Source organism: Bradyrhizobium manausense, from assembly GCF_018129685.1.
Taxonomy (GTDB): Bacteria; Pseudomonadota; Alphaproteobacteria; order Rhizobiales; family Xanthobacteraceae; genus Bradyrhizobium; species Bradyrhizobium manausense_D.
This window is the reverse complement of record NZ_JAFCLG010000016.1, coordinates 1-111,180: the sequence shown is the minus strand read 5'-3', so window position 1 is coordinate 111,180 and position 111,180 is coordinate 1. Positions and strand designations below refer to the sequence as shown.

The 111,180-nt window shown below is 64.3% G+C and carries 109 protein-coding genes and 1 pseudogene (1 of these 110 only partly in view); 72 read left to right on the top strand and 38 right to left on the bottom strand.

Going from position 1 to position 111,180, the window contains the following annotated elements:
• Together JQ621_RS27595 and JQ621_RS27590 are read left to right on the top strand one after the other, a co-directional pair.
• On the top strand, positions 1 to 632 hold the 3' portion of the coding sequence (locus tag JQ621_RS27595; protein WP_212239209.1) for an ABC transporter substrate-binding protein. Its footprint begins 952 nt before the window's first position; only the last 632 of its 1,584 coding nucleotides appear in the window; the start codon falls outside the window, past its left edge; it ends in the stop codon at positions 630 to 632.
• Positions 629 to 2,002 (top strand): amidohydrolase family protein, encoded by a 1,374-nt coding sequence (locus JQ621_RS27590; RefSeq protein ID WP_212239207.1) that lies wholly within the window; start codon positions 629 to 631, stop codon positions 2,000 to 2,002. The genes JQ621_RS27595 and JQ621_RS27590 overlap by 4 nt, the downstream gene beginning before the upstream one ends.
• On the opposite strand, the gene JQ621_RS27585 is transcribed toward JQ621_RS27590, so the two are convergent.
• Positions 1,999 to 2,898 (bottom strand): LysR substrate-binding domain-containing protein, encoded by a 900-nt coding sequence (locus tag JQ621_RS27585; RefSeq protein ID WP_212239205.1) that lies wholly within the window; start codon positions 2,896 to 2,898, stop codon positions 1,999 to 2,001. The genes JQ621_RS27590 and JQ621_RS27585 overlap by 4 nt on opposite strands.
• Before the next feature lie 274 nt (positions 2,899 to 3,172).
• On the opposite strand from JQ621_RS27585, the gene JQ621_RS27580 reads away from it, so the two are divergent.
• The 9 genes from JQ621_RS27580 (at position 3,173) to JQ621_RS27540 (ending at position 11,543) form a co-directional block, all read left to right on the top strand.
• Positions 3,173 to 4,210 carry an ABC transporter substrate-binding protein gene (locus tag JQ621_RS27580; protein ID WP_212239197.1) on the top strand — a complete coding sequence of 346 codons (1,038 nt, stop codon included), beginning with the start codon at positions 3,173 to 3,175 and terminating at the stop codon, positions 4,208 to 4,210.
• Between the two features lie 28 nt (positions 4,211 to 4,238).
• Complete coding sequence (locus tag JQ621_RS27575) at positions 4,239 to 5,279, top strand: ABC transporter ATP-binding protein (protein WP_212239195.1); 1,041 nt, start codon at positions 4,239 to 4,241, stop codon at positions 5,277 to 5,279.
• Positions 5,276 to 6,151, top strand: coding sequence for an ABC transporter permease (locus tag JQ621_RS27570; RefSeq protein WP_212239193.1), 876 nt, complete (start codon positions 5,276 to 5,278; stop codon positions 6,149 to 6,151). Before JQ621_RS27575 ends, JQ621_RS27570 begins: the two co-directional genes overlap by 4 nt.
• Positions 6,148 to 6,954: an ABC transporter permease gene (locus JQ621_RS27565; protein WP_212239190.1), complete on the top strand. Its 807-nt coding sequence runs from the start codon at positions 6,148 to 6,150 to the stop codon at positions 6,952 to 6,954. Before JQ621_RS27570 ends, JQ621_RS27565 begins: the two co-directional genes overlap by 4 nt.
• A gap of 8 nt (positions 6,955 to 6,962) precedes the next feature.
• The gene (locus tag JQ621_RS27560) at positions 6,963 to 8,099 is read left to right on the top strand and encodes an NAD(P)/FAD-dependent oxidoreductase (RefSeq protein WP_212239187.1); all 1,137 of its coding nucleotides are present in this window, start codon (positions 6,963 to 6,965) and stop codon (positions 8,097 to 8,099) included.
• A gap of 251 nt (positions 8,100 to 8,350) precedes the next feature.
• Positions 8,351 to 8,647 carry a (2Fe-2S)-binding protein gene (locus JQ621_RS27555; protein ID WP_212239185.1) on the top strand — a complete coding sequence of 99 codons (297 nt, stop codon included), beginning with the start codon at positions 8,351 to 8,353 and terminating at the stop codon, positions 8,645 to 8,647.
• Positions 8,644 to 10,062: an NAD(P)/FAD-dependent oxidoreductase gene (locus JQ621_RS27550; RefSeq protein ID WP_212239183.1), complete on the top strand. Its 1,419-nt coding sequence runs from the start codon at positions 8,644 to 8,646 to the stop codon at positions 10,060 to 10,062. Before JQ621_RS27555 ends, JQ621_RS27550 begins: the two co-directional genes overlap by 4 nt.
• Complete coding sequence (locus JQ621_RS27545; protein ID WP_212239180.1) at positions 10,059 to 11,180, top strand: NAD(P)/FAD-dependent oxidoreductase; 1,122 nt, start codon at positions 10,059 to 10,061, stop codon at positions 11,178 to 11,180. The genes JQ621_RS27550 and JQ621_RS27545 overlap by 4 nt, the downstream gene beginning before the upstream one ends.
• Before the next feature lie 15 nt (positions 11,181 to 11,195).
• Positions 11,196 to 11,543 (top strand): RidA family protein, encoded by a 348-nt coding sequence (locus tag JQ621_RS27540; protein WP_212239177.1) that lies wholly within the window; start codon positions 11,196 to 11,198, stop codon positions 11,541 to 11,543.
• A gap of 23 nt (positions 11,544 to 11,566) precedes the next feature.
• Here JQ621_RS27540 and JQ621_RS27535 read toward each other — a convergent pair whose 3' ends face one another.
• Complete coding sequence (locus JQ621_RS27535; protein WP_212239175.1) at positions 11,567 to 12,892, bottom strand: dicarboxylate/amino acid:cation symporter; 1,326 nt, start codon at positions 12,890 to 12,892, stop codon at positions 11,567 to 11,569.
• A gap of 40 nt (positions 12,893 to 12,932) precedes the next feature.
• Positions 12,933 to 13,139, bottom strand: a complete 207-nt coding sequence (locus JQ621_RS27530; RefSeq protein WP_212239172.1) for a hypothetical protein — start codon at positions 13,137 to 13,139, stop codon at positions 12,933 to 12,935.
• Positions 13,140 to 13,243: 104 nt separating this feature from the next.
• On the opposite strand from JQ621_RS27530, the gene JQ621_RS27525 reads away from it, so the two are divergent.
• Entirely contained in the window at positions 13,244 to 14,077 is an 834-nt protein-coding gene (locus JQ621_RS27525) for an SDR family oxidoreductase (protein WP_212239170.1), read from the top strand.
• A gap of 52 nt (positions 14,078 to 14,129) precedes the next feature.
• On the opposite strand, the gene JQ621_RS27520 is transcribed toward JQ621_RS27525, so the two are convergent.
• Positions 14,130 to 14,390, bottom strand: coding sequence for a DUF1488 family protein (locus JQ621_RS27520; protein ID WP_212239169.1), 261 nt, complete (start codon positions 14,388 to 14,390; stop codon positions 14,130 to 14,132).
• A 434-nt stretch (positions 14,391 to 14,824) separates the two neighbouring features.
• Between JQ621_RS27520 and JQ621_RS27515 the strand changes: the two genes are divergently transcribed.
• The 6 genes from JQ621_RS27515 (at position 14,825) to JQ621_RS27490 (ending at position 21,250) form a co-directional block, all read left to right on the top strand.
• Positions 14,825 to 15,604, top strand: a complete 780-nt coding sequence (locus tag JQ621_RS27515) for a sensor histidine kinase (RefSeq protein WP_212239168.1) — start codon at positions 14,825 to 14,827, stop codon at positions 15,602 to 15,604.
• A 51-nt stretch (positions 15,605 to 15,655) separates the two neighbouring features.
• A complete protein-coding gene (locus tag JQ621_RS27510) occupies positions 15,656 to 16,060 on the top strand; it encodes a hypothetical protein (RefSeq protein WP_212239167.1) in 405 nt (134 codons plus the stop codon).
• A gap of 75 nt (positions 16,061 to 16,135) precedes the next feature.
• Positions 16,136 to 16,507, top strand: a complete 372-nt coding sequence (locus tag JQ621_RS27505) for a signal transduction histidine kinase (protein WP_212239166.1) — start codon at positions 16,136 to 16,138, stop codon at positions 16,505 to 16,507.
• Positions 16,508 to 16,580: 73 nt separating this feature from the next.
• A complete protein-coding gene (locus tag JQ621_RS27500) occupies positions 16,581 to 17,387 on the top strand; it encodes an NAD-dependent protein deacetylase (protein ID WP_212239165.1) in 807 nt (268 codons plus the stop codon).
• Between the two features lie 117 nt (positions 17,388 to 17,504).
• Positions 17,505 to 19,589, top strand: a complete 2,085-nt coding sequence (locus tag JQ621_RS27495) for a hydantoinase/oxoprolinase family protein (RefSeq protein ID WP_212239164.1) — start codon at positions 17,505 to 17,507, stop codon at positions 19,587 to 19,589.
• A 2-nt stretch (positions 19,590 to 19,591) separates the two neighbouring features.
• Positions 19,592 to 21,250, top strand: coding sequence for a hydantoinase B/oxoprolinase family protein (locus tag JQ621_RS27490; protein ID WP_212239162.1), 1,659 nt, complete (start codon positions 19,592 to 19,594; stop codon positions 21,248 to 21,250).
• A gap of 59 nt (positions 21,251 to 21,309) precedes the next feature.
• Here the strand turns inward: JQ621_RS27490 and JQ621_RS27485 are convergent, their stop codons facing one another.
• Positions 21,310 to 21,954 (bottom strand): glutathione binding-like protein, encoded by a 645-nt coding sequence (locus tag JQ621_RS27485; protein ID WP_212239160.1) that lies wholly within the window; start codon positions 21,952 to 21,954, stop codon positions 21,310 to 21,312.
• A 107-nt stretch (positions 21,955 to 22,061) separates the two neighbouring features.
• On the opposite strand from JQ621_RS27485, the gene JQ621_RS27480 reads away from it, so the two are divergent.
• Positions 22,062 to 22,760, top strand: coding sequence for a TetR/AcrR family transcriptional regulator (locus JQ621_RS27480; protein ID WP_212239158.1), 699 nt, complete (start codon positions 22,062 to 22,064; stop codon positions 22,758 to 22,760).
• Positions 22,761 to 22,952: 192 nt separating this feature from the next.
• On the opposite strand, the gene JQ621_RS27475 is transcribed toward JQ621_RS27480, so the two are convergent.
• Both JQ621_RS27475 and JQ621_RS27470 read right to left on the bottom strand, forming a co-directional pair.
• Positions 22,953 to 24,920 carry a methyl-accepting chemotaxis protein gene (locus JQ621_RS27475; RefSeq protein ID WP_212239156.1) on the bottom strand — a complete coding sequence of 656 codons (1,968 nt, stop codon included), beginning with the start codon at positions 24,918 to 24,920 and terminating at the stop codon, positions 22,953 to 22,955.
• A gap of 266 nt (positions 24,921 to 25,186) precedes the next feature.
• Positions 25,187 to 26,152 carry a 2-hydroxyacid dehydrogenase gene (locus tag JQ621_RS27470; RefSeq protein WP_212239153.1) on the bottom strand — a complete coding sequence of 322 codons (966 nt, stop codon included), beginning with the start codon at positions 26,150 to 26,152 and terminating at the stop codon, positions 25,187 to 25,189.
• A gap of 144 nt (positions 26,153 to 26,296) precedes the next feature.
• On the opposite strand from JQ621_RS27470, the gene JQ621_RS27465 reads away from it, so the two are divergent.
• From JQ621_RS27465 to JQ621_RS27450, 4 genes are all read left to right on the top strand, one after another.
• Positions 26,297 to 26,665, top strand: coding sequence for a YciI family protein (locus JQ621_RS27465; RefSeq protein WP_212239150.1), 369 nt, complete (start codon positions 26,297 to 26,299; stop codon positions 26,663 to 26,665).
• Positions 26,662 to 27,957, top strand: a complete 1,296-nt coding sequence (locus tag JQ621_RS27460; protein ID WP_212239140.1) for an RNA polymerase sigma factor — start codon at positions 26,662 to 26,664, stop codon at positions 27,955 to 27,957. Before JQ621_RS27465 ends, JQ621_RS27460 begins: the two co-directional genes overlap by 4 nt.
• A gap of 185 nt (positions 27,958 to 28,142) precedes the next feature.
• Positions 28,143 to 28,679 (top strand): SRPBCC family protein, encoded by a 537-nt coding sequence (locus tag JQ621_RS27455; protein WP_212239136.1) that lies wholly within the window; start codon positions 28,143 to 28,145, stop codon positions 28,677 to 28,679.
• Between the two features lie 110 nt (positions 28,680 to 28,789).
• Positions 28,790 to 29,209: a VOC family protein gene (locus tag JQ621_RS27450; RefSeq protein ID WP_212239133.1), complete on the top strand. Its 420-nt coding sequence runs from the start codon at positions 28,790 to 28,792 to the stop codon at positions 29,207 to 29,209.
• Positions 29,210 to 29,560: 351 nt separating this feature from the next.
• On the opposite strand, the gene JQ621_RS27445 is transcribed toward JQ621_RS27450, so the two are convergent.
• The 4 genes from JQ621_RS27445 to JQ621_RS27430 all read right to left on the bottom strand — a co-directional run bounded on the left by JQ621_RS27445 (position 29,561) and on the right by JQ621_RS27430 (position 31,748).
• Positions 29,561 to 29,740 carry a hypothetical protein gene (locus JQ621_RS27445; protein ID WP_212239117.1) on the bottom strand — a complete coding sequence of 60 codons (180 nt, stop codon included), beginning with the start codon at positions 29,738 to 29,740 and terminating at the stop codon, positions 29,561 to 29,563.
• A gap of 115 nt (positions 29,741 to 29,855) precedes the next feature.
• Positions 29,856 to 30,194, bottom strand: coding sequence for a hypothetical protein (locus tag JQ621_RS27440; RefSeq protein WP_212239113.1), 339 nt, complete (start codon positions 30,192 to 30,194; stop codon positions 29,856 to 29,858).
• A gap of 207 nt (positions 30,195 to 30,401) precedes the next feature.
• On the bottom strand, positions 30,402 to 30,833 hold the full coding sequence (locus JQ621_RS27435) for a hypothetical protein (protein ID WP_212239111.1): 432 nt from the start codon (positions 30,831 to 30,833) through the stop codon (positions 30,402 to 30,404).
• 126 nt (positions 30,834 to 30,959) lie between these two features.
• A complete protein-coding gene (locus tag JQ621_RS27430) occupies positions 30,960 to 31,748 on the bottom strand; it encodes an SDR family NAD(P)-dependent oxidoreductase (protein ID WP_212239106.1) in 789 nt (262 codons plus the stop codon).
• Positions 31,749 to 32,009: 261 nt separating this feature from the next.
• Between JQ621_RS27430 and JQ621_RS27425 the strand changes: the two genes are divergently transcribed.
• From JQ621_RS27425 to JQ621_RS27400, 6 genes are all read left to right on the top strand, one after another.
• Positions 32,010 to 32,414, top strand: a complete 405-nt coding sequence (locus JQ621_RS27425) for a YciI family protein (RefSeq protein WP_212239104.1) — start codon at positions 32,010 to 32,012, stop codon at positions 32,412 to 32,414.
• Between the two features lie 58 nt (positions 32,415 to 32,472).
• A complete protein-coding gene (locus JQ621_RS27420) occupies positions 32,473 to 32,838 on the top strand; it encodes a YciI family protein (RefSeq protein WP_212239102.1) in 366 nt (121 codons plus the stop codon).
• A gap of 80 nt (positions 32,839 to 32,918) precedes the next feature.
• Positions 32,919 to 33,659: a TetR/AcrR family transcriptional regulator gene (locus JQ621_RS27415; RefSeq protein WP_212239099.1), complete on the top strand. Its 741-nt coding sequence runs from the start codon at positions 32,919 to 32,921 to the stop codon at positions 33,657 to 33,659.
• A 121-nt stretch (positions 33,660 to 33,780) separates the two neighbouring features.
• On the top strand, positions 33,781 to 34,272 hold the full coding sequence (locus tag JQ621_RS27410; RefSeq protein ID WP_212239096.1) for a DUF2852 domain-containing protein: 492 nt from the start codon (positions 33,781 to 33,783) through the stop codon (positions 34,270 to 34,272).
• Positions 34,273 to 34,554: 282 nt separating this feature from the next.
• Positions 34,555 to 34,725, top strand: coding sequence for a hypothetical protein (locus JQ621_RS27405; RefSeq protein ID WP_212239093.1), 171 nt, complete (start codon positions 34,555 to 34,557; stop codon positions 34,723 to 34,725).
• 64 nt (positions 34,726 to 34,789) lie between these two features.
• On the top strand, positions 34,790 to 35,047 hold the full coding sequence (locus JQ621_RS27400) for a hypothetical protein (RefSeq protein ID WP_212239090.1): 258 nt from the start codon (positions 34,790 to 34,792) through the stop codon (positions 35,045 to 35,047).
• 106 nt (positions 35,048 to 35,153) lie between these two features.
• Here JQ621_RS27400 and JQ621_RS27395 read toward each other — a convergent pair whose 3' ends face one another.
• Positions 35,154 to 36,317 carry an acyl-CoA desaturase gene (locus tag JQ621_RS27395; protein ID WP_212239087.1) on the bottom strand — a complete coding sequence of 388 codons (1,164 nt, stop codon included), beginning with the start codon at positions 36,315 to 36,317 and terminating at the stop codon, positions 35,154 to 35,156.
• 293 nt (positions 36,318 to 36,610) lie between these two features.
• Here JQ621_RS27395 and JQ621_RS27390 point away from each other — a divergent pair, with 293 nt between their 5' ends.
• From JQ621_RS27390 to JQ621_RS27335, 12 genes are all read left to right on the top strand, one after another.
• Complete coding sequence (locus JQ621_RS27390; protein ID WP_212239247.1) at positions 36,611 to 37,375, top strand: serine acetyltransferase domain-containing protein; 765 nt, start codon at positions 36,611 to 36,613, stop codon at positions 37,373 to 37,375.
• Positions 37,376 to 37,802: 427 nt separating this feature from the next.
• Positions 37,803 to 38,519, top strand: coding sequence for a protein TolQ (tolQ, locus tag JQ621_RS27385; RefSeq protein WP_027532430.1), 717 nt, complete (start codon positions 37,803 to 37,805; stop codon positions 38,517 to 38,519).
• 43 nt (positions 38,520 to 38,562) lie between these two features.
• Positions 38,563 to 39,015, top strand: a complete 453-nt coding sequence (tolR, locus tag JQ621_RS27380) for a protein TolR (RefSeq protein ID WP_212239081.1) — start codon at positions 38,563 to 38,565, stop codon at positions 39,013 to 39,015.
• A 4-nt stretch (positions 39,016 to 39,019) separates the two neighbouring features.
• Positions 39,020 to 39,976 (top strand): protein TolA, encoded by a 957-nt coding sequence (locus tag JQ621_RS27375; RefSeq protein WP_212239079.1) that lies wholly within the window; start codon positions 39,020 to 39,022, stop codon positions 39,974 to 39,976.
• A 23-nt stretch (positions 39,977 to 39,999) separates the two neighbouring features.
• Positions 40,000 to 41,370: a Tol-Pal system beta propeller repeat protein TolB gene (gene tolB, locus JQ621_RS27370; RefSeq protein ID WP_212239077.1), complete on the top strand. Its 1,371-nt coding sequence runs from the start codon at positions 40,000 to 40,002 to the stop codon at positions 41,368 to 41,370.
• Positions 41,371 to 41,613: 243 nt separating this feature from the next.
• Positions 41,614 to 43,947, top strand: coding sequence for a putative bifunctional diguanylate cyclase/phosphodiesterase (locus JQ621_RS27365; RefSeq protein ID WP_212239075.1), 2,334 nt, complete (start codon positions 41,614 to 41,616; stop codon positions 43,945 to 43,947).
• Between the two features lie 154 nt (positions 43,948 to 44,101).
• On the top strand, positions 44,102 to 44,824 hold the full coding sequence (locus JQ621_RS27360) for an N-acyl amino acid synthase FeeM domain-containing protein (protein WP_212239073.1): 723 nt from the start codon (positions 44,102 to 44,104) through the stop codon (positions 44,822 to 44,824).
• Between the two features lie 255 nt (positions 44,825 to 45,079).
• Positions 45,080 to 45,568 (top strand): peptidoglycan-associated lipoprotein Pal, encoded by a 489-nt coding sequence (gene pal / locus JQ621_RS27355; RefSeq protein WP_212239071.1) that lies wholly within the window; start codon positions 45,080 to 45,082, stop codon positions 45,566 to 45,568.
• Between the two features lie 184 nt (positions 45,569 to 45,752).
• Entirely contained in the window at positions 45,753 to 46,778 is a 1,026-nt protein-coding gene (gene ybgF, locus JQ621_RS27350; RefSeq protein WP_212239068.1) for a tol-pal system protein YbgF, read from the top strand.
• Between the two features lie 81 nt (positions 46,779 to 46,859).
• A complete protein-coding gene (tilS, locus tag JQ621_RS27345; protein ID WP_212239053.1) occupies positions 46,860 to 47,978 on the top strand; it encodes a tRNA lysidine(34) synthetase TilS in 1,119 nt (372 codons plus the stop codon).
• 265 nt (positions 47,979 to 48,243) lie between these two features.
• Entirely contained in the window at positions 48,244 to 50,166 is a 1,923-nt protein-coding gene (gene ftsH, locus JQ621_RS27340) for an ATP-dependent zinc metalloprotease FtsH (protein WP_212239050.1), read from the top strand.
• Between the two features lie 12 nt (positions 50,167 to 50,178).
• Positions 50,179 to 50,598, top strand: coding sequence for a DUF3052 family protein (locus JQ621_RS27335; RefSeq protein ID WP_212239043.1), 420 nt, complete (start codon positions 50,179 to 50,181; stop codon positions 50,596 to 50,598).
• A 231-nt stretch (positions 50,599 to 50,829) separates the two neighbouring features.
• On the opposite strand, the gene JQ621_RS27330 is transcribed toward JQ621_RS27335, so the two are convergent.
• The 3 genes from JQ621_RS27330 to JQ621_RS27320 form a co-directional block, all read right to left on the bottom strand.
• Positions 50,830 to 51,159, bottom strand: coding sequence for a hypothetical protein (locus JQ621_RS27330; RefSeq protein WP_312015451.1), 330 nt, complete (start codon positions 51,157 to 51,159; stop codon positions 50,830 to 50,832).
• A gap of 93 nt (positions 51,160 to 51,252) precedes the next feature.
• Positions 51,253 to 52,731 carry a hypothetical protein gene (locus tag JQ621_RS27325; RefSeq protein ID WP_212239040.1) on the bottom strand — a complete coding sequence of 493 codons (1,479 nt, stop codon included), beginning with the start codon at positions 52,729 to 52,731 and terminating at the stop codon, positions 51,253 to 51,255.
• The gene (locus JQ621_RS27320) at positions 52,728 to 54,218 is read right to left on the bottom strand and encodes a hypothetical protein (RefSeq protein WP_212239036.1); all 1,491 of its coding nucleotides are present in this window, start codon (positions 54,216 to 54,218) and stop codon (positions 52,728 to 52,730) included. The genes JQ621_RS27325 and JQ621_RS27320 overlap by 4 nt, the downstream gene beginning before the upstream one ends.
• Positions 54,219 to 54,877: 659 nt before the next feature.
• On the opposite strand from JQ621_RS27320, the gene JQ621_RS27315 reads away from it, so the two are divergent.
• Complete coding sequence (locus JQ621_RS27315) at positions 54,878 to 55,042, top strand: Flp family type IVb pilin (RefSeq protein WP_194466236.1); 165 nt, start codon at positions 54,878 to 54,880, stop codon at positions 55,040 to 55,042.
• Between the two features lie 326 nt (positions 55,043 to 55,368).
• Here the strand turns inward: JQ621_RS27315 and JQ621_RS27310 are convergent, their stop codons facing one another.
• Positions 55,369 to 56,352: a phosphatase PAP2 family protein gene (locus tag JQ621_RS27310; RefSeq protein ID WP_212239033.1), complete on the bottom strand. Its 984-nt coding sequence runs from the start codon at positions 56,350 to 56,352 to the stop codon at positions 55,369 to 55,371.
• Between the two features lie 262 nt (positions 56,353 to 56,614).
• Between JQ621_RS27310 and JQ621_RS27305 the strand changes: the two genes are divergently transcribed.
• Positions 56,615 to 57,295 carry a helix-turn-helix domain-containing protein gene (locus JQ621_RS27305; protein WP_212239242.1) on the top strand — a complete coding sequence of 227 codons (681 nt, stop codon included), beginning with the start codon at positions 56,615 to 56,617 and terminating at the stop codon, positions 57,293 to 57,295.
• Positions 57,296 to 57,448: 153 nt separating this feature from the next.
• Here JQ621_RS27305 and pyk read toward each other — a convergent pair whose 3' ends face one another.
• Together pyk and JQ621_RS27295 are read right to left on the bottom strand one after the other, a co-directional pair.
• Positions 57,449 to 58,885: a pyruvate kinase gene (gene pyk, locus JQ621_RS27300; protein ID WP_212239030.1), complete on the bottom strand. Its 1,437-nt coding sequence runs from the start codon at positions 58,883 to 58,885 to the stop codon at positions 57,449 to 57,451.
• Positions 58,882 to 59,481, bottom strand: coding sequence for a DUF1036 domain-containing protein (locus tag JQ621_RS27295; RefSeq protein ID WP_212239027.1), 600 nt, complete (start codon positions 59,479 to 59,481; stop codon positions 58,882 to 58,884). Before JQ621_RS27295 ends, pyk begins: the two co-directional genes overlap by 4 nt.
• 166 nt (positions 59,482 to 59,647) lie before the next feature.
• Between JQ621_RS27295 and JQ621_RS27290 the strand changes: the two genes are divergently transcribed.
• On the top strand, positions 59,648 to 59,953 hold the full coding sequence (locus JQ621_RS27290; protein ID WP_212239025.1) for a DUF1244 domain-containing protein: 306 nt from the start codon (positions 59,648 to 59,650) through the stop codon (positions 59,951 to 59,953).
• A gap of 188 nt (positions 59,954 to 60,141) precedes the next feature.
• Positions 60,142 to 60,414, top strand: a complete 273-nt coding sequence (locus JQ621_RS27285) for a DUF2312 domain-containing protein (protein WP_008546273.1) — start codon at positions 60,142 to 60,144, stop codon at positions 60,412 to 60,414.
• Between the two features lie 140 nt (positions 60,415 to 60,554).
• Here JQ621_RS27285 and JQ621_RS27280 read toward each other — a convergent pair whose 3' ends face one another.
• The 3 genes from JQ621_RS27280 to JQ621_RS27270 form a co-directional block, all read right to left on the bottom strand.
• Positions 60,555 to 62,171, bottom strand: coding sequence for a peptidoglycan L,D-endopeptidase MepK (locus JQ621_RS27280; RefSeq protein ID WP_212239022.1), 1,617 nt, complete (start codon positions 62,169 to 62,171; stop codon positions 60,555 to 60,557).
• 274 nt (positions 62,172 to 62,445) lie between these two features.
• Complete coding sequence (locus JQ621_RS27275) at positions 62,446 to 64,701, bottom strand: L,D-transpeptidase family protein (protein ID WP_212239019.1); 2,256 nt, start codon at positions 64,699 to 64,701, stop codon at positions 62,446 to 62,448.
• A 346-nt stretch (positions 64,702 to 65,047) separates the two neighbouring features.
• Entirely contained in the window at positions 65,048 to 66,544 is a 1,497-nt protein-coding gene (locus JQ621_RS27270) for a sigma-54-dependent transcriptional regulator (RefSeq protein ID WP_212239016.1), read from the bottom strand.
• Between the two features lie 127 nt (positions 66,545 to 66,671).
• Between JQ621_RS27270 and JQ621_RS27265 the strand changes: the two genes are divergently transcribed.
• The 9 genes from JQ621_RS27265 (at position 66,672) to JQ621_RS27225 (ending at position 75,223) form a co-directional block, all read left to right on the top strand.
• Positions 66,672 to 68,582 carry a M3 family oligoendopeptidase gene (locus tag JQ621_RS27265; RefSeq protein WP_212239013.1) on the top strand — a complete coding sequence of 637 codons (1,911 nt, stop codon included), beginning with the start codon at positions 66,672 to 66,674 and terminating at the stop codon, positions 68,580 to 68,582.
• Positions 68,583 to 68,719: 137 nt separating this feature from the next.
• Positions 68,720 to 68,872 carry an aa3-type cytochrome c oxidase subunit IV gene (locus JQ621_RS27260; RefSeq protein ID WP_008136857.1) on the top strand — a complete coding sequence of 51 codons (153 nt, stop codon included), beginning with the start codon at positions 68,720 to 68,722 and terminating at the stop codon, positions 68,870 to 68,872.
• A gap of 137 nt (positions 68,873 to 69,009) precedes the next feature.
• Complete coding sequence (locus tag JQ621_RS27255; protein WP_212239010.1) at positions 69,010 to 70,140, top strand: Re/Si-specific NAD(P)(+) transhydrogenase subunit alpha; 1,131 nt, start codon at positions 69,010 to 69,012, stop codon at positions 70,138 to 70,140.
• A 21-nt stretch (positions 70,141 to 70,161) separates the two neighbouring features.
• Positions 70,162 to 70,479: a proton-translocating transhydrogenase family protein gene (locus tag JQ621_RS27250; protein WP_212239004.1), complete on the top strand. Its 318-nt coding sequence runs from the start codon at positions 70,162 to 70,164 to the stop codon at positions 70,477 to 70,479.
• Between the two features lie 39 nt (positions 70,480 to 70,518).
• A complete protein-coding gene (locus JQ621_RS27245; protein ID WP_212239001.1) occupies positions 70,519 to 71,919 on the top strand; it encodes an NAD(P)(+) transhydrogenase (Re/Si-specific) subunit beta in 1,401 nt (466 codons plus the stop codon).
• Positions 71,920 to 71,994: 75 nt separating this feature from the next.
• Complete coding sequence (locus tag JQ621_RS27240) at positions 71,995 to 72,795, top strand: alpha/beta hydrolase (RefSeq protein WP_212238998.1); 801 nt, start codon at positions 71,995 to 71,997, stop codon at positions 72,793 to 72,795.
• A 60-nt stretch (positions 72,796 to 72,855) separates the two neighbouring features.
• Positions 72,856 to 73,953 carry a calcium:cation antiporter gene (locus JQ621_RS27235; RefSeq protein ID WP_212238996.1) on the top strand — a complete coding sequence of 366 codons (1,098 nt, stop codon included), beginning with the start codon at positions 72,856 to 72,858 and terminating at the stop codon, positions 73,951 to 73,953.
• 22 nt (positions 73,954 to 73,975) lie between these two features.
• A complete protein-coding gene (locus tag JQ621_RS27230) occupies positions 73,976 to 74,260 on the top strand; it encodes a cupin domain-containing protein (protein ID WP_212238994.1) in 285 nt (94 codons plus the stop codon).
• A gap of 93 nt (positions 74,261 to 74,353) precedes the next feature.
• Positions 74,354 to 75,223 (top strand): hypothetical protein, encoded by an 870-nt coding sequence (locus tag JQ621_RS27225; protein ID WP_212238993.1) that lies wholly within the window; start codon positions 74,354 to 74,356, stop codon positions 75,221 to 75,223.
• Between the two features lie 21 nt (positions 75,224 to 75,244).
• On the opposite strand, the gene JQ621_RS27220 is transcribed toward JQ621_RS27225, so the two are convergent.
• Both JQ621_RS27220 and rpsU read right to left on the bottom strand, forming a co-directional pair.
• Positions 75,245 to 75,898, bottom strand: coding sequence for a tetratricopeptide repeat protein (locus tag JQ621_RS27220; RefSeq protein WP_212238991.1), 654 nt, complete (start codon positions 75,896 to 75,898; stop codon positions 75,245 to 75,247).
• Between the two features lie 253 nt (positions 75,899 to 76,151).
• Positions 76,152 to 76,448, bottom strand: a complete 297-nt coding sequence (gene rpsU / locus JQ621_RS27215) for a 30S ribosomal protein S21 (RefSeq protein ID WP_027545547.1) — start codon at positions 76,446 to 76,448, stop codon at positions 76,152 to 76,154.
• A gap of 260 nt (positions 76,449 to 76,708) precedes the next feature.
• Between rpsU and aqpZ the strand changes: the two genes are divergently transcribed.
• A complete protein-coding gene (gene aqpZ, locus JQ621_RS27210; protein WP_212238989.1) occupies positions 76,709 to 77,431 on the top strand; it encodes an aquaporin Z in 723 nt (240 codons plus the stop codon).
• Positions 77,432 to 77,466: 35 nt separating this feature from the next.
• Here aqpZ and JQ621_RS27205 read toward each other — a convergent pair whose 3' ends face one another.
• Complete coding sequence (locus tag JQ621_RS27205) at positions 77,467 to 78,573, bottom strand: 5-(carboxyamino)imidazole ribonucleotide synthase (protein ID WP_212238987.1); 1,107 nt, start codon at positions 78,571 to 78,573, stop codon at positions 77,467 to 77,469.
• The gene (gene purE, locus JQ621_RS27200; protein WP_212238985.1) at positions 78,570 to 79,058 is read right to left on the bottom strand and encodes a 5-(carboxyamino)imidazole ribonucleotide mutase; all 489 of its coding nucleotides are present in this window, start codon (positions 79,056 to 79,058) and stop codon (positions 78,570 to 78,572) included. The genes JQ621_RS27205 and purE overlap by 4 nt, the downstream gene beginning before the upstream one ends.
• Before the next feature lie 142 nt (positions 79,059 to 79,200).
• Here purE and JQ621_RS27195 point away from each other — a divergent pair, with 142 nt between their 5' ends.
• Positions 79,201 to 79,929 carry a GGDEF domain-containing protein gene (locus tag JQ621_RS27195; protein ID WP_212238982.1) on the top strand — a complete coding sequence of 243 codons (729 nt, stop codon included), beginning with the start codon at positions 79,201 to 79,203 and terminating at the stop codon, positions 79,927 to 79,929.
• Here JQ621_RS27195 and JQ621_RS27190 read toward each other — a convergent pair.
• The 3 genes from JQ621_RS27190 to JQ621_RS27180 form a co-directional block, all read right to left on the bottom strand.
• Entirely contained in the window at positions 79,926 to 80,177 is a 252-nt protein-coding gene (locus tag JQ621_RS27190) for a hypothetical protein (protein ID WP_092302760.1), read from the bottom strand. The two genes, JQ621_RS27195 and JQ621_RS27190, sit on opposite strands and share 4 nt — an antisense overlap.
• Positions 80,178 to 80,278: 101 nt before the next feature.
• The gene (locus JQ621_RS27185; protein WP_212238975.1) at positions 80,279 to 80,497 is read right to left on the bottom strand and encodes a hypothetical protein; all 219 of its coding nucleotides are present in this window, start codon (positions 80,495 to 80,497) and stop codon (positions 80,279 to 80,281) included.
• Between the two features lie 135 nt (positions 80,498 to 80,632).
• The gene (locus JQ621_RS27180; RefSeq protein ID WP_008546179.1) at positions 80,633 to 80,839 is read right to left on the bottom strand and encodes a YdcH family protein; all 207 of its coding nucleotides are present in this window, start codon (positions 80,837 to 80,839) and stop codon (positions 80,633 to 80,635) included.
• Positions 80,840 to 81,166: 327 nt separating this feature from the next.
• Here JQ621_RS27180 and JQ621_RS27175 point away from each other — a divergent pair, with 327 nt between their 5' ends.
• Complete coding sequence (locus tag JQ621_RS27175; RefSeq protein ID WP_212238973.1) at positions 81,167 to 81,349, top strand: YdcH family protein; 183 nt, start codon at positions 81,167 to 81,169, stop codon at positions 81,347 to 81,349.
• 165 nt (positions 81,350 to 81,514) lie between these two features.
• Here the strand turns inward: JQ621_RS27175 and JQ621_RS27170 are convergent, their stop codons facing one another.
• The gene (locus tag JQ621_RS27170; RefSeq protein WP_212238971.1) at positions 81,515 to 82,618 is read right to left on the bottom strand and encodes an NAD(P)/FAD-dependent oxidoreductase; all 1,104 of its coding nucleotides are present in this window, start codon (positions 82,616 to 82,618) and stop codon (positions 81,515 to 81,517) included.
• Positions 82,619 to 82,823: 205 nt separating this feature from the next.
• Between JQ621_RS27170 and JQ621_RS27165 the strand changes: the two genes are divergently transcribed.
• The 8 genes from JQ621_RS27165 (at position 82,824) to JQ621_RS27130 (ending at position 93,577) form a co-directional block, all read left to right on the top strand.
• A complete protein-coding gene (locus JQ621_RS27165) occupies positions 82,824 to 85,502 on the top strand; it encodes a sensor domain-containing protein (RefSeq protein ID WP_212238969.1) in 2,679 nt (892 codons plus the stop codon).
• 39 nt (positions 85,503 to 85,541) lie between these two features.
• Positions 85,542 to 87,002, top strand: coding sequence for a glycerol-3-phosphate dehydrogenase (locus JQ621_RS27160; RefSeq protein WP_212238967.1), 1,461 nt, complete (start codon positions 85,542 to 85,544; stop codon positions 87,000 to 87,002).
• Positions 87,003 to 87,054: 52 nt separating this feature from the next.
• On the top strand, positions 87,055 to 88,224 hold the full coding sequence (locus JQ621_RS27155; RefSeq protein ID WP_212238965.1) for an ABC transporter ATP-binding protein: 1,170 nt from the start codon (positions 87,055 to 87,057) through the stop codon (positions 88,222 to 88,224).
• Positions 88,221 to 89,132, top strand: coding sequence for an ABC transporter permease (locus JQ621_RS27150; RefSeq protein ID WP_212238962.1), 912 nt, complete (start codon positions 88,221 to 88,223; stop codon positions 89,130 to 89,132). The genes JQ621_RS27155 and JQ621_RS27150 overlap by 4 nt, the downstream gene beginning before the upstream one ends.
• Position 89,133: 1 nt before the next feature.
• Entirely contained in the window at positions 89,134 to 89,946 is an 813-nt protein-coding gene (locus JQ621_RS27145; protein WP_212238959.1) for an ABC transporter permease, read from the top strand.
• Positions 89,947 to 89,958: 12 nt separating this feature from the next.
• On the top strand, positions 89,959 to 90,456 hold the full coding sequence (locus JQ621_RS27140; RefSeq protein ID WP_212238956.1) for a DUF6622 family protein: 498 nt from the start codon (positions 89,959 to 89,961) through the stop codon (positions 90,454 to 90,456).
• 177 nt (positions 90,457 to 90,633) lie between these two features.
• Positions 90,634 to 91,533: a TRAP transporter substrate-binding protein gene (locus JQ621_RS27135; protein ID WP_212239240.1), complete on the top strand. Its 900-nt coding sequence runs from the start codon at positions 90,634 to 90,636 to the stop codon at positions 91,531 to 91,533.
• A gap of 16 nt (positions 91,534 to 91,549) precedes the next feature.
• Positions 91,550 to 93,577 carry a methyl-accepting chemotaxis protein gene (locus tag JQ621_RS27130; RefSeq protein ID WP_212238953.1) on the top strand — a complete coding sequence of 676 codons (2,028 nt, stop codon included), beginning with the start codon at positions 91,550 to 91,552 and terminating at the stop codon, positions 93,575 to 93,577.
• A gap of 48 nt (positions 93,578 to 93,625) precedes the next feature.
• On the opposite strand, the gene JQ621_RS27125 is transcribed toward JQ621_RS27130, so the two are convergent.
• The 4 genes from JQ621_RS27125 to JQ621_RS27110 form a co-directional block, all read right to left on the bottom strand.
• Positions 93,626 to 94,477 carry a carbohydrate ABC transporter permease gene (locus JQ621_RS27125; RefSeq protein WP_212238952.1) on the bottom strand — a complete coding sequence of 284 codons (852 nt, stop codon included), beginning with the start codon at positions 94,475 to 94,477 and terminating at the stop codon, positions 93,626 to 93,628.
• Positions 94,474 to 95,346, bottom strand: coding sequence for a carbohydrate ABC transporter permease (locus JQ621_RS27120; RefSeq protein WP_212238950.1), 873 nt, complete (start codon positions 95,344 to 95,346; stop codon positions 94,474 to 94,476). The genes JQ621_RS27125 and JQ621_RS27120 overlap by 4 nt, the downstream gene beginning before the upstream one ends.
• A gap of 97 nt (positions 95,347 to 95,443) precedes the next feature.
• Complete coding sequence (locus tag JQ621_RS27115) at positions 95,444 to 96,829, bottom strand: ABC transporter substrate-binding protein (RefSeq protein WP_212238948.1); 1,386 nt, start codon at positions 96,827 to 96,829, stop codon at positions 95,444 to 95,446.
• A 195-nt stretch (positions 96,830 to 97,024) separates the two neighbouring features.
• Positions 97,025 to 98,914 carry an AsmA family protein gene (locus JQ621_RS27110; RefSeq protein WP_212239239.1) on the bottom strand — a complete coding sequence of 630 codons (1,890 nt, stop codon included), beginning with the start codon at positions 98,912 to 98,914 and terminating at the stop codon, positions 97,025 to 97,027.
• 267 nt (positions 98,915 to 99,181) lie between these two features.
• Here JQ621_RS27110 and JQ621_RS27105 point away from each other — a divergent pair, with 267 nt between their 5' ends.
• Both JQ621_RS27105 and JQ621_RS27100 read left to right on the top strand, forming a co-directional pair.
• Entirely contained in the window at positions 99,182 to 99,889 is a 708-nt protein-coding gene (locus tag JQ621_RS27105; RefSeq protein WP_212238945.1) for a CoA transferase subunit A, read from the top strand.
• A 15-nt stretch (positions 99,890 to 99,904) separates the two neighbouring features.
• Positions 99,905 to 100,555: a CoA transferase subunit B gene (locus tag JQ621_RS27100; protein WP_212238942.1), complete on the top strand. Its 651-nt coding sequence runs from the start codon at positions 99,905 to 99,907 to the stop codon at positions 100,553 to 100,555.
• A 402-nt stretch (positions 100,556 to 100,957) separates the two neighbouring features.
• On the opposite strand, the gene JQ621_RS27095 is transcribed toward JQ621_RS27100, so the two are convergent.
• From JQ621_RS27095 to JQ621_RS27085, 3 genes are all read right to left on the bottom strand, one after another.
• A complete protein-coding gene (locus tag JQ621_RS27095; protein ID WP_212238939.1) occupies positions 100,958 to 101,836 on the bottom strand; it encodes an SUMF1/EgtB/PvdO family nonheme iron enzyme in 879 nt (292 codons plus the stop codon).
• 53 nt (positions 101,837 to 101,889) lie between these two features.
• The gene (gene nirK, locus JQ621_RS27090) at positions 101,890 to 102,987 is read right to left on the bottom strand and encodes a copper-containing nitrite reductase (RefSeq protein WP_212238913.1); all 1,098 of its coding nucleotides are present in this window, start codon (positions 102,985 to 102,987) and stop codon (positions 101,890 to 101,892) included.
• A 152-nt stretch (positions 102,988 to 103,139) separates the two neighbouring features.
• Entirely contained in the window at positions 103,140 to 103,346 is a 207-nt protein-coding gene (locus JQ621_RS27085; RefSeq protein WP_212238910.1) for a hypothetical protein, read from the bottom strand.
• Between the two features lie 157 nt (positions 103,347 to 103,503).
• On the opposite strand from JQ621_RS27085, the gene hemN reads away from it, so the two are divergent.
• Positions 103,504 to 104,856, top strand: coding sequence for an oxygen-independent coproporphyrinogen III oxidase (hemN, locus tag JQ621_RS27080; protein WP_212238907.1), 1,353 nt, complete (start codon positions 103,504 to 103,506; stop codon positions 104,854 to 104,856).
• Positions 104,857 to 105,076: 220 nt separating this feature from the next.
• Positions 105,077 to 105,274, top strand: coding sequence for a DUF1858 domain-containing protein (locus JQ621_RS27075; protein ID WP_212238904.1), 198 nt, complete (start codon positions 105,077 to 105,079; stop codon positions 105,272 to 105,274).
• A gap of 34 nt (positions 105,275 to 105,308) precedes the next feature.
• Here the strand turns inward: JQ621_RS27075 and JQ621_RS27070 are convergent, their stop codons facing one another.
• Complete coding sequence (locus JQ621_RS27070; RefSeq protein ID WP_212238902.1) at positions 105,309 to 106,019, bottom strand: Crp/Fnr family transcriptional regulator; 711 nt, start codon at positions 106,017 to 106,019, stop codon at positions 105,309 to 105,311.
• A 127-nt stretch (positions 106,020 to 106,146) separates the two neighbouring features.
• Here JQ621_RS27070 and JQ621_RS27065 point away from each other — a divergent pair, with 127 nt between their 5' ends.
• Complete coding sequence (locus JQ621_RS27065; protein WP_212238899.1) at positions 106,147 to 107,358, top strand: NnrS family protein; 1,212 nt, start codon at positions 106,147 to 106,149, stop codon at positions 107,356 to 107,358.
• Here JQ621_RS27065 and JQ621_RS27060 read toward each other — a convergent pair.
• Positions 107,353 to 108,354 (bottom strand): annotated as a pseudogene (locus JQ621_RS27060) (AraC family transcriptional regulator); the annotation flags it as partial. The gene JQ621_RS27065 and the pseudogene JQ621_RS27060 sit on opposite strands and share 6 nt — an antisense overlap.
• Positions 108,355 to 108,556: 202 nt before the next feature.
• Here JQ621_RS27060 and JQ621_RS27055 point away from each other — a divergent pair.
• Together JQ621_RS27055 and JQ621_RS27050 are read left to right on the top strand one after the other, a co-directional pair.
• Positions 108,557 to 109,177 (top strand): response regulator transcription factor, encoded by a 621-nt coding sequence (locus tag JQ621_RS27055; RefSeq protein WP_212238891.1) that lies wholly within the window; start codon positions 108,557 to 108,559, stop codon positions 109,175 to 109,177.
• Positions 109,178 to 109,345: 168 nt separating this feature from the next.
• The gene (locus JQ621_RS27050; protein ID WP_212238889.1) at positions 109,346 to 111,016 is read left to right on the top strand and encodes a mucoidy inhibitor MuiA family protein; all 1,671 of its coding nucleotides are present in this window, start codon (positions 109,346 to 109,348) and stop codon (positions 111,014 to 111,016) included.
• The last annotated feature ends 164 nt before the right edge of the window (positions 111,017 to 111,180 follow it).

Genomic DNA, 111,180 nt, shown 5'->3' with positions numbered 1-111,180 from the left:
CGGTGGCTGGCACCGATCCGGCCTTCCAGGTCTCGCCGATCGGCTATTTCGCGCCGGGTACGCCGATGGCCAGCGAGGTCGGCCTCGATGTGTTCAGGGGCCCGCGCAACTACGACAAGGTGAAGGCCGATCTGAGGGCGGCTGGCTACAATGGCGAGAAGATCGTCGTGCTGGTCCCGACCAACTCGCTGGCGCAGAAGCCGCTTGGCGAGATCGCCGTCGACTCGCTTCGCAAGGCCGGCATGAACGTCGAATATGCCGGGCTGGATTTCGCCGTCGTGCTGCAGCGGCAGCTGAAGAAGGATCCGATCGGGCAGGGTGGCTGGAGCGCCGCCGTCGGCAACTGGCAGGGTATCGACTGGCTCAATCCGGCCGGCAACACCAACATTCGCGGCGAGGGCAAGGTTGCCGGCTGGTATGCGAGCGAGAGGATGGGGCCGCTGCGCAGCCAGTGGCTGGCGGCCTCCGAGCTTGCCGAGCAGCAGCGCATCTGCCGCGAGATCCAGGCGGTCGCCTTCGAGGAAATCCCCTATATTCCGATCGGCCTCTACAAGCAGCCGACCGCCTATCGCAAGGACATATCAGGCATTCTCGACGGCACCGCCGTCTTCTGGAACGTACGCCCCGCATGAGCACCACGGCAATCTTCGGCAGCTACGTACTGTCACGCAAAGACGGCGCGCAGGATGTGTTGCGCGATCATTGGGTCCTGGTCGAAGGCAAGACGATCGCAGCCGTCACGCGCGACAAGCCCAGCGCGGATCAGGTCTACGACCGGCCCGGCCGCTTCGTGCTGCCGGGCCTGTTGAACCTGCACAATCACTGCTTCTCGGAAGCGGTGGCGCGCAGCCACAGCGAGGACGGCAATGGCCGCAAGAACAACCAGAGCATCGTCTATACGGTGCTGCTGCCGCTGACCAGGCGCGGCGCTGAAATCCTGTCGGCGGAAGAGCGTCTCGCGGTCGCGCGCCTCGGCATTCTCCAGCTGCTCAAGGGCGGCGCCACCACGGTGATGGAGCCGTTCCGCAGCTCGATCCCCGAGATGTTCGACGCGGCCGAGGAGATGGGCATCCGCTTCTACGGCGCGCCTTATCTGTTCTCGACATCGGATGCCAAGGCCGGTCCTGATGGCGTGGTCCGCTATTCCGGCGACGACGGCACCGCCGACATGGCGACGTGGGATGCGCTCTATCAACGGTGGAACAATCGCGGCGACGGCCGTATCAAACTCGCCATGAGCCCGCACGCGACCGACACCTGCGGCCCGGACCTCTTGAAGGCCTGCGCCGCGCGGGCGCGCGAGCTTGGCGTGCCTATCACGACGCACATGGCGCAGAGCCGCACCGAGGTCGAGACCATCGGCAAGCGCTATGGCGGCCGCACGCCGGCGGAGTATCTGGACTGGCTCGGCTTGCTTGCGCCTGACCTCATGGCCGCGCATTGCATGTTCAGCAGCGACGACGATCTCAAGCTGATGGCCGCCCGCGGCATGACCGTGCTGAACTGCCCGCGCGTATTCGCGCGCGCTGGTGTCACTGCCGCGTTCAGCCGGTTCGCCGAGCATGGCGTGCGCACCGTGGTGGGCACCGATGGCTACAACATGGATCTGCTCGGCGAGCTCAACGCGGCGTCGCTCATCTCCAAGGTCACTTCAGCCCGTGCCGATGTCGCAAACTCGCCGGAGCTGATCGAGGCGAACACGGCTGTCGCCGCCGACGTCATCAAGCGGCCGGATCTCGGCCGGATCGAGCCGGGCGCGACCGCCGATCTCACCGTCGTCGATCTCACCCATCCGCATCTTCAGCCGCTGTTCGATCCGCGCCGCGCTCTGATCGCGCTCGCCAATCGCGCCAATATCGACCAGGTGATGGTCGACGGCCGCGTGCTGGTGGATGAGGGCCGCTATCTCGGCGCCGACGAAGCCGCGATCACGGCAGCCGGCACTGCCGCGATTGGCAAGATCTGGGACCTGCCGGAGGCACAGGCCGCGTTCAACGGCTAGCTCTCGAATTCCGCCAGCGACTTGCGCATGGTCTCGACCAGATCGAGCGCGACAGGCGAGGGGCTGCGCTGCGCGGGAAATACGGCGGAGAACTCGAAGTCGATGCGCGGCAGGAAGCGGCGCACGACGACGCCGCGGGTCGAGAATTCCTGCGCGGTGAAGGGATCGCAGATCGCGACGCCAAGCCCTGACGACACCATGCCGCACATGATCTCGGACAGCGCGGTCTCCACGCGCAGCACGCGGCGCACGTCGTGGCGATGGAAGATCTGGTCGACGAGATGCCGGCTCGACGATCCCGCCGACAACGAGATGAACGTCTCGCCCTCGAAATCGCGCGGCTCCAGAACTTCCTTCTCCGCGAGGCGATGGCCCATCGGCAGCACCGCAACGCGCGCGGGCGCGGGCAATTTCTGGCTTGGCAGGCCGGAATGCGCGATCGGCACCTCGGCAAAGCCGACGTCGCATTGATTGTTCAGCACCCAGTCCACAACGATCGGCGAGATCACGCCGAAGAAGGCGAGATTGAGGTTGGGCCGCTCCTTGAGAAAGTGTCCGGTGAGCCGCGGCAGATAGCCGTTTGACAGCGCCGGCAGTGCTGCGATCCGCAGCGAGCCGGTGCGGCGTCCGCGGATTTCCTCGGCGGCCGCCGTGATGCGCTCGAGGCCCACGAAGGAGCGCTCGACTTCAGTATAGAGTGCCATGGCCGCCGCGGTCGGCACCAGGCCCGTGCCGCGCCGCTCGAACAGCTCCATTTTCAGCAGGGCCTGGAGGTCGCGCAGCAGCCGGCTCACCGCCGGTTGGGTCACCGTCATCAGCGCGGCCGCCTCGGTGACGCTGCCGGTCAGCATCGTCGCCCGAAAAGCCTCCACCTGCCGCGAATTGATCCGCGCCATCGCCAATTCCATTCATAACATTTGGGCATGCAGATGGTGCCATTATTCATTGGACGATGGAAGTCGGGGTTTGCGATCTTTTTGATCAGGACTGGAGACAGCCCGCTTTTTCGGCACCTTGGAGGCCCTCAAACCTCCGAATCGCGCCAAATACGCTGAGCAGGGGCCGGAGCCCTGTTTCGGGGGGATTGGCGCGGAAGGAAATGCGGCAACGCGCTTCAGCCCAGGGATTTGTCGGCACGTCACCTCATTCCGGTATTGGAGATCGGTCCACATGAAGACTTTTCGCCTTCTGACCGCGGTCAGCATCGCAGCGCTCATCGCCGTGCCGACGGCCGTCTCGGCCCAGCAAAAGACGCTCTATGTCGCCGGCTATGGCGGCTCGTTCGAGAAGACGATCCGCGACGAGGTGATCCCGACCTTCGAGAAGGAGAACGGCGTCAAGGTCGAATACGTCGCCGGCAATTCCACCGACACGCTCGCAAAACTCCAGGCGCAGAAGGGCAACCAGCAGATCGACGTCGCCATTGTCGACGACGGCCCGATGTATCAGGCGATCCAGCTCGGCTTCTGCGGCAAGCTCGATGGGCTGCCGGCTACCGATCTCTACGATACCGCGCGCTTCAAGGATGATCGCGCGGTCGCGATCGGCATCGTCGCGACCGGCTTGATGTACAACACCAAGGTGTTTGCCGAGAAAGGCTGGGCGCCGCCGACCTCGTGGAACGATCTGAAGGACACGAAATACGCCAAGCAGCTCGTGATCCCGCCGATCAACAATACCTATGGTCTCGAAGCGCTGGTGATGCTGTCGAAGATGAACGGCGGCGGCGAGGCCAACGTCGACTCCGGCTTCAAGATCTTCAAGGAAGAGATCAATCCGAACGTGCTCGCCTATGAGCCGTCGCCGGGCAAGATGACCGAGCTGTTCCAGTCCGGCCAGGCCGTGATTGCGGTGTGGGGCACCGGTCGCGTGCAGAGCTTTGCCAACACCGGTTTTCCCGTCGACTTCGTCTATCCGAAGGAAGGCGCCGCGACGTTGCTGACGACGGCCTGTCCGATCGCCAAGCCCAACGCATCGCCACTGGCGTCGAATTTCGTCAAGATGCTGCTCGATCCCAAGATCCAGCTCGTGATGCTGAAGGATTATGGCTATGGACCGGTGCTGAAATCGCTGGTGGTACCGCCGGAGCTCGGCAAGATGGCGCCGATCGGCGAGCGCGCGGCCAAGCTCTATAATCCCGATTGGACCGCCATCAACGAGAAGCGCGAAGAGTGGACCAAGCGCTGGAACCGCGAGGTCGAGCGCTGATCTGATCGTTCTCGGCGGAGACAGCGGCATGGCCTTTCTCGAGCTTGATCGGGTGGCAAAGCAGTTCGGCGCGCAGACTGTGGTCGATGACTTCAGTCTCGCGGTGCGAAAAGGGGAGTTCATCTCCTTCCTTGGGCCCTCCGGCTGCGGCAAGACCACGACCTTGCAGATGATCGCGGGCTTCCTCGATCCCACGCGCGGCGCGATCCGCCTGGAGGACAAGGATCTGATCGCGATTCATCCGGCCAAGCGTGGCCTCGGCATCGTATTCCAGAGCTACGCACTGTTTCCGCACATGACCGCAGCGGAGAACGTCGCCTTTGGCCTTGAGATGCGGAACGTGCCGCGCACCGAACGAGCCGAGCGCGTGCGTGCCGCACTCGCGATGGTGGGCCTTGCCGGTTACGAGGACCGCCATCCGCGCCGCATGTCCGGCGGCCAGCAGCAGCGCGTGGCGCTGGCGCGCGCGCTGGTGATCCAGCCGAGCGTGCTGCTGCTCGATGAGCCGCTTTCGAACCTCGATGCAAAGCTGCGCGAGGAGATGCAGATCGAGCTGCGCCAGATCCAGCGCACCATCGGCACCACCACCATCCTCGTCACGCACGATCAGAACGAGGCGATGTCGCTGTCCGACCGCATCGTGGTGATGAGCCAGGGCAAGATCGAGCAGATCGGCTCGCCGCAGGACACCTATGAGAGGCCGGCTTCGGCCTTCGTCTCGCAGTTTTTGGGCAAGACCAACGACTTTGCCGGAACGATCGATCGGACTGGGACGCCGGCGCAATTGACCGCTGGCTCCTGGAGTGGGCCAGCGCCAGCCGGGCTCAATGGTCCCGTCACCATGAGCATTCGCCCTGAAAGAATCGGCTTTGGCGATGCCGGCCTCAGCGCCAGGATCGTCACGCGCATTTTTCAAGGCAACCACTGGCTGTTCCAGTGCGAGAGCGAGTGCGGCTCGGCGATCGTCATCCGACAGAATGACGGCAAGCCACAACCGGTCGAAGGCGAGGCGGTTCGCCTGACCTGGCGGCCCGAGGACATGAGTGTGCGTGCGAGGACCGTCGCATGAGCACAGTCGCCGAAGAACGCAATGCACGTGCACCTTGGGCGCTGACGGCGCCCGCCTTGATTCTGTTCGTCGGCGTGTTGTTGATCCCGCTCGCGATGACCGTGATGCTGTCGTTCCACGACTGGGGCCAGTACAAGGGCATCGAGCCGGTCTTCATCCTGAAGAACTGGAAGGAGATCGCGACCGATCCCTATTATGCCGAGATGTTCTGGCGGACGTTTCGCATCGCGATCCTGACGACGCTGCTCACCGCGCTGTTCGGCGCGCCCGAAGCCTACATCCTCAACCGCATGAGCGGCCGCTGGAAGAGCATCTTCCTGCTGGTTATCCTCGGCCCGCTATTGATCTCCGTGGTGGCGCGCACGCTCGGCTGGGCGCTGCTGTTCGGCGGCAATAACGGTCTCGTCAACAAGCTCTTGATGTCGCTTGGCGTCATCCGCTCACCCATCCCCTTCATGTTCACCGAGACAGGCATGGTCGTCGCGCTCGCGCATGTGATGATGCCGTTCATGGTGCTCTCGGTGTGGGCGGCGCTGCAGCGGCTCGATCCGCAGATCGAGAACGCGGCGATGTCGCTCGGTGCAGGCTCCATCACGATCATCCGCCGCATCATCATGCCGCAGATCATGCCGGGCGTGCTGTCGGGCGCGATCATCGTGTTCTCGCTCTCGGCCAGCGCCTTTGCGACGCCCGCGATCATCGGTGGCCGCCGCCTCAAGGTTGCGGCGACGCTCGCCTATGACGAATTCCTCAACACGCTGAACTGGCCGCTCGGCGCGGCGGTCGCCACGCTGCTGCTGGTCGCGCTGGTGCTGATCGTCATCGGCAGCAACGCGCTGATCGAGCGGCGTTACGCGGAGGTGTTCCGATGAGGCGGAACGGCCCGCTGGCGCTGATCTTTCACACCATCTTCGTCATCGTCATGGTGGCGCCCATCGTGGTGGTCTGCCTCGTCGCCTTCACGCCCGAAGGTTTTCTGTCGCTGCCGACCAACGGATTCTCGCTGCGCTGGTTCAGGGCGATCGGCAACTATCCCGAATTCATCCACGCATTCTGGGTAAGCCTTGGCCTCGGCGCGCTGTCGTCGTTCGTGGCGCTGCTGTTCGCGGTCCCGGCGGCGCTCGCGATCGCGCGCTATCGCTTCCGCGGTCGTGATGCGCTGGCGGCGCTGTTCCTGTCGCCGCTGATGATCCCGCATGTCGTGCTCGGAATCGCCTTCCTGCGCTTCTTCACCTCGGCCGGGTTCGGCGGCAGCTTTGCAGCGCTGATCATCGCTCATGTCATCATCGTGTTTCCGTTCGCGTTGCGGCTGACGTTGGCGGCCGCGACCGGCATGGACCGTACGGTCGAGATGGCGGCCGTCTCGCTCGGCGCCGGCGGCTGGACGCTGTTCCGGCGCGTCACGCTGCCGCTGATCCTGCCGGGCGTCATCAGCGGCTGGGCGCTCGCCTTCATCCAGTCCTTCGACGATCTGACCATGACCGTCTTCCTCGCCGCGCCCGGCACCGAAACGTTGCCGGTGCGTATGTTCCTTTACATCCAGGACAACATCGATCCGCTGGTGACGTCAGTCTCGGCCTGCGTGATCGCTGTCACCATGACCGCCCTCATTCTGCTCGACCGCTTCTACGGGCTCGACCGCGTGCTCGCCGGCAAGGGCGACACAGGACGATAGGAGAAACCATGCCCAAGGATTATGACGTCGCCGTCGTCGGCGGCGGATTGCTCGGCTCCGCCATTGCTTGGGGCCTCGGCCGGCTCGGCAAGAGCGTCGCCGTGCTCGACGAAGGCGACATCACCAAGCGCGCATCGCGTGCGAACTTTGCGCTGGTGTGGGTCCAGAGCAAGGGCCTCGGCATGCCGGCCTATACGGTCTGGACCGTGCAGGCGTCGCAGGCGTGGGGCCGGCTTGCCTCCGAATTGAAGCAGCAGACCGGTCTCGACGTCGCGCTTCAGCAGAACGGCGGCTTTCATCTCACGCTCGGCGAGGACGAATTCGGCCAGCGTGCCGAACTGGTCAAGCGGATGCACAACCAGACCGGCGCGGCCGACTACAAGATGGAGATGCTGTCCGCCTCCGAGGTGAAGAAGTCGTTGCCGCTGATCGGGCCAGACGTGTCCGGCGGCAGCTATTGTCCGCTCGACGGCCACGTCAATTCGCTGCGCACGTTCCGTGCTTTCCATACGGGCTTCAAGGCGTTCGGCATCGATTATTTTCCGGAGCGCCCAGTCTCGGCCATCAGCAACAGCGGCGGTGAATTCCGCCTGACCACGCCGAAGGGCGAGCTGGGTGCCGCCAAGGTCGTGCTCGCGGCCGGCAATGCCAATCAGACGCTCGCGCCGATGGTCGGCCTTGACGCGCCGATGGGACCGACCCGAGGTCAGGTCGTGGTGACCGAGCGCACCATGCCGTTCCTGCCGCATCCGCTGACCACGATCCGCCAGACCGACGAGGGCACGGTGATGATCGGCGACAGCAAGGAGGACGAGCTGGATGATCGCACGCTGAAGCCTGCGATCAGCGGCGTGATGGCCGATCGCGCGCAGCGCATGTTTCCGCATCTGTCGCGGCTCAACGTCGTCAGGAGCTGGTCCGGCATCCGCGTCATGCCGATGGACGGCTTTCCGATCTACGACCAGTCGCAGACGCATCCCGGCGCCTTCGTCGCGTGCTGTCATTCCGGTGTGACGCTCGCCTCCAACCACGCCTTCGAGGTCGCGCGCATGGTCGCGCAAGGTGCGCTAGAGCCGGAGCTGGTCGGCGCGTTCTCTGCCAGCCGGTTTGGCAGCGCTGGCGCGTCCAACAGCAGCGGCTACTAGAGGTGCGAGAGCGTTGAAAGAAGTGAAGGCAGCAGCCAGGAACTCAGATCACCTCTCCCGTAGGGAGAGGTCGGAGCGCATCGTAAGATGCGGTCCGGGTGAGGGGTTACAGCCTGACCGCGCGCGGCCGCCCCTCACCCGGATTGCTGTGCAATCCGACCTCTCCCCGTTGGGGAGAGGTGAAGCAATCGCGGCAGTTCCCGACTTTCCTACGCTCCAGCAAGTTCAGAGTAGGAGCCACGAGGCATCCCATGTTTAGACGATCCGAGCAGGACAAGCGTCCGCAAGTGCAGATCTTCGTCGATGGCGTGGCCGTCGCGGCGCGGCAAGGCGACACGGTTTCCGCTGCGCTACTGGCATCCGGCCAGGACGCACGGCGTTCCACCGCGGTGAGCGGCGCGCCACGTCTGCCTTACTGCATGATGGGCGTGTGCTTCGACTGCCTTGTCACCATCGACGGCGTCGGCAATCGCCAGGGCTGCCTCGTGCCCGTCGCCGACGGCATGCAGATCGAAGTCCAGAAGGGCAAGCGGGAGATCGGACGATGACTGTGGCTCCCAAACGCGAAGATTATGATGTCGTAGTGATCGGCGCAGGGCCTGCTGGCCTCGCGGCCGCGGCGACATCAGCTGAAGCTGGCCTCTCAACGCTGCTGCTCGACGAGAACGTTGGCCCCGGCGGCCAGGTATTCCGCGCCATCTCCTCGACGCCGGTGACTGAACGCAACCTGCTCGGCGCGGACTATTGGGGCGGCGCCGATCTGGTGAAGTCGCTCGGCGCCAGCGGCGCAGAGGTCATCCATCGCGCCACGGTCTGGAGCCTCGACCGCAACCTCGATCTTGCCGTCTCGATCGGCGGTGCTTCTGCCTTCGTCAAGGCAAAGCGCGTGATCCTCGCGACCGGGGCGCTGGAGCGGCCGTTCCCGATTCCCGGCTGGACGCTGCCAGGCGTGATGACAGCCGGTGCCGCGCAGACGATGTTGAAATCTTCGGCGCTGGTGCCTGATGGACGCACCGTCATCGCGGGGCAGGGGCCGCTGCTCTGGCTGCTCGCCGCGCAGATCCTGCGACTGGGCGGCCGGATCGACCGCATTCTCGACACCACCGAGCGCGGCAATTATTTCGCCGCGCTCCCGCACGCTTTCGCGTTCCTGACCTCGCCCTATTTCGCCAAGGGCCTGTCGATGATGCGCGAGGTGAAAGCGAAGGTGCAGGTGGTCTCCGGTGTCACTGAGCTTGCGGCATCCGGTGATGGCCAGCTTGCGAGTGTGAGCTATGTCGGGGGCGGGAAGCGCGAGACCATCCCCGCGGATCTCCTGCTACTGCACCAGGGCGTCGTGCCCAACGTCAATCTGGCGATGTCGGCCGGCGTCGAGCATCGCTGGGACGATCTGCAACTGTGCTGGTCGCCCGTGCTCGATGCGAGCGGCAATTCTTCGGTCCCTGGAATCGCCATTGCCGGGGACGGTGCTGGCATCGGCGGCGCGAATGCGGCGGTGGTCCGTGGCCGCATCGCGGCGCGCGCAGCCGTGGAATCATTGGCTCCCGCTGTCGCTGCAAGACTTCCCGCGATGGCGACGCTCCGCGCCGACCTCGCCAAGGCCGAGCGCGGCCGCGTGTTTCTCGACACGCTGTTCCGCCCCGCGCCACAGTTCCGCATTCCCTCGGGCGACACCATCGTCTGCCGCTGCGAGGAGGTCACCGCAAAGGACGTCCTCGACTCGGTCGCGATTGGTGCGACCGGGCCCAATCAGCTCAAGGCTTATCGCCGCACCGGCATGGGTCCGTGTCAGGGCCGGCTCTGCGGTCTCACCGTCACCGAGCTGATGGCGCAGGCGCGGGCCAAGACTCCGCAGGAGATCGGCTACTACCGGCTGCGCGCGCCGGTGAAGCCGATCACGCTCGCGGAGCTTGCTTCCGTCCCGAAGAGCGAGGCCGACGTCAAGGCCGTGGTGCGCGGATGACCACCAATGTGGATGCGATCGTCATTGGCGGCGGCATCCACGGATGCTCGACGACGCTGCATCTATGCCTTGCCGGCCTGAAGCCGGTGCTGATCGAGAAAGACTACGCCGGCCGCCATGCCTCAGGCGTCAATGCCGGCGGCGTCCGCCAACTGGCGCGGCACATCCCCGAAATTCCGCTCTCGATCCGCTCGATGAGCATATGGGAGAAGATTTCAGATCTCCTCGACGATGATTGCAGCTTCGAGAGCCACGGACAGGTGCTGGTCGCGGAAAACGAGGACGAACTCGCTGTCTGTCGTGCCCGCGTCGCCGAGCTCAATGCGCTCGGCTTCACCCATGAAGAGCTGATCGACGCCACTGAGCTGCGGCGTCTCGTGCCCGCGGTCGCCGATACCTGCCCTGGCGGCGTGGTCTCGCGCCGCGATGGCGCCGCCAATCCGGCGCAGACGACGACGGCGTTCCGTCGCAAGGCCGAGCAGCTTGGCGCCACCGTGCGCGAGGGCATGGCCGCCGGCAATATCCGCTATGGCGACGGCCTCTGGTTGGTCGATGTCGGCTCCGACACCTATGCGGCGCCGGTGCTGGTCAATGCCGCCGGCGCCTGGGCCGGCAAGATCGCGGCCGCGCTCGGTGAGCCCGTGCCGGTCGAGACGGTGGCGCCAATGCTGATGATCACCTCGCGCGTGCCGCACTTCATCGACCCCGTCGTGATCCTGCGCGGGCGAAAACTCTCGTTCAAGCAGTTCAAGAACGGCACCGTGCTGATCGGCGGCGGCCATCTGGCCACACCCTACCAGGACCGCAACGAAACGGTGCTGGACTGGAAGAGCCTCGCGATCAGCGCCCGCACCGTGTTCGAGCTGTTCCCGATCATGCGCGGCGCCACCATCGTGCGCGCCTGGGCCGGCATCGAGGCCAAGATGAAGGATGACATTCCCGTGTTCGGCCCGAGCAGCCGTCACAAGGGGCTCTATCACCAGTTCGGCTTCTCCCTGCACGGCTTTCAGCTCGGCCCCGGCGCCGGCGCCGTGATGGCGGAGCTGATCGTCAATGGCGGTACCCAGACTCGCATCAGCGATCTCGGCATCGACCGCTTCTATCCCGCCACATCCTAGCAGTTCGAGGACGTCATGAGCATCACCCGCAGCATCCGCACGCCAATCATGCACCGCGCCGTCGAAGCCAACGGCTTCGTCTTCGTCGGCGGCACCATCGCCGACGACACCTCGGTCTCGATGGGCGACCAGACCCGCAACATCCTCGGCAAGATCGCCGGCTATCTCAAGGAAGCCGGCACCGACAAGAGCCGCATCGTCAGTGCCTCGATCTTCGTCACGGATCTCTCCAGGAAGAAGGAGATGGACGCGGCCTGGACCGAATTCTTCGGCGACGACCTGCCGACCCGCGCCACCGTCGGCGTTGCCGATCTCGGCGGTGGCGCGCTGATCGAGGTCGTGGTGACCGCGCTCAAGGGCTGATCGAGCGCCCGCGCAGCGCGACCTCAGCCGCCGCCCGGCTCCAGCGCTTCGCCCATCTCCAGCGGATGCGCCATGGTCTCGTGCAACGCCTCGCGATCGAGCTCGCCCTCGGAGATGCTGATGACGACACAGGCGACGCCGTTGCCGATCAGATTGGTCAGCGCACGGCACTCGCTCATGAACTTGTCGATGCCGACCAGGATCGCGATCGACTGGATCGGAATGTCGGGCACGATCGAGAGCGTCGCGGCAAGCGTGATGAAGCCGGCACCGGTGACGCCGGATGCCCCCTTCGAGGTGATCATCGCGATGCCGAGAATGCCGAGCTCCTGCCAGATCGTCAGGTGCGTGTTGGTCGCCTGCGCCAGGAACAGCGTCGCCAGCGTCATGTAGATGTTGGTGCCGTCGAGGTTGAAGCTGTAGCCGGTCGGGATCACGAGGCCGACCACCGAGCGCGAGGCGCCGAGATGCTCCATCTTCTGGATCATCTGCGGCAGCACCGTCTCCGACGACGAGGTGCCGAGCACGATCAATAGCTCGTCCTTGATGTAGGCGATGAAGCGAATGATCGAGAAGCCGGCCAGCCGTGCGATCGAGCCGAGCACGATCAGCACGAACAACATGCTGGTGAGATAGAACGTGCCGATCAGGGCGGCGAGGTTGAGCAGCGAGCCGAGACCGTAGGCGCCGACGGTGAACGCCATCGCGCCGAACGCGCCGATCGGCGCCACGCGAACGATGATGCGGATGATGCCGAAGAACATTTTCGCGGCCTTGTCGATCGCCTCCGCAATCGGCTCACCGGTCTTGCCGAGGAAGGCGATGGCAAAACCGGAGAGAATCGAGACCAGCAGCACCTGCAAGAGATCGCCGCGCGCAATCGCGCCGACATAGCTGTCGGGAATGATCGCCATCAAATGGGCGACGATGCCGTCTTCGTGCGCCTTGGTGACATAGGTCGCGACCGATTTCGGATCGATGGTCGCCGGATCGATGTTGAAGCCGTGCCCGGGCTGGAGAATTTCGCCCACGAGAAGACCGATGGCGAGCGCGACAGTCGAAATCGTCTCGAAATAGATCAGCGACTTCAGCCCGACCCGGCCGACGCGCTTGAGGTCGCCCATCGAGGAGATGCCGTGCACCACGGTGCAAAAGATCACCGGCGCAATCATCATCTTGATCAGCGCGATGAAGGCGTCGCCGAGCGGCTTCAGGGCCTTGCCGAGATCAGGATAAGAATAGCCGATCAGCACCCCGAATGCGATCGCGATCAGAACCTGGACGTAGAGGATCTTGTACCAGGGCTGGTGCCGGCGATGGATAGCCGGCTGGATCGCAAGCTGTGTCATAGTATGAGCCCCGGAACGCATTGATCTTGCATGATTCACATCATGTGATGATGTCTGGATAAGCAACAATCACATTTTTGTCGGATCGCACGAACATCAATCGCTGCATCGCAGCGGGGGAGCCTGTCGAACGCAACCGGCTCGGACGAGCGTTCGCGCCGCTTCTGATGGGGCAGATCCCAATGTTGCGGTCCTGTTGTCCGGCATCGGCACGCTGATCTTCTTCGTCATCGCCACCACCGGCCATGCCGGTCGCTTGCGCGCCACGCACAGTGAGTCCCAGGGATGCGCCCGAGGGGGTGGAACAAAACGCCGCTTTCGCCGATGATGAAGTATTCCGGAGAATTGCTCATGCCACAGGCCAGCTCGACCACCTTTCCTTCACGCCTCAATGGCCGATTTGCGCTGGTGACCGGTGCTTCCCAGGGTATCGGGCGCGCCGTTGCCGTCAGGCTCGCTCAGGAAGGCGCGACCGTCGCCATCAATTATGTCGACCATCCCGGGAGGGCGGAGGAGACGCTTGCGCTGGCAAGGACAGGATCGAGCGATCACGGCCATGGCAAGCTCGACCATGTCATCGTCAAGGCCGACGTCAGCAGCGAGCAGGAAGTCGCTGCGATGTTCGAGACGATCCTGGCGCGCTGGAAGCGCCTCGACTGTCTCGTCAATAATGCCGGCTTCCAGCGGGAATCGCCGAGCGAGGCGCTCGACATCGAAACTTATCGTCGCATTATCGACGTCAATCTCAACGGCGCCGTGCTTTGCGCGCAGAAGGCGCTGGCGCATTTCGTCGCCCGCGGCGGAGGCGGCAGCATCATCAATTGCTCCAGCGTCCACCAGATCATCCCGAAGCCCGGCTATCTCGCCTATTCGATCAGCAAGGGCGGCATGGCCAATCTGACGCGCACGCTGGCGCTGGAGTTTGCCGGCCGCGGCATTCGCGTCAACGCGGTCGGTCCCGGCGCGATCGACACGCCGATCAACGCGGCCTGGACCGGCGACGCCGAAAGCCGCAGCGCCGTCACCAGCCACATTCCGCTCGGCCGCGTCGGCACGCCGGAGGAGATGGCCGCCGTATTCGCCTTCCTCGCCTCGGATGACGCCAGCTACATCACCGGGCAGACCATCTATGCCTGCGGCGGCCTGACATTGTTTCCCGAGTTCAGGGAGAATTGGGCGAGCTAGACGCCGGGCTCAGCGGAGAAACTATGAACCCGCCACTCCGGTGTCGACAGCTTCAGAAATCTCCTGCGAGGAGGTCGTAAGAGCCCCGGCTGCCGCGGACATACTTCCTGGCCGCGGCGGCACATATCAAGTCGCGGTTGGTATCGAATGCGTTCAGAAATCCCGATTCGCTGGAATGGGTCCCCGGTTGAATCCGTTTCAACGCCCCTTCGTCGATGAAGAACGAGGCTTCAATGGCGCTGTCGTGTCCCCAGAACCGCACGGCATGCCGAGTCCGGTCATATGAGCGGCTGTGATTTGGAAAGTCGATCATGATAAGGGCCGATCAAGTTGCGGGATTGACGCAGGGGCGCAAAGGGAAGCCCAACTGCCCATTCCCTTAAATGAGAGTCTGGCGCGGGTACAACGCGGCGGGAGGCCTTTCGTCACAAATAGTTCTAGCCGCCCTCGCAATTCGGCGAAAGGTCATTATCTACAGGCGATCACCGCACGCCCCTCGGCTGCTATCGGTGACTGAGAGCATTGCGCTCCCGCCGGAACCAACAGGCGGTCGATATGTCGGATTCTGCGAGATTCAGCGTTCGCGAGTGGCTCGTACCTCCGGTCTTGCTGCCGATCTTCTTCGTGCTGCTGATCGCCGCCTCGATGCTCATACAACGGTAGCCAGGCCAGGCGTGCGGTCGCCGTTTTCGTGACGGGACTACCCACCGAATCAAGTCCGGCAGCAACCCAGTGATGTCGCCGCCAATGCTCGAGATCGACCTCCGAACGGGTCAGCACCCCGGCGGTACAGAATCCTACGAAGACGCTCTGGCGGCAGAGAATGTCAGCCTGCGGCTACTGCTGGCCCAAGCGGAGATCAATACGAACGGGCTGCTTGCCAGGGCGGGGATCGACGCCAAAGAGCGGGAGACCGCCGACAAGCTGCAAAAGCTGATCCTTGAAGAGCTGCATCATCGCGTCAAGAACACACTTGCGACCGTTTCCGCCATCGTCTCGCAGAGTCTGCGCAACGTGCAGGGCGTGGATCACGCGCAACGGGCGATCGAGGGCCGACTATTGGCGCTCGGCCGGGCGCACGATCTCCTTTTGCAGACAAAATGGTCAAGCGCCGATCTCGGCGCGGTTGTTCACAACGCCATCGAAGCTTTCGATGACCGCAATGAGTCAAGGTTTTCGATCTCGGGACCCGATGTCCAGATCAATTCCGGAGCTGTCATCGTCATCGCGATGACGCTCAACGAGCTTTGCACGAACGCCACGAAATATGGCGCCTTTTCGTTGCCAAAGGGGCGCGTGGATCTCGGCTGGACGATTGATCGGAAATCGCAACGCTTGCGCCTGAGCTGGACCGAGAAAGATGGTCCATCGGTCAGGTCGCCCGCAAAGCGCAGCTTTGGAACGAGATTGATCGAAACCCTTGGGCGCCAACTTCTGGGCGACGTGCAGCTAACCTATGCGGAGAGCGGCTTCGCGTACACCTTCGACGCTCCGATGACATCTCTCAATGCTCCTGCGCCGGCATAGCCGGCAAGCAGCCGCGGAGACGCGCGAAGACTTCCATCGAAAGGAGCCGGCATGTTCAAATTCTTACAATATCGCGCCAGAGCGGCCGCGTACGGCGAGCTTGCCAGGAATTCTTCCGGCCGGGACGATACCCGTAAATTCGAGAAACTGCGGGACAGTCTCGCATCGCGCGCGGACAACGAGCGGGTCCTCGCGGATCAATATGTGGATGCAGTCAATGCCGGAGGGACGGAGCGACCGTGCGTTGCAACCCTCGCGGCGGAGGAGGAACGCGTCTTGCGGTGTCTCGGCGCGGCCGTCATCATGCAATGGAATTCTCTCCCGACGCCCCTTCAACGGGAGATATTCGACACTGCTGGATCGGTCGGAACCTTGCTGGATACGGCAGCGCTCCGCGGGCAGATCGCCCGGTTTCTTCACAAGCACAGGCACGACGCTGATCCCGGCAAGATCTAACCGCTGATGTCTTTTGGGACAGAGCGAGAAGCACGGTTCGCGAAGCGCGCGGATGCAAGCACAGGAGGACTCGCGATGACGCTAACAAAATTCAGGATCGACGCAGGGCCGCATGCCATGGACGGGCTGCGCCTCCTTGCCCAGGAGGACACGAGAGAAGTCGAGGCATTCGTGAGCCGCAAGGTGATGGATGTGTGGGCTGAATCGGTTGAGCACAGCGGGGGACGCCAGAGTCTGTTCCGCAGGCAATACAACGCGCTTGGGCAGCTGAACCTTGCGGCGCTCCAGCGCATCGTGAACGCCAAATACCAGCGGGGCGTCGCGTTCAACCGTCAGCACCCGTTCGTCGAGGTGTTATTCTCGGACATTGCGGCAAGCGGGGAGAGCTTGAATCTCAGCGAACTGGTGCGCGAGCCTCTGCCGCCGGCATTTCACCGGCTTTCCTGATCCGATTGGGGCGCGGCCCAGGTCAGGCGCGGGTGATCTGGAAAAAGTGCGCGGTGTAGACTAGATCTTCCGCATGACAAGATCACCGCTCCAGGATTTCGTCGACCGGCACGAGAAGCTGTTCGTGCTGACCGGCGCCGGCTGCAGCACCAATTCCGGCATTCCCGATTATCGCGACCGCCATGGCAATTGGAAGCGGACCCAGCCGGTCAATTTCCAGGCCTTCATGTCGGAGGAGCACACGCGCCAGCGCTATTGGGCGCGCAGCCTGATCGGCTGGCGGCGGTTCGGCCAGGCAAGGCCGAACGATGCGCATCATGCATTGGCCCGGCTCGAGGCGAGGGGGCGCTGCGAGATGCTGTTGACCCAGAATGTCGACCGGCTGCATCAGTCCGCCGGCCACCGGCAGGTGATTGATCTGCACGGGCGACTTGACCTGGTCCGCTGCATGGGCTGCGAGGCCAAGACGCCGCGCAACGAATTCCAGGATGCGCTTGGTCGCGCCAATGCGGAGTGGCTGACACTCGACGCTGCGGACGCACCCGACGGCGACGCTGATCTGGAGCACGCGGATTTTACGTCATTCAAGGTACCGGCCTGCGAGGCCTGCGGCGGTATCCTCAAGCCCGACGTCGTGTTCTTCGGCGAGAACGTCCCGCGCGACGTGGTCGCAGGCGCGCAGGACCATCTTGCGCAGGCCGACGCAATGCTGGTCGTCGGCTCCTCGCTGATGGTCTATTCCGGCCTCCGCTTCGTGAAGGCCGCCGCAGACCGGCAAATCCCGATCGCTGCTGTCAATCTCGGGCGTACCCGTGCGGATGATCTCCTCGCGCTGAAGGTCGAGGAGCGCTGCGAAGCGGCGCTTGCATTCCTGCTTTGAGCGCACTGCACGCCCGCTATCGCATAGGTGCTACGCACTTCACCCGCGGCGCTGTCGCTGGTATGAAAATTGCTGCGGTTTCCGCTCAATTTTGACGGCCAGCACGGAGAATTTGGAATGCTTGAGGGAGCCGAAGTGCGGCTTGCCGTGGATATCGGCGGCACGTTCACCGACATCGTGCTTGATGTGGGCGAAGTGCGCAAAACCCGCAAGGTTCTGACGACGCCGCAGCGGCCCGAGCAGGCGGTGCTGGACGGGATGCGTCTCATTCTGACCGACGCACATGCACATATCAGCGACATCGATGTCTTCATTCACGGCACCACGCTCGCGACCAATGCCATCATCGAGCGGCGTGGCGCCAAGACCGCGCTGATCGCCACGGATGGCTTTCGCGATGTACTGGATATCGGCACCGAGAGCCGCTACGACCAGTATGATCTCTCCATCGACAAGCCGAAGCCGCTGGCGCCGCGCAGCCTGCGCTTTACCGTGCCCGAGCGCATCGACGCCCATGGCGCCGTCCGTCTGCCGCTGGACGAAGCTGCCGTGCGCGCACTTGCGCCGAAATTGCGCGAGTTGAAGGTCGAGAGCGTCGCAATCGCCTTCCTGCACTCCTATGCCAATCCCGAGCACGAGCGCCGTGCGGCCGCGATCCTCGCCGAGGAGATGCCGGGCATTTCGGTGACGGTGTCATCGGCCGTGTGTCCCGAAATCCGGGAATATGAGCGCACCTCGACGGCGGTTGCGAATGCCTATGTGCAGCCGCTGATCGACGGCTATCTCGCCCGCATGGCGGATGCCCTGCAGGTCGAGCAGTTCCGCGGCGCCATCTATCTCGTCACCTCCGGCGGCGGCGTCACGTCGATCGAAACCGCGCGACGCTTTCCGGTGCGGCTGGTCGAGTCCGGTCCTGCCGGCGGCGCGATCTTCTCGGCGCAGATCGCAGCGCGTCTCGGCGAGACCAAGGTGCTCTCCTTCGACATGGGTGGTACCACCGCAAAGATCTGTCTGATCGAAAAATACCAGCCCGAGACCTCGCGCGTGTTCGAGGTCGATCGCGCGGCGCGCTTCCTCAAGGGCTCCGGCCTGCCGGTGCGCATTCCCGTGATCGAGATGGTCGAGATCGGCGCCGGCGGCGGCTCGATCGCGCATGTGGACGCGATGAAGCGCGTCACCGTCGGTCCGGAGAGCGCGTCCTCCGAGCCGGGGCCTGCCTGCTACGGCCGCGGCGGCCAGCGGGCTGCCGTGACCGACGCGGACGTCGCGCTCGGCATGATCGATCCCGATGCCTTCGCGGGTGGCACCATCAAGCTCGACCCGGAGCTCTCGAAGAAGGCCCTGCTGAGCAGCGTCGGCGAGCCGCTGGGCTTGTCGGCGGAGACCGCCGCTTATGCTGTGCACGAAGTCGTCTGCGAGAACATGGCGAGCGCAGCACGCGTGCATGCGGTCGAGCGCGGCGAGATCGTCGGCCAGCACACGCTGATCGCCTTTGGCGGTGCGGCGCCGCTGCATGCGGCGCGTGTCGCCGAGAAGATCGGTGTGTCCAGGGTGATCGTGCCGTCGAATGCCGGCGTTGGTTCGGCGGTCGGCTTCCTGGCTGCGCCCATCGCCTATGAACTGGTGCGCAGCCGTCACGTCCGGCTCGACGATTTCGACACGGGTGCAGTCTCCGATCTGCTCCAGGACATGGTGACGGAAGCGCGCGCATTGGTCGAGCCGGGCGCTGCCGGTGCGCCGGTGCGTGAGCGTCGCGCGGCCTTCATGCGCTATGTCGGCCAGGGCCACGAGATCACCGTCGAGCTGCCGAACCGGCCGCTGACGTCGGCCGATCTTGCCGGACTGCGCCAGAAATTCGAGGCCGATTATTCCGCGATGTTCGAGCGACCGATCCCGGGCGCTGCGATCGAGGTGCTGAGTTGGTCGGTGCTTGCAACCACCGAAGCACGCCATCCGCCGACGGTTGCAGCCGTGACGCGCAGACCCGCGGGCAAGGCGTCAGGCAGCCGCAAGTTCTTCGACGGAAGGGCAGGCGAAGTCATCGAGATCCCGCTCTATCGTCGCGAGGACATGGCGCCGGGCGCGACGATTGCGGGGCCTGCCGTGATTGCCGAGGACGAGACCTCCACCTTCGTCTCGACCAGTTTTGACGCGCATATTGACGGTGCGGGCAGCATTGTCATGGAACGAAAGGCAGCCTGATCATGAGCGAGGCAAAAGGCACGAGCCTGATCGACCTTCAGATCATGTGGCACCGGCTGATCGCCGTGGTCGAGGAGCAGGCGCAGGTGCTGCTCCGCACCGCGTTCAGCCCGATCGTGCGCGAATGCGGCGATCTCTCGGCCGGCGTGTTCGACCTCAAGGGGCGGATGCTCGCACAGGCCGTGACCGGCACGCCCGGTCACGTCAACTCGATGGCGGAATCGGTCAAGCACTTCATCGACCACTTCCCGCTGGAGACGATGAAGGAGGGCGACGCCTACATCACCAACGATCCCTGGATGGGCACCGGCCATCTCAACGACTTCGTCGTCACCACGCCGTGCTTCAAGGATGGCAAGATCGTCGCGCTGTTCTCCTGCACCAGCCATCTGATGGACATCGGCGGCATCGGTTTCGGCCCCGATGCCACCGACGTGTTCATGGAGGGGCTCTACATCCCGATGCTGAAGCTGATCGACAAGGGCGTCGTCAACGAGACGCTGATGGCGATGATCCGCACCAACACGCGGCTGCCGATCGACACCGAAGGCGACACCTATTCGCTCGCCGGTTGCAACGACGTCGGCTGCGAGCGCTTGGTCGAGATGATGACCGAGTTCGGCATCGACACGCTCGACGAGCTCGGTGACTACATCTGCGACCGCTCGCGCGAGGCCGTGCTCGCCGAGATCGCCAAACTGCCGAAGGGCAGCTGGCGAAACACCATGGTGGTCGATGGCTACGACGCACCGGTGACGCTGGCGGCGACGCTGACGATCTCGGACGAGGGCATCCATGTCGATTTCGACGGCACGTCGGCCGCGTCGAAATTCGGCATCAACGTGCCCCCGTCCTACACCACGGCCTATACCGTGTTCGGCCTCGGCTGCGTCGTCGCCTCGCAGATCCCGAACAATGCCGGCTCGCTGTCGCCGCTGACGGTGTCGGCTCCCCCTGGTGCGATCCTCAACGCACCGAAGCCGGCGCCGGTCGCCTCGCGACACATCATCGGCCAGATGCTGCCGGACGTCGTGTTCGGCTGCCTGCGCCAGATCATTCCCGAGCGCGTTCCGGCTGAAGGCACCTCGTGCCTGTGGAATCTCAACGTGCGCGGCCAGACCCGTTCCGGCCTCGGCGGCAATTACGGGTTCTCGATGGCGGTGACGTCCAATGGCGGCACCGGCGCGCGTTTTGCGAAGGATGGACTGTCGGCGACCGCCTATCCCAGCGGCGTGCGCGGCACGCCGGTCGAGATCGCGGAGACGCAGACACCGCTGATCTTCTGGCGCAAGGAGCTGCGTCCGGATTCCGGCGGAGCAGGGCGCACCCGCGGCGGCCTCGGCCAGATCATCGAGGTCGGCACCGGCATCGATGCGCCCTTCGACATCCTGGCGGCGTTCGACCGCATCGATCATCCGCCGCGCGGGCGCGATGGCGGCCATAACGGTGAGGCCGGCTATGTCGGCCTCAAGTCCGGCCAGAAGATGCGCGGCAAGGGATTTCAGACCATTCCGCCGGATGATCGGCTGCTGGTGATGACGCCCGGCGGCGCCGGCATCGGCGCACCCGGTGAGCGCGATCAAGCGGCGGTCAAGGACGACGTCGAAAGCGGGCTGGTGTCTGCAGACAACGCGGCGGCGGTGTACGGCTACGCGCGGTGAGGCGCTGAAATATTTCGTCCCGGCCTGACCGGCCGGGACGATGTCTTGATGAACCAGCGTTACGCCGCCGCTTTCTTCCGCGCCTGCTCGGCCTTGTAGAGCTCGAACTCTTCGGCGACCGCCTTCGCGACCGACGGTCGCTGACGCAGGCGCTCGTAATAGGCCTTCACGTTCGGCCATTTCGCAAGCTCGATCGGCGGCGTCGCCATGGTCCAGTTGATGACCGTGACGAGATAGGCGTCCGCCACGCTGAAATGGTCGAGCAGGAACTCGCGCCCCTTCAGGTAGTTGTCGAGATAGTCGAGCCGCGACAGGTTCTTCTCCAGCACATAGGCCTTGGCTTCCTGCGGCGCATTGCGGTCGAGCACGGGCACGAACAGGCCCTTGTGCAGCTCCGTGCCGATGAAGCAGAGCCATTGATGCAGCCGCGTGCGTTCAATGCCTGCGGTCGCGCCGATGCCCGATCGCGGGAAGCGGTCGGCGACATATTGCAGGATCGCCGCGTTCTCGGTCAGCACCACGCCCTCGTCGGTGCGCAGCGTCGGCACGAGGCCGATCGGATTGACGGCGCGGAAGTCGGAGCCGTCCTTGAGCACTGTCTTGGTCGGCGGATCGACTTCGAGATAGTTCGCCTCGGCGCCCGCTTCATACAGCGCGACGCGGGTCGCCATGGAGCAGGCGAGCGGCGAGAAATAAAGATCCATCTGGTGTCTCCCTGGGCAATTCCTATTGTGAGTGTCGCTCAACCTGGCCAGATTGATTTTTGTACTGTCTTGCATAATATGAGGATGGTCAAGGATTAAATTGCGAAATGGTACAAAAATCAAAGCCGCCAGCTGCTGCCAGCGAACCCGAGCGCCGCGGCGAACCCAAGCGCCGCGGCGAACCCAAGCACCGCGGCGAGCCTAAGCGTCGCGGCCGACCACGCGCCTATGAGCCCGAAATCGCTCTCGGCAAGGCGCTCGATCTGTTTCGCAAGCAGGGTTTTGCAGCGACCTCGCTGGACGATCTCAGCCAAGCCACCGGCATGAACAGGCCAAGCCTCTACGGCGCCTTCGGCGACAAGCGCGAGCTCTACATCAAGAGCTACCAGCGCTACCGCGACGACGCGCGCGCATCGATGGTCGTGATCTTTCGCCAGGAGATGCCGCTGCGCCAGCGGCTGGAGCGCATCTATGCCGCCGCGCTTCACATCTATCTCTCCGGGGAGACCGGCCCGCTCGGCTGCTTTACGGTGGTAACGGCGGCGTCCGAAGCGGTGAGCGATCCCGAAATTCGCGCCATGGTGATCGAAGGCCTCACCGAGCTCGACAAGGCGTTCACGAACTGCTTCCGGCGCGCCAAGGAGAAGGGCGAACTGCCGGACAGCGCCGATCCATCCGCACTGGCGCAGCTCGCCTCCGCCACCATCCACACCATCGCCATCCGCTCCCGCGCGCGCGTGCCGCGCAAGGAGCTGGAGGCGATCGTCAAAGGCGCGATCGATGTGATGGTGGGGGCTAACACTTAGGCTGCGCCGCGACAACGGCAAGCGTCTCGCTCGGCCTCTCGCCTCAACGTCGTCCTGGCGAAAGCCAGGACCCATAACCACCGAATCTCGTTTGGCGAAGTCTCGAAGTGACCACCGTCCGCTGCAATGACCCTTCGGGGTAATGGGTCCTGGCTTTCGCCAGGACGACGATGCGGCGCGATCGCGCTCTTCCTACGCCGCGCGAATCTGTGCGAGGAAGCGATCCACCTCGTCGCGCAGGCGCTGCGACTGTTTTGACAGCTCGATTGCCGACACCAGCACCTCTTCCGCCGCCGTGCCCGTCGCTGCGATGCCGTCGGTGACGCCGGCGATGTTCTGCGAGACCTCGCCGGTGCGCGCGGCGGCCTGCTGGACGTTCTGCGCGATCTCCTGGGTTGCCGTGCCCTGCTGGCCGACGGCTGCGGCGATCGCGGCGGAGATTTCGTCGACTTGGTGGATCGTCGCGCAGATCGACTGGATGCCTTCGACGGCGCCTGACGTCTCGCCCTGGACCGCCGTCACCTGCGCGCCGATTTCCTCCGTCGCCTTCGCGGTCTGGGTTGCGAGCGCCTTGACCTCGGAGGCGACCACCGCAAAGCCGCGGCCGGCTTCGCCCGCGCGCGCCGCCTCGATCGTCGCATTCAGTGCCAGCAGATTGGTCTGGCCGGCAATGCCGTTGATGAAGGAAACGACGTCACCGATTTTTTGCGCGGCATCTGCGAGGCTCTGGACACGTGCATTCGAAGCCTGTCCGTCGCGCGCGGCCTTGCCCACCACCTCGGTTGCATGTGCGAGCCGCCGGCTGATTTCGGTCATCGACGAGGACAGCTCTTCCGCAGCCGCCGCCACCGTCTGCACGTTCTCCGAGGCGAGCGCCGAGGCTGACGAGACCGCGCGGGTCTGATGGCGCGACTGTTCGACGATATCGGACATCGAGCGCGCGGTGTGCTCCATCTCGACCGCCGCCGACGACACCGTGGTGACGACGTCGCGGATGCTGGCCTCGAAATTGTCGGCAAGCGCCGCGAAAGCGCGGCGCTTCTCCGCCTCGGACCGGGCCTTGGCCTCGCGCTGATCGGCCTGGAGCCTGCTGAAGTTGACGGCATTGTCGCGGAACACCGCGACCGCCTTCACCATCGCGCCGACCTCGTCGTTCGCTTTGCCTTCGGGCACGGCGACGTCGAGGCGGCCGTCCGCGAGCTCGCGCATCACGTTCGTGATGGAGAGGATCGGACGCGAGATTCCGCGGGCGATGAGATAGCCGACGATCGCTGCGAGGATCAGTCCCAGGGCAGCGATGCCGAGCGAAAGCCACCAGGCGCGGTCGGCCGACGCCACGTAATCGGCGTTGTCCATCACCAGCTCGACGGCGCCGAGCGGTTTGCCGGAAAAGTCCTTGATCGGCCCGAGCAGCGCGGCGACCGGAATCTTGTCGAGCTTTGCCTGCTTCACCATGAAGTCGCCGCCGGCGGCGCGGCTGTAGTCGGCCGTTTCGAAGAAGCTGTTGCCCTTCAACGTGCCGCCGAACAGCCTGAAGCCTGTGCCGTCGGCGAGATGGAAGGCGATGTCGACATGGCGGTTGGTCTTGAAATCGTCGAGAAAGGACTGGCCGAAGGTCAGGCCGAATTCCACCGAGCCGAGATGCTTCCCGGCTTGCGCGATCGGCACCACGCCGCGAATGCCGAGCCCGGCAACGCCGCCTTCGAGGCCGACGACGACCTTGTGCTCCTGATTGGCGTCGATCACGGTCTTGCGGAAGCTCGAGAGGTCGTCGCCGAACTTCGCCGGCTGGTGCACCCGCAGGAAGGAGGTGGCGGGCGGCGTATGGAACTGGAACTGTTCGACGCCGTATTCCGACTTGGTCGCCGCAAATACGGGCCCGAACAGACGCATCAGCGCCTCGCGATCCTGCCTGGCCATCGCCTCCTGCGTCGCCGGCATCGCGGCCACGACCGCGCTCATGGCGGCGGCGCGATGGGACTCTTCTGCGATCCGCGACAGCAGCGCATCATAATGGCTGCGCAGTTCCCGCTGGTCGGCCCGGTCGATGATGCCCGCGATGATCCACATCGCGCCGAGCACGGCGATCATCGCGGTCGCCGCCGCGGTCAGTGCCAGCGCAACGGTGATCCGCATCCTGAGGTTAAGGCTCGCTCGCATGTCCGACTCGTTCGTTGAGCGTTGATTAACAATGCCTATCAACTTCTCGCTAAGAGAGGGTGAACGGGATACCGGCCAAATGGGTGTGGGGTGGGCTGCCTGCCAGAATAGCGGTGTCGTCCCGGCGAAGGCCGGGATCCATACCGCGTGATCTATCGATCGTGGCTGGTGGCAGTACCGAGCTGCGATCGTCTGCCAAACTACCCTTGTGGGTATGGGTCCCGGCCTTCGCCGGGACGACACCGACTGCGTAGAGCTAGCGAGCCCTAATAGCCTCTCCCGCGGTCAACCACGTTCTCCAGCGCACCACCCCCCTCGAACCGCGCGATCTGCTCGGCGACATAGGCCGAGATCGCGTCCGCGTCGGTGTCGGCGGCGTTGTGCGGCGTCAGCACCACCTTGGGATGGGTCCAGAACCGGCTGTCCGCGGGCTGCGGTTCCTGAACGAAGACGTCGAGCGAGGCGGCGCCCAGCGTGCCGTCGTCGAGGCAGGCCAGGATGTCGGCTTCGTTCTGCAAGCCGCCGCGGCCCGCATTGATCAGCACGGGCGGGCCGAGCGGGCTCGTGCGGTTGAGCTTGGTGAAGACCTCGCGGTTGAGGATGCCGTTTGTATCTGATGTCAACGGCAGCAGCGACACCAGGATGTCGGTCTTGCGAAGGAATGCATCCAATCCGGCGCTGCCGTGAAGGCATTCGACGCCCTCGATCGTACGCGGGCTGCGGCTCCAGCCGGCGACGCGGAAGCCGAGCCGCCGCAGCACGTCGGCGGCATCCGCACCCAGCGTGCCCAAGCCCATCACGCCGACCGTGACCGCGCTCGCCGGCCATTGATAAAGCGGCGCCCAGCGCTTGGCGCGCTGCGAGTCGCGCAAATAGAGTTCCTGGCGATGGTGCATCAGCACGTGCAACACGACATATTCGGTCATGCGGTTGGTCAGGTCAGGCACGGCCACGCGCACCAGCGGCACGTTGGGCAGGCTCTTGTCGGCCATCAGCGCATCGACGCCGGCGCCGAGATTGAAGATCGCCCGCAGATTGGGAAAGGAGCCGAGGTCACCCGGCACCGGCTTCCAAACCGCGGCGTAATGCACCTCGGCCGGATCGAGGGAGGTATCGGGCAGCAGGACCACGCGGCGGTCGCCGCAGACCGCATCGAACCGGGCCTTCCAGCGCTCCGGCAGCCAGTTCTGCTGCGTGCTGTTGATCAGGACGGCCAGTGTACCCACGGTCATTCGAAGTGCCTCATAAGGTTCCGCTTTTGGTGATCTTCCTTGACACGATCTGCCGGATTTTTCTTGCAGTTTTTTTCCGCAGCGCTGTCGGGGCGGGGCATATTGGATCGTCTTTGAAACAAGCGTTCTCGGAAGGTGCTGCCCATGCTCTATGCGATCCTTTGCTATCATGATGAGGACTTCGTCGGCTCCTGGAGCAAGGACCAGGACGAGGCCGTGATGAAGAAGCTCGCCGTGGTGCAGGACAAGCTCACGAGCCAGGGCCGCCTCGGACCGGTGGCGCGGCTGCTGCCGACCACCGCGGCGGCAACCCTGCGCAAGGAAGATCCGCCGCTGGTGATCGACGGCCCCTATGCCGAGACCAAGGAGCAGCTGCTCGGCTTCTACATCGTCGACTGCAAGAATCTCGACGAGGCGCTCGATGTCGCGCGCGACCTTGGTTCGGCCAATCCCGGCGGCGCCTATGAGGTGCGTCCCGTCGGTGTGTTCAGGCCCGGGGGAATCTCGGCGTGAGCGAGGCCGACACCGGCTGGATCGAGACCGCGCTGACCTCGGCGCGACCCCAGGCAGTCGGCGCGCTGCTGCGCTATTTCCGCGATCTCGATACGGCCGAAGAGGCGTTTCAAAACGCGTCCTTGCGCGCACTGAAGACCTGGCCCCAGAACGGGCCGCCGCGGGATCCCGCGGCCTGGCTGATCATGGTCGGCCGCAACGTCGCCATCGACGAGGTGCGGCGCAGCCGCAAGCAGCAGCCGCTGCCGGAGGACGACCAGGCTATCTCCGATCTCGACGACGCCGAAGGCGCGCTCGCCGAGCGGCTCGACGGCTCGCACTATCGCGACGACATTTTGCGGCTGATGTTCATCTGCTGTCATCCGCAGCTGCCGGCGACGCAGCAGATCGCGCTCGCGCTGCGCATCGTCTCCGGTCTCACCGTGAAGCAGATTGCGCGCGCCTTCCTGGTTTCGGAGGCCGCGATGGAGCAGCGCATCACCCGCGCCAAGGCCAAGGTCGCGGAAGCCGGTACGCCGTTCGAGACGCCCGGCGCGATCGAGCGATCTGAGCGGCTCGTCGGCGTCGCAGCGATGATCTATCTGATCTTCAACGAGGGCTATTCGGCGAGCGGCGATGCGGCCGAGTTGCGCAAGCCGCTCTGCGAGGAAGCCATCCGGCTGGCGCGGTTGTTGCTGCGCTTGTTTCAGGGCGAGCCGGAAATCATGGGGCTCACCGCGCTGATCCTGCTACAGCACGCGCGCAGTGCTGCGCGCTTTGCCGCTGACGGTTCGTTGATCCTGCTGGACGACCAGGATCGCTCGCTGTGGAATCGTAACATGATCGCGGAAGGCCTCGCCCTAATCGACAAGGCGATGCGCCACCGCCGCAGCGGCCCCTATCAGATCCAGGCCGCGATAGCCGCGCTGCATGCGCGCGCGCCGACGCCTGATGAGACCGACTGGACCCAGATCGACCTGCTCTACGGAGCGCTCGAGGTGGTGCAGCCGTCGCCGGTGGTGACGCTCAACCGCGCGGTTGCGGTGTCCAAGGTGCGCGGACCGCAAGCCGCGCTCGATCTGATCGAACCGCTGGCGCCGAAGCTTGCGAACTACTTCCATTTCTACGGCGTGCGCGGCGCTTTCCTGATGCAGCTCGGCCGCAACGACGAAGCGCGCGTCGCCTTCGACCGGGCCATCGCGCTCGCCAACACGTCGGCCGAAGCCGCCCACATCCGCATGCACCTCGATCGCCTGATCCGGGACAGCCAGCCGAAAGGCGGCGGCAGCCGGCGGGGCGTTAAGGCGAAGTGACGCGACTTCGCGTCATTCCGGGGCGCCCGAAGGGCGAGCTATGGTGCGTAATTGCGCACCTGAGAATCTCGAGATTCCGGGTTCGGTCCTGCGGACGGCCCCGGAATGACGAGAAAAATTCGTTCCGCCAACTGTCGGCCCCCGCCGCTCCCATTCGTCTTAAACCCGTAACAAGGGAGCCATTCATGCGGAAAGCCGTTGCCATTATCGCCGTCGTGCTCGCGATCGGGATCGCGGGCGTCCTCGTCTTCGCCCTGACCAAGCCGGACACGTTCCGTGTCGAGCGCTCGCTCGCGCTGAAGGCGCCCGCCGCGGCGATCTATCCGCTGGTCGCCGATTTCCACTTCTGGACCGACTGGTCGCCCTATGAGGGGCGCGATCCCGCGATGAAGCGCATCTATGGGGGAACTGCGGCGGGGAAAGGCGCGACCTATGCATGGGACGGCAACAACAATGTTGGCGCCGGCCATATGGAAATCCTCGAAGCGAATGCGTCGTCGAAACTCCGCATCAAGCTCGATTTCGAACGGCCCTTCGAAGGCCACAACACCGCAGAGTTCACCTTTGTGCCGCAAGGCGATGCCACGCTGGTCACATGGGCGATGTACGGCCCGGCTCCGTTGATGTCCAAGGTGATGCAGGTCTTCATCAACATGGACACCATGATCGGCAAGGACTTTGAGGCAGGCCTCGTCAGTCTGAAGAAGCTCACCGAGAAGTAATTCCGGCTGTCGCCAAAGGGACTGTCAAGGGGACTGTCAAGAGGACTGTCAAGAGGACTGTCAAGAGGACCTACCAAGAAACTGTCAGGCAAACGAAGAGGAGAGAAACGATGCTCAATGCCTATCTGTTCTATCAGGACACCTGCGAAGCGGCGTTCAACCATTACGCCAAGGTCCTGGGCGGCAAGATCGACGCCATGATGCGCCTCTCGGACGCGCCGCCATCCGATATGCCCCCCGGACCGGCTGGCCGCGAGAAGACGATCATGCATGCGCGGATGACGCTGCCTGGCGGCGCCGTGCTGATGGCCTCCGACACGCCACCCGAGCACTTTCACAAGCCGCAGGGCTTTTCCATCTCGCTCACGGTCACGGACCCCGCTGAGGGCGAGCGCAAGTTCAACGCGCTTGCCGACGGCGGCGCCGTCACGATGCCCTTCAGCAAGACGTTCTGGGCCAAGGGCTTTGGCATGTGCGTCGACAAGTTCGGTATTCCCTGGATGGTGAATTGCCCGGCCGAAGGAATGTGAGCACGAGCCTCAAGCGTTGAGCCGCGGCGCCCTCTCTTTCATTTTCATGGGAGAGGGCGTCGCGCTGGACCGCGCTTATGTCCGACGAATGTCATCGACGCGGCGCGCGAGCGCCCTGTGGACCGGACCGCATCGCACAACAACTGGCGAAATATTGGGCTATAATTTTCGCGCGCAATCCGCTAATTTTACGTCACAAAATCTACAAACTGGGGTGGACGTGACTTGCAAGGGGAGCGGCCGATGGCGGCGGCGCTACAAATCAATTTTGCTCTTTGGGGAATGCTCATCTGCGCCAGCGTAAAGCTGGCCCCGGTGATTCGGCCGCTTTTCTTCTAGACCAGCTTCTGTCTAGAACAACAGCCAGCTCGCGACGGCGAGGGTGCCTTGTCCGAGCACGTAAAGCCAGCCCACGGTTGCGACCGCGCTCGCGCTCAGGAACGACAGGGTGAAGGCCTGATCGCCCGCTCGCTGCAACAGGGACGATTGAACCTGAGGATTAGCGTGTCCCTCGGTGCTGATGCTGGTCATGACAATCTCCGCGGACACGAAATTAAGCTGGCGCAGAGTATGCCAACCCAACTTGGCCTTAGTGTGACGCGGTTCACAGATGTTGTGAATTTTCGACGGCGCAGCGCGTCGTTCGTCAGTTGATCAACATCGCGATCACAATGAAGCCAACACTCAAGACGGCGACAAAGGCGACAACGTAAGCCTGCTCCGGTGCTCGCCTTGATGAAGTGCGCGGGAGCGGCGTTTCGAGCAGATCGTCAAGAGGTTCCAGCGGCGCGAGCGGAACCTCCGGGTTGGAACTATGGTACTTCACATAGAGCTCGAGCAACCGAAGCTCGTTCGGCAAATCAATCACGCCCTCGCGGTCGCGCTGCGACAGCACTTCGAACTCGAGTGTTTCTTCGGAACTCAGCGAGCCAAGTACGACCCGGCCCTGATCCGACATGCGGTAGCGAAAATCGATGGGCTGCATGCAAGCGACCCGTTCTTTGAAAATGACCGCTCTAGAAATACAGCAGCATCATAGACTGTCGGGAAGAATTGGAAAACGGGGTAAATTGGGCAGATGCTGCGAAGCAGGTGGGCGATTTGTCGCCCCGAGCCCGAAGTTTTGCCCAATCGACGAACAAGGGCCAGCTCCAACAGGACGAGAACCGCCGCATTCTTGCCAGGCGCGGCCTCATCGGCAGCGCGGGTAGAGCGCGGCAAGGTCACGCCCCCTTAGCAAAAGTAACCGTGAGGTGAGGCCGCCGCGGCGACTGATCCAATCGCGGATCGGGCCGGGATAGGCTTCGAGCACGGCTTGCGATGCTTCCGGCTCGGCATAGAAGCGCCCGCGCCGGTCGACCGAACGCGCGGCATGGAAGCCGAGCACGGCGCGCCTCGTGACGCAGATGCGTTCGCCCGGCACGATGCTGAGCACCAGCGTGCAGGCCGACAGGCAGGGCCCGTCGATCACCACGCGCTCACCGCTCGCGCGCACCTTGTCGAACAGATCGAGGAACGGTCCGACCTGGCCGCCGGGGCTCTGGATGATGCGGATCTCAGCTGACGCCGGCGCGGAGGCGAGCAGGGCGGTTGCGGCAGCCCAGGCAATGGCAACGCGTTGCATCGTACTCTCCACACATTCTATGTCGTAGGGTGGGCAAAGCGTAGCGTGCCCACCATCCGCGCGGCAAATCCGGAAGAGTTGGTGGGCACGGCGCCTTGCGCCTTTGCCACCCTACAAATCCCGTGCCTACCCGTTCCGCCTCTCGCCGCGGAGCGTCGGAAGGCCGATACCCGCCGCATCGAAGCCGCCATCGACGGCCAAAATTTGGCCGGTGATGTAGCTCGCGCTTCCCGAGCAGAGGAAGTAGATCGCCTCGGCGAGCTCCTCCTCCAGACCGTAGCGGTTGAGCGGGATGGCGTCGTGATAATCGGCGCGGATCTCCTTGGTGTGAACTTGTTTTGCCATGGCGGTGTCGACCGGCCCCGGCGCGACCGCGTTGACGCGGATGTTGAGCGAGGCGAGCTCGACCGCGAGCTGCTTGGTGAGATGCGCGAGCCCGGCCTTGCTGGTGCCGTAGGCCGAGCGCAGCGTCGAGGCACGCACCGCCGAGATCGAGGTGATGTTGACGATGGCGCCGCCGCCGAGCTCGCGCATCAGCGGCACGGCCGCCTTGGTGCAGAGGAACGGGCCGGTGAGATTGACCGCCAAGATCCTGTTCCAGTCGGCGTTGGTGGTCTCCAGCACCGGCGCGAACACGGCGACGCCGGCGTTGTTGACGAGCGCATCGAGACGGCCGAAGCGGTTCATGACCGCGGCCATGGCGGCTCCCACGGCGGCTGCGTCGGATACGTCGCAGGCAATCGTCAGCGTGTTCTCGGGATTGTTCAACGCCGCGGCCGCGCTCGCCTGCAACTCGCCCTCGATGTCGAGCAGCGCCACGCGCCAGCCCTCGGCGAGAAACTTGCTGGCGGTCGCAAGTCCAATGCCGCGCGCGGCGCCGGTGACGAGGGCGACTTTGGACGGAAGTGGCGGCATCCTGGGCTGTCCTTCTGCTTCTGCGGGCGTTCGGTGGTCAGCCTCTATTACTGCCCTTTCGTTTCGGCAGGAAACACTTCAGATGCACACAAGGCCCGGCATCGTGTGATACCGGGCCTGGTTCCCGCAGGCAGCCGCGTCGTAAGCCGCAATAACCTCCGGAATAATTTTCACAGCCATGTCGGTCTTGTAGAGCGCCGTTCGTCATACCGGGGAGTGCGGGCCTTCAGGCCCGCTGACCACACTGCACCGAGGAACCGCATGCGCTTCATGATGCTGATGATCCCGCTCGGCTACGAGACCGCGCCGCCGGACGTGCAACTCGATCCCGAACGCGTCGCCGCGATGATGCGCTACAACGAGGCGCTGAAAGATGCCGGCGTGCTGATCACGCTGGACGGCCTGCATCCGCCGTCGATGGGCGCCCGCGTCTCCTTCTCCACCGGCGTGCCTGTCGTGACCGATGGCCCCTTCACGGAAGCCAAGGAGGTGCTGGGCGGTTACTGGATGATCGAGGTCGGCTCGCGCGAGGAGGCGATCGCCTGGGCCAGGAAGTGCCCGGCCTCCGCCAACGAAATCATCGAGATCCGTCAGGTGCAGGAGATGTCCGATTTTCCGCCGGAGGTCCAGGCGGCCGCGGCCGGTTTCGACAGTCTCAAGACGTAGCGACAGCGGTCGCGTTGGAATCGCGGCCGTCATCAATCCATCAACAAGGAGAGAACCGATGAGCGCCGAACACAAATTCCTGGCCGTCTATCTCGGCAGCATGAGCGGCGAGAAAATGAAGGCCTGGCACGCGATGCCCGAGGCCGAACGGAAGGCCAGAGAGCGCGAGGGCATGGCCGCCTGGCATCGCTGGGTCGAGAAGCACAAGGACGTCATCGTCGAGATGGGCGGCCCGCTCGGCAAGACCCGCAAGATCGACGCCAATGGCATCGCCGAGGTCAGCAATGCTCTGACCGGCTTCACGGTGGTGCGGGCGGCCTCGCAAGAGGCGGCTGCAAAGCTGTTCGAGAACCACCCGCATTTTGCGATCTTTCCCGGCGAGGCCGTTGAGGTCATGCCGGTGCTTGCCATCCCGCAGATGTAGCCGCGACCGTGAGTGACGGGTTAATCACGCCCGATCGCCGCTAGTGACGTTCTTGCGCGGCTCATGTAAAGATCGTTCACATGAGCTGGCGCAAGGAGCAGCGCCGCGCCGAGCGCGGCTATCATCACGGCAATCTGAAGGAAGCCCTTCTGCAGGCCGCCCTCGGGCTGATCGCCGAGAAGGGAGCGGCCGGCTTCACCTTTGCCGATGCTGCGCGCATGGCCGGCGTCAGCGCTGCGGCGCCCTACCGGCATTTTCGCGACCGTGACGAGCTGTTGTCCTCGATCGCCCAGCGCGGCTTCGAGCAGTTCGAAGCGCGGCTGACCGCAGCCTGGGATGACGGGCGGCCCGACACCGTCACCGCTTTCGAGCGCGTCGGCCGGGCCTATCTCGCCTTCGCCCGCGACGAGCCTGCTTTCTACAACGCGATGTTCGAATCCGGCCTGCCGGTCGATGCCAATGCAGCGCTTCAGGCTGCAAGCGAACGCGCTTTTAACGTCATCCGCGCCGCCGCCGAGCGCCTTGCGGCGCTCGCACCGCCGGGCGCGCCGCGTCCGCCCGCGATGATGATGGCGCTGCACATCTGGTCGATGGCGCATGGCGTCGCCTCGTTGTTCTCCCGCGGTGATGCCGCGCGACGCAAACTGCCGATGTCGCCGGACGAACTGCTGGAGGCCGAGGTGCTGATCTACCTGCGTGGCCTCGGCTTCCCGACCGACCGCCGGCCGCAGGCGAACGGCGCCGAGCCGCCGCCGGTCCCGCCGGAGGCTCCCTCCGGTTCGGGCGTCCCGCCGGGTGGCCCCTGGGGCAGGCCGAAATAAAGTTGCGCAAATAATTCCAGGACCCTGTCAGGCCGCCAGCTTGACAAAATCGCGGGATGGTCTAGCTATGTAAATGTTATTTACATTCACAACGGCGCTGATGCCGTGATGGAGATGGGAAATGGCCTACACCGCTGACGTCAATCGCTGGCGCGGCCCCTCGGACCAGCAACAGTACGAGCGCCCGCACATGCTCGATACGCCCTGGCATCCGGGATGGATTGCCGTGACCATTCTCGGCTTCATCATCTGGTGGCCGATCGGACTTGCACTTCTCTTTTTCACACTCGGGAGCAGAAGAATGTCGTGCTGGAGCAACTCGGATCGCTGGCAGAACAAGATGGAGCGGATGCAGTACAAGATGGATCGCATGCGCGACCGCATGGAGCGCCGCGGCTTCGGCGGCTTTGGCTTCGGCCCGCCGTCCTCCGGCAACCGCGCCTTCGACGAATACCGCACTGAAACGCTGCGCCGTCTCGAGGAAGAGCAGGTCGAGTTCAAGAACTTCCTCGACCGCCTGCGCCACGCCAAGGACAAGGAAGAGTTCGACCAGTTCATGGCCCAGCACAAGACCCGTCCGACCCCGCCGCCGACCGACCAGCCGCAGGGCTGATCTTAAAAGGCTGATCTTGAAAGGCTGATCTTGAAAGGCTGATCGAGACACATCTCAAAGCCTTCAGGCGCATGCCCCAAAGTCCTGATGGCCCCGAGCCGCCCGCTTGCGCAACCCGCAGGCGGGCGGTTTGGTTTTTCCACCTCGCCCCGCCAAAGCTCGTCATGCCGGGACAAGCCCGGCCATGACGGCGGAACTGGCCCGAGAACCAATTCCGCACATACTGACACTAAGACGTGCGCGCCCTATTTCATGCGCGCTGATCTTTGTTGGACGACGCCGATGGACCTCACCACCCGCCTGCTGCTCGGCGTGACCGCCTTTGCGGTGCTTGGCTATATCAGCTTCGTCTATCGCGGCTGCGCCGGTGATCCAAACTGCCATGTCCGCATCTGCGGCCATCAGTTTTGCGGTGTCGTCTACAGCCATCCTCAGGACCGGCCGGCGCCATAGAACCCGATCCGTGCTCGGCACGACCAATCCCCGACAGCGCCTGCGCGCGCGAGCGGGTCCGACCATGATCAACGCCGAACGCAACCAGATCAGCCAGCGCATTGCGCTGCTCGAACGCGCCTCGGCGCTGTTCGACAGATATGGCGCCTCCGTGCCGCTCACGATCGCGTTCCTGAACGGATGGCCGACGGAGATCAAATTCTATCCGGAGCTCGTGGTCGGCAACGCCTGGAAGGTCTTTCTCAGTCTCGCGCTCTATCAGCTAGCTGCGTTGGCGCTCCGGCGAGCCATCACGTTTGCGACAGCGGGCCTTTCCCCATGATCCTGCTCCGCGATTTCGCGCTCTTCGTCGTTCCCGGCCTCGTCGCGGCCGGCGGCTGGCTCTACGCGCTCGACTTGCGCAAACGGGCCCGGTCAGACCGCGAGCTTCAGCGTATTATCACGAGTTGCGCGCGAACCGACGTCAGGAAGTGCTCGTAGGCGTGGTCGACGATGTCATTGAGTGATCGCGTTCGCGCGAACATCGCCCTGGCCTCGGTGAGAAACTCGTCGCGGGTCGGAATTCTCGGCAGATGCAGGTGGCTCAGCGCGTCGACGCCTTCGTGCGCGCGAGTGAGGATGTCGTGCAGCGTCGGCAGTTGCAGCTGGGCCGGGTCGGCCCGGTGCAGTGCCGACGAGATCGCGCGCGCCAGCGCATGGGCGTCGAACCGCCCGGCAAGCTCCCGGGCGGCGCGATTGATGACCCGTGCGCCGAGCGGTTGCTCGTTGCGCAGCACCATCGCGGGCGGCGCCTTCATGTTCCAGACGATCCCGAACCAGGACAGGATCTCGAGGATGTAATAGGTCACGTCGACTTCCCACCAGCGAAAGCCTTGTCGCACGCTGCTCTGGTAGGCGTGGTGGTTGTTGTGCCAGCCCTCGCCCAGGGTGAACAGCGCCAGCAGCCAGTTGTTGCGGGAATCGTCGCCCGTCACGTAGCGCTTGCGTCCGCGCACGTGGGCGAGCGAATTGATGCAGAAGGTCGCGTGATAGAGCAGCACCGTGCTCCACAGGAAGCCGACGACCAGACCCGACCATCCCGCGCTCGCGAAGCAGAGCACCGCAAGGACAACGGCCGGCAGCAGCTCCAGCCGATGCAGCCACATCAGCTCCGGGTGGACGGTGAGATCGCCGACCTTGACCAAATCGGTCCCGTCGTGCTGCCGGTAAAAAATCCAGCCGACATGGCTGTACAGGAAGCCGCGGTGTCGCGGGGAATGAACGTCGCGTTCAGTATCCGAATGCAGATGATGATGCCGATGCTTGGCTGCCCACCACAACACGCTCTTCTGCGCGCTGCTCTGCGCGAGAAAGGCCAGGATGAACTGAAAGACGCGGCCGGTGGTGAAGGCCTTGTGCGAGAAATAGCGATGATAGCCCGCGCCGATCGAAAACATGCGCAGGACATAGAGCGAGGCGCAGATCGCGACGGCCTGCCAGGTGACGCCCGACCAAATGGCCGCAAAGCAGCCGAGATGGACAAGCACGAACGGTATCGCCGAGGGGTACATGACGTCGTCGTGCTGGTCGTCAGCGGGAGCGTTGGACGTCATGTCTTGGCGTGACCTTGGGTGAGGGGGATCTGGTATCCGCATGGGCTGCGCAGGACGCCGGATGCGAAAAACCCGCGGTTGGCCGACCACCGCGGGGGCTCGAGATGCTCTGCGTGTACATCTGCGGCCAACGCAGCGTCGGCCGAACGGTCGACCGACTATATGGTCGCGGACGTCTGGCATGCAAGCTCGTAGCCTCACGGGGGCCGCGGCATGATGCTTCGGCCGGTCGCGCCGTAGCGCCCGCTTTGCTCTCGACCTATATGGGGAGGCATAGAATACCGGAGGCGACGATGGCACGGGCTGCGATCTTGGCGGGCGAGAGCCTCTGGCAAACCATTCGCGACGAGGCGCAGCGTGCCGCCGCTGCCGATCCAGCCTTTGGCAAGGCGGTTGCCGACGCCGTTCTTCATCATGACAGTTTCGCCGCGGCACTTGCCGATCTTATCGGACGCCGGCTTGGCGCGAGCGCGACCGAGCGCGAACGCTTCGCCGCGTTTTCCAGTGATGCCTATCGCAGCCAGCCGGATCTGATCGAGACGGCTGGCCATGATCTGCAGGCCATCACGCACCGCGACCCCGCCATTGCCGGCCTGCTGCCGCCGCTGCATTTCAAAGGCTATGTCGCGCTGCAGGCCTTTCGCGTCTCGCACTGGCTCTGGCGTCAGGATCATCGCGATGCCGCGCTGCTGTTTCAGAACGAGGCCTCGAACGTGCTGCAGGTCAGCATCCATCCAACTGCTGCGATCGGATCGGCCGTCTACCTCGACCACGCCACTGGCATCGTGATCGGCGCCAATGTCGTGATCGGCGATCAGGTCACCATTCTGCAAAGCGTCAGCATCGGCCGCCGCGGTGAGTTGCCGACGCGCGCGCCGCGCATCGGGCGCGGCGTCTATGTCGGCGGCGGCGCGACCATTCTCGGCGATATCAATGTCGGCGATTTCGCCAGAATCGGTGCCGATGCGGTTGTGACATCGGACGTGCCGGCTGGCTGCACAGCGGTCGGCAATCCCTCGCGCTTGACCAACTGCCATGAGCCGACGTCGGCGGCGTGATCCTCTCAATCTTCGGAGCCTGCAATGAAGACGGCAATCGTCATCGGCGTCGGACCGGAGCGCGGCCTCGGGGCCCGGCTCTGAGCGTGCCTGACTTCACCACCCAATTGCACCCATCCCCCTGCACCATCACCCTTTCCCGCCGCCAAATTCGCCCGTGGTAACCCGGCATTAACCATCGCCGGGCTCTGGTATTTATGGACAATCGCGCCCGGAGCCGTCGTCGAGGCCCATAGTTTTGACATCTTGGCAGGGAATGCAGGCGGCGGCTTTGGACCACCCCTGCACCCCAGAAAGACAAGGCTTTGAGCGGGCTTGCCGGCCGCGCCGGTGCCGGCGCGGCTGTTGGGGAACCGGCAGCAGCCATTTCGCGGGCCGGGGCATAGGAAACGATCGCCAAAACGATCGTCTTGAGAGGATATTTCTGATGAATCCGGCCGACGTGGCTCAGTCCGCCCTTCCGGTTGCAGCCTCTGCCGACGTGTCGCTGATCGCGCTGTTCTGGCAGGCTCACTGGATCGTGAAATGCGTCATGCTGGGCCTGCTGTCCTGCTCGGTCTGGGTCTGGGCCATCGCGATCGACAAGATCTTCCTCTATGCCCGTACCCGCCGCTCGATGGACCGGTTCGAGCAGGCATTCTGGTCCGGCGAGTCGATCGAGGAACTCTACCGCACGCTCTCGGCCAAGCCGACCCATTCCATGGCGGCCTGTTTCGTTGCCGCAATGCGCGAGTGGAAGCGTTCCTTCGAGAGCCACGCCCGCTCGGTCGCAGGCCTGCAGATGCGGATCGACAAGGTCATGAACGTTTCGATCGCCCGCGAGGTCGAGCGGCTGGAACGCCGCCTCCTGGTGCTCGCGACCGTCGGCTCGGCCGGCCCCTTCGTCGGCCTGTTCGGCACGGTCTGGGGCATCATGTCGAGCTTCCAGTCGATCGCGGCGTCGAAAAATACCTCTCTGGCGGTGGTGGCGCCCGGTATCGCGGAAGCGCTATTTGCGACCGCAGTCGGCCTGATTGCCGCAATTCCTGCCACTATTTTCTACAATAAGTTCACGTCCGAGGTGAACCGGCAGGCCCAGCGGCTCGAGGGCTTCGCTGATGAATTTTCAGCCATTCTGTCGCGCCAGATCGACGAGCGGGGCTGACGGACGGCATGTATAGTGTGAAGGGCAATTTGGGCACCAAGCCATGGGCATGAACGTAGCTGGTTCGTCCGGAGGCGGCGGCCGTCGCAGCCGGCGCAAGCCGGTCATGGCCGAGATCAACGTCACGCCGATGGTCGACGTGATGCTGGTGCTGCTCATCATCTTCATGGTGTCGGCGCCGCTGCTCACGGTGGGCGTGCCGCTCGATCTGCCGTCGACCCAGGCCAAGAGTCTCGATCAGAGCGACCAGAAGCCGATCCAGATGTCGGTCGACATCAAGGGCAGGGTGTTCATTGCCGACGCCGAGATCGCGATCAACGATCTGATCCCGAAGCTGAAGGCGATCACGGACGCGCGCGGCGGGCTCGAGGAACGCATCTATCTGCGCGCCGACAAGAAGGCGGATTACGGCACGGTGGCCAAGGTGATGGGCCTCTTGTCAGGCGCGGGCTTCAAGAAGCTGGCGCTCGTCACGGAAGCGGATCAGGGGTCTTAAGGCGGTGAAGGTGAACGTCGACAAGACACTCGTTGCGTCGATTGCCCTCCACGTCCTCGTGCTGGGATGGGGTTTGATGACCTTCAGCAGCAGAGCCTACATCGTGCCGGAGGAGTCGTTGCCGGTCGACATCATTTCCAGCGACCAGCTCGCGCAGATGATGTCGGGGCAGAAGACCGGCAAGAAGGAAGAGCCGAAGCCCAAGGTGGAGAAGATCGCCGAGGCCAAGCCGGAAGAAGATGCGGTCGGCAAGGTCACCGAGAAGAAAGAGCTGATCAAGACCAACTCGACCCCCGACACGCCGCCGCCGAAGCCTATCGAGAAACCGGTCGAGAAGAAGCCCGAGCCGCCCAAGCCGGTCGCCGAGGCCAAGCCGAAGGAAGAGCCGAAGCCGCAGGAAAAGAAGCCTGACCCGGCCAAGGAGGATCCGATCGCGGAGCTCCAGAAGAAGCTCGACACCAAGAAGCCACCGCCCAAGCCCGTGGAGCAGAAGGTCGCGGCGGTGCAGCCGCAGCCGAAGCCCAAGGAGCGCACCTTTGATCCCGCGCAGATTGCCCGCGATCTCGACAAGCGTGCTGCGACCCGGCACGAGCTTGCGGGATCGGCGCTGAACGCGTCCGCCTCGCTGGGATCGACATCAGGGACGGCCGCCGCCAACGTCGCGACCTGGCAAGGTGCATTCCAGGGCGCGGTCAAGCGCTGCTTCACGCCCACCTATAACGGCCAGGACGCAAATCTGTACGAAGCCGACATCGACATTCCCATGAAGATCGACGGATCGCTTGCCTCAGAGCCCGTCATCGTCGCGGTGCGCGGACCGTCGCGGTCAATTGCCCAGGCGGTGGCGGAGAGCGCCAAGCGTGCGATCGTGCAGTGTCAGGTCTATTCATTCATGCCAAAGCAGCAATACGACAGCTGGAAGCTCATCCCGATGACTTTCGGCCTGAAAGACATGTTGTGACATCCGAACAAAAGAATTTTGCGATGAATGACGTCCGATCGATCAACCGCCGCCGTTTCATGACCCTGACCGGCTCGACGCTCGCGATGCTCGGGAGCGGGCAGGCGTTTGCTCAGCAGCTGCAGCAAGGCCGCCTCCGCATCGATCCCACGGAGTTCCGGCCGATCCCGATCGCGATCACCAATTTCGTGCCGGGCTCGCCCGCCGACGGCGATGTCAGCAACGGGGTCACGCAGGTCATCACCAACAATCTGAAGCGCTCGGGCCTGTTTGCCCCGATCGATCAGGCCGCTTTCATCGAGCGCATCAGCAACATCGACGTCGCGCCGCAATTCCAGAACTGGAAGACCCTCAACGCGCAGGCCCTCGTCACCGGCCGCATGACGCGGCAGCAGGACGGCCGCCTCAAGGCCGAATTCCGTCTCTGGGACGTGGTCACCGGCCAGCAGCTCGCTGGCCAGCAATATTTCACCTCGCCGGAATATTGGCGCCGGATCGCCCACATCATCTCCGACCAGATCTACGAGCAGATGACCGGCGAAAAGGGCTATTTCGACAGTCGCGTCGTGTTCGTCGACGAGACCGGGCCGAAGGAGCGCCGCGTCAAGCGGCTCGCCATGATGGACCAGGATGGTGCCAACGTCCGCTATCTCACTCGCGGCGCCGATCTCGTGCTGACGCCGCGCTTCTCGCCGAACTCGCAAGAGATCACCTATATGGAGTTCGGGCAGGGCGATCCGAAGGTCTATCTGTTCAACATCGAGACCGGCCAGCGCGAGATCGTCGGCAACTTCCCCGGCATGACCTTTGCTCCAAGATTCTCGCCGGACGGCCAGCGCGTCATCATGAGCCTGCAGCAGGGCGGCAATTCCAATTTGTTCGTGATGGATCTGCGCTCGCGCTCGACCACGCGCCTCACCGACACCCCGGCGATCGACACGTCTCCGTCATATTCACCCGATGGCACGCGCATCTGCTTCGAGTCCGATCGCGGCGGCAGGTCGCAGATCTATGTGATGGCGGCGAGCGGCGGACAGGCACAGCGCATCTCCTTCTCCAAGGACGACAACAACGCCACCTATTCGACGCCGGTCTGGTCGCCGCGCGGCGACTACATCGCCTTCACCCGGCAGGGCGGCGGGCAGTTCTCGATCGGCGTCATGAAGCCCGACGGCTCCGGCGAGCGTCTGCTTACGTCAGGTTATCACAATGAAGGTCCCACCTTCTCGCCGAACGGCCGCGTGCTGATGTTCTTCCGCGATCCCGGCGGCAATGGCGGACCGTCGCTGTTCTCGGTCGATATTTCCGGCCGCAATGAATTGAAAGTGCCGACGCCCGGCTTCGCGTCCGATCCGGCGTGGTCGCCGCTGCTCTCCGCGACCGCGGGCCAATAGATCGACCGCGCGTTTGCAACGCGCGATCTTTTCGAAAAAATGCGCCGATTTTTCCGCTTTCTGCGCGCGCGGCAAGCTTTCCTTCACCTTGTGCCCGGCAAGGCTTGCCTAGCTCATTGATTTCTCAGCAGAAACAATTTCGCCATTGCCGAAAAACAACTCGACTTTAACGATGTTCCCTCAGAAAGGCTTCATCTGCTGTGGGTAAAAGTACGCGCAGACAGGACGCGTGCAGCCCGAAAAATGCAACTTGCAAGTCAAAGCGGACAGCCCGATCGGTGGCCGACGTCATCTACGATTTCGGCGGCGCTGCTCGATTCTTTGTTTGAAGCACCCGGTCCGCTGGTCGCCGGTCTCGCCTTCGCGGTCATCTCGGCGTCGCTGACCGCGCTGAAGACGGGAAGCAATGTGATCTGGGGCTGTGTGGCCCTGCTTGTCTTTACCGGAGTCCTCCGGGCCCTTGGGCTACGCCGCTATCAGCAACGCAAATATGCGCTGACGATCGACGAAGCTGCGAATTGGCAGATGTGGTCACAGCTCGGGACGACGTTCCAGGCCGCTGCGATCGGCATCTGGTGCTCCGCCACGCTCTTGTGGACGGACGATGCGGTGGCTCACATGATCGCCATGTCGGTCACCACTGGGCTCGCTGCGGGAGGCGCGGGCAGGGCCTATGGACGGCAATGGGCCTTTCAGCTTCAGGTGACGGCGATCTTCGGTCCGACTGTCGTCGCGCTGGCGTTGCGCGGCACACCTTATTACATAGCCATGTCGGTCGTGAGCGCAGTGTTTCTCGTGACCCTGATGAAGCTCTCGGCCAATCTGCACAGAATTTTCATGCAGGCGGTCGTAGCGCGCGAGCGCGAAGCAGCGCTCGCCGGTCAGTTCGATACCGCACTCAACAACATGCCGCACGGGCTGTGCATGTTCCGCGCCGACGGGCGGCTGGCGGTCATGAACCATCGCTTTGGCGAACTGATGGAATTGCCCGAAGACCTGGTCAAGCGCGGCGTCAATGCGGCCGATATCGTATCGGCTTGCGTCGCCGGTGGAGCAATCTCGGCGGAGAGTGGCGGGCTGATCCTGCACGACATCCGCGACGCGCAGATCAAGGAGATCGTGACCGTCGATCCTCATTCCGGGCACGGCCGGACTTTGTCCTGGACCATTCAGCCAATGACCGACGGCGGCGCCGTCGTTCTGTTGGAGGACATCACCGAGCGTAAGAACGCCGAGGCGAAGATCAATCATCTCGCCCGTTATGACGAACTGACCGCGCTGCCGAACCGCGTCTCGTTCCGCGATGAGATCGAGCGGCTGCTCGCCTATTCGCATCATTCCGATCGGCTCTCCGCGCTGCTGTTCGTCGACCTCGACCAGTTCAAGCAGGTCAACGACACGCTCGGCCATCCCTGCGGCGACCAGCTGCTTTGCGCGGTCGCCAATCGGCTGCGCGAGATGCTGCGACCGGAGGATTTCGTCGCCCGTTTCGGCGGCGACGAATTCGTCGTGTTCCAGCAGAACCTTGATTCCCCGGAGGATGCCGCGAGCCTCGCCCGTCGCATCGTCGAGCGCCTGAGCGAGCGCTACCGCATTGACAATCACCTGGTCGAGATCGGTGCCAGCGTCGGGATCGCGCTGACTGCGCCGGAGGGCACCAGCGCCGACACGTTGCTCAAGAACGCCGACATGGCGCTCTACCGCGCCAAGGCCGACGGCCGCGGCACCTTCTGCTTCTTCCGCGAGGAGATGGCGGCCACCGTCGAGGCTCGCCGCATCCTCGAGCTCGATCTGCGCAAGGCGCTCGCCAACGAGGAGTTCGAGCTGTTCTACCAGCCGCTGGTCAACCTCAAGTCCGGCAAGATCACCACCTGCGAGGCGCTGCTGCGCTGGAATCATCCGGTGCGCGGCACGGTCTCGCCGGTCGACATCATCCCCGTCGCCGAGGACATGGGCCTGATCGTCGATCTCGGCCGCTGGATCCTGCGCCGCGCCTGCATGGAATGCATGAAGTGGCCGGAGGGCGTCAGCGTCGCCGTCAACTTCTCGCCGCAGCAATTCCATCAGCGCGACGTGCTGAGCGAGATCCGCTATGCGCTCGAAGTGTCGGGCCTGCCGGCGCATCGCCTCGAGATCGAAATCACCGAATCCTCTCTGCTGCGTAACACCCAGCTCACCCACGACGTCCTGTCGCAGTTGCATGCGCTCGGGGTGCGCATTTCACTGGACGATTTCGGCACCGGCTATTCGAGCCTCAGCTATCTGCACAATTTCCCGATGCAGAAGGTCAAGATCGACCGCTCCTTCCTCGAGGGCATCGACACCGATCGGCCGCTGACCTTGCTGCGCGGCGTGGCGCGGCTAGCCGCCGATCTCGGCATGGCGGTCGTGGTCGAAGGCATCGAGACCAACGAGCAGCTCGAACTGGTCAGCGCCGACGGCACCGTGTCCGAGGGGCAAGGCTATCTGTTTAGTCGCCCGGTCCCCGCGGTGCGGGTGCGTCAGCTTCTCGATGCCTCGCATGGCCGCCGCATGGATGAACAGCGCGTGGCGATTTCCTCGCGCTCTTTCGCCTGACATCCGATTCCTTGAATTTCCCATCGTTTCAACACGTTGCAGTCCGTAGTCCTACGGAGGTTAACCGTAACCAGTTCAACCCTTTGCAATCCTCTTAAGGAAACGTTAATCTTCTCAAACTCGCGGAAGTTGTTCTTCGTGTTTGGAGTGTCAGATGGAATCCCGGGCCGAGCCGCGCACCCCGCTTTCGATGCGGGGGGCAGGGATTTTAGACAGGGTCGACTACCGGCTGGTCGAAAGTCCGGAAGACAGAGACGCCATTTGCGCGCTGCGCTACAAAGGCTACCTGTACGGAGGGTTGATTTCCGAGTCGGAGTCTCAGCGCGTCACGGATCCTTATGACGACGCTCCCAATGCATGGACTTTTGGAGTCTATGTCGACGGGGAGCTCTGCAGCTCTCTTCGCCTCCATGTTTTGACGTCGGACTGGCGAATGTCCCATACGGGTGACCTGTTCCGCGATGTCCTTTACCCCCGCCTCGATCGAGGCGAGGTTTTCGTTGATCCATGCCGTTTCGTTGCCGATCCGGAGAAGGCCAAGGAGTTTCCCACGCTCCCATATCTGACGCTGCGGCTCGCTTATCTCGCCTGCGAGCATTTCAACGCCGACACTGGGCTGGCGGCGGTTCGCGCCGAACACCAGGCGTTCTACCGTCGGGTCTTTCTCCACGAGCCCATCACCGAGCCCCGCCGGGCTCCGAACCTGCACATCAGCGTCGCATTGATGACGTCTGATTTCCGCAGCCTGCGCGAGCGCGTCCTGACCCGCTTCCCGATCATGCGCTCCAGCGCGTTAGAGCGACGGATGCTGTTCGAGCGCGGCCAGCGCCAGATCGTGCGGCCGCCGGCGCTCGTCCCGAGCGTCGCGCAGTCCTGATTCCGCGTTCCGCCGTTCCTTCCCGCGCTCTTCGGCCCAAAATTCAAGCAAAATACGGCGTTTTTGCCCGCCGGTCCCGCTTGCCTTCACCCTCGTGCCACATTTACAAACCATTAACCATGGCGGGTGCTTTTCGCTGGTTGGGGGCATTTGAGCGGCTGAGGCAAGGTTCCGTCAAGGTTGACGGAACGTTCGCTTAACCAACCCCCTGTAGACCGGACAGCAGTGGACGAACGTGAGCGTGGAGGCTCCGGAATGATGAATCCTATGCGTATCCTCCAGGGATTGAAGCTGGCCGCGGTGGTCGCCATCGCGCTGTCGATGGGCGCTTGCGCCAAACAGAATACTCTTGGCGATGCGCAGGCAAACGCTGCCACGCCGGGCAGCCAGCAGGATTTCGTGGTGAACGTGGGCGACCGCGTGTTCTTCGAGAGCGACCAGACCGATCTGACCCCGCAGGCGATCGTGACCCTGGAGAAGCAGGCGCAGTGGCTGCAGACCTATCCGCGCTACTCCTTCACCATCGAAGGCCATGCCGACGAGCGCGGCACCCGCGAATACAACATCGCGCTCGGCGCCCGCCGCGCCCAGTCGGTGCGCTCCTTCCTCGCCTCGCGCGGCATCGATCCGAACCGCATGCGCACGATCTCCTACGGCAAGGAGCGCCCCGTGGCGGTGTGTAACGATATCTCCTGCTGGTCGCAGAACCGCCGCGCCGTCACCGTGCTGAACGCGAGCTCCTGACACTTGGTCAGCGGCCGTTCATCTTTGGAAATCGAATATGCCGGCGCCCTTTCGGGCGCCGGTTTCGTTTCAGCCAACTGTGACGGAAACGGCGTGGTGCCAGTCACATTTTTGGCGTAGTGCCTTTCAATGTGTGGCGCATCGCGCGTTCCGTCGCAGATTTCGTTTTCGTCGTCAGGGCAAGATGTCATCCAGATCCAAGGTCTTCACCGGCACTGTGGCGCTCGCCGCGCTGCTCTCTTTGTGCGCGCCCGCCTTCGCCCAGTCGGACGACGGTGACCCCGAGATCCGGATCGAGCGGCTGGAGAACCAGCTGCGCCAGCTCACCGGGCAGAATGAAGAGCTGCAATATCGCAACCGCCAGCTCGAAGATCGCATCCGCCAGCTCGAGGGCGGCGCGCCCGGACAGGGGCCGGCCCAGCAGCCCAACGTCGCAGCCGTCCCGCCGGCCCAGGTAGCGCCCACCCAGGCGGCGCCCGGCTATCGCCAGCAGCCGCAGCAACAGGCCGTGCAGCAACCGAATTACCAGCAGCCCCAGATCGCGCCGCCGGCGCCGATCGTCCAGGAGCAGCCGGGCCCCGGCGCTCCGGGCACGCGCCGCCGCGGCGATGCGTTCGACCCGAGCCAGAGCCCGAATGCGCCCGGTGCGCCGCGCGCACTCGGCGGCGGCCAGCAGCCGATGCCGGCGGGGGCGCCGCTCGATCTTTCCAACAATGGCGGACAATATCCGCAAGGAGCAGCTCCTGCCCAGCCGGGCTATCCGCCGGCCCAGCAGGGCAATCCCGCGCAGGCTGGCGCTCCGGCGCTCGCGACCCTGCCGCCCTCGGCCACGCCGCGCGACGAGTTCGACCTCGGCATCGGCTACATGCAGCGCAAGGACTACGCGCTCGCCGAGCAGACCATGAAGGATTTCGCCGCGAAATATCCTGGAGACCCGCTGCTCGGCGATGCGCAATACTGGCTCGGCGAAAGTTATTTCCAGCGCCAGCAATATCGCGATTCCGCCGAGGCGTTCCTCGCGGTCACCACCAAATACGACAAATCCGCCAAGGCGCCCGACGCGCTGTTGCGGCTCGGTCAGTCGCTCGCCGCGCTGAAGGAGAAGGAAGCCGCCTGCGCCGCCTTCGGCGAGGTCGGCCGCAAATATCCGCGCGCCTCGGCCGGCGTGAAGGCCGCCGTCGATCGCGAGCAGAAGCGGGTCAAGTGCTGATCTGCGAAGGCGAACGCTGACAAGGCCGATGCTGCTGCGCTAGATTGCGCCGCCACTCGCTGGCGATTGCCGGGCCGCGTCATGTCAGACGACGACAATTCTCCGATCTCCGCGCGTGCGGCGAAGCAGCTCTTCGTCGCGTTCAAGGCTGCGCCCGCGCTGGTGCTCGCGGTCTCCGGCGGGCCCGACTCGGTCGCGCTGATGTGGCTCGCGGCACGTTGGCGCCGCAGCCTTGCCCGCGGCCCCGATCTCACCGTCGTCACCGTCGATCACGGCCTGCGGAAAGAATCGGCGCGCGAGGCGCGCGAGGTCAAACAGCTCGCGGCAGATCTCGGATTGCCGCACCGTACCCTGCGCTGGCGCGGCGCCAAGCCAGAGACGGGATTGCCCGCCGCCGCACGCGAGGCCCGCTACCGCCTGCTTGCGAAGGCCGCGCGCGCTGCCGGCGCGAGCCATGTGCTGACCGCCCACACCCGCGACGACCAGGCCGAGACGCTTCTGATGCGGCTGCTCCGCGGCAGCGGCATCGCCGGTCTCTCGGCGATGGCGCGCCTCTCGGCGCGCGACGGCCTCATTCTGGCGCGCCCGTTGCTCGATGTCCCGAAATCGCAGCTGATCGCAACCTTGAAGCGGGCCAGGATCGATTTTGCTGACGATCCGACCAATCGCGACGCGGCCTTCACGCGGCCCCGCCTGCGCGCGCTGCTGCCGCAGCTCGCAGCCGAGGGCGGCGATGCCCGCACCCTGGTGCGACTCGCGGGCAGGCTCGCGCGCGCCAACGCGGCGCTCGAGGTCTTGACCGACGGCGCCGAGCAATTCCTCCGATTGCGCGATCGCGGCGATGCGCCGCATCCGGGCGTTCGCAGCTTCGAGGCCCAAACCTCCTTTGAAGCAGTAGCCTTCGTCAACTTGCCGGAGGAAGTCCGGCTGCGGCTGCTGCTGCGGGCGATCGATGCGCTCGGGCACGAGGGGCCGGCGGAACTCGGCAAGGTCGAGACCCTGCTGGCCGCGCTCGATCAGGCCATCAGCGAACAGAAGATGGCCGGGACATCCCGTGTACCGGCAAATGGCCGCGCGATCCCGAAGCAGACCCTTCTCAAACGGACCCTTGCGGGAGCCTTGATCAGCCTTTCCGGGGGGCGTATCCACGTCACGCCTGCGCCGGCCCGGCGATCCCCAAGGAGACCTGAAGGGACTTAAGGGGCGGATGAGGGCGGACCATGACACCGGCCGTTGCGGCGGGTCGCCGTCAGGACACCTTAACCAGGCAGGTAAAACCCCGGCTCCAATGCCATTATTTCAGCGGGAATCGCTCTAAGATGGGATAAATAGTCCCATCTCGTTCCCTTGGCAGCGCCCGGGGCGGCACCTAGATTGTATCAGTCTAACGATGAGGATTCCTTGGGGATTTCCTCGTAGAGCCCAAGGATCAGGCCGCGATCCGCGCGACCATGAAGGAAGATCGATGAACGCCAATCTGCGCAATTTCGCCCTCTGGGTCATCATTGTTTTGCTGCTGTTGGCGTTGTTCACGCTGTTCCAGAATCCGGGTCAACGGGCCTCTTCCACGGATATCTCTTTCTCGCAGCTGCTGACCGAGGTCGATAAGGGCAATGTCCGCGACGTCGTGATCCAGGGGCCTGATATCCACGGCACCTTCAACAGCGGCACGAGCTTCCAGACCTATGCGCCGAGCGATCCGAGCCTGGTGAAGCGTCTGTATGACGCCAAGGTCCAGATCACCGCGAAGCCGCCCGGCGACAACGTGCCGTGGTTCGTCTCGCTGCTGGTCTCCTGGCTGCCCTTCATCGCGCTGATCGGCGTGTGGATCTTCCTGTCGCGGCAGATGCAGGGCGGCGCCGGCAAGGCGATGGGCTTCGGCAAGTCGCGGGCGAAGATGCTGACCGAGGCCCATGGCCGCGTCACGTTCGAGGACGTTGCAGGCGTCGATGAAGCCAAGCAGGATCTGCAGGAGATCGTCGAATTCCTGCGCGACCCCGGCAAGTTCCAGCGCCTCGGTGGCCGCATTCCGCGCGGCGTGCTGCTGGTCGGCCCTCCCGGCACCGGCAAGACCCTGATCGCGCGTGCGGTCGCGGGTGAAGCCAACGTGCCGTTCTTCACCATTTCGGGTTCGGACTTCGTCGAAATGTTCGTCGGCGTCGGCGCCTCGCGTGTGCGCGACATGTTCGAGCAGGCCAAGAAGAACGCGCCCTGCATCATCTTCATCGACGAAATCGACGCGGTCGGTCGTCACCGTGGCGCCGGTCTCGGCGGCGGCAATGACGAGCGCGAGCAGACGCTGAACCAGCTGCTGGTCGAGATGGACGGCTTCGAGGCCAACGAGGGCGTGATCCTGATCGCCGCGACCAACCGCCCCGATGTGCTCGATCCAGCGCTGCTGCGTCCGGGCCGCTTCGACCGCCAGGTCGTGGTGCCCAATCCTGACGTCGTCGGCCGCGAGCAGATTCTCAAGGTTCACGTCCGCAAGGTGCCGCTGGCCCCCGATATCAACCTCAAGACCATCGCGCGCGGCACGCCCGGATTCTCCGGCGCCGACCTGATGAACCTCGTCAACGAAGCTGCCCTGACCGCCGCGCGCCGCAACAAGCGCATGGTGACCCAGGCCGAGTTCGAAGAGGCCAAGGACAAGGTGATGATGGGCGCCGAGCGCAAGTCGCTCGTCATGACCGAGGAAGAGAAGCTGCTGACGGCCTATCACGAGGGCGGCCACGCCATCGTCGGCCTCAACGTGCCCGCGACCGATCCGATCCACAAGGCGACCATCATTCCGCGCGGCCGTGCGCTCGGCATGGTCATGCAGCTCCCCGAGCGCGACAAGCTGTCGATGTCTCTGGAGCAGATGACCTCGCGCCTCGCCATCATGATGGGCGGCCGCGTCGCCGAAGAGCTGATCTTCGGCCGCGAGAAGGTCACGTCAGGCGCCGCCTCCGACATCGAGCAGGCCACGCGCCTTGCCCGGATGATGGTGACGCGCTGGGGTCTGTCGGAAGAACTCGGCACGGTCTCCTATGGCGAGAACCAGGACGAAGTGTTCCTTGGCATGTCGGTCTCGCGGACGCAGAACGCCTCTGAGGCGACCGTCCAGAAGATCGACTCCGAGATCCGTCGTCTGGTCGAGGAAGGCTACAAGGAAGCGACCCGCATCCTCACCGAGAAGCATGCCGATCTCGAGGCGCTCGCCAAGGGCCTCCTGGAGTTCGAGACGCTCTCCGGCGACGAGATCATCGACCTGCTCAAGGGCAAGAAGCCGAACCGCGAGTCCGTGCTCGAGCCGACCACGCCGCGCGCTTCCGCCGTGCCCCCGGCCGGCAAGCCGCGCCCGCGTCCCGATCCGGATCCCGGCCTGGAGCCGCAGCCGCAGGCGTAACGCCCGCGTCTCATGGCCGGTACTCCCGGCAAACCAATCGTGCAAAAGCTCGGCATCAAGCCGGGCTTTTGTATTTTTGTGGACGGTCTTTCGATGGCCTATCGCCACGTCGTCGGCGAGCTCCCTGACGGCGTCAGGCTCGCCAAGACCACCAAGCCGCCGCTCGACATGGTCCATCTCTTCGCAGCCGAGGCCAAAGGCCTCGCCGCGAAGCTCAGCCTCTATCGCAAGGCGATTGCGCCTGAAGGCATGATCTGGGTGTCGTGGCCGAAGAAGGCCTCCGGCGTCGCGACCGACGTGACGGAAGCGCTGGTGCGCGAGACCGCGCTCGCCAATGGCCTCGTTGATATCAAGATCTGCGCGGTCAACGAGACCTGGTCCGGCCTGAAGCTCGTGATCCCCGTGAAGGATCGCGCGAAGCCAGCGAAATAACGCCGCTCCGCTAGCGCTCTTGTTTGATGCTACCATCTCGCCGCGTGCTCGAAGGCGGGAGGGAAGTGCGCGCTATCCACAACCTCTGTCATTGCGAGCTCAGCGAAGCAATCCAGAATCTTTCGACGGAGGGATTCTGGATTGCTTCGTCGCATCAGCGCAAAATTGCTACGCAATTTTGTCGCGAGCTCCTCGCAATGACGTGGATGGAGTTTCAGCTTGCCATCGCCTTTAAGAGGCCAGACGAAGCCAGACATCCTTGCTCGCCAGCGTACCGTCGGGCGTGGCGATCTCCAAGTCCACCACGTGCAGGGAGTGGTGTCCGTAGACATATTTCAAATGCCATATCAGCCCGAGGTCCGGCGTGATGACGAAATCGTCGAGCCCGTCGGTGATCGCTCGCACCGCCTCCCTGTGCGCCAGCGGCGCCGAAAACATCGCCTCGATCAGATGGGCGAGACTCATGCCTTCGACCAGCATCATGCGCGCGACGTCGTCACCGTGGACGTGGCGCAGCGCCGAGACGATGGCAGCGATGGCGTCCGGATTTTTCAATGACACGGAACCGCGAGCCTCCGCCTTTATGATGCCGGAGGCGGATCGATCTGCGCAAGCCTGTCTCTCAACGGCGCAGCGGAGCAGGCAGTGTAGTTGCTATCCGCCGGAGGAAGGCGTCACAGCCTGGTCGTCCCGCGCATGCACCACCGCGATCTCGTCCGCATACACCCGCTTCCAGCCCTTGATATGGTCCAGGACCTGTGCCGCCGGTGAATCCGGCGTCAGCAGCGTTGCGTCGATCCTGTTATCGTCGAGCATGCGCAAGAGGCCTGAGACGTCGCGGCCGTCTTCGGCGGCGAAATAGTCCATCAGGAACTTTTCCCCGTAGAGCTCGGACCTGCCGTCGACGTAAGGCCTGATGTCGCGAACGATGAGGTAGCCACCGAAGCCGTAGGAATTGAAGATGCGCGCGGCCTTGCGTTCGGTCAGCACATTCACCGCCGCGACCGGCGTCTGCGCCGTGGAGAATGCGAAGGTGTGATGGGCCGCAAAGGTCGCGGTTGCGCTCGCGGTCGCGAGCACGATCGCCACCGCGGCCAGCGCCGCCGGAGCGCCGGGCGCCATCCGCAGCCCGCGCGGCGCATCGCAGGCCGGTTTGAACCAGCCGCTCAGCGGCTGCGCCAGCACCAGGGGCACGAGCACGCCGAATGTCTCGATGCTGCGGACATGCGCCATTGCCATCCAGGTCGTGCCGAGGATCAGCAGCACGCGCGGCGGCGACAGCGTCAGGCCGCGCGTGAGCCCCAGGCCGAGCAGCCCGAGCAGCGCACCCGCGAACGGGCTGAATGAGCTGAAATCGGCGGGACGCCATTCGGCGATGACGGAGAACGACTTGCCGAGGCTGAGGATGCGCGCGGCGCCGAGCAGGGTATCCAGTCCATAGGGCGTGCAGCAACTCGCCGCCAGCGCACCAAGGCCGAACGCGGCCCATCGCATCGCGAGCGCCAGCCGGCGCGGTGCGGGCGCACGCCAGAGCGCCTCCAGGCCGATCGCGCCAACAAGGGCGAGCCCGAGCACGAAGCCGCCGTGAAGGTTGGCCCACAGCGCGATCAGCGGCAGCAGCATGAAGGACGGCGCGCGGCCGCGATCGGCCGCCGCCATCAGGGCGCCGCTCCAGGCCACCATGACCGGCAGCGCCAGCACATGCGGACGGGCCAGCAGGTGCGGCGCGGCCAGCGTGATCGCCAGCAGGCAGAACACCAGCGCGTAAGGAAGATCGAGATGCCGTTGCAGGAAGGCGAGCAACACTCCCATCGCCAGCGCGATCGCGGCCGCGGTCAGCACGACGGGCCCGCCCCATCCCCACCAGGAATAAGCGGTCGCGAACAACACCTGCGACAGCCACGACGTCGAGAGCCAGACCTCGCCTTGGCGCGTCAGCGAATAAAGATCGGTCCAGGGAACCGTGCGATGATCGAGGATCCAGTCGCCGACCTTGATCTGCCAGAGCGTATCGGGATCGTGCAGCAGGCTGTCGCCGCTGACCAGCAGCAACAGAAAACTCGCGGCCGCGACGGACAGCGGCGCCAGATTGCGCTGGGCGCGCGCGATCGGAACGCTGGCGGCGATGCTCATGGTTTGGCCGGCGTTTCCGCGCCTGCCTCGCCATCCCGCACGTGGATCACGGCGATATCGTCGCCGTAGAGCCGCTTCCAGCCCTTGATGTGATCGAGCACCTGGGCGGCGGGGCTGTCGGCGACCAGCAGCGTCGCGTCGATCTTGTACTCTTCGAGCAGGCGCGTCAGGTTATCGAGCTTCTTGACCTCGATCGCTTTGAAGAAATCCATCACGAATTTCTCGCCATAGAGCTCGGCGCGGCCGTCGACGAAGACGGGGATGTCGCGCGAGATCAGATAGCCGCCGAACTGATAGGCGTTGAAGATGCGCTGCGCCTTGCGCTGCTGCAGCAGGTCGACGGCGGCGACCGGCGTCTGATCCATCGTGAAGGTGAAGCGATGATGCGACATGTAGATCGAGGTCGAGGTCCAGGCCGCGGCGGCGATCATCAGCGCGCCGGTCATGGTGACATAGCGCGCCGGCCAGCCCTCGGTGGCTTGCGCGCCGGTCTGCGGCAGCGGAGACTTTTCCCCGAGCGGCTTGGCCAGCACCAGCGGCACCAGGAAGGCAAAAGCCTCGATGCTCCTGACATGGGTCAGCCCCATCCAGGTGAACAGCAGGATCAGCAGGATGCGCGGCGGTGACAGCGTCAGGCCGCGAAACAGGCCGATCGCGATCAGGCCGAGGATTGCGCCTTCGAAGGCGGACAACGAGGCGAAATTCGCCGGCATCCATTCCGAGATGACCGACAGCAGCTCGCCCAGATTGAGGATGTTGGTCGCGCCCAGCAGCGTACGCCAGCCATAGGGCGTGACGCAGGCAGATGCCATCGCGGCGACGCCGAACACGAACCAGCGCGACAGCAGCCGAACCTGCTTGCCGGAATCGAGCGTCCAGATCGCTTCCAGCGCCATCGGGCCGATCAGCGCAAGGCCGAGCACGAAGCCGCCATGCAGGTTCGCCCACAGCGACATCAGCGGCAGCCAAACCCAGGACGGCGTCACCTTGCGGTCGGCCGCGTCCATCAGCACGCCGACCCATGCGATCATCACCGGCAGCGCCAGGATGTGCGGCCGCGCCAGGATGTGGTGCAGCGACAGCAGCACCGCCAGCATCGCGAACAGCACCGAGCGCGGAATTTCCAGATGCGCATCGAGCAGATGGACGAAGATCGCAGCCGAGGCCGCGATCGCAAGCGCGGTGAGGATCACCGGCCCCGCCCAGTCGAAATGTGCGTAGGAGACGGCGTACAAGATCTGCGACAACCACGAGGTCGAGATCCAGGGCTCGCCCGTCCGCGTGAAGGAGTAGATGTCGATATAGGGCAGGGCGTGGTGATCGAGGATCCATTGTCCGATCTTGATCTGCCAGAACGAGTCGGAGTCCTGAAGCAGCGTGTCGCCGATCGTGAGGAAGAAGAGATAGGCGCCCGCGCCGACACACAGCGGCACCAGCGCCCGCGCGCGGCCCTGCACTGTGATGCTGTTGGTGAAGGAAAGGGACATGCCGCCTCGTCTTGTTCTTGTCGGATCTGCCGAGCGGGCGGGATTGGACCACAGCGGTCATAACTTCCAGTAAATCGCGGGGATTGGGGCGTGATGAACTCGATCAGCGCCCCGACGGAAGTATTTCCCCCACAAGTGGGCAGGGCAATCGCATGTGGTTGCATGATGCGGCGGCATTGGCAGTCGGCTCCCTCTCCCGCCTGCGGGAGAGGGTTGGGGAGAGGGTGTCTCCGCAACGGGACAATCCCCAAGAGGAAAGAACCCTCACCCGCCACGCTCTGCGAGCGTGGCGGCCTCTCCCGCAAGCGGGAGAGGCGGAGCAAGCCCGCAGACAATCCCAGTGAAATCCATATGCGATTGCCCTGCACAAGGGGGGAGGAACGGAGAGAGCGATGTGGTCGATCGAACTTCATTCGGCCTCCGCTCATCACGCTCTCAAGCGTTGTCGAGCGAAGTGCGACTTCACGTCCCCACAATTTAACCGGTTGTTTTAGATTTCGGTTTACCATCGCCGAATACATGCAACCCGTTCCATGTTTACGCAGTCGAATTAACTGCGGCGCAAGTCTTTGCCCTTACGTTCGGTTCCATGGTCAGGCGGCGCTGGGAAGCCCAAGAGACCAGACCATTGAAGCCTCGTGTACCTTTTGGAGCAGTCTATGAAGAACCTCGTTTCGCGTTTCGTGAAGGACGAATCCGGCGCAACCGCCATTGAATACGGCCTGATCGCTGCCGGCATCGCGCTGGCGATCATCACCGTCGTCAACAACCTCGGCACCACGCTGAACACCAAGTTCGGCTCGATCTCGTCCAGCCTCAAGTAAGCTGAGACGATCCCAGAGTTCTGAGAGCCCCGTCCTCGGACGGGGCTCTTTTTGTTTGGGGCGCAGGGTATTGGGAAGGTCGCGCATCATGACCGTCACCCCCGCGCAACGGCGAAGCCGTTGTCGCTGGAGGTGGCCGCTTCTTCAGCGACCCTCGAAGGGCGACGGCCCGGCTGCATCTCGGCCGTTCATCCTTCGAGGCGCCCGGCGCGATGCCCTGCATCGCGGCACTCGCACCTCAGGATGACGGAATTGACGACCTTGGTGGTTGAGCGAGCTGTGGATGTGATTGATAGCAGTGAGACGCGCGATCTACTGCGCGCTGCTTATTCCGCGAGGCTGGGCTGCCAAGTCGCGGATGGTGCGGGCGCCGCCGTAACTCGCGCCGTCCGGCTCATCCACGCCAGATACGCCGTCGCGGCCCAGATCGAAGCTGCCGCCAGCGCAATGCCGCCGGCAACATCGATGATGTAATGCGCGCCGATCACAGGCGTTGCCGTGATCATCAACAGGTTGAGCGCAGCCGCGATGCCGCCGAGACGCCGCACCGGCCATAGCGCCCACATGTAGAGCACGGCGGATGCGGCGTGAAAGCTCGGAAACGAGACGATGCCGGAGAGCTTGAACAATTGCAGCTCGTGCAGGCTGCCGTCGCGCAGCGCCAGGATGTCGCGCAGCTGTCCGGCGTAGACAGCGGTATTGATGTCCGGGAAATGCGCAGCCGGCAATCCCAGTCCGTAATAGGTGCCGATCGCCGGCACCAGCGCCGAGATTGCGATGGTGATTGCGAGTGCAAGGCTCATCGCGAGCATGAACAATTGCAGCCGTACGTAACGCGCCGTCAGCGCCAGCACGACGGGGATGCCGAGCAGCGGCCATTTGATCAGGCCGTAACCGCGCGAGAGGACGTCCGCGAGCCAGGGATGATCGTTGACGAAGCGCGCGATCGGCTCGGGATCCAATCCGAGCGCGCGATCGATCGCGAGCAGCGCCTGGTCCTGGAGTGGGAAGCCCGAGATGCCGGCGACATAGCTGAGCGGCCCGACGAGGGCGCAGAGGATGATGACCTGGCCGATCGTGCCCAGCGAGAAGATCAGCTTCGGATCGGCGCCATCGCCCTTGGCGACGTGGTGGCGATAGGCGACGGTGACGAAGGACATGGCGATCGCGAGTGTGATGCCGTAGGCGACCGGCTCGAGCCTGAGGCCGGTGACGGAGAGGCCGAGCGCCAGCAGGCTGCCCATCGCTGCGATGGGAAGCCAGTTCAACTGATAGAGCTGCCAGGCGGTTTTGGCGTCCGTGTCGACCATGCTGCACCGGGTTGGATCGCAACCACACTCGGCGAGCGGCTTTAAAGCCACGGTAAGAATCGTCGTCAGCAGTTTACCAATCGATTCCCTGCAATTTGAGCTGACTGCAATGCAGCATCGCGCGTGTGACGCATCGCGCATTTGCATCTTGTCATCCCCCCTGAATAGTTGTTCAGTCCTTGCGGGACGATTTGCAGCGTATTCAGTGACGAAGCGTTCGGCCGCGGGCGTGCGGCAGGCGTGGTGGGACAGGAAGCGCGCCATGGTTTATCGGCGGACGCATCAAGTGGTTAAGCGCCTTGCGGCGCGGCGCAGCGCCATCCTGGCGGCGGCAAGGGAAGCCGCGGCCGAAGGCGGCATGGCGGCGGTGCAGATCGCACCGGTCGCTATCAGGGCCAATGTGGCGGCCGGCACCGTCTATCGTTACTTCCCGTCCAAGGCCGAGCTGATCTCCGAACTGATTTCCGAGGTCTCCCGCGACGAGCTCGCGGCGATCAGGCGGGCGGCCGATGCCGCGCCGGGACCATCCTCGGCGCTGGCTGCGGCCGTGACCACCGTGGCCGTCCATACCCTGTCGCAGCGCCGGCTGGCCTGGGGCATCCTGGCCGAGCCTGTCGATGTCGATGTCAGCGCCTCGCGCCTGGCCAGCCGCCGCGAGATCGCGGGCGAGATGGCGGCCCGGATCGACGCGGCCGTGCGCGCCGGCCATCTGCCGGCACAGGACACGGCGCTGGCGGCAACCGCGCTGCTCGGCGCGCTCCATGAGGCCCTGGTCGGGCCGCTGGCGCCGGACAATCTGGAAGATCCCGCCAAGATGCGCGATGCGGTGCAGACCGTGACGCTGCTGGCGCTGCGCGCCGTAGGCGTCATGGACGCCCGCGCCCGCGGTCTGGTGGTGCAGCAGACGTTGCTGCCGACGGCCAAGGCGCTGGTCGGGGCTTAAAAGAGCTGCTTGCCGTGGGGAGCAAGGCCTGGTCGCGTCCAGGCCGTTGCCTGAGCATGCCTTTTCGCAAGATCCGCGCAAAAGCAGCCGGACGGGCCGGCTACTGTGCATGGGGTTGTTTTCGCTGGTTTGGTTCGCCTGATGGCGACCGCCTCACATATTCGCGTCGCCCTCGGGGCCGACCGAGGCGATGCGCACCATGTTGGTGGTGCCGGGAATGCCGAGCGGCACGCCGGCGACGATGATCACGCGCTGGCCGGCGCGGACGAAGCCGTCGCGGAAGGCGATCTGGCCGGCGCGGTTCACCATGTCGTCCTGGTCGCGGGCATCTTCCGCCACCACGCAATGCACGCCCCACACCACTGCGAGCCGGCGTCCGGCCTGGATGTTCGGCGTGATCGCCACGATCGGCGGCTTCGGCCGCTCGCGCGCCACGCGCACCGCGGTCGAGCCGGAGCTGGTCCAGCAGATCAGGGCGGGCAGGTCGAGCGTCTCGGCGATCTGCCGCGCGGCGTCGGCGATGGCGTCGCCCGCGGTGGCTTCCGGCGCGGGACGCTGGGCCGTCAACACGGAGCGGTAGATCGGGTCGCGCTCCACTTCCTCGCCGATGCGGTTCATGGTCGAGACCGCCTCGACCGGGAATTTGCCCGCCGCCGATTCCGCCGACAGCATGATCGCGTCGGCGCCCTCATAGACGGCGGTGGCGACGTCGGAGACTTCGGCGCGGGTCGGCACCGGCGACTGGATCATCGATTCCAGCATCTGGGTCGCGACCACCACCGGCTTGCCGGCGCGGCGCGCCATGCGCGTCATTTGCTTCTGAAGGCTCGGCACGCGCTCCAGCGGCAGCTCGACGCCGAGGTCGCCGCGCGCGACCATCAGCGCGTCGGAGGCGTCGATGATGTCGGCGAGACGATCGATCGCCTGCGGCTTCTCGATCTTGGCCATGACGGCGGCGCGGCCGCGGATCATCTTCTTGGCTTCGATCACGTCGTCGGCGCGCTGCACGAAGGACAGCGCGATCCAGTCGACGCCGGTGACGAGGGCAGCCTCGAGGTCGGCGCGGTCCTTTGGCGTCATCGCCGAGACCGGCAGGTCGGTATCGGGCAGGCTGACGCCCTTGCGGTCACTCATCTTGCCGCCAACCACCACGCGCGTCACCGCATGCTCCTTCGTGGTCTCCTCCGCGATCAGCCGCACCTTGCCGTCGTCGAGCAGCAGCGCGTGGCCGGGCCGCAGCGCTGCCAGAATCTCCGGATGGGGAAGGTTGACGCGGGTGGCGTCGCCCGGCGTCTTGTCGGAATCGAGCGTGAAGGTCTGCCCGTTCTGCAGCTGGACCGCACCTTCCGCGAACGCACCGAGCCGGAGCTTGGGACCCTGCAGGTCGACCAGGATGCCGATCGGCCGGCCGTAGCTCGACTCGACATTGCGGATCGTCGCCACCAGCTCCCGCATCTTGTCATGCGGGGTGTGGCTCATGTTGATGCGGAACACGTCGGCGCCAGCCTCGAATAGGCGACGGATCATCGCGAGGTCCGAAGAGGCAGGTCCAAGGGTCGCGAGAATCTTGATACGGCGAAGACGCCTCATGGCTTATTTCCAGACGGTGGCGAAGGGGCTGGCGCAAGGCCAGGTGCGGCGGGGGGCGTACCACCGGGCGGACTATTGGGCAAACCCGGAACGCCGCCGCCAGGGCCAACAGGGCCCGGCATGCCGGGGACACGTTGCTGCGAAGACGGCTGCTCGTTGGTATCGGTGAGCTGCACCGTCCAGGCCCGCTGCTCGCCGGTGTCGACCTCGAAATAGCCGGTCCGGTCATAGCCGCGCGCGAGGCAGTCCTCGGTGCCGCGGATGGTGAATTCCTTGTCGCGCGAGCACATGAAGGCCTGCCCCGACCATTCACCGCCGCGGTCATAATCGATCGCGTAGATGTAATAGTAACGGGCGACCAGCGTTCCCCGCAGCAGGGTCTCGCAGGAGCGGGACGAGATGTTCCACCAGCCTTCCGTGGTCCAGCCGTCGGCGTCCTTGTAGCCGAGCGCGATGCCGACCCGGCTCGACGTGTTGTTGCAGAGCCGGAAATCGGCCGAGGCCGGGCTGGACCAGAAGCACAGCAAGCCAACCGCCAGCACCGGGACCAACCGGGCGAGCAGGCGAAGGGGGAAGCGGGGAGATTCGGCGATCATTGTCGCGGAACGTATACCAGATGATTGACGATTTGGCGTAGGGCCCGGGAACTGCACTATTGTCGGCCCGGCCGCCCTTTGCGCCGCGATATGGCAAAATCTGTGACAGGACCCCACCTGATCCCGTAAGGGTGACAACGATCGAGACAAGCCGAGAGGTCCAGCCATGGCAATCGACGACAAAACCAGAACGGAGCTCGAAGCGGCCGCTTTCCGGCGCTTGGTCGATCACCTGAGGACGCGGACCGACGTCCAGAACATCGATCTGATGAATCTGGCCGGCTTCTGCCGCAACTGCCTGTCGAACTGGCTCAAGGACGCTGCGGATGCGCGAGGTGTGAGCTTGAGCAAGGACGAGAGCCGCGAGGCCGTCTACGGCATGCCCTATGAGACCTGGAAGGCGAAGCACCAGGGCACGGCGAGCCCCGAACAGCTAGACGCCATGAAGAAGGTCCATCCCCACAATCACTAGGAATCGCGGTGCGCTGAGTCGCGCCGTACAACAGCTTTCTTCGCTCTCCCGCAGGAAGGTGTGGGCGCGCTGTGGACGAACGCGATGCTTGCTTGAACGCTGGGGGTACGGACCCTAAGGGTGTGCCAGCACGCGCGGTGAGGATGCCGGCGTCACCTCGTTTTGCCAGTTCCATTGGGAGTACCAAGATGGCCACCTCCGCCGCCGTCCGCGACGACGAGCCCGCGACGAAATTTGCCAAGGACCAGCTCAAATCCATCATCGAGCGCATCGAGCGGCTGGAGGAAGAGAAGAAGGCGATCTCCGACGACATCCGCGACGTCTATGCCGAGAGCAAGGGCAACGGCTACGACGTCAAGGCGTTGCGCACCATCGTGCGCCTGCGCAAGCAGGACCCCAACGAGCGCGCCGAGGCCGAGACGATTCTCGAGACCTACATGCAGGCACTGGGAATGATCTGAGGCGCTTGCGCCTTCGGCGTTGCTGCCGTAGCCGGGATGGAGCGGAAGCGAAATCCGGGTCTCGCGCAGCATGCGGCTCCCGGATTGTGCCGCGCTCCATCCGGGCTACAAGACTCAATTCTTGGAAATAGCCGTTGGCCTCAGCGCAGCGCAGCAGTGCGCATGACGAACGACGTCGTCTCGAGCTTCGCCGTGGCGCTGCCCGAGAAGCTGTCGCAGGACAGGCCTTGCATCGGATCGTCGGTGAAGCCCATCGCAACCACCGCCGGCGGCTTGACGAAATAACCGCGCAGCGCTGCCATATCGAGCTCGCCCATCAGCGTCACCGACATCGCGCGGCTGGCGCTCGGCGACAGCATCACGATCTTGAGCCAGATGCTCTCACCCTTGGCCGCGGAGAGGCGGGTCGCGGTTGCGATCATGCCATCGGTGCTCTTTCCGACCACGGTGCTGATCTCGGTGGCCGGTGCGGCGTTGCGGGCCGCGGACGCCGGACGCACGCCGCGCGGGACCGGCGCGGAAGCGGCGACGACGCGGGAGCGGTCGACGGGCGATGCGGAAGCAGGTGCAAAGGCCAGTGCCTGATAGGCAGCGTTTGAGATGCTCGCAGTCGGCTGCGGATCAGTGGCCGCGGCAAGCGCCTGGCGCGCCCTGAGGGCTGCGACCTGGGCCGGGGTCGCCTGCTGCGAGGCAGCCGGAGCATCCCAGAAGCCGCGGGCATTGATGATGTCGGCCGGGGATTCCAACTTGCCGGCTGCGGGCTTATCGGCCACCGGCTCCGGCTTCGGCCTGGGCGGCGCCACGAGCTGGGCGTCGGCCGAGGCGAGCTGAATCGCGGTGGTGACAGACGGCTTGGCACGTGGCGTCGGCACCGGATCGGCGGGTTTGGCAGCGGCGGCGACCACCGTCGGCGCGACGGGCTTGGCGGTCGGGGCCGGAGCGCCCTCGTCATCCTCGTCGCTGCTGGCTGCCGGGGCCTGCTTGCCCTTGAACAGGGCGGCGAAGAAGCCAGGTTTGCTGGCGCCGTCGTCGCCATCGCCGCGCCGCTCGATCTCGGCCTTGGCGAGCTCATAGCCCTTCAGCGGCACGCCATCGGTCGGCAGATGCACCGTCTTTCCATCAGGGAAGACGCGGGCGAGCTGGTCATGCGTCATGCGCGGCCAGTGCCGGATGCTGCCGGTATCCAGATGCACGAAGGGCGAACCGGAGGTCGGGTAGAAGCCGACGCCGCCACGCTGCAGGCGCAGGCCCGCGAAGCGGATCTGCTCCAGCGGCACGCCCGGAATGTAGAAGTCCATGGCATGGCCCAGCATGTGCTGGCTGAAGCGCGCCACGCCCGAGGAGCGGCGGCGGAGCATGGCGTTGGTGGCGGGGGAGCGATAGGAGGAGATGATCTGGATCGGCTGCTTGCCGTCGACGTCGCGGTAGACTTCCCAGAGGATGTCGAACAGGTGACGGTCCATCACCGTTTCGTCCTGGGTACGCCAGTCGCGCAGGAAGTGGTTGAGCGTCTTCAGCGCGGATTCGTCGTAGCGACCATCGCGCTTGAAGGTGACGGTGAGGTCTTCGCCGGAATGGGTATGGTGGAAAGAAAGGGTCTTGGTTTCGTTCAGCGCGGCAGCGTTATGAACCGAGCCGGCAGCCGCAAGCAGCACCAGCGAGGCGAGGCCGATCCGAGATCCGACCTTCACGCCCGCATGGGACAACGACAACGCAGCAAATTGGCGTGCGAAACCAGCCAGCACGTATGAGCCCACCCAATCGACGAGCGTTCAAAATGGACTCTCCCGCCGACCCCGTTAGCGCGCGAAAGAGGGTGAACGCTTTCTTAAAGCGAGAAGGTTAATCGCAACTTACCTTCCCGCCCCCAAAACCACGTCAGACTACAATCCTAACCGGCCGAGTGTGGCGAAAAAACGCCCACCGCCTGAAATCGGGTGGAGGATGGTTAACGTTAAGCGGCCCCATCCGGAGGATGGGGCCGCTGGTTTCATTGAAGAATTTCAGGCTGTGAGGCGCCGGTGTCGGTGCTCAGCGGGTAAACACCCGCTGCGGCTTGCGGCCGACCGGGGCCGGTGGCTGGGCAGGGGCCCCACCGCCGAACAGGCGTTCGAAGAAGTTCGGACCCGATGAGCCGAAGCCGCCGCCATTATTGGCGATCGCGACGCCGGAGGGCAGCGTCGTTGCCGGGCGCGAGTAGCTCGGCTGCGAGTGGGCGACGACGTTCTCGAGGTCCTTGCCGCGGCCGTTCTTCAGGATGTTGATCATGGTCGCGTCGCGGCCATAGACGTCCTTGCGGAACTGCAGCTTGCCGCCATCGTCCACGAAAGCAGTCTGGTAGGTGATGTTTACCGGGATCGGGGTCGGGAATTTCAGGTCGATCTCACCCGAGCCGTACATGCCGCGAATGCGCTCCGGCGTGTACTTCTCGTTCGGCATGGCGATGTTGAGCAGCACGGAGGCGTACTGATCCGGGTTCTGCACGCGCATGCAGCCGTGGCTGAAGGCGCGCTCCTCCTTGGCGAACAGGTACTTGTCCGGCGTGTCGTGCTGATAGACCAGGAATTTGTTCGGGAAGTTGAAGCGGATGCGCCCGAGCGCGTTGGCTTCGCCGGGCGGCTGGGAGATGTGCACCGAGCCGTCGCGGTTCTGCTCGAGCTTCAGGCCCATGCGCTGAAGCACGGTCGGGTCCTGCTGCAGCGCAGGCAGATATTCGCCATAGACGATCGACGGCGGCACGTTCCAGGTCGGGTTGACCGTGATGTACTTCATCGTCTCGGTCAGAAGGGGCGTCGCGTGCTGGCCCGGCTTGCCGGTGACGACGCGGGTGGTCCAGACCTGCTGGCCGCGCTGCATCACCTTCAACGTGTAGTCGGGAATGTTGAGGATGACATAGGCATCGCCGAGCGAGGGAACGCCGAGATCGCGCGGCAGCCAGCGCCAGCGCTCCATGTTCACCAGCACCGTGTCGATCTGCTTGTCGCGCTTCGGGCTGTTCAGCGCCTTGACGGTCTGCGCGTCGAGCACGCCGGTCGCCTTCATCTCGGCGCCGTCCTGGAACTTGCGGACGGCTTCGGCGACCGTTGCGTCATAGTGGTCGTCGCTGGCGTTCTCGGTGATGCCGAGCTTGGCGCGGAGCTGCGGCACGCGCGGATCCTGCACCACGATTTCAGCCTGCTTCTTGCCCTTGGCGGGCGTGTACTTGAGCGCGGGGCCGTCGGCGATCTCGATCACCGGACCATCGCCCTGACCGCGGAGCTTGGCGAGTTGCGCCTTCAGCTCCTTGTAGAGCTTCTGCGGTGGGTTGTAGCTGTCGAGCGCAGCCGAGGCGTCGGCCGCCGTCGTCACCTTGGCGAGCACTTCGCTCGGATCGACCGGATGCTCGGGATAGAGGATGTCGGCGCTGACCTGCGACCAGTGCATGCGGCCGCTCTGCGCCTGGCGCGCATAGTCGAGCATGCTGGCGGTGAGCTTCAGCTCGGCGTCGGCGAGCGCGTCGGGCGTCGTGGCGGCGGCGAAGTCCGGCACAGGATAGTCGGCGGGATTGAGACCGTCGGAAGCCGCATCTTTCAGCCGGGCGATCACGCCCTTGGCCGCAGCGGTCAGGCTGCCGGCTTGAGTCCAGACCGGCGCGAAGTCGCGGGCGCCGTAAAACTTCTCAACGGCCGCGCGCTCGTTCTTGCGGTCGAAATGGCGCGAGGTCTTGGCGCCGATGATGTCCTTGATCTTGTCGGCGACCGGCTGGTCGGCGGCGGGAACATTGCTCGCGGCCTTCACGGGCTCAGAAGCCTGGGGCGCTGCTGCCGCCGCGGGTGCCGTGGGAGCGGACGCCGGTGCTGCCGCGGTGTCGGCTTTGGCGGGCTCAGATTTGGCGGGCTCGGTGCGTGCGGGCTCCGTCTTGGCCGTTTCGCTCTTCGGCGCCTCGGTGGCGGGCGTCGTGGCGACGTCGGCAGGCTTGGTGTCGACTTTCCCGGGGGCCGGTGCGGCTTCAGCTTTCACCGGCTGCTTCGCCGTTTCCGAGGCCGCATCCTTTGCCGCATCCTTGGAGGAGTCCTTGGGAGCGTCCTGGACGGTGGCGGTGGTGTCGAGCTTGATGTCGGCGGCGGTCGGGGGCGGGACGTTTGCAGGCTCGGGGCGCGGGATCGCGGCTTCGATCGCGAGCTCGGCGGCACTGCTGCGCGCCTGATCCTGTGCCAGCGCCGAGCCGGCCGATACCGTGAGGAAGGTCGCCGCGACCGCCGTCAAAACGCGGTCAAAGCCTGCACGGTGGTTCAAACAGTCACGCATTGTGTCGCACCCCTCGGGTGAACTGTCCCTCGTGGAACAGCTTTCGTTATCGCCTAATTGAGCTTCGGCTAAATCGCGCCGGCCTCTTGAAAGTTGCACGCCTGCACGCAACGATTCCTACGCAGACGATATACAGGCCCCGCTTTTGCAGCCAGCGCTACCCCGGGAAACTCACGACAAACTGACTTCAAGACAGCGCGTTTGCAACGGATTGTGCAGCCTGACCACGCGCTTTTCCGCTGTCTGTCACTTCCAAGTCACGGTTTTGGCCGGCGCCGAATTTTGTCTTGATTCAACGGGTTGCGAGCGCCTCATCGAAGCCCGCGAGCCTCTTTTCGCATGAGGTTCAGTGCGTCTCCTCGCCGCTTTTTCCGCCATGGCCGGGAACCCCGGCTTCGTCGAGTTTGCGGTAGAGCGTGGACCTGCCGATCTTGAGACGACGCGCCACCTCGGACATCTGTCCGCGGTAGTGCGAGATGGCGAAGCGGATGATCTCGTTCTCCATCTCCTCGAGCGGACGGACATCGCCGGTTGCGGTCAACATCGAGAGGGATCCTGTCGAGGCCAGCGGCGCGATCGGTATTTCGCTACCTGATACCACCGAGGGGGCTACGATCGGCTCAATCATCAGCGGAGCGGTCGGAATCTCGCTTGCGGAATGCGGATGCGACGCCAGCAGTGGGAAATCGTCGAGACCGAGCTGGTCGCCCTCGCTCATCACCACCGCGCGGTAAACCGCGTTTTCGAGTTGGCGGATGTTGCCGGGCCAATCAAGCTGGGCGAGATGCGCCACGGCCTCGCCCTTGATGCCGGAGATCGAGCGGTTCTCCTCGGCGGCAAAGCGCGCCAGGAAATGCCGCAGCAGATGCGGGATGTCTTCGCGCCGGGACTTGAGCGAGGGTATCGTCAGCGGCAGCACGTGCAGGCGATAGAACAGATCTTCGCGGAAATGGCCCTGCTTGACCCGTTCCAGCAGCCTGCGATTGGTCGCAGAGATGATGCGGACGTCAACCTTCACGGGCTTGCGGCCGCCGACAGCTTCGACCGCACCTTCCTGGAGCGCGCGGAGCAGCTTGACCTGCGCAGTCAGCGGCAGCTCGCTGACCTCGTCGAGAAAGAGCGTGCCGCCGTGGGCCTCGAGGAACTTGCCGATGTGTCTGTCAGTGGCGCCGGTGAACGCGCCCTTCTCGTGGCCGAACAGGATGGACTCGACGAGATTGTCGGGGATCGCGCCGCAATTGACCGCGACGAAGGGCTTTGCCTTGCGTTCGCCGCTGCCGTGGATGGCGCGCGCGAACATCTCTTTGCCGACTCCGGACTCGCCCTCGATCAGCACGGGGATCGAGGAGTTTGCCGCCTTTTGCGCCGCCCGCATCACGCCCGTCATCGCCTCGGCGCGCGTGATGATGTCGGAGAAGGTCAGCCGGCCCTCGCGGCTGTGACGGATGCGCTGCAATTCGCCCTTGAGCGCGGAGGTGTTGAGCGCGTTGCGCAAGGAGACCTGGAGCCGCTCCAGGCCGACCGGCTTGACCACGAAATCGGCCGCACCGGCGCGCATCGCCGAGATCACATTGTCTATGCCGCCATGGGCGGTCTGCACGATGACGGGCACGTTCAGGCCCGCCTCGCGGATTTTCGCCAGCACGCCCATGCCGTCGAGGCCGGGCATCACGAGATCGAGGATCACGGCGTCGACAGCGGGTGCGTCGGGGGCGGTGAGGGCTGATATCGCGGCGTCGCCGGACTCAACGACGATCGTCTCATAGCCGCATTTCTGCACCATGTTCTCGACCAGGCGGCGGGCTACGGCGTCGTCGTCGGCGATCAAAATACTGGCAGCCATGGTGCTCCCCGCACGCTACTACTATCTGTCTCGAATCGGGTCACTCTGGCCGAAGCCGATTAACGCACTCTTAAACCTTGCTGCCCCCGCCCGCCGCAGCGATTGTTGAACACAGGTTTCCCACACAATGAATTCGCGCTCCAAAGCTGCCGTCCGCAAGCCAGCCACCAAGACATCCGCCACCAAGAAGTCGGCTACCAAGGCAAAACCCTCCGCCAAGTCTTCGCTTGCCAAGTCTTCGCTCGCAAAGCCTGCCAGCAAGACGGGCAAGCTTCCCGAGTGGAACCTCGCCGATCTCTATTCCGGCATCGACGCACCGGAAGTGGCGCGCGATCTTGCAACCATGGATGCCGATTGCGTCGCGTTCGAGACGGACTACAAGGGCAAGCTTGCAACAGGCACAGCAAACGAAGATGGCGGAAAATGGCTCGCGGAAGCCGTGCGTCGCTATGAAGCGATCGACGATCTCGCCGGCCGGCTCGGCTCCTATGCCGGTCTCGTTCATGCCGGCGACAGCGTGGACCCTGCGATTTCAAAGTTTTACGGCGACGTCTCCGAGCGACTGACGGCGGCGTCGACGCATCTGTTGTTCTTCGCGCTCGAGCTCAACCGCGTCGATGACGATATTTTGACTCGCGCGATGCAGACGCCAGAACTCGCGCACTACCGTCCGTGGATCGAGGATCTGCGCAAGGAGAAGCCGTACCAGCTCGAGGACAAGCTGGAGCAGCTGTTCCTGGAGAAGGCGCAGACCGGTTACTCCGCCTTCAACCGGCTGTTCGACCAGACCATCTCCAGCCTGCGCTTCAAGGTCGGTTCGAAGGAGCTCGCGATCGAGCCGACGCTCAATTTTCTGCAGGATCGCGACGGCGCCAAGCGCAAGGCTGCGGCGGAAGCGCTCGCCAAGACGTTCAAGGCCAACGAGCGCACCTTTGCGCTGATCACGAACACGCTGGCCAAGGACAAGGACATTTCGGACCGCTGGCGCGGCTTCAAGGATGTCGCCGATTCCCGCCATCTGAACAACCGCGTCGAGCGCGAGGTGGTGGATGCGCTGGTTGCCTCCGTGCGTGCGGCCTATCCAAGACTGTCGCATCGTTATTATGCGCTGAAGGCGAAATGGTTCGGCAAGAAGCGGCTCGCTTATTGGGACCGCAACGCGCCGCTGCCATTCGCCGCGACCGATGTTATCGGCTGGCCCGATGCGCGCAACATGGTGCTGACGGCCTATCGCGGCTTCTCGCCCAAGATGGCCGACATCGCCGAGCGCTTCTTCACGGACCGCTGGATTGATGCGCCGGTGCGTCCGGGCAAGGCGCCGGGCGCCTTCTCGCATCCGACCACGCCGTCGGCCCACCCCTATGTGCTGATGAACTACCAGGGCAAGCCGCGCGACGTGATGACCCTCGCGCACGAACTCGGCCACGGGGTGCACCAGGTGCTAGCCGCCAGGAACGGCGCGCTGATGGCGCCGACGCCGCTGACGCTGGCCGAGACGGCCAGCGTATTTGGCGAGATGCTGACCTTCCGGCGGCTGCTGGCGCAGACCAAGAGCGCGAAGCAGCGCCAGGCGCTGCTCGCCGGCAAGGTCGAGGACATGATCAATACCGTCGTGCGGCAAATTGCTTTCTATTCGTTCGAGCGCGCGGTCCACACCGAGCGCAAGAACGGCGAGCTCACCGCGACGCGGCTCGGCGAGCTCTGGCTGTCGGTGCAGGGCGAAAGCCTGGGGCCGGCGATCGAGATCAAGGCGGGCTACGAGAATTACTGGATGTATATCCCGCACTTCATCCACTCGCCGTTCTATGTTTACGCCTATGCCTTCGGCGATTGCCTCGTGAACTCGCTCTATGCCGTCTACGAGAACGCGGCCGAGGGCTTTGCCGAGCGTTATCTCGACATGCTCGCCGCCGGCGGCACCAAGCACTATTCGGAGCTGCTGCGCCCGTTCGGACTCGATGCCAAGGACCCGAAATTCTGGGACGGCGGGCTCTCGGTGATCGCCGCTATGATCGACGAGCTGGAGTCCATGGGCTGAGGCGGAATTGGCTTCCCTAACTGATTGGAAATCCAAATGAACCGATTTGCGGGAAAACGGCGCCTCGGTGCCGTTGCCCTGCCCGAAGGTTTAAGGTATCCCAGCCGAAGAATTCGACTTGCGACTGGGGACAATCCATGGCGGACCATAGCGAAGTGGCGTACACCACGGCCGACGGCAACGACTACGTTGCCCACGAGCAGACCTATGAAGGCTTCATCAAGCTGGTGAAGTACGGCACGGCCTCGGTCGCGCTCATCGTCATCCTGATGGCGATCTTCCTGACATGATCCATCGTCTGTTGCACCGCCATCGTCGTCGGTGCTCATAAAAATTGCATTCAAGCCGGTGCCAAAACCGGTATCCAACGTTGCGGGAGTGACGCTAAGTTCGCGTGCGCGCTTTGTCCCGCGTCGCCGGAGGGCCTATGAAGATCGCCGTTGCCAAGGAAATCGATCCGTCTGAGCCGCGTGTTGCCGCTTCGCCTGATACGGTGAAGAAGTTCAAGGCGCTGGGCGCGGAGATCGCCGTCGAGCCGGGTGCCGGCATCAAGTCAGGCCTGCCGGATTCCGAATTCACCGCGGTGGGTGCCACGGTCAGCGCCGATGCGCTGAAGGACGCGGACATTATCATCAAGGTGAGGCGTCCCGAGGCTTCCGAGCTTTCGCAGTACAAGCGCGGCGCACTCGTCATCGCCATCATGGATCCCTATGGCAACGAGGCCGCGCTGAAGACGATCGCCGATGCCGGGGTGTCTGCCTTCGCGATGGAATTGATGCCGCGCATCACGCGCGCACAGGTGATGGACGTACTGTCCTCGCAGGCGAACCTTGCCGGCTATCGCGCCGTGATCGAAGGCGCCGAGGCCTTCGGCCGCGCCTTCCCGATGATGATGACGGCGGCCGGCACCGTACCGGCGGCGAAGGTGTTCGTGATGGGCGTCGGCGTTGCCGGCCTCCAGGCGATCGCGACCGCGCGGCGCCTGGGCGCCGTCGTCACCGCGACCGACGTGCGGCCCGCCACGAAGGAGCAGGTCGAATCGCTCGGCGCAAAATTCCTCGCCGTCGAGGACGAGGAGTTCAAGAACGCGCAGACCGCCGGCGGCTACGCCAAGGAAATGTCGAAGGAATATCAGGCCAAGCAGGCCGCGCTCACCGCCGAGCACATCAAGAAGCAGGACATCGTCATCACCACCGCGCTGATCCCGGGCCGGCCCGCCCCGAAGCTCGTCAGCGCCGAGATGGTCAAGTCGATGAAGCCGGGTTCGGTGCTGGTCGATCTCGCCGTCGAGCGCGGCGGCAATGTCGAGGGCGCGAGGCCCGGCGAGGTCGTCGATCTCGATGGCATCAAGATCGTCGGCTACACCAATGTCGCCGGCCGCGTCGCGGCCTCGGCCTCCAGCCTCTACGCACGCAATTTGTTCTCCTTCATCGAGACCATGGTCGACAAGAAAGAGAAGAAGCTCGCCGTCAACTGGGACGACGAACTCGTCAAGGCCACTGCGCTGACCAGGGACGGCGCCGTGATCCACCCGAACTTCCAGCCCAAGTCAGCTTAATCGGGCGTAAGGAGATCCGTCATGGAGCATGCTGCACAGGTCGTCGACCCCTTCGTCTTCCGGCTGTCGATTTTCGTCCTCGCCGTCTTCGTCGGCTATTTCGTGGTGTGGTCGGTGACGCCGGCGTTGCATACGCCGCTGATGAGCGTCACCAACGCGATCTCCTCCGTGATCGTGGTCGGCGCGTTGCTGGCCGGCGGTGTTGCCAACGTGTCGAGCGGTTCGGGCTGGGCGCGTGCCTTCGGCTTCGTGGCGCTGATCTTCGCCTGCATCAATATTTTCGGCGGCTTCCTTGTCACCCAGCGCATGCTGGGGATGTACAAGAAGAAGTCGAAGTGAGCGGCCACCTCGGGCTGATGGGATCAATGGGGACCTGAGATGAGCGCCAACCTCTCTGCATTCTTGTATCTCGTGGCGGGGGTGCTTTTCATCCTGTCGCTGCGCGGACTTTCGAGCCCGGCGTCGTCGCGCCAGGGCAATTTGTTCGGCATGATCGGCATGGCGATCGCGGTCGCCACCACGCTGGCCAATCATCCGCCGGCCGACGGTCTCGCCTGGGTGCTGGTGATTGTCGGCATCGCGATCGGCGGCGCAATCGGTGCGGTGATCGCGCGCCGCGTGCCGATGACCTCGATGCCGGAGCTGGTCGCCGCCTTCCACTCGCTGGTCGGTATGGCCGCCGTGCTGGTCGCCGCCGGCGCGTTCTACGCGCCCGAGGCCTTCGATATCGGAACTCCCGGCAACATCCATGCGCAAAGCCTGGTCGAGATGTCGCTCGGCGTCGCCATCGGCGCGCTGACCTTCACCGGTTCGGTGATCGCATTCCTGAAGCTGTCCGCGCGGATGAGCGGCGCGCCGATCATCCTGCCGTTCCGCCACGTCATCAACATCGGGCTTGCGATCGCGCTCGTCGTCTTCATCGTCGGGCTGGTGATGTCGGGCAGCGCGTTCGATTTCTGGCTGATCGTCATCCTGGCGCTGGCGCTCGGCGTGCTCATGATCATCCCGATCGGCGGCGCCGACATGCCGGTCGTGATCTCGATGCTGAACTCCTACTCCGGCTGGGCCGCGGCCGGCATCGGCTTCACCCTCGGCAATTCGGCGCTGATCATCACCGGCGCGCTGGTCGGCTCGTCGGGCGCGATCCTCTCCTACATCATGTGCCACGCGATGAACCGATCCTTCATTTCGGTCATCCTCGGCGGCTTCGGCGGCGAGACGGCAGCTGCCGGCGGCGGAGCGGGCGGTGAGCAGAAGCCGGCCAAGCTCGGTTCGGCCGACGATGCGGCCTTCATCATGAAGAACGCCCAGAAGGTCATCATCGTGCCCGGCTACGGCATGGCGGTGGCGCAGGCCCAGCACGCGCTGCGCGAAATGGGCGACATCCTGAAGAAGGAAGGCGTCGAGGTGAAATACGCCATTCACCCGGTCGCGGGCCGCATGCCCGGCCACATGAACGTACTGTTGGCCGAAGCCAACGTGCCCTATGACGAGGTGTTCGAGCTCGAGGACATCAACTCGGAGTTCGCGCAGGCCGACATCGCCTTCGTGATTGGCGCCAACGACGTCACCAATCCGGCGGCCGAAGAGGACAAGACCTCGCCGATCTACGGCATGCCGGTGCTGCAGGTCTGGAAGGCCGGCACGGTGATGTTCATCAAGCGGTCGCTGGCGTCGGGTTATGCCGGTATCGACAACCCGCTGTTCTACCGCGACAACACCATGATGCTGCTCGGTGACGCCAAGAAGGTCACCGAGAACATCGTCAAGGCGATGTAACATCGCGCGGGAACGGCGCGTCATACGGCGCGCCGTCCATGGACGGTGTGCGGCTGAGGTGAGATTCCTGCCGGCATGACTGTCATCAGATGGATCGCCATCATCCTTGCGGCCGGCTATCTCGCCGGTCTCATGCTGCTCTATCTCAGGCAGCGCGACATGCTGTTTCCCATCCCGACCATCACGCGGACGGTGCCTGCCGACGCCGGCTTTCCGCAAGCCGAGGAGCACATCCTGACGGCGTCCGATGGCGAGAAGGTCATCGTCTGGCACGTGCCGGCGCGGCCCGGCCGCCCCGTGATCCTTTTCTTCCATGGGAATGGCGATTTTCTCGCCGGTTTGGTCGGGCGCTTCAAGGCCATGACGGCTGACGGCACCGGTCTGGTCGCGCTGTCCTATCGCGGCTATGCGGGTTCGACCGGCGCGCCGAGCGAGGAGGGCCTGCTGCGCGACGCTGCAGCGGCCTATTCATTCGCGACGGCCCGCTACGAGCCGCAACGCATCGTCGCCTGGGGCTTCTCGCTCGGGACAGGTGTTGCGGTCGCAATCGCATCGGAGCGGGCGATCGGAAAGCTCGTGCTCGAAGCTGCCTACACATCGATCGCCGATGTCGTGGCGCCGCGCTACTGGTTCGCCCCGGTCCGCTTGCTGATGCGCGACCCGTTTCATTCCGATCGGCGCATCGTGCGCGTCACGGTGCCGCTGCTGATCATGCATGGCACCGAGGATCAGACGGTGCCGTTCGTGTTCGGCGAGCGCCTGTTTGCGTTGGCCCACGAACCGAAGCGGTTCTTTCGCGTGGAAGGCGGCGGTCACGACGATCTCGCCAGCTTCGGTGCTATCGAGATCGCGCGACAGTTCATCAATGGTGGTTGAGGGCTGACGGGCGCGATGTTCTCGCGCATAATTGGTCCGGCTTATGAAGGAATCGCCTGTATGAGTGCACACGGACCGATGCCGCGGTCGTCCTGGATCTTCCCCGCCCTGGCGGTGCTGCTGTTCCTGATCGTCACCGTGACCGGCTACGGCTTCACCCTGTCTCCCGGCGGCGGCGTGTTTGCGATCGTCCTGCTGGTGATCCTGTTCGGGACCGTGTTCGCGGCCGTGCATCATTCCGAGGTGATCGCGGAGCGAATCGGCGAGCCCTTCGGCACGCTGCTGCTCACGCTCGCGGTGACCATCATCGAGGTCGCGCTCATCACCACGATCATGCTCGGCGACAAGCCCGCGCCGGAGCTTGCGCGCGACACCGTCTTTGCGGTGGTGATGATCGTCTGCAATGGCCTCGTCGGCCTCTGCGTCTTCATCGGCGGACTTCGTTACCGCGAGCAGGGCTTTCAGGTCTCTGGCGCCAACGTCTATCTCAGTGGGCTGATTGCACTGGCGACCATTACTTTGATCATGCCCAATTACACGCTGACGACGCCCGGCCCGGTCTATTCGACGCTTCAACTCGGCTTTGTCGATGTCGTCACGATCGTGCTGTATGGCGTGTTTCTCTATACCCAGACCGTCCTGCACAAGGATTACTTCGTCCACGAGAGGGTGGACGGCGAGGTCGGACAGGCTCATTTGTCGGGCAGGATGCTGGCGCTCAGCATCGTGCTGCTGCTGATCTCGCTGCTGGCCGTCGTTCTCCTTGCCAAGAAATTTTCGCTGGTGGTGGACGCCGTCGCCGACAGGATCGGTGCTCCACCGGCGTTTGCGGGCCTTTTGGTCGCGCTCCTGATCCTGATGCCGGAGGGCGTATCGGCGATCGCCGCGGCCCGCAAAAACGACCTCCAGAAGAGCATTAACCTGGCGCTCGGTTCCTCGCTGGCCACCATCGGCCTGACCATCCCGGCGGTCGGGATCGCCACCTATGCGCTCGACCAGCCGCTGGTGCTGGGCCTCAATCCCCAGAATACGGCCCTGTTGTTCCTGACATTCTTGCTCAGCATGCTGACCTTCGGCACGGGCAGGACCAACGTCCTGTTCGGGCTGGTCCATATGGTGGTATTTGCGGTCTACGTGTTCATGGTGTTTGTGCCCTGAAGTGCCCCCAGAGAGGTTTGAGATGCTTGCCGCCAAGTCCGAGATTCAGGTCGACAATGACGAGGTCCGGGTGACCGAATGGCGGCTCGCCCCGGGCAGCGCGACCGGGCACCACACCCATGGGATGGACTATGTGATCGTTCCCGTGGTCGCCGGCGAGATGACCATCGTTGCGCCCAATGGGGAGCGTTCCAAGGCGCAGATTTCGGCCGGAAAATCCTATTTCCGCAAGGCCGGCGTCCAGCACGACGTACTTAACGAAACCTCAACCGAGATCGTGTTCCTTGAGATTGAGCTGAAGCCGTAAGGCGCGCGTAACCTTTGCCATCGATCCGTCGCAGTTGATCCCTTACAATGCCCCAAAGTTCCCGCATCAGATCGCGCGGGGAGTGGCCGAGAAATGCTGAAATACCTCGCTAAGATTTCGACGGATATTTTCCCTTCGGTGCTCGCGACGATCATCGGGGCGTACATCGTTAATCACTACATCAACGCCAAGCCGGCTGCGGACACGCCGGCCGCGGTGGTGACGCCTGCCGAAGGCGGCAAGAAGCCCGCCGAGGTGGCCAATCTCCCGGGTCCCGGCGTCAAGGCCAAGGGTGTCTCCGAGAAGAGCATTTCCGAGAAGGGCGCGGCGGACAAGCCAGTCGCGGAGAAGCCTGCCGAACTCAAGGCCGCGGATGTCGCTCGCAGCCCCGCCCACGACAAGGCGGTCGCCAAGCCGACCCCGGCGGCGCCGGTGGTTGAGGCCAATTCGGCGCCGGCTGCTGCATCGCCGGCCGCTGGTCCCGACGCTAACGATCTCGCCCGGGCCGCCATCGAGCGCCTGCGCAAGTCGCCCGAGGGCAAGGCCGCCGAGAAAGCCGCCGAGGCCAAATCTGAGGTCAAGTCGGTCGAGCGGACGCCGGAGCCGGCGATTCAGGACGTGTCCCGCACGCCGGAGGCGCCCCGTATCGTGACAGCGGTGCCGACGACGGTGCGACCCCTGCCGCCGCCGATCAATGTGTCGACGCCTTCACCGGATGCCTATGGTAATGGCGCCGCGTCGCAGGCGAATCCGCCCTATACGGCCTCGATCAGCAACGACAACCCGAATCGGCTGACTCCGCCGGCCGATATCCCCGTTCCGGTGATTGCTCCGCCGCTCGACCTGCGCGCCGATGCCGGCGCGCCTGTGCCGCGCCCCAAGACCAATGTCGCCGACGAGATGTTGTCGGGCATGAAGTCGATGTTCCACGCCGTCCTGCCGAAGAGCGCCACCCCCGATTAGGGCGGCGTTTTTGCCCTCCGATCAGCCGCCGACGCGGGCCAAGCCGCTGCGGGCGGCGTCATCGCGTGGGCGTAGCGCGACCGCCCTGTTGTAGGAAGCAGCCGCTTTGGCCTTGTCGCCCAGCCGCTCATAGGCCTGCCCCCTGGTCGTCCAGACCTGGGCATTGTGCGGTTCGGCTTCGGAGGCCTCGTCGAGATCGGCTGCGGCCTCCTTGACCTTGCCGATGGCGAGATAGCTGACGGCGCGGCCGAGCAGTGGCTCGGCCTTCTGCGGATTGAGCCCGCTGGCGGCACCGAAATCCGCGATCGCAAAATCGTGCTCGTTGTTGCTCTGATAGAGCAGAGCGCGGCCGTAGAGCGCCTGTGCATTGTAGGGATCGAGCGCCACGGCGCGATTGAATTCATCCAGCGCGGCCTGCGTCTCGCCCGCCTTCGCCAGGGCCTGCGCCTTTGCCGTGTGGGTCTGGGCCTCAGTGACGTTGCCGGCACTGACCGCGCTATCCGGGGCAGTCGCCGCAGCCTTGGGTGCTTCCTGCGGCTTGTCCTTCTCCGGCCCCAGCGAGCCCAGATCGAACGAGCAGCCGCACAGTGCGATCCCCATCAAGGTCAGAGCGACCGGCTGGCGCCAGATCTGGCGTAGCCGCGCCAAGCCGGGCTCGGGGAAGGAAGAGGCCATCTACGGTTCGCTCGCGCTAGAGCAGGATCCGGAAAAGTCTGCAGCGGTTTTCCCTTGCGACAAACGCCGAATGCGTTGGCGCGGAGATCATGCTCAAACATAAACCTAACGCGCGATGACAAATAAATCCTATTGGCATCGTGCTTTGGCGCCGTATCTGTAGTGCCCGTCCCAGAAGGGCACCGCTCACAAAATAATAACGCGGGCCAGGAGCCCGCGTTATCGAAAACTCAGTCCTGCACGATCGGCAAGATCAGCGCGGTCCGCGCGGACCTGCACCGGGGCCGCCACGGCCACCACGCTCGCCACCGGGGCCGGCGCCGAACACCGGCTTCGGCTTCATCGGCAGCAGGCCTTCGCGCTGCAGCTTCTTGCGGGCCAGCTTGCGCGCGCGGCGCACGGCTTCGGCCTTTTCACGGGCCTTCTTCTCGGAGGGCTTCTCGTAGTGACCGCGGAGCTTCATCTCGCGGAAAATGCCCTCGCGCTGCATCTTCTTCTTCAGCGCCTTCAGGGCTTGGTCGACATTGTTATCGCGAACGAGAACCTGCACGCGGCATCCTCTTCAGTGGATCGGATTTGAATTCTGATAAGCAAAGGGGATGGCAAAAAGCACAAGCCCCTAACCTTGAGGGCGCGGATGTATCAGACAAAACCTGAGATGTCCACCGGTACAGCGGCTTTTCGGACCAAGTTCAGCCACTAAATGCGGCGAAAATCCTGCAGTACGGCCCGATTTGGGTGGTTTTGGCGCCAGGACGGGCCGTTCCCGGCCGGTTGCGCCGGACATCAGTGAATCAGGGGAGACGCACCATGGACATGAAGAAATATGCTGCCGAAGCGATCGGCACGTTCTGGCTCACATTCGCAGGCTGTGGAAGCGCGGTGATCGCGGCTGGTTTTCCGCAGGTCGGCATCGGCCTGGTCGGCGTGTCCCTGGCCTTCGGCCTGAGCGTCGTCACCATGGCCTATGCGATCGGACATATCTCGGGCTGCCATCTCAACCCGGCGGTGACGGTCGGCCTTGCCGCCGGCGGACGGTTTCCCGCAGGCCAGATCCTGCCTTACGTGATCGCTCAGGTCTGCGGTGCGATCGTCGCCGCCGAGTTGCTCTATGTGATCGCCAGCGGCGCGCCTGGCTTCGATGTCACCAAGGGTTTTGCCTCCAACGGCTACGACGCACATTCGCCCGGCCAGTACAGCATGGTGGTCTGCTTCGTCACCGAGGTGGTGATGACCATGATGTTCCTGTTCGTCATCATGGGCGCGACCCATGGCCGCGCGCCCGCAGGTTTCGCGCCGCTCGCGATCGGGCTGGCGCTGGTGATGATCCATCTCGTCAGCATTCCCGTCACCAACACGTCGGTGAACCCGGCGCGCAGCACGGGACCCGCGCTGTTCGTCGGTGGCTGGGCACTGTCGCAGCTTTGGCTGTTCTGGATCGCACCGCTGGTCGGCGGCGCGCTGGGCGGGGTGATCTACCGCTGGCTCAGCGAGGAGCCCGCAGGCGTCGTGGCGGGCGTGAAGACGGCGTGATGCCGACAAGGGATCGCAGCACTGGCTGCGGTCCCCTACTTGCCCTTTGATGGTCTGACTTCGGTGACGTGGCCCATCTTGCGTCCGGGGCGCGGTGCACCCTTGCCGTAGAGGTGCACCGTGGCACCGGGAACGGTCAGCCACTTTTCGTAATCGTTGATTTCGTCGCCGATCAGATTGGTCATGGTGACGAGGTCACCGTGGCGCACCGGCTTGCCGAGAGGCCAGCCGGCAATGGCGCGGATGTGCTGCTCGAATTGGGAGACAGACGCGCCGTCGAGCGTCCAGTGTCCGGAATTGTGCACGCGCGGGGCGATCTCGTTGACCAGCACCTTGGAGCCGCCGCCATTGGCGAGCACGAACATCTCCACCGCGAGCACGCCGACATAGTCGAGCGCGGTTGCGATCTTGCCGGCGATGCTGCGCGCCTCTTCAGCGAGTGCGTCGGGGATCGGCGCAGGCGCGCGGGAAATCTTCAGAATGTGGTCGCGGTGCTCGTTCTCGGTGACGTCGAAGCATTCGACCTCGCCCGCAGCCGAGCGCGCGGCGATCACGGAGATCTCGCGCTCATACGGGATGAAGGCTTCCAGGATCGCGGATTTGGTGGCGAGGCTGGTCCAGACCTTTGCGATGTCGTCGCCCTCGCGGATGATGGCCTGGCCCTTGCCGTCATAGCCGAAGCGGCGCGTCTTCAGCACCGCGGGCAGGCCGATCCTGGCGATCGCCTCCCGCAGCGATGCGACCGACGTAACGTCGGCATAGGCGGCGGTGCCGATGCCGAGCTTCGTCACGAAATCCTTCTCGGCGAAGCGGTCCTGGGTGGTCTCGAGGATCTTGCGGTTGGGCAGCACCGGGCGGCGCGCGGCCAGCACCATGGCGGCTGCGGACGGCACATTCTCGAATTCGTAGGTGATGACGTCGACATCGTGGGCGAACAGCTCGAGCGCCTCGACATCGGCATATTCGGCGCAGGTCGCGTTCAGCACAACGTCGAAGGCCGGCGAATCCGGATCGGGCGAGAACACCTGGCAGCGCAGGCCGAGCCGCGCCGCGGCCATGGCCAGCATCCGCCCGAGTTGTCCGCCGCCGAGGATTCCGATGGTGTCGCCGGGCTTCAGCTTCACCTGCTTTGCGTCAGTCACGCCTTGTCCTCCGGGCGCTCGGCAACCGCCTCGGTCTGCGCCTTGCGCCAGGCGGCGAGGCGATCGGACAGGGCGGGGTCAGACAGCGCCAGCACGCTTGCGGCGAGCAGCGCCGCGTTGATCGCACCAGCCTTGCCGATCGCGAGCGTGCCGACCGGAATGCCGGCGGGCATCTGAACGATCGAATAGAGCGAATCAATGCCCTTCAGCGTCCTGGATTCGATGGGCACGCCGAAGACGGGCAGTTCGGTCAGCGCCGCGGCCATGCCGGGCAGATGCGCGGCGCCGCCGGCGCCGGCGATGATGACCTTGAAGCCTTCAGCCTTGGCGCCCCTGGCAAAGGTGAACAGACGGTCGGGGGTGCGATGGGCCGAAACGATGCGGGTGTCGGAGGCGACGCCGAGCGCTGCGAGCGTATCGGCGGCGTGCCGCATCGTCTCCCAGTCCGACTGGCTTCCCATGATGATGGCGATCGGCGCGGTCATGACGTCAATTGTGCTCGGAAAACAGAAAGATAGGCCAGATTATCGGTTCCGGCCGGCGGCTCGCAAGGCGGTGGCAAGGAGAAGGGAATGCACTATCCTGTCTTGGTGAATCCCCGCAAGCCTTTCATTGAGCAGGATGCCCATGAAGAAACCAAAAAGGGCGACCGCTGCGAAGGCCAAAAAGGGCCGGAAGACCAGCGGGCGCCGATCGAAAACGGCACCCGGGCGGGCTGCGGCGTCGCGCCGCGCGTCCGCCGCCAAGGACACGAGCAGGGACACGGGCAAGGACGGCCGCAAGGCGATCATTCGTGGCTTGCGGACCAAGCTGACGCAAGCGCTGCGGCGCGTCGCGGAGCTCGAGGCTGCGGCCGATACCGATTTCCTGCTGGACATTCCCAACCGGCGCGGCTTCGAGCGCGAGCTCCAGCGCGCCATCGCCTACATGAAGCGCTACCGCGCCAGCGGCGCGCTGATCGTGCTCGACGTCGACCGGTTGAAGCCGATCAACGATTCCTTCGGTCATGCCGCCGGTGACGAGGTGCTGAAGGCGATCGCCAATACGCTGACGCGGCAGATCCGCGCTTCGGACGTCGTCGGGCGTCTCGGCGGCGACGAGTTTGCGCTGCTGCTCTGGAATCTCAGCGAGACCGATGCCAAGGCGAAGGCTGTCATCCTCGAGCAGGCGATCGACGAATTGTCTTTCGTCTTTCGCGGCCAGCAGGTGACGGCCGGTGCCTCTGCCGGCGTAGCGCTGCTCGGCGCGCAATCCGATGCCGCCCGCGCGCTGGAGGAGGCGGATGCCGCCATGTATGTGCGCAAGGCGCAGCGGCGGCACGAGCCACGGATCAGGCTTGTGCGTAGCGAGCGTTAAAGCGTAGCGAGATCTTCGGGCACGTTGCCGAATTTGCGCAGCAGCGTGGCGTCGCCGAATTCTCCCGTCATGGGATCGCCGCTGCGGCTGAACGCGACTGCGCCGATATGGCCGGCGCCATGCGACAGGGCCTCGGCGCGGCGCAGCGCCGCCGTAGAACTCTGGCATTCTTCTGCGGTGCCGGCGACAGGCGATCCGTCGGCATCGATCAGGAAAGGCATTGCAACGTAATAGGTCACGTCAGACATGGCGTTGCTCCGGTGGGGCATGATCCGGAAAAGGGTGAAGCGGCTTTCCGATAAGATCATGCTCAGAAAAAGCAAAGCGCGACCTGATCGCGCTTTGAAGCTCAAGCGGCGCTGCTTTTGCTCCGCATCTTGCTACGTGAGGTTTCGGGAATGCAGCCGGCCGATATCGCCGCCTGCAATTCTTCCAGTTCGGCTTCCAGATATTCGTTGGCCATGATCAGCGCCTTGATGGTGCTGCGCAGATTGCCGTCGCACATGGCAATCGCCTGATCGCAGGCCTGTTCGTAATGGCTGTTGTCGAGACGGGCGGGAACTGACATCTGCTGTGTCCTTGCGGGTCCTGGGGCGGTCTTGGGGCGGTCTTGGGGGCATTTGGGCGGCGGGATTAATGTTCCTCTTTTGTTCTTTTTGAGTCAAGGGGAATTCCTGCGCGATGACGCGTGACCGCTTGTGGATCAGGCAATGATGTCGGGCGTGATCTGGTCTTCGATGAAGGCGATACGGTCGCGCAACAACAGCTTGCGTTTCTTCAACCGCTGTAACCGCAATAGGTCGGGGGCAGGCGATTGATGCAGTGCATCGATCGCCGCGTCGAGATCTCGGTGTTCCTGCTGCAACCGGGTGAGCTCGGCTTCGAGTTCACGCTCGTCTTCATTGGTCATGTCTGCGGTGGCCGAAAACCGATAGGCTTGAGACTAGGCTGTGGATGCCCTGTAGAAATTATCGTCCTTGCGCGGCGTGACCGCAAGCGATCTGCCACCTCCACGCACCGCTCTCCCGCAAGATATTCCAGTGATTCGAAGCGGAGTTGCGCGAGCGCATTGATATCATGGATTTTTCGGTGCGGAGTTCCCTACTCACGCTTCGTTACATATGAATTTTCAAAAATGACGGAGCTACGACGGATACATATCGACAGAACGAATCGGTGATGTACACTTCCTTGCCCGGATCGAATCCAAGGTTCACCCCTACCGAGGAGGTTTCGAATGACAATTCAGGCACATCTGGTTGAATTGGAACGGAAGCACAAAACTCTCGAAAACGAATTGCACGAAGCTCTCGTGCACCTTTCAACAGACGACCTGCAAATTGTTGAGTTGAAGCGCCGCAAGTTGATGGTCAAGGACCAGATTGAACGACTGAAGCAGTCCGGCGACACGCTTCACTAGTAACCCCCGTAACAGCGTAGAGTTTGACCGTATCCTTTCAGGCAGGGATGAGAGCCTTTGCGCTCATCCCTGCTGCAAGGTTGGGCACTGCGCGACGATCGTCGCGCGGTACGGTTCGTTTAGACGCGTCTTCCTGAACGGGTAACCACCTTGCTCGAAAGCGCCTCAGATGTCCGCGAGCTCCGCGACGTGGTCTGCGATCGCGAGCGATGATGTCAGCCCCGGCGATTCTATTCCGAACAGATTGATCAAACCCGCGACGCCATGGTCGCGCGGCCCATGCATCAGGAAATCCTGCGTCGCCACCGCGGGCGGCACGATCTTCGGGCGGATGCCCGAATAGCTCGGCATCAGCGCGCCATCGGGCAATGTCGGCCAGTACTTGCGGATCGCTGGATAGAAGCGCTCGGCGCGCGACGGATCGACTTCATAGTCGATCGTCTCGATCCATTCGACGTCAGGGCCGAAGCGCGCCTGTCCCGCCATGTCCAGCGTCAGATGCACACCTAGCCCGCCAGGCTCGGGCACCGGATAGATCAGGCGCGAGAAGGGCGCGCGCGCATTGCAGCTGAAATAGTTCCCCTTGGCCAGATAGGCCGGCGGAATCCTGTCGAGCGGCATGCCGTCGATGTGGCGCGCCACCGTCGTCGCCGAAAGCCCGGCGGCGTTGACGAGCAGGTCGCATTGCAAGGTCATCGGTGCCTCGCCGCCGGCTTCGATCTCGATCACGCCGGCCCCCGCCTTGGCCCGGATCAGCGGTGTGTGAAACGCAAAGGCAGCACCGGCTGCCTCGGCTTCGCCGCGCAGCGAAAGCATGTAGGCGTGGCTGTCGATGATGCCGGTCGACGGCGACAGCAGGGCGGCGTCGCAGGCCAGCGCCGGCTCCAGCGCGCGCGCGGCCTCGCCCGAGAGCAACTGCAGGTCGAGCACGCCGTTGGCCTCGGCATGCGCCTTGATCGATTGCAGCTTCTCGGTTTCCTTCGCATTGGTCGCGACGATCAGCTTGCCGCAGTTCTTGTGCGGGATGCCGCGCTCGCCGCAATAGCGGTAGAGCGCGTGCTTGCCGCTGACGCACATGCGCGCCATCCAGCTTCCGGCGCGGTAGTAGATCCCTGCGTGGATCACTTCGCTGTTGCGCGAGGAAGTGATGGTGCCGATGGCCTCGGCCTCCTCGAGCACGATCACCTCGCGCCCGGCCTGTGCCAGCCTCCTTGCCACCGCGAGCCCGACCACGCCGGCTCCGATGACGACGCAGTCGACCCTATCCATCGCTATTCAGAGGTCCCGCTGAAGATGCCGATGGCGCTGGTTTGCCAGGGAAACGCGCCGCGCGGCCGTTCTCCATTAAGAAAACATTTATCATGTCAGGGCAATTGCCGTATTTCGCGTCACATTTTTCTGTTGGGCGTACAGGCGTTTACCCGATCCAAACCCGTGAAGCCAGACAATCCGCAGTTGAAATCGCGGGTGGCTGATGGCTGAGAGAAACTGGCACGCGGGCAGCACCGTTCTGATTGCTGTGCAGGTCGTCGTTTGCCTGGCAGGAGCGATCACGCCTGCGCGCGCCGAACCTTCTTCTGTGTCGGCCTATCTCGACGGGCTCGAGCCCAGCCTGATCTGGGAGGCCTTGATCGGCGGCATTGTCGTTTGCGCGCTGCTGACCGCCATCGTCGTGTGGATCAATTCCGCACTGCGTCGTGCCCGGCGCTCGCAGCTCCGGCGCAACGCGTTCATCTCCTCCGCCATGAACAACCTCAACCAGGGCGTGGTGATGACGGATGGGCAGCGCCGCATCATCTTCTGTAACGACCGTTATCTCGAGATCTATGGCCTGGTCAGGTCGGACCTCTGGTCCGACATGACCGGCTACGATATCCTCGAACTGAGGCGGCAGCGGGGTGTCCTCGGCGTCTCCGACGAGGAGTTCTACGAGAAGGCGGCGAGCCCCAACGGCCTGATCACCGAACTGCCTGATGGCCGCGCCATCCTGGTCAAATATTTCGAGCTGCCGAACGGCGGATCGGTGGCGACCCATCTCGACGTCAGCGAACAGCGCAAGCTGTCGCGGCAGCTCGCCTCCACGAAGCAGTTTCTGGAAACGGTGCTGGACAACGTACCGGCCTGCGTCGCCGCGAAGAATATCGAGGATGGTCGCTATATCTTCGCCAACAGCGCCTATGAGCGCTTCTGGGGCTTTTCGCGGGACGAGGTCGTCGGCAAGAATGCGCGTGAGCTGTTCGGTCCGAAATCGGCCGAGAGCATCGAGTCGACCGACCGGGCCGCATTGCTGGCGCCGGAAGGACAGTATCGCAACGAATTCGAGGTCGAGGTCCGGCGCGACCAGGCCCGGCGCATGGTGGCCTCGATCCGGATCGTGGTCCGCAATGAGAGCAACAAGCCGGAATTCCTGCTGATCGTATTCGAGGACATCACCGATCGGCAATCACTGTCGCAGGAGCTTGAGAGCACCAAGAAGTTCCTCGAACTCGTCGTCGACAATATTCCGGTGGCGCTGATCGTGGAGCAGGTCAAGGACGGCCGCTATCTGCTCGCCAACCGCAGCGCCGAGACGATCCTCAACCGCAAGCGCGAGGAAGCGACGGGCCTGACCGCTTCCGACATCTTCAACGCCAAGGAAGCCAAGCTGATCATCGCGCGCGACGAAGCCGCGATCAAGAAGCGGGGGATGATCACCGAGGAGCATCCGATCTCGACCAAGGACGGCCTGCGCCTGTTCCTGACCCGGCGCGCCACGGTGCTCAACGATGCCGGCGAGCCGCAATATCTGATCAAGACCCACGAGGACGTCACCAACCGCCGGCAGACCGAGTCGCGCATGGCGCACATGGCCTATCACGACGGCCTCACCGACCTGCCGAACCGCGCTGCCTTCCTTCAGGCTCTGACCCAGATGATCGAGGCCTGCGAAGGGACCGACGAGGAATTCGCGGTTCTTTGCGTCGATCTCGACGGCCTCAAGGAGGTCAACGATGTGTTCGGTCACGCGCTTGGCGACAAGCTGCTCATCGAGGTGGCGCAGCGGCTCCAGGACACCGCACGTGGCGGCCTGGTGGCGCGCCTGTCCGGCGACGAATTCGGCCTGATCATCGACGGCAAGCAGCCGGATGCGGGCCTTGCGCTGGCGCAGCAGCTCGGCGAGGCGCTCGCGCCGGAATTCCACATCGACGGCCGCGCGGTCCGCGCCGGCATCACCACCGGCATGTCGGTCTTCCCGCATAATGGCTCCGACGGCGCTTCGCTGCTTGCCAATGCCGGCGCGGCCCTGTTCCGCGCCAAGCAGAAGTCGCGCGGCACGATCAGCCTCTACCAGCCCGAGATGGACCAGCAGATCCGCGACCGCCGCGTGCTGCACCAGGACCTGTCGAAGGCGATCAAGAACGGCGAGCTGTCGCTGGCGTTCCAGCCGCAGGGCATCGCGCGCAACAGCGTCGCCGAAAGCGAGATCATCGGCTTCGAGGCGCTGGCGCGCTGGCAGCATCCGGTGCGCGGCCAGGTCTCGCCGGCCGAATTCATCCCGATCGCGGAGGAAAGCGGCCTGATCGTCGAGATGGGCGAGTGGATCCTGCGCGAGGCCTGCCGCGAGGCCGCGTCGTGGCCGAAGCCGATGCAGGTCGCCGTCAATCTGTCGCCGGCGCAGTTCATGCACGGCGACGTGGTCGGGCTGGTTCATTCGATCCTGATCGAGACGGGGCTGGCGCCCGGCCGGCTCGAGCTCGAAATCACCGAGGGCGTGCTGATCGAGGACTTTGATCGCGGTCTGGCGCTGCTGCGCCGTCTCAAGGCGCTGGGTGTCCGCATCTCCATGGACGATTTTGGCAGCGGCTACTCCTCGCTGAGCTATCTCCAGGCGTTCCCGTTCGACAAGATCAAGATCGACCGTGCTTTCATCATGAATCTCGGCCGCAACCCGCAATCGGCCGCGATCGTTCGCGCCGTGATCGATCTCGGCCACGGCCTCGAAATGTCGATCATTGCCGAGGGCGTCGAGACCATCGACCAGCTCAGCTTCCTGGCCAAGGAAGGCTGCGACGGCGTGCAGGGCTATCTGCTCGGCAAGCCGCTGCCGATCGGAAAATATGCCGGCCTCGTCGGCCGCGTCGAGGCCATGGAGCTTGCGCTCAAGACCGGCTAGTGGTGTCGAGCACGGACCTCGCTCCATCTCGACGGCTTCATGGCGGATTACGACCTCGCGATCATCGGTGGCGGCCTGAACGGTGTCAGTCTCGCACGCGATGCTGCCGGCCGTGGGCTGCGGGTCATTCTCGTAGAGCAGGGCGATCTCGGCGGTGCCGCCTCGTCGGCGACCCCGCGGCTGATCCATGGCGATCTGTCGGTGCTGGAGCGGCGTGGTTTCTGGCGCGTGCGCCGGGCACTGGCCGAGCGGGCGACCTGGCTGCGGATCGCCCCGCATCTGGTGCGGCCGATGAGATTTGTGATCCCCGCCCATTCCGACGAGCGCCCGCCATGGCTGCTGCGCACGGGCCTCTATGTCTACGACGCGCTGGCGAACCGCGGCGGCCTGCCTCGATCGGCCACGCTCGACATCACGCATCATCCGGTCGGCAACGCGCTGAAGCGCCCGTTTGGCATCGGCTTTGAATATGGCGATTGCGTCGTCGACGATTCGCGTCTGGTGGTGCTGACGGCACTGGACGCCGCTGAACGTGGTGCCGCAATCCACACCGGGGCGCGTTGTGTGCGCGCCGACCGAACCGATACCTGGCGGCTCGCGGTGGTCGACCGCGGCCATCGCCGCACAATCACGGCCCGCGCGCTGGCGAATGCCACTGGCGGCTGGACATCCATGGTCGCGGAGACCGTGCTGCGGCAGCCGCAAGCGGCCATGGCGGCCATGCAGATGAGCCAGATCGTCGTGCCCAAATTGTTCGAATCCGACAATGTCTATGTGTTCCAGAACAATGACGGCCGGCTGATCTTTGCGTCCCCGTTCGAGCGCGACTTCACGCTGATCGGCACCGTCACGCATGATTTCACCGGCGATCCGGCCATCGTCGCCATGCCGGGCGCCGATGTCAGCTATCTCTGCGAAGCCGTGAGCCGTTATGTCCGCGAGCGCGTTGCGCCGACCGACGTGGTGCGCACGCTCTCCGGTGTCAACCTGTCGCCCGTGTCCGCGCGGCGACGCGACGGGACGACTCTGTTCCACGCGCGTCGGCGCAAGGCGCCGTTGCTGACGATGGTCGGCGGCGACGTCACGACCTCGCGCCTTCGCGCCGAGCGGGCGGTGACGCTGATGACGCCGTTCTATCCGATGTCGCGGCCCTGGACTGCTGCCACACCGTTGCCCGGTGGCGATTTCGCCTGGGATCGTTTCGAGACCGAGATCGACCTCGCGCGCGACCGCTGGCGGTTTCTCGACGAGCCGCAGGCCCGGCGCCTTGTTGCGGCCTACGGCTCGCGGCTGTCGGCTGTCCTCGGCGAAGCGAAGACGCGTGATGAACTCGGCCCTGCTTTCGGCCCCGACCTGACCGGCGCCGAGGTGCGCTATCTCATGACCCGTGAATGGGCGCGCTTCCCCGACGACATCCTGTGGCGCCGCTCGAAGTTGGGGTTGACCATGCCGGCGGCAGACCGCGAGGCGCTGGCTGCATTCATGGCGGATGCCGGTTGAGCAAAAGCCGATCCGCCGCTAGCGTGCGGCGGCATTGGGGTTGGCAGGGACGATGACTGACGAATTGCCTGGAACAGACGCCGTGGCTCGTTCGGCTGGAGATGCGCATCCGGCCGCGGGCGAGCCGCTGCTGCGTATCGAGAGCGTGGCGAAGGCGTTCGGGACATTCCGCGCGGTCGACGGGGTGTCGCTCGATATCAAGGCCGGCGAGTTCTTTGCGCTTCTGGGCCCCAGTGGCTGCGGCAAGACCACGCTGCTGCGGATGCTTGCGGGTTTCGAGTCTCCGGATGAGGGGCGCATCCTGCTCGGCGGCAAGGATATCGCGCCGGCGCTGCCGCATGAGCGACCGATCAACATGATGTTCCAAAACTACGCGCTGTTTCCGCATCTGTCGGTGCGCGACAACATCGCCTTCGGCCTCAGGCGCGCCAACATGGCGCGTGCCGATATCGCGACGCGCGTTGCGGAAATGGTCGCGCTGGTGAAGCTCGAGGGGCTCGAGAAGCGCAAGCCCGACCAGCTCTCCGGCGGCCAGCGCCAGCGCGTCGCGCTGGCCCGTGCGCTGGCGCGCCGGCCGCAGCTTCTGCTGCTCGACGAGCCGCTCGCGGCTCTCGACAAGAAGCTGCGCGAGAGCACGCAAGGCGAGCTGATGGAGCTGCAGCGCCGGCTTGGCATGACTTTCATCATCGTCACCCACGACCAGGAAGAGGCGATGACGATGGCGAGCCGAATCGGCGTGATGAAATCGGGAAAGCTCGCCCAGGTCGGGGCGCCGCGCGAGCTCTACGAGGCGCCGCGCTCGCGCTGGATCGCGGAGTTCGTCGGCGACATCAATCTGTTCGACGCCGAGTCCAGGCTGCGCGATGGTCATCGCCTGGTCATCGGCACGCGCGATGCGGGCACCCTGGTGGTGGCAGAGCCGCGCCAGCCGCTCGGTGAGGTGAAATTCTCGGTCGCGATCCGACCCGAGAAAGTCAAGCTGTCGCGTCGCGGTCCCGTGGGCGAGGCCGGTCATGAAGCCGCGATCAACCGGCTGGACGGCGTGATCGCCGACATCTGCTATCTCGGCGGCACCACCACCTACCGGGTGAAGCTTGATACGGGCGGGATGCTTCAGGCCTCGGTGATCAACAGCGCGCGGCTCGATGTCGATGCCTACAGTGTCGATCAGCACGTCGTCGCCTGGTTCACTCCTGACGACTGCGTGGTGCTGCCGTCATGAGCGGGCGCCGGATTTTCGCGCGGCCGGCGCGCTTTGCCGCCATCGCCCCCTATGTCTGGATGGTGCTGTTCTTCCTGGTGCCGTTCGGTTTCGTGCTGAAGATCAGCCTGTCGCAGACGGCGATCGCGCAGCCGCCTTACGAACCGGTGTTCGACCTGACGGCGGGATGGACGGCGATCCAGGCGGCCTTTGCCGCGCTCTCGCTCGACAATTTCAAACTGCTCGTCTCGGACGACCTTTATGTGTTCGCCTATCTGCGCAGCCTGACCGTGGCCGTGACGGCCACCGCATTGCTTTTGCTGATCGGATATCCCATCGCCTATGGCATGGCGCGATTGCCGAAGCGCTGGCAGGCGGTGGCGATGGTGCTGGTGATCGTGCCGTTCTGGACGTCGTTCCTGATCCGCATCTATGCCTGGATCAACATCCTTCAGCACGACGGCCTGCTCAACCGGATCCTGCTGGCGCTGCATCTGGTCAGCCGGCCGGTGGTGTGGCTCTCCACCGATACCGCGATGTATATCGGCATCGTCTATTCCTATCTGCCGTTCATGATCCTGCCGCTCTACGCCACGCTCGCCAAGATGGAGCCGGCGCTGGAAGAAGCCGCCGCCGATCTCGGCGCGCCACCCTGGCAGGTGTTCTGGCTCGTCACTTTCCCACTGTCGCTGCCGGGTGTCGGTGCCGGCGTGCTGCTCTGCTTCATTCCGATCGTCGGCGAATTCGTCATCCCGGACCTTCTGGCCGGCTCCAACTCGCTGATGATCGGCCAGACTCTCTGGCTCGAGTTCTTCACCAACAAGGATTGGCCGGTCGCCTCGGCTGCGGCAATCGTGCTGCTCGTGGTGCTGCTGGCGCCGCTGCTGCTCTACGAGCGGCTGCAGCGGCGGCAGCTGGAGGAGCAGTGAGATGCGCAAAGTCTCTCGCCTGTCTCGCTTCAACGTTGCCTCGCTCGCGCTGGGGCTCGCTTTCCTCTACCTGCCGATCCTCATTCTCGTGATCTATTCGTTCAACGCCTCGCGGCTGGTGACGGTGTGGGGCGGCTGGTCGCTGCGTTGGTATTACGAGTTCTTTGACGACCGTGCGATGATCGAGGCCTCCTGGATGAGCCTGCGGGTCGCAGTCGCCTCCGCGACCATCGCCACGCTGATTGGCACGCTGGCTGCGGTGGCGCTGTCGCGCGGTGAGCGCTTTCGCGGCCGCACGTTGTTCTCAGGCATGCTCTATGCGCCGCTGGTGATGCCGGAGGTGATCACCGGACTGTCGCTGCTGTTGCTGTTCGTCGCGCTGAATGCCGAGCGCGGCTTCTGGACGGTGACGATCGCGCACACCACGCTCACGATGTGCTTCGTCGCCGTCGTCGTGCAGTCGCGTCTCGGCTCGCTCGACCGTTCGCTGGAGGAAGCGGCCATGGACCTCGGCTGCGCCCCCGCCCGCGCTTTCCTGTCGGTGACGCTGCCGCTGATCGCACCCGCGATCGTCGCCGGATGGATGCTCGCGTTCACGCTGTCGCTCGACGACCTCGTGATCGCGAGCTTCACCACCGGGCCGGGATCGGCAACCCTCCCGATCCGGATCTATTCCGAGGTCCGGCTGGGAGTGAAGCCGGAGATCAATGCGATCTGCACGCTGGTGATCGCCCTGATCGCGGTCGTCATTGTCTTGGCTTCGCTCGCGTCAAAGCTGTCGAGCTCGCGGGGCGAGAGCGCAGCGCCTCTCTAGAGAGAATGGGTCATGATGTTCGTCTATCAAATCCTGGTCCATACGCCGCCGTGGGTCTGGATCCTGCTCGCCTATCTGGTCTGGCAGGGCATCAAATCGATGCAGCCGCGCAAGGCGCCGATCTGGCGGGCGTTGATCGTCCCCATCGTCTTCATTGCCTGGGGCGTTTCGCGGATCGGCTTCGGGCATCAGGATACCCAATGGCCGCTGGTCGCGTGGATCGCAGCCGCGCTCGTGCTGCTGCCGTTCGGCGTGCTGACGCCGCGTCCGTTCGAAGTCGATCACAAGACGGGAGAGATCATCCGTCCGGGCAGCGCGTTCGCGCTGATCCGCAATCTCGTCGTGTTCAGCCTGCAGTACATAGTGAGCGTCATCTCGGCCATCGACGCAGGCGACCGTGCGACGGCTCTTATCGTCGGCCGCGCCATCTCTGGCGCGACCGCTGGATATTTCTTCGGTTCGATGATCGCACTCCTGCTCGCCTATCGACGCAAGAGCGCCGAGGGGTGATAGGAGAGGCGGCGGTGTCGGCACCGCCCGAGATCATGGTTAACAATTCATACAGCTTATCCGTTTATCCTCGCGCCGCTTGTGGAGAGGGCGATGATGCGGCTCTGTATTTGTGTGGCCAGCGCTGCGCTGGCGCTGTTGTGTCTTGCGATTCGGCCGTCGGCCGGCGCGACGCAGATGGTGTCGCTGCTGTATAACGGCGCGCCGCAGTCTCCGCAGCAAATTGGCTCGGACGAATTCCGCCGCAAGCTCGTCGAGATTGCACCAGGTCGCATCATCCTCGATGCCCGTGGCGGCATCACGCTGGGCAGCGAGACGGCGATCCTGGCCGCAATGCGCAGTGGCGTGGTCGACATGGCGACGCTGTCCGGCTCCGTGGTCAGCTCTGCCGTGCCGGAATTCGGCGTGTTCGACGTTCCGTTTCTGTTCCGCGATGCCGCGCAAGCCAAGGCGGTTGCGGAAGGGCCGGTCGGTGCTCTGCTCGCCAAGCACTTCTTCGACAAGGGGCTGGTGCTGCTTGCGATCGGCAAGCAGGGCTTTCGCAACGTCACCAATTCAAAGCGGCCGATTCGTTCGCCTGCGGATCTCCAAGGGCTCAAGATCCGCGTGCTGCCGAACGACGTCTATCAGATGACCTTCAAGGCGCTGGGCGCCGAGGTCGTGCCGATGGAGTTCACCCAGGTGTATTCCGCGTTGAAGGACGGCCGGATCGACGGGCAGGAGAATCCGGTCATGACGATTGCCACCAGCCATCTCGATGAAGTGCAGAAATACGCCAGCCTGACGGGACATTTCTTTGCTCCCATCGCCTTCGTCGCCAATCGCGATGTGTTCCAGGCCCTCAAGCCTGCCGACCAGGCCGCCATCATTGCCGCCGCCAAGGCCGGCGCGGAGGCGACCTGGCAGAGTGGCGTTGCGGAAGAGACGAAGAAGCTCGAGGAACTGCGCGAGGCCGGCATGGAGATCATCGAGAAGGTCGATCGGCAGCCCTTCATCGATGCCGTGAAGCCGTTGGAGCCCGAATTCGAAAAGCGCTTCGGCAAGGATCTGCTCGCGCGGATCCGGGCTACGCCGTAATTCCGCGGGAGGCACCATGAACCTGTCATTGCTCCTGTCACGCATCGGGGTCCGTCCGCGTATCTTCGGCGGCTTCGCACTCGTGCTGGGTTTCCTCTGCGTATTGGCGCTGCTCGCCGTCCTGCAGCTGTCCGAGATCGGAGGCACCGTCGGCGACCTCGTCACCAGCGCTGATGGCGATGCCGGCATGGCGAGGGTGCACGCCGCGCTGCTTTCGGCGAACGTTACCGTCGAAAAATTCGTTCGGACACGCAATCTCGGTGACCGCGACAGCGCCATGAAGGCGATCGACGGTTTTGGCCAGACCTTTGATCAGGTCGATCAGCAGTTCTCCCGTCTGCCGGCGATTGCCGCCGGTCGAGGCGCGCTGGTGGATGCGCTTGATATCTATCGAAAGTCCTTCACGGCGGTCGCCGGCGCGGTTGATCGCCTGCGCAATGCCAGCACCAGGAGCGAGGCGCTCGGCGCCTCGGCCGGCCTCGACGTAGGCGCGATCAATGTGACGTTGGCGAACCAGCCGGACCGCCTGCTCCAGCCGTTGCGTCTGGCCGGCACGGTGGACGCGATGCGCGTCGCGATGCTGCGCTACACCATCACCCAGGCCCAGGCCGATGGCGATGACGCTGCGCTGGCGATCGGCTATGCGCTGACCGCGGTTGCGGATAGCGAAGCCGAGATTGCCGAAATTGAGGCGCCGCGACTGAAGAGCCTGATCGCAGCCCTGAAGAAGGTCATTGCCGACCAATCGGCGATGTTGACGGAGCTTTCTGCGGCGATGGGCGAACTGCGCAAGGCACAAGCCGACCTCGTCAAATCCAGCAGCGCGATCGACGCCAAGGCCGCCGAGATCAGTCGGGCTCTTGGTACGACGCGCACCGAGCAGAGCCGGTTGACGGCCGGATCGGTCGATCAAACCCGCAATCTCGTGTCCACGGTCGCAGCATTCGCGCTTGCGCTGGGCGCGTTGCTTGCCTGGCTGATCGGACGCAGCGTGTCGCGGCCCATCGGTCAGATGACATTGCGCATGCAGCGCCTTGCCGCAGGCGAACTCGACGAGGCGATCCCGGGTGGCGAGCGCGGCGACGAAATTGGTCATATGGCTGCAGCGGTCGAAGTGTTCCGCCAGAACGCGCAGACTGTACGGCGCATGGAGCAGGACGCCGCTGCGCAGCGCGCTGCAGCTGAGACCGAACGTGCATCGATGATGGCTCAGCTTGCCGATCGATTCGATAGTGGCATGGAGGGCGTCATCGGCGGCGTCTCGAGTCGCGCCGAGGAGATGGGGCATAGCGCCGAAAGTCTTGCCCGCGTCGCCGAGCGTGGCCGCTCGCTCGCCGAGCAGGTCGCCGCAACATCGGCCCAGGCGTCCTCGAACGTGCAGACCGTTGCTGCCGCGACGCATCAACTGGCGGCCTCGATCAAGGAGATTTCGAGCCAGGTCGCGCGCTCCGTGTCGGTCTCGGACCAGGCCAAGGTGGAGGCGTCCCGCACCGAGGCGCTGATGCGCGCGCTGTCGGATTCTGCCGAGCGTATCGGCACGGTGGTTCAACTGATCCAGGCGATCGCGAGCCAGACCAATCTTCTGGCCCTCAATGCCACCATCGAGTCCGCGCGCGCAGGCGATGCGGGCAAGGGGTTTGCCGTGGTCGCAAACGAAGTGAAGAGCCTTGCGACCCAGACCGCGCGCGCGACCGAGGAGATCGCGGGGCTCGTCAGCGAGATCCAGGGCTCGACCGGACAGTCTGTCGCCGCGATCGGTCAGATCGGAAAGACCATCGCCGAGATGACGGAGATCGCGACCACGATCGCTTCGGCCGTCGAGGAGCAGGGCGCCGCGACCAGCGAGATCGCCCGCAACGTCGAGCAGGCAGCGAACGGGACGGCGGCCGTGACCGATCAGGTCGGCGCGGTCCGCACCGTGGCCGGAGAGACCGATGCCGGTGCCGAGGCGACGCTCACCGCGGCTTCCGCTTTGCAGGATCAGGCGCGCGCGCTCAAACAGGCCGTCGCAGAGTTTCTACAGACGGTGCGCAAGGCGGCCTGAGAACCCGGCGCTGCGTTCCTCGGTGAAGGCGCAGCGCTTAGCCGCGCTCTAGGACTTCACAGCGCCCGCCGTCAGGCCGCCCACCATATAGCGGCGGAAGGCGTAATAGACCGCGGCCGGCGGTAGCGCGTAGATGAAGCCGGTCGTCATCAGCAGCTCCCACGGCGAGTCGTCGGCAGCAAGGAAGTTGCCGAGGGCGACGGGAAGCGTGATCTCGCGGTCGTTCGAGAGCAGCAGGAACGCGTAGAGATATTCGTTCCATGCGAGCAGCACCGCGTAGGTGCCAATCGCGACCAGCGAGGGCATCATCAGCGGCAGATAGACCAGGCGGAAGATCTGCAGCGTGGTGGCCCCGTCCATCACCGCGGCCTCATCCAGTTCGACCGGCAGCTTGTCGGAAGCCTGTTTCAGCACCCAGATCGCGTAAGGCGAGGCGATCGTCACCATCGCCAGGATCAGCGCCCAGTGATTGTTGAGCAGGCCGTAATTGCCCATGGTGCGATACATCGGCACGGCGAGGAACGCCGCGGGGATGAAATAGGTGAAGAGAGCCAGGTTCATCACCAAGCGCCCGCCTGGCACCTTCAACCGCGAGATCGAGAACGCTGCGGCGGTCGCGATGAACAGCGTCAGCACCCCGACGGCGGCGGCGATCACCAGCGAATTCCAGAACTGGACGTAGAAGTCGCGCAGGAAATAGTGCTGCTGCTTGAAGACGATTTCGAAATTGTGCAGCGTCGGATGGTCGGGCCACAGCTTGCCCGAGAACGCATCTTCCTTCGGGGAGATCGCGAACAGGAACATGTGATAGATCGGAATCATCGTCCACAGGAAGACGGGAATGCCGATCAGCAGAAGCCGCGCTTCCGTCGCGACGTCACGGAGAGAGGGAAGCTTCATCGCGACAACCGTTTCATCATGAAGTAAATGAGCGGCAGGACGAACGGCATCGCGCAGACGATCGCGGCCATCGCTAGCGAGAGCTGGTCGAGCCGGAGGTAGCGGATGCCGAGCGTCGACAGCACGTGCGTGAGGTCGGCCGGGCCGCCGCCGGTGAGCAGATAGACGCTGTTGAAGTCTCCCAGCGTCCAGATCATCGAGAGCAGCGTGCAGGTGATGTAGAGCGTCTGCATCGACGGCCAGGTGATGAAGCGGAACTTCTGCCACCAGTTCGCGCCGTCGACTTCGGCGGCCTCGAACAGGTCCTGCGCGATCGCAAGGCGCCCGGTGATCAGGATCATCGTCCAGAACGGCAGCGACTTCCAGATGTGCACGCCGATCGCCATCGTCAGCGCTACGGTCGGGTCGTTCAGCCAGTTCGGGCCGTCATCGCCTGTGAAGGCGAAGATGTAGTGATTGATCATGCCCCATTCGGGGTTGAGCATGAAGCGCACCGACAGGATGGTCGGGATCGACGGCACCGCCCAGGGCAGGATGAAGATCACCGAAAGCCATTTGATCCAGGTGCGCTGCTGCGCGAAGAAGCCGGACAGGAACAGCGCGATCACCATCTTGATATTGATGCCGATGACCAGGAAGATCAGCGTGTTGACCGCGGCGCGCGCGAAGATCGGGTCGTTGTAGAGCGCGACATAGTTCGACGGCGCCCGCGCCAGCCACAATCCATAGCAGACGGGATAGACGACGAAGGCGAGGAAAACGAGCAGGTAGGGCGTGAGCAGCGCGATGCCCCAGACCTGCGTCGTGGTCAGCCGCGACGACAGGGGCGGAGCGGGGATCGACTGATCGCCAGAGAGCGTGATCGCCATTCTTTGGGACTCTTTGAAAGGACTTCCGGCCGCACGAGGCGGCCGGTGTTAGCGTTGTGCCTCTCCCCACACCAGCGGGAAGAGGAAGCAAGACAACTTAGCCTGCAACCTGCTTGATGCGGACGATCATCTCGTCGACCGCCTTGTCGACCGGCACCTTCTCGCTGACGACCCGGTTCATCGCCTTGGCCCAGATGTTCTCGTTGTTCAGGATCGTGAACTTCCAGTTCTTGGTGAAGTCGAACGGCGCGGTGCCGCCGGTGAACTGGGCATAGACCGCCTTGCGGTGCTTGTCGGCCTGCCAGAACGGGCTGGCCTGGCTTTCCTTCGTCACCGGGAACCAGCGGCCGAGCGCGCCCTCGATATAGGGACGGACGTTCTCTTCCTGGAGCAGGAAGCTGATGAACTGCTTGGCCTCGGCCTTGTTCTTGGCCGAGGTGAAGATCAGCCCGGTCTTGACGTCGGAGCGGTAGCGGATGGTCGAACCGTCAGGCGCCTTCGGGAAGGACGCCGTGATGATGTCCTGCTCATAGGCCTTCTTGCCGGCGTCGCGCTGCTCCTGGGTGAGGGCTTGGTTCTGCGAGTCCTCGAACCACTTCGCCGCGATCGAGATCGTGAAGTTGTGCGTCATCACGATGGTCTTATTGTGGAAGGCGACGTTGTTGTCCGGGTCCTTCCAGGTGGTCGAGGACGGCGGGGTGCAGCCCTTGATGTAGGTGTCGGTGTAGTCCTTCATCGCGCTGATCAGATTCTCGCGCACCTTGGGATCGTCGACCAGAAGCTTGCCGTCATCGTCGACCAGCTTGACGTGATAGGCGTCCATGAAGGTGTAGAACGACTGGAAGGCGTCGGTGGATTCCACGCCCATCGGCTGACCGACGGCATAGATGCGCTGGCCGGTGGCCTTGCGGATCGCCGGCTGCACCTTGTCGCACCAGAACGACCAGTACCCGGCCCAGTCGGTCGGAATGTCGCTCAGCTTGAAGCCGGCCTTCTCCAGCATGTCGTTCCAGATCTGGACGTGCATGCTCTGCTGCTTCAGCGGGAAGCCGTAATAGGCCTTCTTCTTTGCGACGTCGTTGTAGAGGATCGAGGCGTCCAGCGTGTTCTGCACAAACCGGTCCTTGATCGGCTCCATGACGTCGGAGAGGTCTTCGAGCTTGCCCTCGAAGGCCCACTTGCCCTGCACCTGCACGTCATATGTGTCGGAATAGGCGACATCGGGCACGGTGCCCGCGTCGAGCGCGGCGACCGTCTTCGGAATCATGTCCTGAATCGCGTATTGCGACAATTCGACCTTGATGCCGGTCTTGGCTTCGAACTTCTTGATCGTGTCGAGCAGCGCGTCGTCTTCGGAGCGGTAGAAGCCCTTGCCCCACCAGACCGTAATCGTCTTTTGCTGCGCAAATGCGGGTGCAGCGGCAGCAAACAGCCCGACTGCAGCGACCGCCAACGTAACTGCGCCAATAACCTTGGATCTCACGTTTTTCTCCCTCAAACGGCCGATTTTTGACCGGTTCGAGAAAAACACTAGCCCAGGATGGTAGCGCAATCTAGCGGCATGTTGTCAGACCTAGGTCGAGGTGTATCGGGCGCCCGGAGATGCTTAACGCGTGCATCGATCCAATCACCGCATCAATTCGCCCCGATCAATTCGAATGACCGGCGATCACTGTCCTCAATTGGATTTCGCACCCTCTTTGGCGTTCTCCGCCGTCGGCGATCCCTCCGGTGCCTGGCGCTTGCCGCCGGTGATGCGCTGCTTCAAGAGGTCGAGGAAGGGAGACGCCGCAGGCGACTGGCGGATCAGGGCCTCGGGATCGGGGAAGATCAGCGGATCGTCCCACGGGCCCTGCACCATGAAGGGCAATTGAAAGCCTGACGTTGTGTTGAGGCTCGCCACACCCTTCATGTCATATTCGCGTGTCGGCACCGAGGCGGTCCCGGTCAGCGTGATCTTGGCCGCAGGCCCTTCGATGCGAATGTCCTCGGCGGTGGCGATCCCGTCGGCGAATTTCACCGCGATGGTGAGGTTGTCGTAGGGCGTCGAGCCGTTGCGGAAATTGCCGCCGCCCGACAGCGGCCGGCGCTCCAGCCGCTTCAAGAGCTGCTCGGCATTGAAGCCCGAGATCGCGCCGTCATGCCCGGTCACGGTGGCGGTGCCGTCGAGCGACTGGACCAGGCCAAACGGGCTCGAGCCGGAGGCGAGCAGGGACACGTTGATGTTGCCGCGGCCGGACAGCTTGTTGAGGCCGAACAGTTCGGTCGCGCAGGCCTGGAGGTCGACGTCGGTGAACTGGAATTGCGCCTTGATCTCGGCGACGGCGTCGGAGCGCGAGATGCCGAACGAGCCCTTGGCGATGCCGCCATAGACCTGCGCCTCGCCGACCGAAAGCGCCAGCGTGCCGTTGCGCAAATTTGCGCCGATCGCAGTCCGGCCGAGTTTTGTGGGGCCGACGGTCAGCCTAGCTGCCGACAGGCGCATGTCGAGGTCGGTGCTCGAAAGCCCATTGAGGTCGAACAGCTGCCTGTTCCAGTCGCGCGCGCCGCTCGCGAGCAGGCGGAAGGTGGAGATATAGGGCGTGAAGTCGAGCGCGTCGGCGGCGAGCGTCGCCTGCAGCGTCTGCCGGCCGTTATTGGCGTAGGTCATCACGCCTTCGGCGGCGTTGCCGTCGAGCTCGACATTGACGTTGGTCAGCGCGATCGAGGCTCCGACGACATTGGCGCGGGCCTTCAGCGCGAACCGGCCGAAGCCGCCGCTGCCGGGTTGCGGCTGACCGGTCCAGCGCAGCGCGTTGCGCAAGGACGGGCTGTCGATGGTGAGCGTGCCTTCCATCATCGGACTGGTGCGGTTGGCGACGGTGCCGTCAAAGGCGAGCTTGAGCGGCGCGCTGGCGATCCGCGCCTTCAGGCCGGAGCGGTCGCCGGAGAGCGCCGCGACGAAATCGGCAAAGCTGATCGAGCCATCGACACGCTCGCCGCGCCAGTCGAATTGCCCGGTCGCGGCGAAGGACCGCGCAATCGATGGCCAGGCCAGCGACAGGTCGATGTCCTCCAGCTTCTCGGTGGCTTGCGTGGCGACGTCCTCGTAGTTGAGCACGCCGTCCTGGATCCTGATCTCGGAGAACGAGACCTGGTTGTCGGCGCCGGGCTTCATCGTCCGCGCGATCGTCTGGATGAAGGGGGTCCAGTTGCTGTCGCCATCCGGCTTCAGGCTGACATGGATGTGCGGCCGCAGCAGCGTCAGGTCGGCGATCTCGAACCGTTGCAGCAGCAGCGGCAGGAGCCGGAGATTGGCGGTGAGCACGTCGACATGCAGCGCCGGGTCGGCCGTGCCGCCGCCTTTCAGGCCGACGTCATGGAAGGAGATATAGCTTGCCGGCAGCACCGAAATGTCGATGTTGCCTGCCACGCTGAGCTCGAGCCCGGTGACGTCGCGGATCTGCGCTTCCACCGCCGTGCGCAGCGCGTCGCGGTTGATGAGCCAGGAGGTCGCGATCAGGGCGATCAGTGCGACGCCGAGCAACGCCGCGATCGGCGTCCCGAGGCGCTTCATTCCTTGGGCCATGGTCAATGGCATGTCCTGATCGGGTTGGTCGCTGGAGCCAAAAGGGCGGGGCGGGAAACCTGCGCGCCCCCACGCCCAACCCCCGCAACTTGATGGGTTTTCTTGTCGCTTTCAAGGCCGCGGCCAGATCTGCCCACGGCGTGGGCAGCTTCTACCACCGGTCCCTGGAACGGAGAACCCCCGTATCATTGACGGCTTTGGAGGAATTCGCCTAATAATCGCCGCCAATAAGGCGCGGCGCTAAGGCCAAGCTTCGAGGGTTTTTGCATGAACAAGGTCTATCCCGACGCCAAGTCGGCGCTTGAGGGCGTTCTCAAGGACAACATGATGATCATGTCCGGCGGCTTCGGGCTCTGCGGCATCGCCGAGACGCTGTCGGATGCGATCCGCGACTCCGGCGTCAAGGGTCTGACCGTGGTGTCGAACAACGCCGGCGTCGATGGTATCGGGCTCTCGCGCCTGCTGGAAACCCGCCAGATCAAGAAGATGATCTCGTCCTATGTCGGCGAGAACAAGCTGTTCGCCCAGCAATTCCTCGCCGGCGAGCTGGAGCTCGAATTCAACCCGCAGGGCACGCTGGCCGAGCGCATCCGCGCCGGCGGCGCCGGCATCCCGGCCTTCTACACCAAGACCGGCGTCGGCACGCTGATCGCCGAAGGCAAGGAAGTGAAGGAATTCGACGGCGAGAAATATCTGATGGAGCGCGGCCTGTTCGCCGACCTCGCCATCGTGCACGCCTGGAAGGGCGACACCGCCGGCAACCTGATCTACCGCAAGACCGCGCGCAACTTTAACCCGATGATGGCGACTGCCGCCAGGATCACGGTGGCCGAGGTCGAGCATCTGGTTCCCGCCGGCGAGCTCAATCCCGATCACATTCACACGCCCGGTATCTTCGTGAAGCGCATCGTCGAGGTCGGCACAGCCAAGAAGCGCATCGAATTCCGCAACACCCGCCCGCGCACCGCCGCCTGAAATCAGGAGAACAAAATGGCCTGGACCCGTGAACAGATGGCTGCGCGCGCCGCGAAGGAATTGCGTGACGGCTACTACGTCAATCTCGGCATCGGCATCCCGACGCTGGTCTCGAACTACATCCCCGACGGCGTCGACGTCAGCCTGCAGAGCGAGAACGGCATGCTCGGTATGGGCCCGTTCCCGTATGAGGGCGAAGAGGACGCCGATCTCATCAACGCGGGCAAGCAGACCGTGAGCGAGCTGCCCTCGACCTCGTATTTCTCCAGCGCGGATTCCTTCGGCATGATCCGCGGCGGCCATATGGATCTGTCGATCCTCGGCGCCATGCAGGTGGCCCAGAACGGCGATCTCGCCAACTGGATGATCCCCGGCAAGATGGTCAAGGGCATGGGCGGCGCCATGGACCTCGTCGCCGGCGTCAAGCGCGTCGTCGTGGTGATGGAGCATTCCGCCAAGGACGGCGCCAAGCTGCTGAAGAAGTGCAATCTGCCGCTGACCGGCGAGCGCGTGGTCGACATGGTCGTGACCGATCTTGCCGTCTTCACCATCGACAAGCATGGCGACGGCGGCATGGCCCTGATCGAGCTCGCCGACGGCGTCACGCTCGACGAGGTCAAGCAAAAGACCGAAGCCGAATTCCGCGTCGCGCTGACGAATACCTGAGATCGCAGCTGTGATCCTGAAAATGGCCGGGCTTTGTCCCGGCCATTTTTGTTTGACGAACGGAGCCACCAAGATGGCGGCGATTGTCGGTGGTGAGGCAGGAGAGCGCTTCCCAATCCCAGGTGTCGTCCTGGCGAAGGCCAGGAGCCATACCGCGAGGTCTATCGATCGTGGTCAGTGATGGTCCCGGACGGCCAGTCATCGCCAAATTGTATTCGGTGGTTATGGGTCCTGGCCTTCTCCAGGACGACACGGGGGAGGCATGGTCGCGCTGCCTCCACGTTGCGAGGAGCTCTTGCGACGAAGCAATCCAGAATCTTTCTGAGGAAGGAGTCTGGATTGCTTCGCTGCGCTCGCAATGACGGAGCATGAGGCGGGGGCCGCGGCTTTTCCAATTTCAGGCTACGACCGTGCCGCCCAAACCTCGCTCCATCTGGCCGACACAGTCGCGACCCACGACTGCTCCTCGCGCACCAGGCGGAAGCCGAGATTGGCGGGCGGCACGCCTTGCGCGCAGCCACCGGCGCGGGCGTCGCGGATGAAGTCGGTGACATAGGCGCGGTGCGCGCCCTCGGCGACGCGCACGCCGCAATTCACCGTCGGGCGGCCGGCGTTGCCTGACGCATCGACGCGCGAGCGCACGAAGCAGGTCGATGTCCACTCCCAGACATTGCCGGCGAGATCGGACACGCCGCGCTCGTTCAGGCCGAACTTGCCGAACGGATAGGCCGTTGTGTCGGAGAGATCGCGCTCGGATTCGCGCTCGTAACGGCTGATCCAGCGCTTCGCCGGATCGTTCGCGTCGACCGGCGCGCCGTCATCCCTGAACCGGGAGCCCGCCGCGAACGCCCATTCCGCATCGCTCGGCAGGCGGTAGTGATGGCCGGTCTTGCGCGACAGCCAATCCGCATAGGCCTGTGCATCGTGCCAGCTGACCTGCACCGCTGGCAGATCGGGCGCGATCGTCACGCTGCGATCGAACGGGTGGCAGGCACCGTCCCGCACGCAAAGCTGATAGTCGGCGGAGGAGACCTGATCGCGCATGATGTGAAGCGGTCGCGTGAACTGCAATGTGCGTAGCGCTGCTTCGGCCTGCTTCCCGCCGCGCGTGAAGTCGCCGGCCTCGCGATAGGCGAAGCTGCCGCCTGGGATGTCGACGATCGCGGGCTCGCCTTGCGTTGCGGGGGCGGCTATTTCGGAGACCAGCGGCGCAACGGCCAGCGGCCCGGCAAATCCGGCGACGCAGGCAAGTGCCAGTTTCAATTTGAATGCGATCAGCATGGTGATGTTTCCAAGAGAAAGAGGGGCCGGCGATGGCCGGCCCCTTGTCGCCTCTAATTGGTATTGGGAGCCGGTATGTCCGCAGGCGCCTTCACCTGGGTCATCAGATCGTCGTTCCACTTGCCTTCGACCTTGAAGTGCGCGGTGGCGCCGAGGTCGGCGGCCTCGATCAGATTATGCGTGACATAAGCGTAGATGCCGGGCTGCAGGAACTTGTACATCGCAGCTCCCGCCGAGCCGCCGCGGATGAACCAGGTCTCGAGCCCGGTCTCCGGCGGGTTTGAGAACTTACCGGTCTCCCAGACATAGTCGCCATGGCCGCCGATCAGGTGCGGACGGCTGTCGCGGTTGGCCTGCGAATGCACGATCAGCACGTTCTCGCCGACATTGGCGGTCAGTGCGTTCTTGCCTGTGAGGGCCCCGACCTTGCCGTTGAACACGACATGGGAGGGGATCAGCTTCTTCATCACCTCTTCGGTGTCGGTGAAGGCTTCGCCCGGCGAATCGTAGGACTTGAAATTGCCCTTCTCGTCCCGCGGCACGTACATGTCCTGCTCGCCGACATAATAGACCTTGTCGTATTTCAGAGCGTGGCCCTTGCCGTCGTTCAGTCCGTCGCGTGGCAGCACCATCACGGCGCCGTTCATGCCGGAGACGACATGCCAGGGGATCATCGGGCCGCCCGGCGCGCAGTGATAGACGAACACGCCGGTCCGCGTGGCCTTCCAGCGCAACACCACCTGCTCGCCGGGATTGACCAGGGTCAGCGCGGCGCCGCCGAGCGCGCCGGTCGCGGAGTGAAAGTCGATGTTGTGCGGCATCGAGTTGGTCGCGGGATTGACCAGCGTCACTTCGACATAGTCGCCCTCATGCACGACCATCAGCGGGCCCGGCATCGAGCCGTTGAATGTCATGGCCTGGAAGGTGGTGCCCTTCTCGTCGATGACGACCTTCTTCTCCTCGATGGTGAGCTTGAACTCCATGATCCTGGGGCCCTGCCTGGTCGCCTGCTCGTGCGCGTGCACGAAGGGCGGGGCGACCAACTCCACCTTCTGCCGCGGCAGTTTGAGATCGTCGACGGCGAAGGCGGGGGTTGCCAGCATCAGCGCGGTCGCGGCGGCGCCGATCAATGCGGCTCTGCGGGTGAACATCGTAAAGCATCCTTCATCTGAAAGGGTTTGATGACGAATGCAGTGTGCGCCTGTTGCGGCAAGCGTGTTTGCGCTGCAACAAGCTTTTGCCGGATTCAGCTCCGGTGAAGTCCACTAAGGGGTCTATCGAAGTGAGCGGCCGGGCGCGTCGATCAGAGAAGCTCGATCGCGATCCACACGGTGCCCCAGACCGCGAGCGATAGAGCGGCCATCACGGCAGCGACGACGATCAGTACCTGCACGAGGCGATTTGCGCCGGCAGCGGGTGCGACGGGGCCGGGACGGAAGTCTTCGAATCGCGGGATATTGCCGCGTATACCGGCGAGCCAGAGAACGAGATCGAGGGCAAACGACGCCATGGCCCATCTCCCGAGGAGGCGATGATTATCACAATGGCCCAGATCCGGCGCCAGGACTTTGAGCGAGCGCAAGGTCGTCGGGTGGGAAACGGGTCATCCTGTGCCATCCAGGGCTTGCCGCAATTGCAAGCGGCATCAATTGACGAATGGGTAAGATATGAGGACCGACCTCGCAGCGAGCTATGGCGACGAGAGATTGCCGCGCTATACGAGTTATCCGACCGCACCGCATTTCTCGTCAGGTATCAACGCCGATACCTACGCACGCTGGCTGTCCGAGCTTCCCTCGAACGCCGACGCCTCCCTTTACCTGCACGTGCCGTTCTGCCGCGAGATGTGCTGGTATTGCGGCTGCCATACCCAGATCGTCCGCCGAGATGAGCTTGTTGCGGCCTATCAGCGGACCCTCCTCAACGAAATCTCCGAGGTCGCCGACGCCATCGGTCGTCGCATCAAGGTCGGGCACATTCATTTCGGCGGCGGTACGCCGACGATCATGGCGCCGGAGGCGTTCGCAGAGTTGATGGCGGCCATGCGGCAGGCATTCTTCGTGCTGCCCGCGGCCGAGATCGCGGTCGAGATCGACCCGCGCACGCTGACATCGGAGATGGTGGAGGCCATGCGGCTCTCGGGCGTCAACCGCGCCAGCCTCGGCGTGCAGAGCTTCGATCCCGTCGTGCAGCGTGCGATCAACCGTGTGCAGAGCTTTGAACAGACGGCCTCCGTTGTGGACATGCTCCGGCGCGCCGGAATCAAGCGGATCAATTTCGACCTGATCTACGGCCTGCCGCACCAGAGCGTTGTCTCCTGCATGGATACGGTGCGGCGCTCGCTCGAGCTCGCGCCGGCGCGCTTCTCGGTGTTCGGCTATGCGCATGTGCCAGGCTTCAAGAAGCACCAGCGCATGATCGACGAGAGCCACCTGCCGGACGGCCTTGCGCGTCACGACCAGGCTTGCGCCATCGCCAACGCGCTGAAGGAAGCCGGCTACGTGCAGATCGGCCTCGATCATTTCGCCCGTCCCGACGATGCCATGGCCGTGGCCTTCGAGCAGGGGACGCTGCGGCGTAATTTCCAGGGCTACACCACCGACCAGGGCGAGGTCCTGCTCGGCTTCGGCGCCAGTGCAATCGGGCATCTGCCGCAGGGCTATGTCCAGAACGAAGTCCAGATCGGAGCCTATCAGCAGAGCATCGCGGCCGGCCGCCCCGCGACCGCGAGGGGCTACGGGCTTACCGACGATGACCGGCTGCGCGCCGACATCATCGAGCGCATCATGTGCGAGTTCGGCGCCGATCTCGGCGACATCTGCGCGCGCCATGGCGCGGCGCCGGAGGCGATGCTGCAATCGGCGTCGCGACTGAAACCGCTGATTTCCGACGGGGTGGTGAAGCTGGACGGCGACCGGCTCGCAATCGCAAACGACTCGCGTTTCCTGGTCCGCAGCGTTGCAGCGGCGTTCGACGCGCATCTGGCTCCGGGCAGGAAGCTGCACAGCCGGGCGGTGTAGGACAGTCGCAGCGATTTCGTGGCCTGCGAAGTGCAAGCCCGGAATCCATTTCTCCTCATCGTCTGTTGCCCGATGGATTCTCAGATGCGCAATTGCGCATCATAGTTCGCGCCAAGAGGCGCGCCCCGGAATGACGGGAGGAGAGATCCCGTTGCAGCTTGCGCCTCAACAAAGAACCCCCCGCCACCTCCGCTATCGTCATGTCGGAATGGAGTTGTCCATGCCTTTCCGATCTGACGATTTGGTTGACGACATCATGCGCGACGCGCCGCACACGATCCGCGTGTTCCTCGCCTTCAAGATGGCCTGTGTCGGCTGTCCGATTGCGACCTTCCACACGGTGGACGACGCCTGCCGCGAGCATGGTATCGACCGCGACAAATTCCTGACCGCGCTGGGCGATTGCGTACCGGCGTGAGGGGAGTTGGAGTCTGCGCAAGGCACGCGCGGAGTCATGAAGTGCTGCCGTCCGGGCTCCGCTCGGCCAGCACCACGATTCTGTGCGGGTCGCGCAGGATGATGCGCTGACGGCCGCTCTCGACGAGGCCCTGGCTCTCCCAGCCGCTGAGGATCCGGCTGACGGTGTGCAGCGTGGTGCCGGTCATCTGCGCAATGTCCTGGCGGCTGATCGGGAAGTCGATCTCGATCCCGTGGTCGAGCTTCTTGCCGGACTGGTTGGCGAGCCGCAGCAGCGCATGCGCGACGCGCTGCTCGACCTGCTGGGTCGACATTTCCAGGATGCGGGTGTGGCTCTCCTGCAGCCGTTTGCCGACGGTCTGCATCGTGTTGGCGGCAAGCGCGGGAAACCTTTCGATCAGCCGCGGCCAGGCCGAGGTCGGCCAGATCAGCGCGACGCTGTCGTCGACCGCCAGCGCGGTCGCCGGATAATGGGTGGCGCCGATCGCCATCGCGAGCCCAAAGGTCTCGCCGGGCGCGACATAGCGCACCACGATCTGCTCGCCGGTCGGCGTGGTCTTGGCGGCACGGACATGGCCGTGCAGCAGCAGGAAAAAGGACTGGGCGTCCGCGCCCTGCTCGAAAATGGCGGTGTTCCTGGGATAGCGAGCCGAGCGCGCTTCGCGCAGGATTTCGTCAAGATCATCAGGTTTGATGCCTGAAAACAGCGGCAGATGCGCAACCAGCGATATGTCGAGCTTGGCCATTCTGCCTCCTTGGCATCAGGGCGTGTGATGGCACCTGCAATCATCAGGCAGTTTGCGATAGCGCAAAAACGCACTGACGGCGCGGCAGTATTTTTCCAGACAGGCCCGAATTCACAGGAGTTACCCCATGGCTGGCGCCCGATCCCGTCACTTCCAGGGCTGGCCGCTGTTCGCGAACAGCTTTCGGCCATTCTTCCTGCTCGCTGCGATCCAGGCCGGGCTGTCGATCCTGGTCTGGCTGCCCATGTTCCACGGCGAGCTGTCGGTGACGTCAGCATTCGCGCCGCGGGACTGGCATGTGCACGAGATGCTCTATGGCTTCCTGCCCGCCGTCATCACCGGGTTCCTGTTCACGGCGATCCCGAACTGGACCGGGAGGCTGCCAATCCAGGGTTCTTCGCTGGCTGCGCTGGTTGTGGTCTGGCTGGCCGGACGTGCCGCAGTGGTGCTGTCGGCCGAGATCGGCTGGGCGTTCGCGCTTCTCGTCGACGCCGCCTTCCTGGTGCTGGTCGTCGCCGCAGCCGCCCGCGAGATCGTCGCTGGCGGCAATTGGCGCAACTTTCCGGTGGTGGGGCTCGTGCTGGTGCTGCTATCAGGCAATGTCGCCTTCCATCTCGAGGCTCACTACAATGGTGCAGCCGATGTCAGCATTCGCGTCGGGATCGGCGTCGTCATGCTGCTGATCTCGCTGATCGGCGGCCGCATCATCCCGAGCTTCACCCGCAACTGGCTGGTCAAGTTCAATCCCGGTCGCGTGCCCGTGCCGTTCGGGCGGTTTGATGGCGTGGTGATCGGATCGAGTGGGCTTGCGCTGATCGCGTGGATATCGGCGCCGCTCAACGTGATCACCGGTGTTGCGATGGCGCTCGTCGGCGCATTGCACCTGGTGCGGCTGGCCCGCTGGGCCGGCGATCGCACCGCACGCGAGCGGCTGCTCGTGATCCTTCACATCGGCTATGCCTTCGTGCCATCAGGCTTTCTCCTGAACGCCTTGGCCGGCTTCGGCATGTTGCCGCCCAGCGCCGGCATTCATGCCTGGATGACCGGCGCGGCCGGAACCATGACGCTGGCGGTCATGACGCGCGCGAGCCTCGGCCATACCGGACAGGCGCTGACGGCGTCACCGGCGACGCAAGCGATCTATGCGGCGATCATTGTCGCGGCACTGGCGCGGGTCGGTGCCGTGCTGTTGCCGGCGCATGGCGATCTGCTGCTGCACTTCGCCGCCTGCGGCTGGATCGTCGCGTTCCTCGGCTTTGCTGTCGCTTTCGGCCCGCTGCTTGCCGGCCATCCCAAGCGTGCACTCGCCATTGTGGGCGTGCCGGCTCCGGCACGCTGAGGGTCGAATGCCTTTGCGCCATTCGGTGATGGTGCAGCCGAAGCGGCCGCGAAACCATCGGGCCATGGCGCTTTGGGCAGAGAAGCCGAGTTGCACGGCGACATCCGCCAGCGGCCGGCCGGGGTCCTCAATCAGCTGGATCACGAGATCCGCGCGCTGCGCATCGAGGATGGCCGAGAAGCTGGTGCCGGCGTCGGCGAGGCGCCGGTGGATGGTGCGGCGGTTGCAGGCGAGATGCTCGGCGACGCGTTCGACCGTGCAGTCGCCCTTCGCGAGCAGGCTGCGCACGATCTCGTCGACTTTCTCCTCCCAGCTGGTCGGCCGGTTCTCGATCGCCTCGATCCGTTTGCGCAGATAGCGCGCGATCAGGGGATGCGCGCTTGGAATCCGCCGCGCCATGTCGTGTGCCGACATCAGGATCGAATCATCGTCCGCGTTGAACGTCACCCGGCAGCCGAAAAAGTCGAGGTAGCGCTTGCGATCGTGCGGCGGCGGGTAGTGCAGGCGCACTTCCAACGGGCGCCAGTCGCTGCCGAAGAGCGATTGGATGATGCGATGGATGCTGCCGAGCGCCATATCGATCGACTGGCGCGGCGCCGTCGGTTGCCGCCCGCGCAGATGCAGCGTGATGATCACGGTCTGCCCGTGCTTGACGATTTCGAGCTTCATGCCGTCATGATGAACATGGATGAAACGCGAGAAGGCCTCGATGGCTTCGCCGACGGTCGCCTGCTCGCGCACGATCAGGCCGACGGCGCCGAAATTGGTGAGGCCGCCGCGCTCGGCGAGCCGCAAGCCGAAATCTTCGGCACCGGACGCCTCCGCCGATATCTCGAGCAGACGACGCAACGCTGTGACGGCAATCGGTGTATCCGGCTCGTCGAGAACGGCCAGCGGCAGCCTGACCTTGCGCATCATCTGCTTGGGATCGAGCCCAACCGACCGGGCGACCTCCGGGTAATAGCTCAAGCCTGCGCTGCGAATGAGGTCGGTCATGCGACCTGTTCCTGTCAGCCATTCCGGCAGATGTCCCGAAATGTAAAGTTTCTGTCCCGATCCGTCAAATCCTGGAACAGGGTGGAACATACATAAGGGAAAGCGAAGCACCGGCGCGAATGCCGTGCTGATGGACGGCGGGGCGCGATGAGGCCCCCGGCCGTCTCGCATCATTTGACCAAGACATTGCTGGATCGGGATTATGCCGGGAAACATGCTTTCCAAGGGTGAGGTATTCGTCATTGAAACGGACGCAGCCTCCCGCGAACAACTTTCAACGGCGCTTCAACAGAGCGCCTATGACGTGATCTGCTTCGCCGACGGCGCATCGCTGCTGTCGGAAGCAAAAGAGCGGATGCCCGCCTGCGTGCTGCTGGAGATGCCGCCCGATCGCTCGGCCCTCGACGTGCTCAAGCGCCTGCGCGAGGAAAACTGCATGGCGCCGGTGCTGGTCACGTCGACGAACGGCAGCATTGCCATGGCGGTCGACGCCATCAAGAGCGGCGCAACCGACTTCATCGAGAAGCCGTTCCGCACCCACGACATCGTTAGCCGTATCGATGCCGCGATCGACGAGTCCGCCCAGCCCGATTCGAGCCGGCAGCGTTGGCTGCCCGGTTGCGAACCGCTGACCGCGCGTGAAAACGATGTGCTCGCGCATCTCGCCGCCGGCCTCACCAACAAGGAAGTCGCCCGGCGCATGCATCTCAGCGCACGCACGGTCGAAGGTTATCGCGCCAGCATCCTGAAGAAGGCCGGAGCCCGCAACGTGACTGACCTGCTTCGCCGCATCTTCGGCCAGGGTTCTCCCGGCCAGGTCTGAGGCCCGCTGTTACGAATCTGTTGTTCCGCGGCCATGGTGCTGCCGCAGCGGCGCCCAACGGAAACCTGAATCGAACCGGTTCCTTCCCTGCCGCGTCTCACCACGATGGCGTGGCATGTTTTCGCGCGTCCGGCTGGCGGCGCGGCGATATCGGCAGGGAGCAATTTGATGCGCACGATCGCAAGATGTCTGGCAACGACGAGCCTGGTCCTGGTGACCGCGGCACTGGCGTCGCCTTCATGGGGCGCCGATGTGGATGCCACATCGGCCATCGACACCGTCACCGTCTATCCCGATGGCGCCACCGTCACCCGCGTCATCGCGCTCGACCTTGCCTCCGGCGACAGCACGCTGGTCGCCAGGGATTTTCCGCTCTCGCTCGACCCGTCGTCCATCCGTGTCGAGGGCGAGGCAGGCGCCAAGCTGACGATCGGCGCGGTCGACGCGCGTCCGCCGCGCGCGGCGCCGGTCAATCTGCCCGAGCTGGACAAGCGCATCGAGGCCCTCAGCGACCAGCGCGCCGACCTGCAAGGCGCGATCGATGCCGCCAATGCGCGGCGTAAGTTCGCGGAGCGTTTTGCGGAAGCTTCTCCCGCAGGTCTCGGCGACAAGGGCGAGGCGCGGCCGATCGCGGAATGGCGCGCAGCCTTTGCGGCGGTCTCCGAGGAGGTCGCGACGGCCGATACGGCCGTCCGTGACGCGACGCGCAAGATGCGCGAGATCGACCGGCAGATCGCCCAGCTCGAAGCCGAACGCAAGGCCACGCCGCCGAGCAAGCTCGAGGTGCGCATCGACGTCGCTTCGGCAGCCGCGACAAAGGCGACGCTGCGCGTGACGTATGCCGTCCGCAATGCGCGCTGGCTGCCGCTCTACGATGCCCGGCTCGACACCGGAACCAAGGATCGCAAGCCGCAGCTCGAGCTGGTCCGCCGGGCCGAGGTGACGCAGTCGACCGGCGAGGATTGGTCGAACGTCGCGCTCGGCGTTTCCACTGTCCGTATCGCCCGCGGCGGCAGCGCGCCGGAGCTGGGCTCGCTGGTTGCGCAATATCCGCAGGTGCCGAAGCCGATGGCAGCGGGCGCGATGCAGGACCGGATGCCATCCGCGGCGCCGGTGATCCGCCAGGTGCAATCGCCCGCCATGGCCAAGGTCGCGGACGCGCTCGAGCGCGCCGACGAGCAGCAGGCAACCGCCGAGATCGGCGGCTTCCAGGCCACTTTCAAGATCCCCGGCCGTGTCAGCCTCGGCGCTGCCGAAGGCGCCAAGAGCCTGCGCATCGCTTCGATGAGCGTGCCCGCCGATCTGGCGGTGCGCGCCGCGCCGGTGCAGGATCCCACGGCCTTCCTCGAAGCCAGCTTCAAGCAGACCGATGACGCGACCCTGCTGCCGGGCAAGGTCGCGATCTATCGCGACGGCGTTTTCATCGGTCGCGGCAAGCTCTCCGCTTCAGCCAAGGATGACATCGTCCGGCTCGGTTTCGGCGCCGACGACAAGGTCAGGATCGAGCGCGCGGTGCTCAAGCGCAACGAGGGCTCGGCCGGCCTGCTGGTCACGACCTCGAAGACCGACGAGCGTGCCTTCAAGACCACCGTCCGCAACGGCCACGACTTCCCGATTCATGTCGCCATCGAGGATCAGCTGCCGGTCAGCGAGGTCGAGGACATCGTGGTCGAGATGCTGCCCGCGACCACGCCGCCCACGGCGAAGGATATCCGCGACAAGCGCGGCGTGCTGGAATGGTCGTTCGACGCCAAGCCCGGCGAGGTCCGCGACATCAACTTCGCCTGGCGGATCCGCTGGCCGAAAGACAAGACCATGGTGATCGTGCCCTCGGGCTAGGTGCGGGCTACTTCGGCGGTCTACCCCCTCTCCCGCAAGCGCTACCGGATTCACACATCGCTTCGGTCTTCCCGGTGGCGCATCATCAGGTTGGTGCCGCGTTTCATGGCTTGGAACTCGAGCCAGCCCTGAAGCATGACGACGGGGCCCGGCTTGCCGTAGTA

Excerpts from the sequence above, each read along its gene's own strand:
- JQ621_RS27490 (WP_212239162.1), top strand. The coding sequence starts at position 19,592 with ATGAGCGAGGCAAAAGGCACGAGCCTGATCGACCTTCAGATCATGTGG.
- ftsH (WP_212239050.1), top strand. The coding sequence starts at position 48,244 with ATGAACGCCAATCTGCGCAATTTCGCCCTCTGGGTCATCATTGTTTTG.
- JQ621_RS27295 (WP_212239027.1), bottom strand. The coding sequence starts at position 59,481 with ATGATCGCCGAATCTCCCCGCTTCCCCCTTCGCCTGCTCGCCCGGTTG.
- JQ621_RS27095 (WP_212238939.1), bottom strand. The coding sequence starts at position 101,836 with ATGCTGATCGCATTCAAATTGAAACTGGCACTTGCCTGCGTCGCCGGA.
- JQ621_RS27065 (WP_212238899.1), top strand. The coding sequence starts at position 106,147 with ATGGCTGGCGCCCGATCCCGTCACTTCCAGGGCTGGCCGCTGTTCGCG.
- JQ621_RS27480 (WP_212239158.1), top strand. The coding sequence starts at position 22,062 with ATGGTACAAAAATCAAAGCCGCCAGCTGCTGCCAGCGAACCCGAGCGC.
- JQ621_RS27220 (WP_212238991.1), bottom strand. The coding sequence starts at position 75,898 with ATGGCCTCTTCCTTCCCCGAGCCCGGCTTGGCGCGGCTACGCCAGATC.
- JQ621_RS27360 (WP_212239073.1), top strand. The coding sequence starts at position 44,102 with ATGGAATCCCGGGCCGAGCCGCGCACCCCGCTTTCGATGCGGGGGGCA.
- JQ621_RS27170 (WP_212238971.1), bottom strand. The coding sequence starts at position 82,618 with ATGGATAGGGTCGACTGCGTCGTCATCGGAGCCGGCGTGGTCGGGCTC.
- tolQ (WP_027532430.1), top strand. The coding sequence starts at position 37,803 with ATGAATCCGGCCGACGTGGCTCAGTCCGCCCTTCCGGTTGCAGCCTCT.
- tolB (WP_212239077.1), top strand. The coding sequence starts at position 40,000 with ATGAATGACGTCCGATCGATCAACCGCCGCCGTTTCATGACCCTGACC.
- JQ621_RS27465 (WP_212239150.1), top strand. The coding sequence starts at position 26,297 with ATGCTCTATGCGATCCTTTGCTATCATGATGAGGACTTCGTCGGCTCC.
- JQ621_RS27180 (WP_008546179.1), bottom strand. The coding sequence starts at position 80,839 with ATGACCAATGAAGACGAGCGTGAACTCGAAGCCGAGCTCACCCGGTTG.
- JQ621_RS27135 (WP_212239240.1), top strand. The coding sequence starts at position 90,634 with ATGGTGTCGCTGCTGTATAACGGCGCGCCGCAGTCTCCGCAGCAAATT.
- JQ621_RS27575 (WP_212239195.1), top strand. The coding sequence starts at position 4,239 with ATGGCCTTTCTCGAGCTTGATCGGGTGGCAAAGCAGTTCGGCGCGCAG.
- JQ621_RS27275 (WP_212239019.1), bottom strand. The coding sequence starts at position 64,701 with ATGCGTGACTGTTTGAACCACCGTGCAGGCTTTGACCGCGTTTTGACG.
- JQ621_RS27520 (WP_212239169.1), bottom strand. The coding sequence starts at position 14,390 with ATGATCGACTTTCCAAATCACAGCCGCTCATATGACCGGACTCGGCAT.
- JQ621_RS27320 (WP_212239036.1), bottom strand. The coding sequence starts at position 54,218 with ATGTCCCTTTCCTTCACCAACAGCATCACAGTGCAGGGCCGCGCGCGG.
- JQ621_RS27590 (WP_212239207.1), top strand. The coding sequence starts at position 629 with ATGAGCACCACGGCAATCTTCGGCAGCTACGTACTGTCACGCAAAGAC.
- JQ621_RS27130 (WP_212238953.1), top strand. The coding sequence starts at position 91,550 with ATGAACCTGTCATTGCTCCTGTCACGCATCGGGGTCCGTCCGCGTATC.
- JQ621_RS27265 (WP_212239013.1), top strand. The coding sequence starts at position 66,672 with ATGAATTCGCGCTCCAAAGCTGCCGTCCGCAAGCCAGCCACCAAGACA.
- JQ621_RS27365 (WP_212239075.1), top strand. The coding sequence starts at position 41,614 with ATGCAACTTGCAAGTCAAAGCGGACAGCCCGATCGGTGGCCGACGTCA.
- JQ621_RS27185 (WP_212238975.1), bottom strand. The coding sequence starts at position 80,497 with ATGTCAGTTCCCGCCCGTCTCGACAACAGCCATTACGAACAGGCCTGC.
- JQ621_RS27470 (WP_212239153.1), bottom strand. The coding sequence starts at position 26,152 with ATGACCGTGGGTACACTGGCCGTCCTGATCAACAGCACGCAGCAGAAC.
- JQ621_RS27290 (WP_212239025.1), top strand. The coding sequence starts at position 59,648 with ATGGCAATCGACGACAAAACCAGAACGGAGCTCGAAGCGGCCGCTTTC.
- ybgF (WP_212239068.1), top strand. The coding sequence starts at position 45,753 with ATGTCATCCAGATCCAAGGTCTTCACCGGCACTGTGGCGCTCGCCGCG.
- JQ621_RS27565 (WP_212239190.1), top strand. The coding sequence starts at position 6,148 with ATGAGGCGGAACGGCCCGCTGGCGCTGATCTTTCACACCATCTTCGTC.
- JQ621_RS27400 (WP_212239090.1), top strand. The coding sequence starts at position 34,790 with ATGATCAACGCCGAACGCAACCAGATCAGCCAGCGCATTGCGCTGCTC.
- JQ621_RS27495 (WP_212239164.1), top strand. The coding sequence starts at position 17,505 with ATGCTTGAGGGAGCCGAAGTGCGGCTTGCCGTGGATATCGGCGGCACG.
- JQ621_RS27435 (WP_212239111.1), bottom strand. The coding sequence starts at position 30,833 with ATGCAACGCGTTGCCATTGCCTGGGCTGCCGCAACCGCCCTGCTCGCC.
- JQ621_RS27285 (WP_008546273.1), top strand. The coding sequence starts at position 60,142 with ATGGCCACCTCCGCCGCCGTCCGCGACGACGAGCCCGCGACGAAATTT.
- JQ621_RS27485 (WP_212239160.1), bottom strand. The coding sequence starts at position 21,954 with ATGGATCTTTATTTCTCGCCGCTCGCCTGCTCCATGGCGACCCGCGTC.
- JQ621_RS27150 (WP_212238962.1), top strand. The coding sequence starts at position 88,221 with ATGAGCGGGCGCCGGATTTTCGCGCGGCCGGCGCGCTTTGCCGCCATC.
- purE (WP_212238985.1), bottom strand. The coding sequence starts at position 79,058 with ATGACCGCGCCGATCGCCATCATCATGGGAAGCCAGTCGGACTGGGAG.
- JQ621_RS27410 (WP_212239096.1), top strand. The coding sequence starts at position 33,781 with ATGGCCTACACCGCTGACGTCAATCGCTGGCGCGGCCCCTCGGACCAG.
- JQ621_RS27580 (WP_212239197.1), top strand. The coding sequence starts at position 3,173 with ATGAAGACTTTTCGCCTTCTGACCGCGGTCAGCATCGCAGCGCTCATC.
- JQ621_RS27120 (WP_212238950.1), bottom strand. The coding sequence starts at position 95,346 with ATGGCGATCACGCTCTCTGGCGATCAGTCGATCCCCGCTCCGCCCCTG.
- hemN (WP_212238907.1), top strand. The coding sequence starts at position 103,504 with ATGAGGACCGACCTCGCAGCGAGCTATGGCGACGAGAGATTGCCGCGC.
- JQ621_RS27190 (WP_092302760.1), bottom strand. The coding sequence starts at position 80,177 with ATGTCTGACGTGACCTATTACGTTGCAATGCCTTTCCTGATCGATGCC.
- nirK (WP_212238913.1), bottom strand. The coding sequence starts at position 102,987 with ATGTTCACCCGCAGAGCCGCATTGATCGGCGCCGCCGCGACCGCGCTG.
- JQ621_RS27510 (WP_212239167.1), top strand. The coding sequence starts at position 15,656 with ATGTTCAAATTCTTACAATATCGCGCCAGAGCGGCCGCGTACGGCGAG.
- JQ621_RS27100 (WP_212238942.1), top strand. The coding sequence starts at position 99,905 with ATGGCCTGGACCCGTGAACAGATGGCTGCGCGCGCCGCGAAGGAATTG.
- JQ621_RS27545 (WP_212239180.1), top strand. The coding sequence starts at position 10,059 with ATGACCACCAATGTGGATGCGATCGTCATTGGCGGCGGCATCCACGGA.
- tolR (WP_212239081.1), top strand. The coding sequence starts at position 38,563 with ATGGGCATGAACGTAGCTGGTTCGTCCGGAGGCGGCGGCCGTCGCAGC.
- JQ621_RS27155 (WP_212238965.1), top strand. The coding sequence starts at position 87,055 with ATGACTGACGAATTGCCTGGAACAGACGCCGTGGCTCGTTCGGCTGGA.
- JQ621_RS27455 (WP_212239136.1), top strand. The coding sequence starts at position 28,143 with ATGCGGAAAGCCGTTGCCATTATCGCCGTCGTGCTCGCGATCGGGATC.
- JQ621_RS27140 (WP_212238956.1), top strand. The coding sequence starts at position 89,959 with ATGATGTTCGTCTATCAAATCCTGGTCCATACGCCGCCGTGGGTCTGG.
- JQ621_RS27505 (WP_212239166.1), top strand. The coding sequence starts at position 16,136 with ATGACGCTAACAAAATTCAGGATCGACGCAGGGCCGCATGCCATGGAC.
- JQ621_RS27525 (WP_212239170.1), top strand. The coding sequence starts at position 13,244 with ATGCCACAGGCCAGCTCGACCACCTTTCCTTCACGCCTCAATGGCCGA.
- JQ621_RS27445 (WP_212239117.1), bottom strand. The coding sequence starts at position 29,740 with ATGACCAGCATCAGCACCGAGGGACACGCTAATCCTCAGGTTCAATCG.
- JQ621_RS27195 (WP_212238982.1), top strand. The coding sequence starts at position 79,201 with ATGAAGAAACCAAAAAGGGCGACCGCTGCGAAGGCCAAAAAGGGCCGG.
- JQ621_RS27160 (WP_212238967.1), top strand. The coding sequence starts at position 85,542 with ATGGCGGATTACGACCTCGCGATCATCGGTGGCGGCCTGAACGGTGTC.
- JQ621_RS27310 (WP_212239033.1), bottom strand. The coding sequence starts at position 56,352 with ATGGTCGACACGGACGCCAAAACCGCCTGGCAGCTCTATCAGTTGAAC.
- JQ621_RS27070 (WP_212238902.1), bottom strand. The coding sequence starts at position 106,019 with ATGGCCAAGCTCGACATATCGCTGGTTGCGCATCTGCCGCTGTTTTCA.
- JQ621_RS27105 (WP_212238945.1), top strand. The coding sequence starts at position 99,182 with ATGAACAAGGTCTATCCCGACGCCAAGTCGGCGCTTGAGGGCGTTCTC.
- JQ621_RS27085 (WP_212238910.1), bottom strand. The coding sequence starts at position 103,346 with ATGGCGTCGTTTGCCCTCGATCTCGTTCTCTGGCTCGCCGGTATACGC.
- JQ621_RS27050 (WP_212238889.1), top strand. The coding sequence starts at position 109,346 with ATGCGCACGATCGCAAGATGTCTGGCAACGACGAGCCTGGTCCTGGTG.
- JQ621_RS27440 (WP_212239113.1), bottom strand. The coding sequence starts at position 30,194 with ATGCAGCCCATCGATTTTCGCTACCGCATGTCGGATCAGGGCCGGGTC.
- tilS (WP_212239053.1), top strand. The coding sequence starts at position 46,860 with ATGTCAGACGACGACAATTCTCCGATCTCCGCGCGTGCGGCGAAGCAG.
- JQ621_RS27125 (WP_212238952.1), bottom strand. The coding sequence starts at position 94,477 with ATGAAGCTTCCCTCTCTCCGTGACGTCGCGACGGAAGCGCGGCTTCTG.
- JQ621_RS27325 (WP_212239040.1), bottom strand. The coding sequence starts at position 52,731 with ATGAGCATCGCCGCCAGCGTTCCGATCGCGCGCGCCCAGCGCAATCTG.
- JQ621_RS27585 (WP_212239205.1), bottom strand. The coding sequence starts at position 2,898 with ATGGCGCGGATCAATTCGCGGCAGGTGGAGGCTTTTCGGGCGACGATG.
- JQ621_RS27540 (WP_212239177.1), top strand. The coding sequence starts at position 11,196 with ATGAGCATCACCCGCAGCATCCGCACGCCAATCATGCACCGCGCCGTC.
- JQ621_RS27250 (WP_212239004.1), top strand. The coding sequence starts at position 70,162 with ATGGAGCATGCTGCACAGGTCGTCGACCCCTTCGTCTTCCGGCTGTCG.
- JQ621_RS27500 (WP_212239165.1), top strand. The coding sequence starts at position 16,581 with ATGACAAGATCACCGCTCCAGGATTTCGTCGACCGGCACGAGAAGCTG.
- JQ621_RS27535 (WP_212239175.1), bottom strand. The coding sequence starts at position 12,892 with ATGACACAGCTTGCGATCCAGCCGGCTATCCATCGCCGGCACCAGCCC.
- JQ621_RS27305 (WP_212239242.1), top strand. The coding sequence starts at position 56,615 with ATGGTTTATCGGCGGACGCATCAAGTGGTTAAGCGCCTTGCGGCGCGG.
- JQ621_RS27405 (WP_212239093.1), top strand. The coding sequence starts at position 34,555 with ATGGACCTCACCACCCGCCTGCTGCTCGGCGTGACCGCCTTTGCGGTG.
- JQ621_RS27165 (WP_212238969.1), top strand. The coding sequence starts at position 82,824 with ATGGCTGAGAGAAACTGGCACGCGGGCAGCACCGTTCTGATTGCTGTG.
- JQ621_RS27570 (WP_212239193.1), top strand. The coding sequence starts at position 5,276 with ATGAGCACAGTCGCCGAAGAACGCAATGCACGTGCACCTTGGGCGCTG.
- JQ621_RS27145 (WP_212238959.1), top strand. The coding sequence starts at position 89,134 with ATGCGCAAAGTCTCTCGCCTGTCTCGCTTCAACGTTGCCTCGCTCGCG.
- JQ621_RS27245 (WP_212239001.1), top strand. The coding sequence starts at position 70,519 with ATGAGCGCCAACCTCTCTGCATTCTTGTATCTCGTGGCGGGGGTGCTT.
- JQ621_RS27555 (WP_212239185.1), top strand. The coding sequence starts at position 8,351 with ATGTTTAGACGATCCGAGCAGGACAAGCGTCCGCAAGTGCAGATCTTC.
- JQ621_RS27260 (WP_008136857.1), top strand. The coding sequence starts at position 68,720 with ATGGCGGACCATAGCGAAGTGGCGTACACCACGGCCGACGGCAACGAC.
- JQ621_RS27450 (WP_212239133.1), top strand. The coding sequence starts at position 28,790 with ATGCTCAATGCCTATCTGTTCTATCAGGACACCTGCGAAGCGGCGTTC.
- JQ621_RS27255 (WP_212239010.1), top strand. The coding sequence starts at position 69,010 with ATGAAGATCGCCGTTGCCAAGGAAATCGATCCGTCTGAGCCGCGTGTT.
- JQ621_RS27230 (WP_212238994.1), top strand. The coding sequence starts at position 73,976 with ATGCTTGCCGCCAAGTCCGAGATTCAGGTCGACAATGACGAGGTCCGG.
- JQ621_RS27390 (WP_212239247.1), top strand. The coding sequence starts at position 36,611 with ATGGCACGGGCTGCGATCTTGGCGGGCGAGAGCCTCTGGCAAACCATT.
- pyk (WP_212239030.1), bottom strand. The coding sequence starts at position 58,885 with ATGAGGCGTCTTCGCCGTATCAAGATTCTCGCGACCCTTGGACCTGCC.
- JQ621_RS27315 (WP_194466236.1), top strand. The coding sequence starts at position 54,878 with ATGAAGAACCTCGTTTCGCGTTTCGTGAAGGACGAATCCGGCGCAACC.
- JQ621_RS27420 (WP_212239102.1), top strand. The coding sequence starts at position 32,473 with ATGAGCGCCGAACACAAATTCCTGGCCGTCTATCTCGGCAGCATGAGC.
- JQ621_RS27240 (WP_212238998.1), top strand. The coding sequence starts at position 71,995 with ATGACTGTCATCAGATGGATCGCCATCATCCTTGCGGCCGGCTATCTC.
- JQ621_RS27175 (WP_212238973.1), top strand. The coding sequence starts at position 81,167 with ATGACAATTCAGGCACATCTGGTTGAATTGGAACGGAAGCACAAAACT.
- JQ621_RS27430 (WP_212239106.1), bottom strand. The coding sequence starts at position 31,748 with ATGCCGCCACTTCCGTCCAAAGTCGCCCTCGTCACCGGCGCCGCGCGC.
- JQ621_RS27425 (WP_212239104.1), top strand. The coding sequence starts at position 32,010 with ATGCGCTTCATGATGCTGATGATCCCGCTCGGCTACGAGACCGCGCCG.
- JQ621_RS27075 (WP_212238904.1), top strand. The coding sequence starts at position 105,077 with ATGCCTTTCCGATCTGACGATTTGGTTGACGACATCATGCGCGACGCG.
- JQ621_RS27475 (WP_212239156.1), bottom strand. The coding sequence starts at position 24,920 with ATGCGAGCGAGCCTTAACCTCAGGATGCGGATCACCGTTGCGCTGGCA.
- JQ621_RS27550 (WP_212239183.1), top strand. The coding sequence starts at position 8,644 with ATGACTGTGGCTCCCAAACGCGAAGATTATGATGTCGTAGTGATCGGC.
- JQ621_RS27335 (WP_212239043.1), top strand. The coding sequence starts at position 50,179 with ATGGCCGGTACTCCCGGCAAACCAATCGTGCAAAAGCTCGGCATCAAG.
- JQ621_RS27055 (WP_212238891.1), top strand. The coding sequence starts at position 108,557 with ATGCCGGGAAACATGCTTTCCAAGGGTGAGGTATTCGTCATTGAAACG.
- JQ621_RS27270 (WP_212239016.1), bottom strand. The coding sequence starts at position 66,544 with ATGGCTGCCAGTATTTTGATCGCCGACGACGACGCCGTAGCCCGCCGC.
- pal (WP_212239071.1), top strand. The coding sequence starts at position 45,080 with ATGATGAATCCTATGCGTATCCTCCAGGGATTGAAGCTGGCCGCGGTG.
- JQ621_RS27225 (WP_212238993.1), top strand. The coding sequence starts at position 74,354 with ATGCTGAAATACCTCGCTAAGATTTCGACGGATATTTTCCCTTCGGTG.
- JQ621_RS27235 (WP_212238996.1), top strand. The coding sequence starts at position 72,856 with ATGAGTGCACACGGACCGATGCCGCGGTCGTCCTGGATCTTCCCCGCC.
- JQ621_RS27530 (WP_212239172.1), bottom strand. The coding sequence starts at position 13,139 with ATGGCCGGTGGTGGCGATGACGAAGAAGATCAGCGTGCCGATGCCGGA.
- JQ621_RS27395 (WP_212239087.1), bottom strand. The coding sequence starts at position 36,317 with ATGACGTCCAACGCTCCCGCTGACGACCAGCACGACGACGTCATGTAC.
- JQ621_RS27110 (WP_212239239.1), bottom strand. The coding sequence starts at position 98,914 with ATGGCCCAAGGAATGAAGCGCCTCGGGACGCCGATCGCGGCGTTGCTC.
- aqpZ (WP_212238989.1), top strand. The coding sequence starts at position 76,709 with ATGGACATGAAGAAATATGCTGCCGAAGCGATCGGCACGTTCTGGCTC.
- JQ621_RS27560 (WP_212239187.1), top strand. The coding sequence starts at position 6,963 with ATGCCCAAGGATTATGACGTCGCCGTCGTCGGCGGCGGATTGCTCGGC.
- JQ621_RS27515 (WP_212239168.1), top strand. The coding sequence starts at position 14,825 with ATGCTCGAGATCGACCTCCGAACGGGTCAGCACCCCGGCGGTACAGAA.
- JQ621_RS27415 (WP_212239099.1), top strand. The coding sequence starts at position 32,919 with ATGAGCTGGCGCAAGGAGCAGCGCCGCGCCGAGCGCGGCTATCATCAC.